Here is a 115343-nt window from a genome sequence, read left to right as displayed (position 1 = left end):
ACTGATCCTCCCAGGTTATCGGCGGATGTGGGCTATGACCCATTAAATCCAGAGCTATCAGAGACCGTTGGCGTCCCATTTATGTCCTTCTTGATTATTGAGCCGGACCCCATCACCAAAAATGCGGTGCCATCCGATGTAGAAAAGCTCATCAAGGCGCGCAAATATCAAGATGCGGTTACCCAAATCAATGTGGACCTTAAGAAGACGCCACGTAATGTGCAATTGCGTTTTGTAAAAGCGCGCTTACAAATTGAGATGCGCCAATTCGATCAAGCTAAAAAAACCTTGATTGAAATTACTCAGCAGTTCCCTGAATTGCCAGAACCCTACAATAATCTTGCAGCGATAGCTGCCAACCAAGGCCAATGGATTGAAGCGCGAGATTATTTAGAGCTTGCATTAAAGCTGCGCCCTAGCTATGCCATTGCCTCAGCCAATCTGGGTGAGATCTATATTCGCCTTGGTGCTCAAGCATATGAAGACGCTGCAAAAAATGCATTGCTGAATCAGCGTCAGTACTCCAACCGCGCTAAAGCGCTCTTGGACGTACTCAAGCCCCCCGCAAAGCGCCCTGTTAATCGCGCCCTCAATTCCGCAGATACTCTGCCAAGCAATGCTCCATCAACCAACCTTCCAGAAAGTAGAACTAATAATGGCGAAAGTACTCTTAAAAACCAATAAGGGTGATATCACCCTTATTCTTGATGCAGCTAAGGCACCCAAAAGTGTTGCTAACTTCTTGCAATACGTAAAAAGCGGTCATTACGATGGCACGATTTTTCATCGTGTGATTGATAACTTTATGGTTCAAGGCGGCGGCATGACTGCCGGCATGAAGCAAAAGCCAACAGGCGCAGAAATTGAAAACGAAGCCAATAATGGCCTCAAGAATGATCGCTACACTGTAGCTATGGCGCGAACCAGCGACCCTCATTCTGCAACTGCTCAATTCTTCATCAATGTGAATGACAATGATTTTCTAAATCACACCGCTCCGAATGCCCAAGGCTGGGGTTATGCAGTATTCGGCAAGGTTACTGGCGGCATGGATGTCGTTGACACCATTCGCAAAGTCAAGACTGGTAGCTCCGGCTTTCATCAAGACGTTCCAGCTGAAGATGTTGTGATTGAGAAGGCCACTGTTCTAGAGGAATGATCCCGCAATACGCGAGCGCACTGCTCATATCAGACCTACACCTGACGCCGTCAATGCCCTTGACGGCGCAACGCTTTTTCGACTTCTGTGAAAAAGAAGCTCCTAAAGTTGAGGCTGTATTTATTCTGGGTGACTTATTTGAGTATTGGGTAGGTGATGATGCATCCGCATCCTCACCTTTTCAACAAGAAGTTCAGCGTGCCATCGCCAACCTTTCTGCCAAAGTAAAAACATATTACATCCATGGCAATCGAGATTTTTTAATCGGCAAAAGTTTTATTAAAAAGACTGGCATGACGCTCTTGCCAGATCCTAGCTTAGTTGAATTAGCTTCACACAAATGGGTCTTAGCTCATGGTGATGCTTTATGTACTGCAGACTTTGGCTACCAGCTATTTCGTAGTTGGGTCAGAAAACCATGGGTGCAAAAACTCTTTCTAACTCTACCCCTCAATTGGCGCAGAGGTATTGCCCAGCATCTACGCAGCAATAGTCATGGTCAATATCAAACGCAGCTACGCTCTGCCGCAAGTCAACTCAAAATGGATGTGACGCGAGAAGCTTGTGCAGATGTAATGAAAGATCAATCTGGAGACAGATTAATTCATGGGCATACTCACTTGCCGGCCCATCATGAAGAATCTTTAAACACCCAGACTTGGCAGCGTTGGGTTTTATCCGACTGGGATCTCGATCACCCTGAGAGTCTTCACCCTAGGGCAAGCGCCCTATTGATCGATAGTGCTGGAGCGCGCTATCTCGACCTTATTAAGCACTAAGCGCTACTGACTTCTCGGGTTGAGAGATTAAATTAAGACGCTGAGTATTTAGAGAGTGACTGCACCATTTGTGCAAAGATACGTGGATTGGCAGCCATCACTTCACCGCTTTTCAGAAAGCCTTCTTCACCACGATAGTTACCAATCAGCCCGCCCGCTTCAGTGATTAGCAAAGCACCGGCGGCCATGTCCCATGGTTTGAGATCGCCCTCAAAAAATCCATCGTAACGACCAGCTGCTACATAAGCCAAATCCAATGATGCAGCGCCTGGGCGACGTAAGCCCGCGCATTGACGTGACATTTCAGCAAAAATCTTTAAATACTTTTCTAAGTCCTGGTCTTCACGATACGGAAATCCGGTACCGAGCAAAGAATTTGCCAAGCGATCTTGCGTGGCTACACGCAAACGCCGACGATCCAAATACGCGCCCGCACCACGGGTAGCGGTAAATAACTCATCACGAGTTGGGTCGTAAACAACGGCTTGTTGAATCACGCCATTCACTGCCAGCGCAATCGAAACCGCATACTGCGGAAAGCCGTGAATGAAATTGGTTGTGCCATCTAGCGGATCGATGATCCAAACGTTTTCTGCATCCGCATTGTGTTCGCCTGTTTCTTCAGCCAAAAATCCATGGGTTGGATAGGCCTCGCTCAGCGTTTCAATGATGGCCGCTTCTGCGGCTTTGTCCACCTCGGTGACGAAATCGTTGTGTTGCTTACGGTCAACTTGCAAGCGCTCTAAATTCAAAGAAGCACGATTAATGACTGTTCCAGCGCGACGGGCGGCCTTGATGGCCACATTTAACATGGGATGCATAGTATTGATGGACAAATTAAATAAGAACAAGCTCCTTGTAATGCCTGCAAAAAGAAAATTGCATGACAATACGAAGCTAACAGTCTGATTCTAAACGATTAGCATCCATTACCCCCTATGAACACCCCCAATGGCATTGATGAATATCGACAAATCTGAACTACTACGCTGGGTTTTAGTCGAAACCAGTCACCCAGGAAACGTGGGTTCTGCTGCTCGCGCCCTTAAAACTATGGGCTTTAGCGACCTGCGCCTTATTAATCCCAAGATCAAAGACGTATCAGTCAATGCGGATGCCATTGCTTTAGCCAGCGGTGCGGTAGATATCCTTGAGCGCTCCTCAGAAACCAGCTCCCTATCTTCCGCCGTAGAGGGTTGCTCACTAGTTTTAGGCTTAACCAGCCGTGATCGAGAATTTGGCCCGCCAGCCTTAGACTGGGAGACCGCTCGGACCTTAATAGCCGATACGACAGCAGGAGGAGTAAAGGTTGCCCTGCTCTTTGGTCCAGAAAGAACTGGCTTGGATAACGATCATTTGGCCTTATGCACCCATAGGGTCTGGTTAGATGCGAATCCGGACTACCCGTCTCTTAATCTGGCCCAGGCAATCATGGTCTGCGCCTACACCCTTAGGGAAACACTCTCCCGGCATTTGGGTGGGCGAAATGCCTTATCCAGCCGGGAAGAAATGGCTGATTTTGCCGATCCTGCGGCCGTTGCAGCCATGGTGGAACATTGGCGCGAAGGTTTGGAGGCCATTGGGTATTTAGATCCAGCCAATCCCAAGAAACTGATGCCCCGTATTCAAGCTCTGTTTGCTCGTAGTCGCCTTCATAAAGAAGAGATTGATCTGCTGCGGGGCATTGCAAAACAGATGCTCCTGAGAAAATAAGCGCATCCCGTTAAAATCTACATATGTCAAATCCCCTATTCGACCAAGTCGACTCCATTATTGCCAGAGACCCAGCAGCCCGGAATCGTCTCGAGGTCATTACTTGCTACCAAGGTCTGCATGCAGTTTGGTTGCATCGTATCTCCCATTTTCTGTGGAATCTTGGCCTGAAATGGATTGCCCGTGTGCTATCTATGTTTGCGCGTTTTTTCACGGGTATAGAAATTCATCCTGGCGCAAAGATTGGTCGCCGAGTATTTCTGGATCATGGGCTTGGCATTGTGATTGGTGAGACCACTGAAATTGGCGATGACTGCACAATTTATCAAGGCGTTACCTTGGGCGGTACTTCGCTTTATAAAGGCGTTAAGCGCCACCCCACCCTTGGTAAAGGTGTTGTGGTCAGTGCTGGTGCAAAAGTTCTCGGTGGATTTACTGTAGGCGATGGTGCACGCGTTGGATCCAATGCCGTAGTACTAAAAGAAATTCCTGCGGGTGCGACTGCTGTTGGTATTCCTGCGCGCATCCTGCATCCAGATTTACCGCAAAGTCCTGATAGCAAAACAAAGGAATATTTTTCTGCTTATGGAGTGACGCCGAATGTAGATGATCCTGTATCAATGGCGCTCAAAGGTTTAATCGATGCCACGATCGAACAGGAAGCCAAGATTGCAGCGCTAGAGCAGGCTTTAGCCAAGTTAAGTAACACGCCTACTGGCCCTGATGCTGAAGGCTCTAGCGACACCAAACGCGATCTTGATGCGATTAAACAGTGGCTCAGAGAATAGTAATTTGGGCTTAACGCTCGGTAAACATGTAGAAGAAATGATGCAAAGAAAAAAGGAATAGCATGCTATTCCTTTTTTTATTCAAGTTTGGTGTTGAATTAATGCAGAGTGCGTGGACCACTATTCTCACCCCCTAGTGCACCACCTGGAAACTCTTCATCGTCATCAACATCATCATTAGGCATACCAAATGAAAAACTTTCGCCCCCTTCAGGATGTCGATTGTCAATTTCATCATCAGTAGCAGCACGCACATCAGCAACTTGAACCCAAAAACGTAACGCCATACCAGCCAGCGGATGATTTCCATCTAACACCACTTGATTATCAGCAACATCGGTGACGGTATAGATCAAAGGCTCATCATCAGCGTCATCGGCAGCAGCGTCTTCTTCTGCATCAGGAACCCCTTCAAACTGCATCCCCACTTCTAAGGGCTCAGGGAAACGGGTACGTGGCTCGATTTTTAACAACTCAGGATCATATTCACCAAAAGCTTCATTAGGCTCAAGCTGAATCGTTGCCTCATAACCAATATCTTGGCCATCAAGCAGATTCTCAATTTTAGGAAAAGTACCTTCATAACCTCCGTGCAGGTATACCATCGGAGAATCGGGTTCCTCGATGACATTGTTTTGCGCATCGGTTAACTTATAGCGAAGGGATACGATGGTATTTTTTTCAATCTTCATGCGGAATTTGTCGAACATTCGTTTTTAATCAGTTTCTAAACAGCTTTTTACTTTATGACCTCATTTTACTTGAGCAAACCCTATGAGCCGCCTCGGGCCCCCTCAAAGCTCCCTTTAGGCGAGCCCTGGGCCTTATTTGGGGGTATTAGCCCAGACCAGTTCATGGCGCGGTATTGGCATAAAAAGCCCCTTCTCATCAGGGGGGCGATTCCGGCATTTGCCCTTTCAGCTAGGAATGGTGAGTCCCTGGATAGCCCAATTCCCACCAAAGAGTTACTCAAATTTGCCCTGCAAGATGAGGTAGAGGCGCGCTTGGTTAAATCCAATCCATGGAGCTTTGATAGCGGACCGTTTTCTAAAAAGGCCATTCCATCGATCGACAAACCCGACTGGACTTTATTGCTTCAAGGAATGGAGGCACATCATCCAGCAGCTACAAAAATTCTGTCTTGGTTCCGCTTTATTCCTGATGCGCGCTTAGAAGACTTAATGATTAGCATTGCTGGCATTGGAGGGGGCGTTGGGCCCCACTTTGATTCTTACGACGTCTTCCTAATTCAAATGTCTGGCAGAAGGCGGTGGAAAATTTCAGAACAAAAAGATCTGAGTCTCAACCCTAATCTACCGCTAAAAATTCTGCGCAACTTTAAGCCCGAACAAGAGTGGACTTTGGAGCCTGGCGATATGCTGTATTTACCACCGCATGTTGCTCATGATGGCATTGCACTAGATGCGGGTTGCCAAACATGGTCTGTTGGATTTCGCTCCCCCAGCTTTAAAGAATTACTGCAAGAAGGTTTGTGGCGCCTAGCAGAATCTTTGGAGGATATTCCCGCGCTAGAGAGCAAGTTTGCAGACCCTAAGCAGGGCGCAACTCATAGTGCAGAGCAATTGCCGGAAGAGCTCATCAAACAACTAGGCTCAAAACTCAAAGAGCTGAAACTAGACCAAATTGATGGGTTTCTGCCCGGCATTACCGCCTACCTTTCGGAACCTAAACAACAGGCTCTGTTTGATGCCCCCGATAAGCCCCTGAAGCCCCAAGAATTTCTTAGAAAGCTTCGATCCAGCAAACTTCTACCTCACCCGCAAACCCGTATTCTGAGCCTTGGGGAACAGGTATATTGCAATGGAGAATCCATGACCCAGGGACAAGCTCCAGATATTCTTGCGGCCTGGCAAACCCTCTCTGCCCATAAAGAGCTGAGGGCAGGCAGACTAAAACAGCTTGATCAATCTAGCCTTTATGAGGCTTATTTAGCCGGCTGGTTGGTTTTTGAGCACTGAAGGCGGAGATGGATATAATTGTTGCTGGAAACTACTTAGGGGCAATCCCTCGGTATATCCAGAGAACAATTACCGGTAATTGTTATTAATTTTTTTAAAGGAATTTACAAATGAAGAAGTCACTCGTTATCGCTGCAATGTTTGCAATCGCCTTGGCCGCTTGCGGTAAAAAAGAAGAAGCAAAACCTGCTGAAGCTCCTGCTGCTGCTCCAGCTGCTCCTGCTGCTGAAGCTCCTGCTGCTGCTCCAGCTGCTCCTGCTGCTGATGCTAAGAAGTAATCTTCTTCATGAAGAAAAAAAGCCGCTGAAAAGCGGCTTTTTTATTTCCTTTAAAAATCTACTACTTTGTTAGTTGCTCCGTTAACAAAGTCAGCAACTGATAACCAGCGGGCGTATTTTCTGGTTTGCCATCCGCGCCCTGTACATAGACATTCGCAGAATTCTCACCAGTACTCTTCACTAGCACCTGATATTTTTTGGCCTTCATACCAGACTCATCTTTACTGCTAAAGAGGTTGGAGAAGAAGCCCTTGGTATCGCCCAAGTCTTTAGGATTCACGTAACGAACATAGTAAACACCACTTGAGCGATTCCGATCCTCAACCGTGAAGTTAGAGCGATCCAGAGCCAATCCAACATCACGCCAAGAGCGATCAAAGCCAGCACTGAGCTCGATATAAGCTTGGTTAGTGCCCTCCTGAACAAACTTCGCTTTAGGCGTTTTAGGGCCAAGAGGCACTGCAACCATTGCTTTAGCCTGCTCTTGCGTCATGCCTAAGCGCTCCATCAAACGAGCCAGGAATGCGGCCTCTAACTCAGGATCATTTGGACGAGCGGTCCAAATGGTAGATAAACAAGCGCCTGTTGTGTCGGTTGTACATTTCTCAATCGCACCGCGTTGAGTAATGTAGATTTCTGTCTCGCCTGGCTTGGATACCTCAAGACGAGTTTTGTATTTATCGCGTTCACCAGTGTCATAAATAGAGTCGATTGCACCACCAATCGTTGAGCGAATCCAATCTTGCGCAATCTTCGCCCGATTTTCTGCCCAGTCGGTTTCCATAATGCCGGTTGATGGAGAATCTACCACTAACAAGAAACCATTTTCTTGCCAAAAATCTTTTACTTGCGGGTAGAGCTCAGGGGCTGGTTTTTCAACAACCAACCAACGACGCTCACCATCACGCGCAATTCGCATACCAGGAATACCTGTCATGACGTTGCTGCGCATCTGAGTTGATTTCTTCACTGCGGCATTGTATTCGGACATCGTCGCTGCGCCATCCTGAACGATGTAGCGTCGATCAGCCTGTGCCGTGATCAAGTCAGGAGGGTATGACAAATTAGGGCCGCGCACAGCCCCTGCACTCTTATAGTCAACGGTATCGTTACTAGTAACTGATTTACAGGCAGTCAACGCGGCAGAAGCGATAACGATTAAAGCCAGAATCGAAAAATATCGACGGTATAGTGAGAGCAAATTCATCATAATAGGTTGGCCTGTTTTAACGCTGCCTTCAAAGGCTCACGCAAAGAAATGCTTAAAGGTGTTAATGGCAAGCGAATGCCAGCAGTAATCTTACCCATCTCATGCAATGCCCACTTCACGGGGATTGGGTTGGCCTCTGTGAACATGGCCTTATGAACTGCAATCAATTGATATTGAATTTCACGGGTTCTTTTCACATCATCTGACATAGCGGCTACGCAGAGCTCATGCATCAAGCGTGGAGCAATATTAGCCGTGACAGAAATATTACCTTTACCGCCCATCAACATGAGCATGGCGGCCGTGAGATCATCGCCAGAAAATACGGAGAAGTCTTGATGGCCGGCACGCTTGAGATCATTGATCAATAAGGTGCCACGTTCTAAGCTGCCTGTTGCCTCTTTAATACCGATGATGCCTGGCACACCCGCTAAACGAACCACAGTATCACCAGCCAAATCAGCAACCGTTCTACCGGGAACGTTATACAAAATCACTGGCAAATCCACCGACTCTGCAATCTTTTTAAAGTGCGCAAACATACCATCTTGGGTTGGCTTGTTGTAATACGGTACTACCTGCAAGCTGGCATCCGCGCCAACCTGCTTAGCAAATTTGGTTAACTCAATCGCTTCAATCGTAGAGTTACCGCCGGTACCAGCAATCACTGGAATACGTCCGGCAATTTGCTCGACTGTCACGCGAATGAGCTCGCAATGCTCTTCAACAGAAACTGTTGGAGACTCACCGCTAGTGCCAACAATCACAATGCCGTCAGTACCTTCAGACACATGCCAATCCAACAATGAACGCAAGCTAGCGTAATCCAAGCTGCCATCTTCGAACATGGGAGTCACGATAGCCGGCATGCTGCCAGCGATGGGCTTTTTGCTACCTTTGGAATGAGCTGTATTTGTCACCGAATATGCACCGATTTTTAGCTGTCTTAACCCTGAAATTGTAACGGAATGCGCTGTTTTAGCTCACCTTTTACAGCGCACAGGCGCTGAACCATAGCTGGTTTGGGTTGATCTACGTAAATATCCTCATAAGCCACCACCTTAAGACCATGACGGGAGGCAAAAGCGAGCAATTCCCCTGGATTTAGGAGGAAATTGGGGTTGGATGGCTTACCAAATTCCTTATTCCCTAGGGCGAAGGTTTCGTAGATCAAAACACCACCCTTTTGCAGCATTTTGGGCAATTGGTCTAAGTGCGGACGATAGAGGTAGTTTGTCACTACGATCGCACTGAACTCAGAACCTGTCAGAGGCCAATCTGCCTCTTCAAGATTAAGGCATTTTGGGATGACTAAGGGGTTAGCATGAGACCTTACTGCCGTGACATCCTGGTCAACTGCCAGCACTTCATGACCCATGCTTGCCAATAACTCAGAGTGTCGCCCTGATCCGCAGGCTAAATCTAGTACCACCCCTCCCTTTGGAATGAGGGGCACAAATCTCCTTACCCAAGGAGAGGCATTCAAAATAGCATCATGCAAAATTAAGACTCAATCGTAAGCAAGGCCCATAGCTTCGCGAACCTCGCGCATGGTTTCCTGGGCAACCTTACGTGCTTTATCGCAGCCGTCAGCAATGATGGAGCGCAGCAAACTAGGATCATCTAAATACTTTTGTGCACGCTCAAACATTGGTTGCTGCTCAGCCAAAATTGAATCAATTACCGGTTGCTTGCATTCAAGACATCCAATCCCAGCGGATTTACAGCCTTTATCTACCCATTGTTTTGTATCTTCATTGGAGTAAACGGTATGCAACTGCCATACAGGACAACGTGCAGGATCACCAGCATCCGTTCTACGAACACGAGCTGGATCAGTTGGCATCGTACGAATCTTTTTAATCACGTCTTCAGGATTTTCGCGAATGCTTATGGTATTGCCGTAAGACTTCGACATCTTCTGACCATCAATACCAGGCATGCGTGATGCGGTTGTGAGCAACGCTTGTGGCTCAGGCAGGATAATTTTGCGAGCACCTTCTAAAAAGCCAAAAAGTCTTTCACGGTCGGCCATCGACAAACTCTGGGCTTCTTGAAGCAAGGCTTTGGCCTGCTCTAATGCCTCATCGTCACCGCGCTCTTGGAAGGCAACGCGTAATTCCGCATACATCTTGGCGCGCTTGCTACCTAATTTTTTAACCGCCTCCAAAGCTTTTTCTTCGAAGCCAGGCTCACGTCCATATAGATAGTTAAAACGACGCGCTACTTCTCGAGTCATTTCTACGTGTGGAACCTGATCTTCACCTACCGGTACAAACTGTGCTCGATAAATCAAAATATCAGCCGCTTGTAGCAATGGATAACCCAAGAAACCGTAGGTTTGAAGATCTTTTTCCTTGAGTTTCTCAATTTGATCTTTATAGGTGGGTACCCGCTCAAGCCAGCCTAATGGAGTCCCCATAGAAAGCAATAGAAAAAGTTCGGCATGCTCCGGCACTTTGCTTTGAATAAACAAGGTCGCCTGATTTGGATCAACGCCTGTTGCTAACCAATCAATAACCATATCCCATACAGACTGCTCAATCACATCTGGAGTTTCGTAGTGAGTAGTTAATGCATGCCAATCTGCCACAAAGAAGAAGCAGGGATACTCGGACTGCAAGCGCACCCAGTTCTTTAAAACACCATGGTAGTGACCCAAGTGCAAGCTACCGGTTGGTCGCATGCCAGAGAGAACGCGTTCAGCAAACATCTGTATTCTTTTTCTAAGTGGTTAAATGATGAAGTGGATTAATGAAAAGCCGACCATACAGGCGTCAGATGGTCTGGTAAGTGCGGCAAATTACCTAGATCAATATGACTCTCGTTTGGATCATGAAAATCGGAGCCACGAGAGGCTAAAAATCCGTATTGCTGGGCAATCTTTGCAAAAGTTTTGTATTGGTCCGGACTATGACTACCAGTAATGACCTCAATCGCCAAACCGCCAATGTCCTTAAAGTGCTTATAGAGTTCATCCATTTGCATGGCATTCAGTCTGCTGTAACGTCCAGGATGGGCAATCACCGCTACACCACCTGCGGATTTAATCCAGCTAACAGCGTCATCTAAAGTAGCCCACTGGTGGGGAACGTATCCTGGCTTACCTTCAATCAAATAATTTTTAAATACATGCTCGGTATTTCGACACACACCCTGCTCTACTAAGAAACGCGCAAAGTGCGTTCTTGAAATCAAATCATGATTGCCTGCAAAATGAAGTGCGCCTTCATAAGCGCCAGGTATACCTGCTTTGAGTAACTGTTCGGCCATCAGTTTGGCGCGATTACCTCGACCATCACGAGTGCGACGAAGTCCTTCGATGATGCCAGCATGCTCAGCATTAATTCCAAGACCAACAATATGAATCGTCTCACCCATCCAAGTGACAGAAATTTCTACGCCAGCTAGATAATCTATCTTTAAAGCACTAGCCGCTTCTCGCGCACGTTTCTGACCACCCAACTCATCATGATCGGTCAGGGCCCATAAATGCACTCCATTAGCTTTGGCACGCTCCGCTAATTGTTCGGGCGTCAAAGTGCCATCAGAAATCACTGAATGGCAATGCAAGTCGGCATTTAGGGGTGAAAAGCTGCTCATGACCTTATTTTAGGTCAAGCTGGTATCAATTACCCGGCGCGGCGCATCTAGGTAGTCGCGAGACTGCATCTCAATCAAACGGGACACGGTTCGAGAGAATTCAGCCGTAATTTGGCCCTCAGTGTACAAATCTGGGGCTGGGACCTCAGCAGACATAATGAGCTTGATCTTGTGGTCATATAAGACGTCAATTAGCCAAATAAAGCGGCGGGCTTCATTCGTCATTCTTGGGGGCATATAGGGCACCCCTGACAAAATCACGGTATGAAACTGGTTAGCAATCTCTAGATAATCATTTTGTGAGCGTGGGCCACAACACAAAGTTTTGAAGTCGAACCAAACTACGCCGTCAGCCATGTGAAGCGGTCGTAACTCACGGGACTCAATATTTAAGACTGGATTACGAGCTTCTTTTTGATTACCAATCAAGGTTTGAAACATTTGCCCAAGCGTGGCTTGCGTTTCCGCATTGACCGGAGTTAGATAAGCCTCTACTTGTGCCATCTGCACCCGGCGGTAATCATTACCTGCATCTACATTCAAAACGTCGAGCTTTTCTTCCAATAGCTTGATAGCAGGAATCAATCTATCGCGATGCAAACCATTGGGATAGAGCTGATCTGGGCGATAGTTAGAAGTCATCACAAACTGCACGCGGTCAGCAAAGAGCGCGTTGAGCAAGCGATAGAGAATCATCGCATCAGCGATATCATTAATATGGAACTCATCAAAACAAATGAGGCGATAACGATTTGAAATGCGTTTTGCTAGCTCATCCAGCGGATCCGACAAACCCGATAGCTCATGGAGTTCGCGATGGACTTCACGCATAAACTCATGAAAATGAATGCGGATTTTCTTTTCTAGCGGTGAAGCTGCATAAAAGCAGTCCATTAAGAAAGATTTGCCACGACCTACCCCACCCCATAGGTAAATACCGCGGGGGAGCGTTGGTTTAAATATCTTTTTCTTTAAAGTATTGCTGCGGATTTCTTTGTAAGCAATCCATTCATCTTCGCATTCCTGAAGACGCTCTACAGCACGAAGCTGCGCGGGATCACTTTGATACCCGCGCGTCTTTAACTCCTGTTGGTAAAACTCAATGGTTTTCAATTACATATTTAATGCACGTGAGTCTGTCGCCAATGCTGCTTCGCGCATCACTTCAGACAAACTTGGATGTGCATGACAGATACGAGCAATATCTTCTGCTGCCGCTTTAAATTCCATTGCAACTGCTGCTTCAGCAATTAAGTCAGAAGCATTGGCACCAATGATATGTACGCCAAGAATCTCATCAGTCTTAGCATCCGCTAACACTTTGATAAAACCATCAGCACGACCCATACCCAATGCACGGCCGTTAGCAGCAAAGGGGAACTGTCCTGCCTTATAAGCAATGCCAGCCTCCTTAAGCGCTTGTTCAGTTTTACCAACCCAGGCAATTTCAGGATCGGTATAGATCACCCAAGGAATGCAGTTGTAATCGATATGAGGCTTTTGACCGGCAATCACTTCGGCAACCAAGACGCCTTCGTCCTCTGCTTTGTGGGCCAACATAGGGCCGCGTACTACGTCACCAACAGCATAGACGCCAGGCGCAGCAGTAGCACAAGTGTGATCATCAATTGGAATGAAGCCACGCTCATCCACTTTGAGACCAATCTTATCTAAGCCCAATTTATCAGTATTAGGTACACGACCAACGGAAACAATTAAACGCTCACATTCCAACTTAGCAGCCTTACCAGCGCTATCGGTGTAATTCACCACTACACCCTTCTTGTCGGCTTTAACATCACCAATCTTCACGCCAGTATGAATATCTAAGCCTTGCTTAGCAAAGAGCTTTTGAGCTTCTTTAGCAATGCCGATATCGCAAGCACCCAAGAATGAAGGCATGGCTTCAAGTACAGTCACTTCAGCACCGAGACGGCGCCATACGGAGCCCAACTCTAAGCCGATCACACCTGCACCAATAACGCCTAATTTCTTGGGAGCAGAATCAAACTTAAGTGCACCTTCGTTATCGCAGATCAAGACGTTGTCTACAGCGATACCAGGGAGGTGACGCGCTTTAGAACCGGTAGCAATAATCACATTCTTCGCGGTAACCGTTTCTTTATCTTTCCCATCAATCTTCACTTGATAACCATCGGCGCCCTTGCCTTCGAACGAAGCATGGCCTTTTAACAAGGTGATTTTGTTCTTACGGAATAAGTACTGAATACCACCGGTCATTTTGGTAACGATGTCATCTTTACGAGCGATCATCTTTTTAGAGTCGATGCTTACAGCACCCACTTTAATTCCATGATCAGCAGCATGATGGCTGATCTTCTCGAACTCTTCAGAAGAGGCTAATAATGCCTTGGAAGGAATACAACCAACGTTTAAGCAGGTGCCGCCCAAACGTGGCTCACCCTTAGGATCATCATAGGATTGAGATTCAGCACAGGCAACCTTAAAACCGAGTTGCGCTGCACGAATTGCGGCGATGTAGCCACCAGGGCCACCACCAATAACCACTACGTCAAATACTTGGCTCATGATCTCCCCTTCTTACAAATCAAGGAGGAGACGTGAAGGATCTTCTAAAGCATCCTTCATGGCAACTAAACCAAGCACAGCCTCGCGACCATCAATAATGCGGTGGTCATATGACAAAGCAAGGTAGTTAATTGGGCGAACAACGACTTGACCGTTTTCAACTACAGCGCGGTCTTTAGTGGCGTGGATACCCAAAATAGCAGATTGTGGTGGGTTGATGATCGGAGTAGACAGCATTGATCCGAATACACCACCGTTAGAGATGGAGAATGTACCGCCAGTCAACTCTTCAATAGACAATTTGCCATCACGTGCTTTAGCGCCGAACTCAGCAATTTTCTTCTCGATGTCAGCCAAATTCATTTGGTCAACATCACGCAAAATTGGAACTACCAAGCCACGTGGTGAGCTTACTGCGATACCGATATCAAAGTAACCGTGGTAAACGATGTCATTGCCATCAACTGAAGCATTCAAGAGTGGGAATTTCTTCAAAGCATGTGTAGCTGCTTTAACGAAGAAAGACATGAAGCCCAACTTCACACCGTGAACTTTTTCAAACTGATCTTTGTACTTGTTACGCATAGCGATTACTGGAGCCATATTGACTTCATTGAATGTAGTCAAAATAGCGTTGTTAGCTTGGGACTCAAGTAAACGCTCAGCAATACGAGCACGCAAACGGCTCATTGGTACACGCTCTTCTGGGCGATCACCCATTGGAACTGGTGCGCTTGGTAATGCAGCGGATTTAGTGCCGCCTGCAGAAGCATTCAATGCATCACCCTTAGTGATACGACCATCACGTCCTGAACCAGCAACTTGACCAGCGTCGACACCCTTCTCTGCGAGAATTTTTGCAGCGGAAGGAGCGGCGGCTGCGCCAGCTTTAGCGGCAGGTGCAGCTGCTTTTGCTGGTGCTGCTGCAGGAGCAGCGGCAGGTGCAGGTGCGGCAGCGGCTGCAGGAGCAGCAGCGGCAACAGCAGTGCTATCAATCTTTGCAATCAATTGCTCAGCAACAACGGTACCACCGTCAGCAACAACGATTTCTGTCAAAACACCAGCGGAAGGCGCCGGAACTTCGAGAACGACTTTGTCTGTTTCGATTTCGATCAAGATCTCGTCTTGACCAACAGCGTCACCAACCTTCTTTTTCCATTGCAACAAAGTTGCTTCAGCAACTGACTCTGAGAGTTGTGGAACTTTAACTTCGAAAATAGCCATGATTAATCCTGTTTTTATGTATGTGTGTATGTTGAGTTATGAAGACGATTATTTCGTGATCACGTAACCTTTGAGTTTGGCAAATGCCGCATTCAGTAAAGACTTCTGCTGTTCTTGGTGGAGATGGGCATAACCACAAGCTGGTGATGCTGATGCAGGACGGCCTGCATAGCCCAACTTCATACCATCAGACATATTTTCCAAGATGTTGTGCTGAACAAAGAACCAAGCACCTTGGTTTTGCGGCTCATCTTGACACCACACTACGTCTTCCAATTTCGGATACTTCTTCAACTCAGCAGTCAATGCTTTGTGCGGGAATGGATACAACTGCTCTAAGCGAATGATCGCTACATCAGCAATCTTCTTCTCAGCGCGCTGCTTAACCAAGTCGTAATAGACCTTGCCAGAACACATGACTAATCGAGTAACCTGCTTCGCATCGATAGAATCATCACGTTCACCAATGATGGTCTGGAAGCCGCCTTTAGTAAATTCAGATAAAGGTGATGCAGCCTCTTTGTTACGCAACAATGATTTAGGAGTCATCAAAATCAGCGGCTTGCGGAACTGACGAATCATTTGACGACGCAACACGTGGAAGATCTGCGCTGCAGTAGTCGGCTGAATTACCTGCATATTCGTGTCAGCACATAACTGCATAAAGCGCTCAAGACGTGCAGAGGAATGCTCTGGACCTTGACCTTCGTAACCGTGCGGCAACATCATGACCAAACCATTCGCGCGACCCCACTTCACCTCGCCAGAGGCGATGAACTGGTCAATCACCACTTGAGCGCCGTTAGCGAAGTCGCCGAACTGGGCTTCCCAAATTGTTAAGGTGTTTGGTTCTGCAGCGGCATAGCCGTATTCAAAACCCAGGACAGCCTCTTCAGAAAGAATCGAGTCAATCACCACAAACGGCGCTTGATCTTTAGTGACATGCTGAAGAGCGACATAAGTACCGGTATCCCACTTCTCACGATTTTGCTCATGCAATACCGCATGACGGTGGGTAAAGGTTCCACGTCCGCTATCTTCTCCAGATAAACGCACTGGGTAACCACTAGCCACCAGGGATGCGAAAGCCATATGCTCGCCCATACCCCAATCTACGTTCACCTCACCGCGGCCCATAGCGGCACGATCGTTATAGACCTTAGCAACCAATGGATGAGCCTTGAAACCTTCGGGAATAGTAGAAATCTTCTCAGCCAAACGCTTCCACTCTGTTAATGGAATCGCTGTATCGGCTTCATCAGTCCACTTCTTATTCAAGAAAGGAGACCAATCAACTGCAAACTTGCCTTTAAAGTTGCTCAACACTGGATCGGAGGTTTGCTTACCTTCGTCCATTGCGGCGCGGTACTCTTTGACCATCAGGTCACCAGTACCAGCAGGTAATGCACCTTGAGTTTCTAATTTATCTGCGTACAACTTACGTGTACCAGGATGTGCGGCAATGATCTTGTACATCAAAGGCTGAGTCATTGCAGGGGTATCTTGCTCGTTATGGCCCAATTTACGGAAGCAAATGATGTCAACTGCTACGTCCTTATGAAACTTCATACGGAACTCAACAGCCAACTTGGTCGCTAAAACTACTGCTTCAGGATCGTCGCCATTCACGTGCAATACCGGCGCATCCACAATCTTCATGATGTCCGTGCAATACAAGCTTGAACGCAAGTCACGCGGATCTGAAGTTGTGAAACCAATCTGGTTGTTAATCACGATATGCATTGTGCCGCCCGTGGAATAACCACGAACTTCTGACATCGCCAATGTTTCTTGCATCACGCCCTGACCTGCAATCGCAGCATCACCGTGAACCAATACTGGCATCACTTGCATACCCAACATATCGCCACGACGCTCCATACGAGCACGTGCAGAACCCTCAACTACTGGGTTAACGATCTCTAAATGGGATGGGTTAAATGCCAATGACAAGTGAACCGGACCGCCGGGAGTAGAAATATCGCTTGAGAAACCTTGGTGGTATTTAACGTCACCCGCAGGCAATGTTTCTGGTCCCTTGTGCTCAAACTCAGCAAACAAGTCCTTAGGCATTTTGCCCAAGGTGTTGACCAATACATTGAGACGACCACGGTGAGCCATACCAATCACGATTTCCTGAATGCCTTTATTACCTGAATCACGAACCAACTCATCCATGCAGGCAATAAAGCTTTCGCCGCCCTCTAGGGAGAAGCGCTTTTGACCAACATATTTAGCCTGGAGGTAACGCTCCAAGCCCTCAGCAGCAGTTACGCGATCCAAGATTTGACGCTTCTCATCCACATTAAATTGTGGGGTTGAGCGAATGGACTCTAATTTTTCTTGCCACCACTTCTTAATCTTCTGGTCGGCAATAAACATAAACTCGACACCGATCGTGCCGCAATATGTCTCGCGCAATGCTTGGAGCAAATCGCGCAGGGACATTTCGTTTCTACCGAAGAATGTATTGCTCGTATTGAAGACGATATCCATATCGCCATCAGTAAAGCCATAGAAAGCGGGATCTAACTCAGGAATATCCTGGCGCTCTGTCCGCTTTAATGGATCTAAGTTTGCCCAGCGATTGCCCACGTTACGGTATGCGGCAATTAACTGCTGAACAGCAACGCGTTTGCGGCCCATCTCTGAGTCAGCCGAATCAGAAATCGTTCTGATTGGACCTTGCTTAGCGCGCTCAGCAAATGAAGCAACAATAGGTGCATGGGCAATGTCAGTTCGAGATGAACCGTCAACCGCAGGAACCTGTTTCACGTTATCGAAATAATCTCGCCAATGATCAGCTACGGAAGCTGGATCGTGCAAGTAGGATTCGTAGAGTTCCTCTACGTAGGGTGCGTTTCCGCCGAAGAGATAGGAGTTATCTCTTTGATCCTGCATCATGATGCTCACCTTTCATCGGGTTTCCCGAATAAAAACTGTGGTTAAAACCATTCGTTACACGGCTCTACCGTTTAGCGAATTGATCTGTGCGAATACTGGTGCTACAGGTGTAATTTAACACGAATGACCATTGATACATAAAGGGCTTTCCCTGATTTCAAGGAATTTTGGGGTATCTCCCTATAAATGAGAATTAATAAGAACTTTCCTACCCCGCTTTAAAGTTTTACCGACAGATTCAAATGAATTTGATTTTTATTCTCTAAATCTTCAAACAATTAAATGAAATTAAGGGAAATATGAAATCAATTACCCCAGAAACGGAATATCTCAGTACTCGCCAAAGCGCCAAGGTTTTACAGGTTTCCCTAGGCACCGTTCAAAAAATGGTGGAATTGGGCGAACTCATTGCCTGGAAAACCCGTGGCGGCCACAGACGTATATTGGCCAGCTCCTTAGAACAGCAATTACAGCGCAGAAAAAGGGCTATGCGTCAAAAGACCACTCAAAACTGTGTAGCCATGGGGATATTTAGAAGGTCTGAGAATGGCCAAGAATTATTAGAGTCTATTGCTGATTGGCAGCTCAAAGTAGATATGGAAATGGCAGTAGATAGCCTGGAGGGCTTAATGAAGGCTGTTTCCATTGCCCCCGATTTGATCTTTTTGGATGCTCTTATTCCACCTGTAGAGCAAGTCCATTTAATCCATTATTTGAGCAAAAACAAGGACACACAGCGCATACCTATTCTAGTAGATGAAGGTTTTATCAAACTGCACCCTGGTGTGGTTGCACTGGCAGACGAGAACTCTGGCGGTAAGCATCCCTTGAGTGAAAGCATTAAACAGGAGCTTGAAAACGGCTTAATTGACCTCAATCCTCTCATTATTGGCTACCCCGCAACTAATCCAGAGGCTGAGGGAAACTGGCCTCATGGTAGTCGGCATGAGTTACTTGAGCCCCTATTTGTAGAAGCTTTGGCTAGGAAGTGCGCTTAGAGGGCAATTCAGATTGAGAAAGGAGTAAAAGAAAAGGCCGCTATCAGCGGCCTTTGGTACTAAAACTTAATAAAAACAAGCACTTAGATCAAGTAGCTACTACGATCTCTGCCTTCAATCCACTTTGGCGCCTTACCTCTACCAGTCCAGGTTTCGCCTGTTGAAGGATTGCGGTATTTAGGAGCCACTTTACCGCCAGCGCTCTTTACGCCGGCTTTGCGGCTAAATAGATCGGATGCAGTTAAGCCATATTGCTCAATAATGACTTTTGCCTTGGCGATACCATCAGCCTTCTCATGGGCAATTGCCTCTTTAATCTGCTTGTCCAACTGTTCGCGTTGGGCTAATAGCTCTTTATAAGAAGACATATTCTTTTCACTCTCCGAATAATAGGTTGTTTTATAGGGCTTATATAAGCCTTATTAGATAGTGATTATATATACATTAATCAATCAGGCAATATATATTATTCGGAATAATTAACTTTATTTATTAGGGCTATATCGACTTAGGTTAATAAAGGACATAATCTTTATAAATATTATATTTAATTAAACTGATTTTGATTTTCTGAGCATAAAAGTACCGCTGGATTTGGCGGTTATCTCCCCCGCTTCATTCAAAACAATGGCTTCGCAGTAGTTAATTGTCTTTCCTGGCTTAAGGATAGTGCCCTCCACCACGATTTTGCCGGTGCTGGGACGCAGGAAGCTGACCGACATATCAATCGTCATGGCCCCCAAGGGAACCTCGGAAATGCTCCTAGCTGCTGCCCCCATTGCAAAATCCAGGAGTGTCATGATGACGCCGCCATGGGCAATACCAAAGCTGTTCTCATACTCAGGCTTAAGGTCAAGGCTAATGCGGGACTTACCTTCTTTTGCATACTCAGGAACTACGCCCAAATGTGCCAAAAAAGGAATTTTGAGACCAAAGTATTCAACGGGTTTTGTATCGCTTGTCATGGAGATGGTGCTTTGAGATGGTGGGATTAGTTTGAATGGTCGGGGCGAGAGGATTTGAACCTCCGACCACATGCACCCCATGCATGTACGCTACCAGGCTGCGCTACGCCCCGACGAAAGCAAAATTGTAGCAGTAACTATTTAGAGAGAATCTGCAGAACCATTTGCAATTCTTCACGCAGACGCAGATCGCCACGGGCTTCTTCAAGACGATTGCGAGCACCGCTAATCGTAAAGCCCTCTTCATAGAGGAGAGAGCGAATCTTTCTGATCAAGACCACTTCATGGTGCTGGTAGTAACGACGGTTACCACGGCGCTTCTGTGGGCTGAGTTGAGTAAACTCCTGCTCCCAATAACGCAGCACGTGAGAGCGGACACCACAAAGATCAGCTACTTCACCAATTGTGAAATAGCGCTTTGCTGGTATCGGGGGAAGTTGAGAGCTCAGCAGCGCTGAGCTAGCATCAAACTCGGTTTTCTCGAGCATGTGACTCCACTACATCTTTAAGCTTTTGACTTGCGTGAAATGTAACTACGCGTCTAGCTGCAATCGGAATCATTTGACCTGTCTTTGGATTTCGGCCAGGACGAGCCGATTTATTGCGCAACTGAAAATTACCAAAACCAGAAATCTTAACTTCTACGCCCGCTTCAAGAGATTGACCAACACGATCAAAAAAGGCATCGATCATATCTTTTGCTTCGCGCTTATTTAGTCCAACTTGATCAAAAAGGGCTTCGGATAGCTCATTCTTGGTAACAGTGTCATTAGAAATCAATTCAGTCATTGCTTGTCTCTTTGGTAACTAATTAATTATTTGATTTATACCTAATACTAAACCTAGCGCAAACGGGCTGCGCACTTTTTCTCAACTGCACTTAATAAAGCTGCCATTACTGCATCAATTTGGGGATCCTGCAATGTCTCATTAGGGTTTAAGAGGATTACTCGGAAAGCCAAGCTCTTCTCATCATCCGCCATACTGCTTGATCCAGCCTTAGGCTTAAACTCATCAAAGAGTTCAATATTACGCACAAAATTTTGCTTGCTAGCAGCCATTGCATCTAAGAGGGACTGCGCAGAAACGCTTTGCTTCACAACCAAGGCTAAATCACGTTGCACTGCAGGGAATTTACTCAACTCTTCAGGCGCCGGCAAGCCAAGCTCACGAATAGGGTTTAAGTCTAACTCAAATAGAACGGGGGCCTGCGGCAATTCGTAAGCTTGTTGTAAGCCCGGGTGAAGCTCACCAATGAACCCCACTTCGATACGATTCTTGGCTACAGTCAAGAATATCTTCGCACTGCGACCCGGATGCAATGCTGGGTGCTGTGCAGCTTCAGTGACAAAATGCAGAGGGTCTAAAACACGCTCCAAATCACCCTTCACATCAAAGAAATCAACCGCACGGGTTACATTAGCCCATTGCTCTGGAACAAAAGATCCATAAGCAAGGCCACCAATTTTTTGGGGTTGATGAAAACCGGCTACTTTGCCAGCTTCTTCTTGAACATTGGTGTCACGTTTAAATACACGGCCAGTCTCAAACAGACGGACACGACCTGCTCCACGGTTCAAATTAGCCTTGAGGTTATTTAACAAGCCACCCCATAGCGTGCTGCGCATCACACCGTATTGACTAGCAATAGGATTGAGCACTGCAATGATGTCCTTTTCAGTGACGCCAGTTAAACGCTTTTCACTTTCGAGATCTGTAAAACCAAAATTTACCGCCTCTTGATAACCTTGAAGAGCCAAACGCTGGCGCAATAAATGCACACCGCGTTTTGCTTCTGCTTTAGCACTCATCTTCAATGAGGCTACTGGCGGTTGATCCGGAATATTTTCAAAGCCGTACATACGTGCGACTTCTTCAATCAAGTCTTCTTCGATCTCAATATCGAAACGATAGCTTGGAGGCGTTACAACGAAGGCATCACCCTCTTGCTTAAACTCAAAACCAAGACGCTGAAATACATCAGCAACCACTTCATTTGTCAGTGGAATACCAATGACTTTTTCTGCTCTAGCCAAACGCATTTTGACTGGCTTACGTTCTGGCACATTCAATACTTGATCATCTACTGGGCCAGCTTGACCACCGCAGACCTCAATAATTAAGGCACTGAGATACTCCAGACATTTAACCGTATTTTGTGGATCTACACCACGCTCAAAGCGATGAGCTGCATCAGTGCTGAAGTTAAAACGACGGGCACGTCCCTGAATGGCTGATGGCAACCAATAAGCAGCCTCAACATAAATATTATTGGTTTCATCGGATACGGCGCAATGATTGCCGCCCATGATGCCAGCCAACGCTACTGGACCGGATTGATCAGCAACTACACCAGCATCTTGTAATTTGCCTGCTGAGTCAGGACCCTGCAAAGTCACATTCTGACCATTTAGTAATTCGAGAGTTTCACCTGCTTTAGCCCAACGAACAGTAATATCGCCATTCAATTTATCAATGTCAAATACGTGGGTAGGTTGACCCATCTCTAGCATGACGTAGTTAGAGAGATCCACTAATGCGGAAATACTTCTTTGACCTGCGCGAGATAAACGCTGCACAATCCACTCGGGCGTTTTAGCCTGCGGATTAACACCACGAATCACGCGACCAGCAAAACGTCCGCAGAGTTCTCCATCTTCCACAATAACTTTGCGCTTGTCGTCAATCGATACTACTGGTGGCGTCCACTTCGGCGCGCAGAGCGCAGCGCCAGTAATCGCGGAAACTTCTCTTGCCATACCCATCAAAGAGAGGCAATCGGCTTTATTTGGAGTTAATTTAATAACAAAGACTTGATCATCAAGATCAAGATATTCACGAATATCTTTGCCAACTGGCGCATCCGCAGGTAACTCTAAGATGCCTTCGTGATCATCCCCCAAACCGAGCTCACGACCAGAGCACAACATACCTTGGCTTTCAACACCGCGTAGCTTACCTACTTTGATCATGAATGGCTTAGCACCGACTTCAGCAGGAGGCAATTCAGCACCAACCATAGCGCAAGGAATCTTGATCCCGGCACGCGCATTAGGCGCACCACAAACAATTTGTAACTCTTGACCAGTCCCAGCGTCTACTTTACAAACACGTAAACGGTCTGCATCAGGATGTTGCTCCGCAGACAATATCTGCGCAATCACGATCTTAGTAAATGCTGGCGCTACTGAATGTTGCTCTTCAACTTCTAAACCGGCCATTGTCATTGCATGACCAAGCGCATCACTATCGAGTGCTGGATTTACATACTGACGAAGCCAAGATTCAGAAAATTGCATAGCGCGATCTAAGGTTAAGTAGTAATGATGATGTTATGCAGGGAACTGCGCTAAGAAACGCAGATCGTTTTCAAAGAAGAGGCGCAAGTCATCTACACCGTAACGCAGCATCGTTAAGCGCTCTAGACCAGACCCAAATGCAAAGCCGGTATAGCGCTCTGGGTCAATACCCATATTACGTAAGACGTTTGGATGAACCTGCCCTGCTCCGGAGATTTCTAACCAACGGCCGGCAAGCTTGCCGCTACCGAAGGCCATATCAATCTCAGCCGATGGCTCGGTGAATGGGAAATAGGATGGGCGGAAACGAACTTTAAGCTCATTTGTTTCAAAAAAGGTTCTTAAGAAATCTGTATAGACACCTTTGAGATCGGCAAAGGAAACACTCTCAGCAATCCACAATCCCTCAACTTGATGGAACATTGGTGAATGGGTTGCGTCGCTATCTACACGATATGTTCTGCCTGGCGCAATCACTTTGATTGGCGGCATCACATCTGCATTAGCATATTTCTTAACATGCTCACTTGCATAACGAACCTGAATTGGGCTGGTATGCGTACGCAATAACAAAGGCTTCTCGTTAGAATCTTTGCCATCAATATAGAAGGTGTCCTGCATTGAACGAGCAGGATGATTCTCGGGACTATTTAAGGCCGTGAAATTAAACCAATCGGTTTCAATCTCAGGGCCATCTGCTACATCAAAACCAATGGAGCGGAAGATCTCTTCAACACGCTCCCAGGTGCGCATCACAGGATGTAAGCTACCTACTGCTTGGCCACGGCCAGGTAAGGAAACATCGATAGACTCCGCTGCAAGACGTTGCAACAAGACGGCATCAGCCAAAGCTTGGCGACGCTCTTGTAATGCAGCTTCTACTTGGGTTTTGATTTGATTAATTTGGGCGCCAGCACTCTTGCGTTCATCAGGCGACATTCCACCAAGCGCTTTTAAACGCTCAGTGAGAACACCTGACTTACCGAGATACTTGGCTTTCGCGTCCTCTAGAGCTGCCGCATCGGCAGCTCCGAGGAAATCACGTTTAGCATCCTCGACAATGTGGTCGAGAGAAACCATTGCAGCTTAGTTTAGAAAACTAAGATTAAGCTGCAGCGTTTACTACGGATTTAATCCGAGTAACCAAAGCAGCAAAAGCCGCTTTGTCAGCAATGGCCATATCAGAAAGCACTTTGCGGTCGAGTTCGATCGCAGCTTTCTTCATGCCATTCATGAATACGCTATAGGTCATGTCATGCTGACGAACTGCCGCGTTGATACGAGCAATCCACAATGCGCGGAATACACGTTTCTTATTGCGACGGTCACGATATGCATATTGACCAGCACGCATAACCGCTTGCTTAGCAATACGGAATACGTTCTTGCGACGGCCACGGTAACCCGTAGCGGCATCGGTGATTTTCTTATGACGGGCTCTTGCTGTAACCCCACGTTTGACTCTTGGCATTTATTTCTCCTAATCTAGTCTGAGGTTAAGCGTATGGAAGCATGGAGCGAATTGACTTAACGTCAGCTTTCGCAACTTCGGTGGTACCACGTAAGTGACGCTTATTCTTTGTGGTCTTCTTGGTGAGAATGTGGCGTTTGAAAGCCTGTCCTCGTTTAATCGTTCCGCCTGCGCGAACCGTGAAGCGCTTTTTAGCGCTACTTTTGCTCTTCATCTTGGGCATAAAGCACCCCTTCAATTACTTGTGCAACATAGGTGGTAACCGACGGTTACTCTTCCTGTACCCAGAAGCACTTCAAACTACCAGCACCTTTCAGCGCCTCACTTCATAAGAACTAGGTAGAACCTAGTTACTTAGCCTTACGGATAGGGGCCAATACCATCACCATCTGGCGGCCTTCCATCTTTGGAAACTGTTCGACTTGGCCGTATTCCACGAGATCCAACTTCAAACGTTCCAACACCCTAACTCCGATTTCTTGATGGGCCATTTCACGACCCCGAAACCGCAGCGTAATCTTTGTCTTATCGCCATCTTCCAAAAAGCGGATTAGATTGCGTAGCTTCACACCGTAGTCACCATCATCAGTACCAGGGCGAAACTTCACTTCCTTTACCTGAATTACTTTTTGTTTCAGCTTAGCTTCATGCATCCGCTTGGCTTCTTGGTATTTGAATTTGCCGAAGTCCATGATGCGGACTACAGGTGGCACAGCCGTCGGAGCAATTTCAACCAAATCGGTCTCTTTCTCTTCCGCCAAAGCCAGGGCTTCACTCAACTTAACTACACCGATGGGCTCTCCATCAATTCCAATCAAACGCACTTCAGGGGCAGTAATTTCCCGGTTAATGCGCTGCAATTTTTCAGTAGCGATCTTCTTAATTCCTTTAAAAAAACAATAAAAACCGTTCTAACCCTAGCTAGGCTCGGGTCCGACCTTCTGGGATATATCCTGCTGGAGTCGGGCAACGAAGGCATCAAGAGGCATTACACCTAAATCTACTCCGCCACGGGCACGAACGGCCACCGTATTACTTTCAGATTCTTTATCCCCTACAACTAGCAAAAACGGGATCTTCTGTAATGCGTGCTCGCGTATTTTATACGTAATTTTCTCGTTCCGCAAATCTGATTCCACTCTAAACCCTTGTTTTTTCAGCAATTGCTGAACTTGTTGTGCATATGCAGCAGAATTTCCGGAGATATTGAGGACTACAGCCTGGGTTGGAGCTAGCCAAACAGGCATGTTTCCAGCGTGGTTTTCGATCAAAATGCCAATAAAACGCTCTAAAGAGCCCACAATTGCCCTATGTAACATGACTGGGGTCTTGCGACTATTGTCTTCAGCCACATATTCAGCACCCAAACGGGCTGGCATCGAGAAATCAACCTGAATCGTGCCGCACTGCCAAGTCCGGCCAATCGAGTCCTTAAGGTGATATTCAATCTTAGGACCATAAAAAGCACCCTCGCCTGGCAATTCTTCCCATTCCTGGCCTGAGGCCTTGAGGGCACCACGGAGAGCCTCTTCTGCCTTATCCCAAATAGCATCATCGCCTACACGCTTAGCAGGACGTAAGGCTAGCTTTACAGCCACCTCGGTAAAACCAAAATCTTGATACACAGCGCGCACTGCTTTATCAAAAGCAGCTACCTCTGATTGAATTTGATCTTCAGTACAGAAAATATGACCGTCGTCTTGAGTAAAGCCGCGCACACGCATCAAACCATGCAATGCACCTGATGGTTCGTTACGATGACATTGACCAAACTCACCAAAACGTAATGGCAACTCACGATAGCTATGCAAGCCAGAGTTATAAATTTGTACGTGACCAGGACAGTTCATCGGCTTTAATGCATAAGCACGATTCTCCGACTCCGTCGTGAACATATTTTCTTTATAGTTTTCCCAGTGGCCTGATTTTTCCCAAAGACCACGATCCAAAATCTGTGGAGCTTTTACCTCTTGATAGCCTTCTTGCTGATACACGCGACGCATGTATTGCTCAACTTCTTGCCAGATGGACCAACCTTTTGGATGCCAGAAAATTAACCCTGGCGCCTCAGATTGAAAGTGAAAGAGATCAAGTAATTTACCGAGACGTCTGTGATCACGCTTTTCAGACTCTTCAAGCATGAGCAAGTAAGCATCTTGGTCTTCTTTGCGTAACCATGCGGTGCCGTAAATACGCTGCAGCATCTCATTCTTGCTATCGCCACGCCAGTAAGCGCCCGCAACGCTTTGGAGCTTAAAGACCTTCAACTTTCCAGTGGATGGGACATGAGGCCCGCGGCATAAGTCTGTGAACTTACCTTCGGCATACAAAGAAACATCTTCGCCCTGCGGAATACTGGCAATCAATTCTGCTTTGTAGTTTTCGCCTTGCTTCTTAAAAAAATCGATAGCGTCATCGCGCGGCATTACGGTACGAACAACTGGCTCATCTTTTTTAGCGAGCTCAGTCATTTTCTTTTCGAGAGCAACTAAGTCATCCGGAGTAAATGGGCGGTGATAAGAGAAGTCATAGTAAAAACCATTCTCGATTACCGGACCAATTGTGACTTGTGCTTCTGGAAATAATTCTTTTACAGCGTAAGCTAATAAGTGTGCTGTGGAGTGGCGCACAATCTCAAGCGCCTCAGGACTTTTGTCTGTGATGATGGCTAATTGACTATCTTTATCAATCACAAAACTGGTATCAACCATCTTGCCATCTACGATGCCACCTAAAGCAGCTTTTGCAAGACCACTACCGATGCTTTGAGCAACATCCGCTACGCGAACTGGTGCCTCAAACTCACGTTTTGATCCATCGGGTAGAGTAACTACAAGCATGATGACCCCATCTTATTTACTGAACTTCATTACTGACATCTTTCCCAAAAAGAAAGCGCGGTAGCTTTGGGGCATCCGCGCCTCTTTGAAGCCATGATTAGCACTTCTTTTGGGTCTTATTCGTTGGTAGGCTCGATTGGACTCGAACCAACGACCCCCACCATGTCAAGGTGGTGCTCTAACCAGCTGAGCTACGAGCCTATACAGCCATAGAGTTTATCACCGGCGGCGCACTTGGGTGACCCCTTTGACCTCTTCTAGGCAGTTTTGCACGACTCGCAACACTTCAGAATCCCTCACCTCAAGCGTTAAAAGGATCCGGGCAAGACCTTTTTTGGCTGATTTACGCAAATCGATCACATGCACGCCCTGTCTAGTCAGAATTTCAAAGAGCTCCCGCATTAACTCCGGGCGATCTAAGCCAGTCACCACCAAATCAGCTGGAAAGACGCGTTTTTGCTCTTGATTGACCACAGGATCTGCAGCAGAAGCAGTCCAAGCTGTTTGAATGACGCGCTCAGGCGCTCTCTCCAGCAAACCTCTAAAGGTTTTGCATGAGCGACGGTGAATCGAAACACCTCTACCTTGGGTCACAAATCCCGCAATAGCGTCCGGTGGAACGGGTCGGCAGCAGCGCGCCAACTGTGTGAGCAATGAATCCACGCCAACGACCAAAACATCGCCACCTTGCCCTGCTTTATGAGTGCTGTTGCGCAAAACGATTTCAGGTGTTGTGGATGAGGTCTTTAATTCAGAGATAACCTCAGCTTTACCCTCTACAGCTTTTCCAGATTGCCCAGCCTCTTCATCATCAAGTGCATTAAACCAAGCGCGAACTCGTTGACGTGCTCTTTGTGATCGTACATAGTGCTTATCAGGGCTAATCCAATCGCGTGATGGGCCACCGTGTTTGACGGCAATGATTTCAATGGTTTGTCCATTCTTCAATGCCGTCTCGAGCGGCACCATTGCGCCATCTACTCGTGCACCCCGGCAACGATGACCAAGATTAGTGTGAACCGCATAAGCAAAATCAATTGGCGTTGAGCCCTTCTCCAAAGAAATCACTTTCCCTAAAGGCGTAAGAACATAAATATGGTCGTCAATCTCATGGTGCTTAAGCTGCTCCCAAGCGTCCTCTTTCCAAGAGATAAGCTGGCGAGCCCAAGCGATTTGCCTTTCATAAGCAACCTCTGCGCTATGTGTTCCTTGCTGGTGAGTAACGCTTGGCTTATTTGTTTTGGCAGAATTTGGGGGCGTAGCCATACCCGCATAAGCACCCTCCTTGTAGCGCCAATGCGCAGCTAAACCATATTCAGCCTGCTGATGCATTTCTTGTGTGCGCACCTGAATCTCAAATGCGGTGCCATCATCATTCATGACTACCGTATGCAGGGATTGATACCCGTTAGGCTTAGGTCGCGCAATGTAATCATCAAATTCTCTAGGCACCGGCTGCCAGACGTTATGTACGATGCCTAATACAGCGTAACAAGATTTGACATCAGCGACCAATACCCGAAATGCTCTGACGTCATAAAGATTGGCGAAGTCTAATGATTTGCCTTCCATCTTTTTCCAGATGCTGTAAATATGTTTTGGTCTTCCAAGCACTTCGCCCTCAATCTGCGCAGACTTTAATTCTTGCTGTAGTTGCAAGACGATTTGGTCGATGAATGATTGGCGCTCAATGCGTTTAGCATCCAGCATCTTGGCAATATCTCGATAAGTCTGCGGTGAGAGCGCTCTAAATGCTAAGTCCTCCATCTCCCACTTCATTTGCCAAATACCCAATCGATTAGCTAATGAGGCATCGATACTCAGAATCTCTTGAGCCCAGGCTGCAGGCATCTCAATCTTCTCTTGCGTAATCCAGCGTAAAGTCTGCAGGCGGGAGGCGAGATAAATCAGAACTACCCGCAAATCATCGCCAAATGCCAAAAGCATTTTGCGCAACATTTCTTCTTGGCCAGTAACACTTAAGTCACCATCATCACGGACTAACTTTGCTTGGGCTTGTCGTAAGCCGCGATATCCAATGAGTAGTTTTGCAGGCTCTTCGCCAATAAGTTTTATGAGTGCTTCTTTGCCATGGGTGCGAGCAATATTGCTGGCAGCAGTTAATGTCGCCTCATCCAGATTAAGAGACTGCAATACTTGTAATACGCCGGCCGCATGCAATTGGGCTGGCTCACCATACCAGGCATCTACGAATATTGACTCTTTTGTCGAATTGCTGGAGACATTTGCCATTGGCAATAAGGGGTAATTAAGAACGAATTAACTGAAGAATTCTTTTGCCAAAGCAATCTGCTCAGATTTCACGAACGCGGGTGCATGTCCCACATTGGGAATTTCAATACTGCGCGCATAAGGATTGACTTTACACATCTGGGCAACAGTAGCAGCGGAAAGCAAGTCAGAGTTACCGCCTCGCACGATCAACATCGGAATATGAATTTGCTTAAAGGCATGCCACATCGCCATCTCACCTGCTTTAGCCATGATGGGGTTTACTGATGCAAACGGCACTGAGATATCTGGGTCGTAGTGCATGATCCACTTACCATTCTTCTGAACTAACATGGGGCCGTTATAAATTTCCCACTCTTCTGAAGTATGCTCGCCAAAAGTGGCGCAAATTTCATTTAAGCGTTGAAGCGCTTCAGAACGATCTGAAAAAGTAAATGGCTGACCAACGTATGAGCCTAGGCGTTTAATTGCCTCTGGCTCAATCTTGGGACCCACATCATTGATGATCATTCTCCGTATGGGTGAGTTTGGCATTGCGGCATACACCATGCCAATCAAGCCACCCATGGAAGTTCCCAGCCAATCTACTTGTGTAACACCTAACTTCTTTACCAGCGTAGCAATATCAGCAACGTACTGTGGCACGGCATACGACATTGGATTAATTAAGCGATCAGACTCACCCCTACCAACTACATCCGGACAAACTACGTAATGGTCTTTGCACATTGCCTGTGCAAGAGTCTTAAAGTCGCTGCCCCTTCTTGTTAGGCCGTGAACACAAAGCAATACTTTATTTCCAGGATTCCCCCAAGCGTGATAAGCCATGCGGTGTTTTTCATCACCGCTTGAGCATTCCACAAAGAAAGTATCTCCATCATGAAATACATTTGCTGCTTGAGCTTCATTATGAATTTCATGGTCTGCATGATCATGCTGATGATCGTGGTCATCACCAACCTCTTCGGGCTGCAAGGTCACATGATCAATGCCGTGCTTATTCAAGAGCATCGTATTGATTCTGGTCATAATTTCTGGCCACTTCTGTATCTCAGCGATTTCAATATGGCCAATCAAAGCTGGGAAGCTAGGGGTCATCTCCCACACATGCAGATCATGCACCGCGAGTACCCCTGGAATATTTTTTAAATCAGCACCAACTTGTAAGTAGTCAATATGAAGAGGTACACCCTCCATCAGGAAGTGATAAGACTCATGCAGAATCGAGCTAGTGGACTTCAGAATGAGCAGCGATACCAGAATGGAGAGAATGGCATCGATCGGCATCCAGCCGGTAAGCTGAATCACGACGCCGGCAATCAATGCTGCAACTGAACCTAATAGATCACCCATGACATGGACCAGTGCCGCACGGGTATTCACGCTTTGCTTATCGCGGGACAAAACCCATGCCACGACGATGTTCATGAGAAGGCCGATTGCGGCCACAACCGTGACAGTCAAGCCATCTACTTTATGGGGATTTGCAAAACGACTGACCGCCTCGATGACGATCCATAAAACCAATGCTAGCATCGCAATACTATTAACAAACGCCGCTAGAGCTTCAGCACGCCCAAAACCAAATGAATGCTTCGGAGATGGTGGGCGACGAGAAATAATCTGCGCAAGTAGCGCCAAACCCAAAGCGGCAGCATCAGTCACCATGTGACCCGCATCAGAAATCAACGCCAATGAATTAGCGAAATAAGCAGCGGCGCCCTCAACCCCTGAAAAGCCTAAAGTCAGCACTAAGGCAATTAACAATAGGTTTTGATTGGAGGCTTGCTTACTATGGGTATGCCGTGCATCTCCCTTCTTATGGGCATGCAGGGAAGGATCTGCCCCAGATTGATTCTGGGGTTTAGCTGGCTTCGAATGGAAATGATGGGAACCCGACATGGTGAACCCATTATTCCATTAATTGATGTCGCTGATTAGAAACCTGTTGTATCAACAGGGGCTCCTGTTTTAGCAATAACCTCTTCTTTGGTCACGCCTGGAGCTAATTCAGTTAACTTCAAACCCTTGGGAGTGATGTCCAGCACACAAAGATCAGTAATGATCTGGCTAATAACGCCCACACCTGTCAAGGGCAATGTGCACTTCGGCAAAATTTTGAGCTCTTCTGTGCCATCTTTTTTCTTGGCAACGTGCTCCATCAATACCACCACATGCTTTACGCCGGCAACCAAATCCATTGCACCGCCCATGCCCTTGACCATTTTTCCTGGAATCATCCAGTTAGCCAAGTCACCATGTTCGCTCACCTGCATTGCACCTAAGATCGCGATATTAATTTTTCCACCACGAATCATTCCGAATGAATCAGCGGAAGAAAAGATCGATGAGCCAGGCAAAGTCGTAATGGTTTGCTTACCAGCATTGATTAGGTCGGCGTCAATGGTTTCTTCTGTTGGAAACGGTCCGATACCCAACAAACCATTTTCAGACTGAAGCCATACTTCCATATCTTTAGGTACATGGTTTGCCACCAAAGTAGGCATACCAATGCCCAAGTTCACGTAGTAACCGTCTTTTAATTCTTTAGCAGCGCGTGCTGCCATTTCATCTCTAGTCCAAGGCATTTCGATCTTCCTAAGTATTTTGTTCTATTGCTTTACTGTGCTGGGAATTAAGCTTTTGCAGTCATGGTGCGCTGCTCAATGCGCTTTTCTGGTGTTTTATGTAGCACCAAACGGTGAACATAGATACCAGGCGTATGAATCTCATCGGGATGGAGTTTGCCGTTCTCAACAATCTCCTCAACTTCCGCAACGGTAATCTTGCCAGCCATAGCAACGACTGGATTGAAGTTACGCGCAGTGTAGCGATAGACTAAGTTGCCGGACTTATCTGCCTTCCATGCTTTTACTAAAGAGATATCTGAAACGATTGAACGCTCCATGATGTACTTCTCGCCATCGAATTCTTTTTCTTCTTTACCTTCGGCAACCAAAGTACCAACGCCAGTTTTAGTATAAAAAGCCGGAATACCACAACCACCAGCACGCAATTTTTCAGCCAAAGTTCCTTGAGGTGTAAATTCCAACTCCAATTCACCAGCTAAATATTGACGTTCAAATTCTTTGTTCTCACCCACATATGAGGCAACCATTTTTTTCACTTGGCGTGAATTGAGCAATAAACCTAAGCCAAAACCATCTACACCAGCATTGTTAGCAATTGCAGTGAGGTTCTGAGCGCCCAGATCCTTAACCGCTTGGATCAAAGCTTCTGGAATGCCACAAAGACCAAAGCCACCAACGGCCAGTTTTTGTCCGTCTTTTAAGATATCCCGCAAGGCATCTACTGCCGATGGGTAAGTTTTATTCATTACTTTTGTCCTAATATTGCCAAAATGGGTAAAAAAGCAATCATAACGCTTCAGACCCAGTGATTGAGGCCGTCTTGGCACCAAGGTGGTTTTTGACAGTTAGAACTAAACTATTAGGGCTTAAATGCCCTATTTTGAGAAATTTCGGAGAAATTGTATGAATGCTGCAGAGCTGGTTGAGCAATTTGGCCCCAGAGATTCCATGGACTATGACTTAGTCATTGTTGGGGGTGGTCCTGCAGGTTTGTCGGCCGCTATTAAAGCCAAGCAATTGGCCGGCGCCTCCGGAAAAGAAATTAGCGTTTGCGTCCTAGAGAAGGGTTCTGAAATTGGAGCTCACATTCTTTCTGGCGCCGTCATGGACCCCAGGGCACTGACTGAATTATTCCCCGACTGGAAAGAGCTCGGAGCACCGCTCGATACACCCGTCACGCAAGATCAATTTCTATTCTTAACCAGCGATAACTCATACCAAGTTCCAAACTGGATGTTGCCGCACTGCTTTAAGAATGAAGGCAACTATATTGTCAGCCTTGCAAACGTCACTCGTTGGCTAGGGCAACAAGCCGAGAATCTTGGTGTTGAAATTTTCCCCGGCTTTCCAGCAGCAGAAATTCTCTACAACGAGCAAGGCTCAGTCCATGGCGTCATCACCGGATCAATGGGTTTAGACAAAGAAGGCAATCCAACGGATCAATTCCAACTTGGTATGGAATTACGTGGCAAGTACACTCTCTTTGCTGAAGGCGCGCGCGGTCATCTTGGTAAGCAACTGATTGCTAAGTTTGCGCTAGATAAAGATGCTGATCCACAAAGCTATGGCATCGGCATTAAAGAGCTATGGGAGGTTGAGTCTTCTAAGAGCAAGCCTGGACTAGTAGTGCACACCGCAGGCTGGCCTTTAGAGAGCGATACCTATGGTGGCTCATTTCTCTATCACTTAGCCGATAACAAGGTTGCTGTTGGCCTGGTAGTTGGCCTGTCTTATAAGAACCCCTACCTCTCGCCATTTGAAGAATTCCAACGCTATAAATTACATCCAAAGATTCGTGAAACTTTTGAAGGCGGTAAACGCATTTCTTATGGCGCACGCGCACTGACTGCTGGTGGTTTAAATAGCCTTCCTAAGACTGTATTTCCTGGTGGTGCTCTCATTGGTTGTGATGCTGGCTTCCTCAATGCATCTCGCATCAAGGGAAGTCATGCAGCAATTAAGACTGGCATGCTTGCTGCTGAAGCAGCAGTTGCTGCTATCAATGAGAACCGCTCTGAGGATGTTTTGTCTGCGTACCCAACTGCATTCCAAAATAGTTGGCTGCATACCGAACTCAATCAAGCGCGCAACTTCAAGCCATGGATGTCAAAAGGACTTTATGTTGGCACGCTGATGGTGGGATTAGAGCAAAAGCTTTTGGGTGGTAACATGCCATGGACCGTGCATTTAAAACATGCAGACCATGAATGTTTGGAGCCTGCAGCGCAACACAAGCCGATTGACTACCCTAAGCCAGATGGCAAGATTACTTTTGATCGCCTATCTTCTGTGTTTATCTCTAATACCAATCACGCTGAGAATCAACCGATTCACTTAACCCTAAAAAATGATTCTGTACCAGTAGATATCAATCTCAAAACCTATGCGGGCCCTGAGCAACGCTACTGCCCTGCTGGCGTATATGAGTTTGTAGAAACCGATGGTAAGACGCGCTTGCAAATAAATTCGCAAAACTGCGTGCATTGCAAAACTTGCGACATTAAAGATCCCACTCAAAATATCGTCTGGGTTACGCCTGAAGGTGGCGGCGGACCGAACTACGCATCCATGTAAAGCAATGTGGTACAAGAAACCCCGGCTCCATACCGGGGTTTTTCACCTCAACACGAATAAATAAATAGCGTTATATTTACCCCATGATGATCCTACACACTATGCTTCGCGTCGGCGACTTGAATCGCTCTATTGATTTCTACACCAAAGTTTTGGGCATGAATTTACTGCGCACGACTGAACGTCCTGAACAAAAATATTCACTGGCTTTTGTGGGTTTCGGTAAAGGGAATGGTGATGGCCAGTCGGAGATTGAACTGACTTACAACCATGGCGTTCAATCCTATGACCTAGGCACGGCCTATGGACATATTGCTATTGAGGTTCCGGATGCCTATGCTGCTTGTGCCGCCATCAAGGCGGTCGGTGGCAATGTGACCCGTGAGGCTGGTCCTGTAGCTGGAGGTGACACCATCATTGCATTCGTTACCGATCCCGATGGTTACAAAATAGAGCTCATTCAGCGTTAATCGTGGCAGAGCCCGATTCATTTCGATTAGAAATAGTAGATAGCCTCAGTGATATCCCCCCTGGGGAGTGGAATGCTCTACTTCCTGCTGATGCAGGGCCCTTTCTTTGCCATGAGTTTCTCAGCGCGCTAGAGGAAACTGGCTGTGTTGGAGGCAATACTGGGTGGCAAGTGGCTCACCTCGTTTTAAGGGATGATCAAAAACTGATTGGTGCAATGCCCCTATATTTGAAGCAACACTCCTACGGAGAATTTGTTTTTGACTGGTCTTGGGCGCAGGCCTATGGGCAACAAGGTATGCAGTATTTTCCGAAAGCGCTTTGCGCCATTCCGTTTACACCAGTTCAAGGCTCAAGGATTTTGAGCGCCAGCAATGTAGATGCTGATTTAGTACGGCGACAATTAATTGCAGGATTGAAGACTTTAGTTCTACAAAATAATCTATCTTCAGCACATGTTTTATTTCCCGATGCAATAGAAGCAAAGGGTCTAAAAGACCACGGCTTCATGTTGCGAGACTCGGTGCAATTTCATTGGCATAACCAAGGCTTTGAGAATTTCGAACAATTTTTAGCGGTCCTCACCATGAAGCGCCGCAAGAATATTCGACGCGAACGAGAACAGATAGCACGAGAGCAGATTACTTTTAGACATGTTCCAGGAATATCTTCAACCGATGCTGATTGGGAATTCTTTTATCGCTGTTACGCAAACACTTACTTGGAGCATGGATCTAGCCCCTATCTTAATGAGGCATTCTTGAGGTTATGTGCGCAGCGCATGCCTGAAAACTTACACCTTATCATTGCAGAAAGTAACGGCTATCCAATCGCTGCGTCCTTACTGATTGTTGACCCCATAAGCTCTAAGGCTTATGGTAGGTATTGGGGTGCTATTGAGCATGTGCCCTGCTTGCACTTTGAAACTGCTTACTACCAGGCGATTGAATATTGCATCTCCAATGAGATTCATACCTTTGAAGGTGGCGCACAAGGCGAACACAAGATGGCGCGCGGCTTCTTGCCAACTACCATTCAATCCGCCCATTTCATTGCGGATCCTCAGTTTGCCAAAGCTGTGCAACACTTCCTAGATCGTGAACACCAAGGGATCGGAGCTTATGTGGATGAGCTGGCCGAGCACAGTCCTTTGAAATCGTCTAAAGTACAGCCATGAATCCTGAAGACACCAAATCTATTGTGCAAGATGGCTCCCATTCCCTATCCACTGGGGATGCAGACTCTGACTCGCCTTGCATTGGTGTTTGCACGACACTGTACGATGAAATCTGCCAAGGTTGTGGTCGCACCTTAGGTGAAGTAAGTAATTGGGTATTCTTTTCTCAAGAAGAAAAAGAATCAGTGTGGAAACGTATTCGAGCAGAAGGTACCGCGACGCGCTTTCAACGACAAGCCAAAGAAAATAAGCCCAGTTAACGGGCTTATTTTTTATAAATAACTTATTGTTTTAGCTTTATCAGCCGGCTAATTCCTGGCTACGCAAATATTCCTCATAAGTTCCAGAGTAATCCACCACCGTACCATCCATCTTTACTTCTAAGATGCGATTAGCCAATGCGGAAACAAACTCGCGGTCATGGGATACGAAAATTAAAGTGCCATCGTATTTCTCAAGAGCAATTTGTAAACTCTCAATGGATTCCATATCCATGTGGTTGGTTGGCTCATCCATTGCCAGGACGTTATATTTTTGGAGCATGAGCTTGCCCCAAATCATACGACCCTTTTCACCACCAGATAGAACTTTGACAGACTTGCCAATATCATCACCAGAGAACAATAAACGACCTAATGTGCCACGAATCACTTGGTCATCGTCACCAGTATTGCGCCACCAATTCATCCAGTCCATGAGCAATTCGTCTTTTGCGAACATCTCGGTATTGTCTTGAGGCATCACACCAACGTTAGCGTTCTCAGCCCACTTCACATCACCGCTATCAGCAGCAATACCTTCAAAGCGCTTACTCAAGATCGTTTTGAGAAGTGTTGTCTTACCGGCGCCGTTTTGACCGATGATTGCAATCTTTTCACCGGCACGAACACCTAATTTGAAATTTTTGAAGATAACGCGGTCATAAGCTTTAGTAAGTGCGTTGCACTCAACCGCCATATTGTGTAATTTTTTCTCAGTATCAAAACGAATAAATGGGTTCTGACGTGATGAAGGTTTTACTTCAACAATTTCAATCTTCTCCAGCTGCCTCTGACGTGACGTCGCTTGACGAGCTTTAGATGCGTTTGCAGAAAAGCGAGCCACGAAAGCTGCTAATTCAGCAATTTTCTCTTTAGCTTTTACGTTATTACTGAGCTGCTGTGTTCTTGCCTGTACAGAAGCCAGCATGTAAGAGTCGTAATTACCTGGGTAGACTTTTAAAGTGCCATAGTCCATATCGGCCATATGCGTACAGACTTCATTGAGGAAGTGACGGTCATGGGAGATGATGACGATGGTGCTCTTAATTTGATTGAGGATGTCTTCAAGCCAATGAATGGAGTGAATATCCAAGTTATTCGTTGGCTCATCGAGCAGCAATACATCTGGATCGGAGAACAATGCTTGCGCTAGCAATACACGCAGCTTCCAACCTGGAGCAACGCTGCTCATCGGACCATTGTGTTGGTCAATAGGAATGCCAATACCTAGCAACAACTCACCGGCTTTTGCTTCCGCGGTATAGCCACCGTATTCAGCATACTTACCCTCAAGCTCAGCAGCCTTCATGTAATCTTCATCAGTCGCATCTGGGTTAGCGTAGATCGCATCACGTTCAGCAGCGGCCTTCCACATCTCTTCGTGACCCATCATCACAACATCGAGTACGCGCACATCTTCATAGGCAAATTGATCTTGACGCAACTTACCTAAACGAATGCCAGGATCCAAGCTCACATTGCCGCTAGTTGGCTCAAGCTCGCCACCTAAAATTTTCATGAAGGTGGATTTACCGCAACCGTTTGCGCCAATCAGACCATAACGATTGCCGCCGCCAAACTTCACGGAAATGTTTTCAAATAGAGGCTTTGCCCCAAACTGCATAGTGATATTAGATGCTGACAGCACGGATGTTTTCTAGCTTTCTGAAATTCAATTGGATAGTTACCCCCGAATTTGGGGGCAAAGACCGTTATTTTAACGGCTTAGAGGTCTTTGTAGGCGGGAAGCCTATGGTCTTGCTTAGACTTTGACCCTAAATGGGGTGAAATTCGTATGAATATCGTAAAAATCCTCATTTTCCTTACGCTTAAGGAAGTTCACAACCCAATAGGTCATAGGAGTTGCTAGAACCTCCCAGGCAGTCTTTAGCACGTACTGGGCCAACGCTACCTGAATGACTTCATGGGTAGGCCAGATGCCATAGAACGCCAACATATAGAAGAGAGAAGAGTCAACCAACTCCCCTACAGCTGTCGAGCCAATAGTACGCATCCAGAGAAAACGCCCTTGGGTCATGATTTTCATCTTCGCCAGAACATAGCTATTTGTTAGACTGCCGCACCAAAACGAGAACATGGAAGCTAAGGCGATACGCCAAGAGTTTCCAAAGACGGCCTCTAATCCCTGTTGGTAATTGCTCATATAGGCTCCAGGCGCCGCTGGAAGGGCAATCACTATCTGAGCCATGATTGCCGCAAATGCAAGCGCTGCAAATCCAGTCCAAACCGCTCTACGATCGTAGGCGTAGCCATAGACCTCCGTCAAAATATCGCCGAAGAAATAGGAAATGGGGAAGAACAAAATGCCAGCACCAAAAGGCACCGCCCCAAAGTAAGGCAAATCAACCACGGCTGCTTTACCGGCACCAATAAAGTTTGAGCACAGCAAGACCACCACAAAGGCAGCCAAAATCAGGTCGTAATAGCGATGGCGAGGTTTTGGAGAGTCCATAAGCCCAGAAAAATGGATAATAGAAACAAGAATATCTGTATTCCTGAAAATTCGCAGGAAGCAGCGAGAAATCAAGACAAAATGAAATATAGGATGGCAAAGCAATGAGTAAAAGTAAGGCTAGCTTTAACTGGGCGGACCCCCTTCTTCTCGATACCCAGCTAACGGAAGAAGAGCGCATGATTCGTGATGCAGCTGCTGAATACGCTCAAGGGCGCCTAATGCCGCGCATTCACGACGCTTACCGTAACGAAACAACTGACCCAGTCATCTTCCGCGAAATGGGCGAGCTTGGCCTCTTAGGCATCACGATTCCTGAGCAGTACGGTGGAGCCAACTTGAACTATGTCTCTTACGGATTAATTGCGCGCGAAATTGAACGCGTGGATTCTGGCTATCGCTCCATGATGAGCGTTCAGTCCTCTTTAGTCATGGTTCCTATTAATGAATTTGGTAGCGAAGCGCAAAAACAAAAGTACCTCCCTAAATTAGCGAGCGGCGAATGGATTGGTTGCTTTGGTTTAACAGAGCCTAACTATGGCTCTGATGCAGGCGGAATGATTACTCGTGCTAAGAAAGTGCCTGGCGGATTTTCATTAACGGGTTCGAAGATGTGGATCTCCAACTCTCCAATTGCTGATGTGTTTGTAGTGTGGGCGAAAAATGATGAAGGTATCATTCGCGGTTACATCCTAGAAAAAGGCATGAAGGGCTTAAGCGCTCCAAAAATCAGTGGCAAAATGGGTTTGCGCGCCTCCATCACTGGTGAAATCGTAATGGATGAAGTATTCGTACCAGCAGAAAATGAATTCCCTGAAGTTGAAGGCCTGAAGGGTCCCTTCACTTGCTTAAACTCAGCTCGTTACGGCATTGCTTGGGGTGCACTAGGCGCCGCTGAATGGTGCTGGTACGCTGCTCGCCAGTACACCATGGACCGCAAACAGTTTGGCAAGCCACTAGCCGCCAATCAATTGATTCAGAAAAAATTGGCGGATATGCAAACCGAAATTACTTTGGGCCTCCAAGGTTGCTTACGCTTAGGTCGCATGAAAGACGAGGGTATTGCAGCCCCAGAAATCACCTCCATCATGAAACGCAACTCTTGCGGAAAATCTTTAGATATCGCGCGGATGGCACGCGATATGCATGGTGGTAACGGTATCTCTGATGAGTACGGCGTTGTACGTCATATGCTGAACCTTGAGGTAGTTAATACCTATGAAGGCACTCACGATATTCACGCCTTGATTCTAGGTCGTGCACAAACCGGTATTCAAGCTTTTAGCTAAGAGCCCGACTTACTGATGATGGCCTTTGCTGCTTTGGCAAAGGCCTCGTCACTATCATTTTCCAGTTGCACAAAATTTTCAATCTTGTATTGAGGAAAATTGCGTACGATCGAAGATTGATACGATGGGTCGTAATGCTTTACCAATAGCTCTTCCACTAACTCCGGAAAATTACCCGCATCAATGGCTTCGTTCCATTTGGTGATTTGTACTTTCCCATAATGCGCAGTAAGCAAAGCCAGCTTCTGTTTGAAATTATCGGTATCGGTTAAAAAGTGATGGTATTCACGAATCAACCAAGAGACGCGCGTCTGCGCACTAGATCGAAGCTCAATACAGCTGCCATTACGAATTTTTTCCATCAATGCATCAGGTACATGCAAGCCGCCAACCTTCTTACTTTCAGACTCCACAAATACAGGCTTAGCTGGATCGAGCAAACGTAACGCATTCCAAAGTGCAGTCTCAAAGCCTTTTTGGGATGGCTGCTCGATATTAGGCTCATTACCTAATACGGATCCACGGTGCACGGCTAAGCCTTCTAGATCCAGAATCTGAGCACCTAAAGCACCGATCTCTTGTAACACTTTTGTTTTGCCGCTACCCGTCATTCCACAGATCACCTGGAATGTAAATTGTGTTGCAGCGTGATCAAGACCATCAATCACGGTTCTTCTGAAACCCTGATACCCGCCCTCGAGCTGCTTGGCTTTCCAGCCAATGCGGTTGAGGATATGGGTAAACGCCCCACTACGTTCGCCACCGCGCCAGCAATAAATTAATGGGCGCCACTCACGTGGGAGTTCCAGAAAATGATTTTCTAAGTGTGCAGCAATATTCTTAGAGACTAAAGCTGCACCCAATTTTTTAGCTGCAAAAGGAGACTCCTGTTTATATAGCGTACCAATGGTAGCGCGCTCCTCATTATTCAGAACGGGGTAATTTACCGCGCCCGGAATATGATCAAGGGCAAATTCAGCTGGCGACCTGACATCAATCACAAGATCAAACTGATCTAGCTCAGATAAAAATTGATCAGACCTTAAGATATGAGGATTAATCGGTTGCACAATTAACTAGCGCAACTGTTGTAAAACATGCTCAGGCCAAGGCGCTGACTTATTCGTGGTGAGATCTACCCAAACCATGGTTGCACCACCAATAGCAGCCTCTACTTCGGGATCGGTAGTTAAAGCCATACTGGTGTAAAGATCCAGGCTTGTTCTACCAATAGCGCCAATGGAAGTCTTTAGAATTAATTCGCCTGGGTAAGTGAGTTGTTGAAAGAAATTACAAAAGCCATTAATCATCAACATAGACTCACGACCAGGAGCTACGTCATAGCCCAAAGATGTAATCCATTCGCAGCGAGCCTGCTCCATATACCGAAAGTACACGGTATTGTTGACATGTCCATACGCATCCATATCACCCCAACGAATGGGCATGATCATTTCATGAACCAGTTTTCTTTCTTCGGGGATGGCGATACGCATGACGGCCAGTAACTTCCTATTTCACTTGCAATGCAAGTTGATACAGATTCGTAGAGCGCGCACCAGAGCGACAAAATGCCAATACCGGTCCGGGCATGGTCCTCAATAAACGGGCCATCTCTCTTACTTGATCAACATTGATTGCACTAGGTACAACTGGTAGGTAGGCGTAATTTAAACCTAACTTTTCTGCTTCAGCTTGAATGCTGGCATTGGTTGGCTGATCTGGGCCGCCCTCACCGTCAGGACGGTTATTAATCACGCTCTTGTAACCTTGTGCTGCAATTTCAGCTAAATGACTGGCGTCGATCTGACCGATGGTACCGAACTGATCGCTATGGCAAGAAATAGGAAGACTCATGAAACCCTCTACATTGAATAATGACGTAATAGGGTTGATTTTAAATCAGGCTTATCGAACTTAGCTGGAAGCCTTTTTATGAGCCGAGAAGAAACGCTCGCTTATTTCCATACCCACAAGCATGGCAACAACAAATACCAGGGCCTTCAGGTGCCCAGCACCCAAGGCAACCAAGGCTGGGCCAGGGCAAAATCCAGCAATTCCCCAGCCCGCACCAAAAATGAGGCTGCCAATAACGAGGGGCTTCGTGATATCTCTACGGGTTGGGATATGCAAGGCGCCACCAAAAAACGCTTCAGTCCTCTTGCTGACCACATAAAACCCGCCAAGCCCGACCATTACTGCACCCAACATTACAAACATTAAGGATGGATCCCAAAGACCCGTTAGATCCAAAAAGCCCAATACCTTCTGGGGATTACTCATGCCTGAGATGATTAAACCCCAACCAAAAAGTACACCAATTGCATACTGACTGAAAAGGCCAAAATGTTTTTTCATCTTAGACTCCGATCAAATGACGAAGAATAAAAACGGTCACGAAGCCGGCAAACATAAAGGCGCAAGTGGCAACGAGGGAGCGCGGAGATAAACGCGAGAGTCCGCATATCCCATGGCCGCTGGTGCAGCCTGAACCGTAGTGGGCCCCAAAGCCAACCAAAATGCCTGCAATCACAATCGCAATCCAATCAGACTCAATCTCTACAACGGGGAATATTCCAAAAAAAAGTGCCGCCATAAATGGAGCTGATACCAAGCCCAAAACCAAACTCAGACGCCATGCGGTGTCAGTTAATTTGGGATGCAATAAGCCAGAAACAATGCCACTGATTCCTAGAATACGCCCATGAAGCAATACGTAAAGAGCTGCAGCAACCCCAAGAATCATTCCCCCCAATAAAGAAGGAATGGGTGTAAAGGAGAACCAGTCAATTTGCATTATTTAATCTATCAATTTATAAACTTAGCTGCAAGGGTTTGGGGCAAGACGTACCTGCAAGTAACGTAGGCCTAAATAAGCCCCAAAAATAAATCCTGGTAAAGCCAGTATTGAACCAAGGGCAAGCGTAGAAATGCCACTCAAACCCTGCCCTACAGTGCAACCCAAAGCAGTTACGCCACCAAAGCCCATTAATGCAGCGCCAACTAAATGATTTGCTGTGTCCTCAGAATTGCGAAAAGATTCCCAACGGAATGATTTCGTTGCAATAGAGACTGCCGCAGAACCCAGAATCATTCCTAAAACAGCCATGATGCCAACGGTTAAAACTTTAGACGTATCGCTATACATCATGAGCCAGTCAAGTGAATATGCATATGGGGCTACAAAAGATAAGCTCTCCATACGGCCAGAGTTCGTTACTAAAAACACTTCTTCCAAAGTATTTGGGTCTTCAGCAACAAAACCAAGATTGCCAGATACAAACCATACTGCACAGATCGCCAATCCGACAGCTATACCCGCAAAGATATTTTCAGCAGTCCAAAATACCTTTCTTGCCAAAGCATATGCAATAAACGCAGAACCAATGATTAAGCCCAAGACCAAATGAAGAGTTGGGCGTGCAATACCGAGAGGCCCACTTAACAAACTGGGTAAGTCTTGCGGGGTATTAAAGGCTATGAAAAAAGTATCTAGGGTATTAATGCGAATTACACCCAAGAACCCACGCAATGTCATATAGGCGGTTAAACCCAGCACCATAAAGACAATCATCGACTTTAAATTACCACCACCAATACGAATTAATGTTTTGCTGCCACAGCCTGAGGCCAACACCATCCCGAAGCCAAACATAACGCTGCCCACAATAGTGGAGAGCCATAAGAATTTATTACCGGTATACATACTCTTCAGGGGGTCAATCAACCCGAAATAAGACATCAGGGTAAAACCAATGATGGCAACACCAATAGCCAAGAACCACTGCTTTAAACGATCCCAACTGGACATGATGAAAACATCAGACACTGCGCCCATGCTACAAAATCCAGTCTTTTGCATGACCGCACCTAAGAAAAAGGTAATGGCAAAAGTTGCCCAAAGGACTAACTTACTTAAAGAATTAATATCTACAACATCCATGGTGACCGTGTCTTGAAAAATTAAGGTTTAAATTTATAAAATTGTTGATTAAGAAAAGTAGCAACGTCAGCTTCATCTTCGGGAAATAAGTCAAGGCGAAGCTCTGCGTTGCAGAGTGAAACCATCTTCTTTAAATCGGCCAGAGATTTCACCTTGCCATCCGAGCGGGTGTAAATCATGTCGCCATTTCCAAAGCCCGCTTTCTTGGCGTGGCAGGCGTAGCACTTTTGCTGATCAATAGTTTTGCCATTTACTAAATCCGGAGTAGCCAGCACAGGCGCACTCATGAGCGCACTGGATGCGGCTAGCACAAAGGATCGAAGGAAAATCATTTTCATTACAAATCAAGGATTTAGCATTAATCCTTTATTTTAAGGCCCAATGGCTGAATTTGCCCTACTCCGCCTGGATAGACAGGTAGACGTTGTAGGCATTCATGCGGTTTGCAGCTCTAAAGAGCGGCATCCCTTCGTATTCCGACCAATCAGCTTGCTTATAGGCGTCCTCAAAAGGATCCAGGTTTATTGCTGCTTTAGACATCGACTCACGCAAATACTTCAAATAGCCCCTAGTAAAGGCAATATCTTCGGCCGGATGAACTGAATAACCCCCATGTCCAGGTATGACGATATTAGGATTTAATTTTTCGATCTCATCCAAGGCCGCCAGCCACCCCTTGCTATCTGCATTTCCAACAAATGGAATGCGGCCCCTAAACACCAGATCACCCGCAAAAAGCACTTTTTCGGATGGAACGTACACCATCAAATCTTCAGGAGCATGAGCAGGCCCCACTCTGCTGATAAAGAAATCAATGCCGCCAATCGTCAATTTCAATTTTTGATCGATCCATACATCAGCAGAAATGAGTTTGGTATTTGCATTTACCCAGGGCGCAAAATCAGTTCTTGAAGCAATTAAGCGTTGCTTCGCTGTTTCTGAAGAAAGATAATTTCGCCCCTCACCTTGGGCATAAATCTTCGCACCGATTTTTTTAAATTCTTGCAAACCGTAGACATGATCTGCGTGATAGTGGCTCACAATGATGGCGACAACTTTCTGCGGAGTAATCTTTTTAATTTCCGCAATTAATTTTTGCGCAAGAATAGGCGATCCCAAAGCATCTACCACCACCACACCATCTGGAGTTATAACAAACCCAGTATTGGAGATGAAGTTTTGGTTAGCACTACTCCCCATCTCTGGAAAGCCTTGTACAAAGTAAGTATGAGGTGCGACTTGGGTAGGTTTGAGCTGAATATGATCAGCAGGATTACTTTGGCCAAAAGCAAAACTCAAAAAGATAAGGAACCCCAAAAGGATCCCCGCAAGACTCTTAATGCAATTCATACTAAATTACTTAAGGCTTGATGTAGGCAAAACCATCTTTGTATTGCAAGTCGGCAACTCGCACCACGCCTGATGGTGTGAAATCTGCATCCAGCGTGAATTGATCTTTTTTCAAATTCCGATTCTTTAAAGTGATCTCACACACTTCAAACTTCACACCACGAGATTTAAGGGCTCCAACTAATGGCGCATACTCCACATTATTTTTCTTATCCTTGGCGCCTTCCATCAACATATCCACTCCATTGGCATGAGTCACTACGATGATGATGGTATTTGGGGCTGTATCCAAATGATTACGAATATTGCGCAGGCCTTTTAGACCTTGAGTTTCTGCATCATCAATGTGATAAACCACTTTGGTAGGGCCAGATGATTGAGCTGAAACGACAGAGCAAAATCCCAATGTCAGGGCTAAAGCGGTAATAATAGAAAGTAGTTTTTTCATGCTTAGATCTCGTGTAGTTATATGGCTAATTAAATTGGGGCCATGCCAGGATTATTTGACACACCTTTAATGATTGGCTCATTGAGCTTAACCGCTTTAACAACTTTGACATCGCGCAAGTGGCGCTCCATGACATCCCAAATTGCTTCGCCTCCTGCATTTTTCGCCTCTTCACTGACTGGCGCCCAACCAGCTACTTTGTAGGTTTTGTTTGCATCAATAGCCTTACCATTTAAGCGCATATCAGAAATACGTTTACCAGCGGTTTGTGCTGGATCAATGGTGTATTGCATTCCACCGACGCGGACCATGTCACCACCTTGCTGATAATACGGATCAGGATTAAACAAGTTATCAGCGACGTCCTCAAGAATAGTTTTAATTGTTTCACCACTCATATTGGTAACAGTAGTGTATGGGTAGGTGATCGCGGTTTGATCTAAAAGATTCTCACGCGTGATCGCTTGACCTGGCAATAGACTGGTACCCCAACGGAAGCCTGGAGAGAAGGCAATCTCTGCATTCTTCTGTGCCATCAATCCATCCAAGATGAGTTGATCAAAGCTACCGTTAAAGTTACCCCGGCGATACAAGAGGCCCTCTGTAGTTGCTAACTTCTCGTTGAGCTTAGCTTCATACGGAGCCCTGACTTTAGCGATCAACTTATTCATCGCTGGATCCGCTGGAATCATATTAGAGAAAATTGGGAATAGCTTATAGCGGAAATCTACTGGCTTGCCACCTTTCACATCAAAATCCAGCACTCCTAAGAACTTACTATTAGACCCAGCATTGGTAACTAGAGTTACTCCACCAGCATTCTTTACCTTCACCGGAATAGGCACACCATCATGGGTGTGCCCACCCAAAATAGCATCTAGTCCGCGTACGCGGGAGGCCATTTTCAAATCTACATCCATGCCATTGTGAGATAGAAGCACCACTACCTTTGCGCCTTTTGATCTAACCTCATCAATAGTCTTTTGCATATTCTCTTCCTGAATACCAAAGGTCCAATCAGGAGTGAAGTAGCGGGGATTTGCAATGGGCGTATACGGGAATGCTTGTCCAATAATGGCAACCTGAATACCGTTCTGCACTTTCATGACATAGGGATTAAATACTGAGTCGCCGAAATCCGCTGTTTTAATGTTTTGCGCTACAAATGAAACTTTGCCCTTGAAGTCGCCATTCACGATTTCCATGACGCGCTTTTCGCCAAGAGTCATTTCCCAATGCGGAGTCATCACATCAACACCTAAAGCAAGAGCGGCATCAACCATATCCTGACCATTAGTCCAAAGTGCAGTACCTGATCCCTGCCAAGTATCCCCACCATCTAGCAATAAAGCACCAGGACGATTGGCTTTCATTTGCTTAATTAAAGTGGCCATATGAGCAAATCCACCCATCTTGCCGTAGTTTTGAGCAGCAGCCACATAGTCTAAATAGGTAAAGGCATGAGCATCACGAGTGCCTGGTGCAATGCCATTTGCCTTCAAGAAATATTCGCCAACCAAGTGCGGGGTCTTACCTTCCTGCGCACCGATACCAAGGTTTACATTAGGCTCACGGAAATAAATTGGCAATAGTTGAGCATGGCAATCTGTAAAGTGCAAAAAGTGAACATTACCAAATTTAGGTAAGTCATAAAATTTTTGCGCAGTGCTTTGTGCGTTAACAAAGTTTGATTGCAAACTCATTCCACCTGCAGATGCAATAGCTAAGGCCTGCAGAAAATCGCGACGACTTAAAGACATAACATTCCCTTTGTGAAAACAGGCCTGTCGGCCTGTTTTTATACTTTATTGATTAACTGGTGAGGCCGGATCAAGCAGCAAGGCCATGACATCCTGAATCTGCTGCTCATTTAAAAGTTTGGCATGAGCGAAACGCGGCATATTACTGCATACGTTATAGGCCTTGGAGTTATTAATACGATTCCATGTATAGACCACAACCTCTTTAGAGTAGCCGCGCATTTTTCCATAACCCGTTAAAGAGGGCCCAATATTTCCATAGGAGATTTCCTTGGGATCAATTTGATGGCAGTTATAGCAGCCGCCACCAATTTCTGAACCTGCTTTATCTGACCAAGTAGCTCCCCGACCACTTTGAGCAATCTTTTCCCCATTCTTCCAGTTACCAATGTACTTGCCATCAGATGGCTGCTTAATGGAAGCCATATTTTCGCTTTGAATCTTCTCCCTCACCTTTAGATCGCCACCGCCATCCAAGTTGGCCGGGTTAGAACAAAACTTCTGCGCAGGATCCTGCACCAAACGATCGAGACCAGCCTGACCTTTTGCCTCAAAACTAGAGGACATCATATTTTCAAAAGGCGTTGCAGCATGAGCAACACCGGCGGATATAAATAGCGCTAACGCCAATAAGGATAATTTATTTTTCATATTATTTATCTCCAGCGATTAACGCTTCAGTCCTGGTGCAGTCATAGTGCCACCTTTGGCTGTCACAGCCATATACATTGAAACCGCAATGGTATCTTCAGAGGTATATATTGGCTCAGGGAAACGCTGCTGACGATAGCAGTCATTTAAACGCTGCTGCATCGTCCAAAAAGTTCCGCTTGAAACCCTGTAAGCCGGCCATGAACCCCAACCTGCTGCTGCACCTTTTTGTGTCGTGATGTTAGGCAGATCCTGCAAGCGAATACGCTTACCGTCAGAGCCATGACATGAGGCGCATGAGAAATCCATTGGGCCGCCTTGATAGAAGAAGGATTGTTTACCCATCTCAAAGGCTTGCTTTTCTTTAGGGTGCTTAACAACAACATTAATTGGCATACCTTTTGATTCAGCAACAACGTAAGCAACTACAGCCTCAATATCTTTACGCTTACCTTTGCCAAAACCAGCCTTAATGATTTCGTTAGCGTCATAACCTTGCATTTTGCTCATACAAGTAATTAAGCGTGACTCAAGGTCTTGAACTTTGTTTGTGTCTTTAAAGTATTTTGGTAATTGAGTATAGGCACCCTTAACAACACCAGGCCCCATACCCAAATCACACTTTTCAAGTGAGACATTTTTGGGGCCCATCGGTTTTTTCCAAATATCCTCACCAGCTGCCTCATATAAATCAGAAGGGTTACCATCAGCAAGCATCGCACGATATTTTTCAATCTCTTGAGTTGCTGCGCTACCGCCAACGACAGGTTTATCTTCATTTTTTCCAGGACTGGTACAGCCCTGTAGGAGGACAAAAAAACCCGCCGCCAAGAGTCCGCAATAGATGCGTGTCTTCATAGGTAACCTTTTTAGTTATATTTTCGTATTGATATTAAGAAGCAGTGGCTTCATCAGTACGTTTGTCGCCTTTATTATCGATCCAGCTCACAACAATCTTGTCGCCTTTGGCGCCCTTGTATTTGAAGTTCAAGAATGGGTCCTTAGAGACTGCAGGGCCAAACTGACCATTCAAAACATCTTTACCATTTGCTTTGACATTGATAGTGGTGATGTGCCATGCAGGAATCACTTTGCCAGCAGCATCTTTACGCTGACCAGATTCCATATCGTGCTTCATCAAAATTTTTACATCCACAATTCCGCCGTTTTCGGCTGCTCTTACGCGCATTGGATCAGACATATGTTCCTCTTTTAATCTAGTAATTTATTAATGGTATTTAATTGGATTGAGAGTGCTTAACCGCCGCAACCACCCAAAGTTACTTTCACTTCTTTAACAGCCATACTCCATTTGCCATCAGCCTTTACCAAGGCATACACATTAGAGGTTTGACCCATCTTGATACGAGTAGTAACAAAAGGCTCAGTGCCTGTAGGAATATAGAACTGCGCAGCCAAGGCGCTTGGGTTTTTCTCAACCAAGATTGCCATTTGCTCTGCTTTAAGGGTAGTGACAATTCCAACCGGAACTACCGCACCATTTTCTGCAATATCTGGGGCGTTCAAAGTAACAGCGCTAGACTTATCTGGACTGCCTGCACCTAGAATCTTAAATACATCATCAAGACTCTTGCCTTCAAATGCGGCTTTATTCCATTCTTGAGCTTGGGCCACACTAATGAGACCCGCAGAAGCCATTAAACCGAAAACCGCTGAATATTTCAATAAACTGCGTCGCTGCTGATTCATAAAAACTCCTTTAATAATCATTTACCGTGAATATATTACCTGCTAACCAATAAAGCATGCTGGTTAGTACTGATACATCTTATTTATTTACCACCAGAAAGCACCCAGGTAACCAAAGCCTTGCGATCCTCATCCGATAACTGCGACTGTGGCGGCATTGGAATTGAACCCCATACGCCTGAGCCACCATTTTTAACTTTAGCCATCAATTTATCCAAAGCACCGCTCTGCCCCTGGTATTTGACTGCAATATCAGCAATGGATGGGCCAACCAATTTGGCGTTCGGTGCGTGACATGCTGAACAGTTCTCATTCTTAAATAGCGCAGCTGGACCCTTGTTGGAGGAAGCATGAGTATCGGACGCATGGGCCAATCCCTCACCCGTCGTTCCAGGCAACTTAGCAAGAGGCGGTTTGGTGGAGTCTGAACCACGATATGGGCCATACAAGCGATTTTGCTCAGCAATATTGCCATGAGCATTTCTGGCGAAGTCTGGAATAGTGGATCCAATTTGCACAAACTTCACGCAATTGTTCATGCAAGAAGAGCCATTAACATCCGGCTTGCCGTTAACACTCCAAAAACCATGATTACGAGTCATGCCGTTACGATTAGGCATTTTTTTCTGGACTTCGGCAATGTTGGCATCACTCAATACAAAATCATCCGGGACTATTTCACCCAAGCTGAGAATATATGCCACCAGCGCATAAGTATTGTCCGGGGTAAGTGATCTCGGCGCATTCCAAGGCATGGCACGATAAATATAGTCCCACAATGTTGATACAGTTGGCACCTTCATCAAAGTAGTTCGCTGAGGCTGCTTACGATCTAACAAAGAGGCGACCCTGCCAGTCTTCACGTCATCAGCAGTTGTTCCACCAGCAATCGGAGTAAAGATCTCATTTGACTCACCAAAAACACCGTGACAACTAGCGCACTTAGATTCCCAAATTACTTGACCTTGCTCAACAGAGCCAGATCCCTTTGGTAAGCCTTTAAAGTCTGGGCGCACATCAATATCCCAAGCCATGACTTCTGCAGGAGTTGCATTTCTTCCAATACCCGGAAACTTAGCGGAGCCCTGTGTACTTTGTGCAAACGAAATCTGGGCAGCTAATACTGCAATACTTAGCAGACTCAAACGAGCAATAAAATTAACCGACTTGTACATTGCTTACCTCACCGTTTGAATCTAACTTCCATGACTGAATAGCATTATTGTGATAAATAGATCGATTACCTCGTGCATCACGCAAGACCTTTATCGATGGCTGGATGTAACCAGTGTCATCCACTGCTCTAGATTGCAATATTGCCGGTGATCCATCCCATACCCAATCAATATTGAAGCGAGTTATAGACTTGGTTTGAATTGGCGTCTCTAAACGAGCAGTACGCCAGTTATTGCCGCCATCGAAAGAAACATCAACACGCTTAATCTTGCCGCGACCAGACCAAGCCATACCGCTCACGTTATAAAAACCTTTATCCAGCAATTGCTGGCCACCAGAAGGTGTAGTAATTACCGATTTGCATTCTTGAATGGATGCGTATTGACGATGCATGCCATCTGGCATGAGCTCAATATAGTGAACGGCTTCATCTTTCGCATTCCAAGGCATATCGCCAACCTCTAGGCGACGCAACCACTTCACCCAGCTGACACCCTGCACGCCAGGAACTACTAGGCGCAATGGGAAGCCGTTTTCCGGGCGTAACATTTCGCCATTCATACTCCAGGCAACGATTGCGTCTTCTAAGCAGCTTTCAAGATTGATCGTACGCGTCATGCCTGAACCATCACCACCTTCGGCAAGCATGAACTTGCCTTTTTTCAAATCTGCGCCGCATTCTTCAAGCAATACCTTAAGAGGTACACCTGTGAATTCGCAGCAAGATAGCATGCCGTGGGTATATTGCACGGTTGGCACCGCAACGTTACCCCACTCCAATCCAGTATTAGCACCGCACTCAATGAAGTGGGTACGAGAAACTGAAGGCAATCTCATTAAATCATTCATCGTAAAGACGCGAGCGTTCTTCACCAAACCGTTCACCATGAGGCGATGGGTTTCAGGGTTGATGTTGTACCAACCTTGGTGATGACGCTCAAAGTGCAAACCATTCGGGGTAATAGTGCCGAATAATCCTTGCAGCGGAGTAAATGCAACAGATGCTGCAGATACACGCGTTAATCCAGGTGATTCACGACGAATGAGGTTAGATTCGTAAATTGATGGCACGCCATATGGCATGGTGGCAACGTTTTTACCTAAAGTGGTTTGCCACTCTTGCTTTTCAAGAATTGCGGGATCGCCTTCTCCAGCAGCAAAAGCCATTGGGGCAGCCAGGCCAGCAGCTGCACCACCAATGGCTGATAAAAAGCCCTTACGCAAGAAGCCGCGACGGGTCTCATCTAGTCCATTTGAATTGATATCGGCAATTAACTTCTGAGAGATAAAGTGCTCGGGCGCTTTCACCAAGCGAGCTCTATTAGCCGGCTTCTCAACCGCCGAGATATCCTCGGCACTTAATTCAATCTGCTTCTTAGTCATTTGACCTCTACTTGAAAAGTGATTTACTGCAAAACTTAATGAATGCTTTCAGCAATCTTTGCGCAGACTGTCTGACACATCTCTACGGTTGCGTTATCCGCAATCGAGTAATAAACCGTTACACCCTCTTTGCGGCGCATTAGAATTCCAGCTTTATGAAGCGCCAATAAATGTCTCGAAACATTGGCCTGGCTTGTGCCACACATCTCTACAACCTCAGAGACGGATTTTTCACCGCTACAGACTGCATACATGATGCGTAAACGTGCGGGCTCAGATAGAACATTGAAATAAGCAGCCACATGCGCAAATACCTTCTCCATCTGTTTTGGAGATAAGTTTTTTGTCGCCTTTTGAACCTTTACCCTCAATTTCACTAGCCTTTTAATATATGCATGTATACGCATATATTTGACCCTTTAAGCTGGTAAATCGGTATAGTGAGATACCCTACATTGCTTAGCAATACAATCAAGCCATGGATACGGATGCAATCCTTCTCTCGCTTAAGCTGGCGCTTTGGACCCTGGTCCTCATCCTTCCATTTGGAGTTTGGGTTGCCCATAGCCTCTTAGGCCTTAATAGAAGCAAACCCTGGGTGGAAGCTGCCCTAGCCCTGCCACTCGTTTTACCTCCCACTGTTTTGGGCTATTACCTTTTGGTTGGCTTGGGCGGAAAGACTTTTTTAGGTATTCCACTGGTGTTTTCCTTTGCCGGAATCCTCATTGCCTCCCTCATAGTCAACCTGCCTTTTGCAATACAGCCGATTCAGCGCGCATTTGAAGCTATCAACCCGGAAATTATTGAGGCCGCCCAAGTCAGCGGCCTATCCAATTGGCAAATTTTTCGCTTGATTGAGCTTCCACTGGCATGGAGAGGCATTACCAGTGCCGCAGTGCTGACCTTTGCTCATACCCTAGGTGAATTTGGGGTCATCCTCATGGTTGGGGGCGCAATCCCCGGAGAAACCAAAACAGTATCGATTGCGATCTACGACAAAGTGCAAAGTTTTGATACCTCAGGCGCCGGCGCACTGGCCTTATTGCTGCTAGGTATATCTCTGATTGCAATTGCCCTTTCATATGGTGTTTTTGGCAAAAGCGTCTCCCAACAGCGCCAACGGAGGGGCTGATGCTTAAACTCAAAATAAGCCAAGCACTCCCTAACCCTCTGCAAATTACGCTGGAATGTGCAGCTGGTCAATTGCATGCTCTTGTGGGGCCATCTGGTAGCGGCAAAACCAGCACTCTGAGAACGATTGCCGGCCTCAGCCAAGCTAAGATTGGAAAAATTGAATGTGATGGTGAGACCTGGTTTGAGGCCAATGAACTTGCAGGAGTAATACAGAACCTGTCTCCCGCGCAACGTTCTTGTGGATTTTTATTTCAGCAATACGCTCTCTTCCCGCATCTATCCGCGCTTGAGAATGTTCTCATCCCTTTACAGAATTCTGCACATAAGGTGGCTGAACGTAAAGCCCTTGCTCAGGACTGGCTAGGTCGCATGGGCATTGCTGAACTTGCCCATCGTTTTCCACACCAACTCTCGGGCGGACAACAGCAACGCGTAGCACTTGCTCGCGCATTGGCACGACAGCCAAAGATCTTATTGTTAGACGAACCATTTTCCGCTGTTGATGCGCCAACGCGACAAGGTCTATATAAAACTCTTGCTGATTTACGCAAGGATTTAAACATTCCGATTGTGTTGGTTACACATGATTTGCGTGAGGCCGATCTGCTTGCCGACCGTATTACCGTGATTGATAACGGCATCAGCTTACAAACGGCAGCGCCCCAAGTGCTATTTCAAAGGCCTAGAAACTCACGTGTAGCCGAGTTGGTTGGCATCAGCAATTTATTTCATGGGATATTTAATGCGGGCAATCTCACTTGGGATGGCTGCGATAAAACCTTTGCCGTGGCCGATAAAGGCAAAATCCCCCCCAATGCCCAAGTAGCATGGGTGATTCCGCAAGATGGTTTGAGTATCCATAACGCACCAACCTTGACCAGCACTCCAGCGATTGCCGCAGAGATTAGTGTCTTAGGCCAAATTGCGGTAATCCAACTACAAATTCAAAATAGCATACATAAAATTGAATGGGTTGCATCAGCATCTGAAGTGAAAAGATTGAATATGGAAGTTGGCAGCCAAATGTATATTGAATTAAATGGCAATCAAATTCACATCATGCCATTGCGGCCAATCAATGATCCTAGGCGATTTGTTGATAGCAACTAGAGATTTTCAGAAAGAGTGATGCAAAATCTGCAAACTCTTTCTGATTTCAGCGATATAGCTTCACTCTTATTTACAGCAACCGCTGCCGCCACATGAAGAATCAGTAGAGCAAGTATTGACCCCTAGGAGTCGGTACGCCGGGCAAAATCTAAATAGCCCCGTTGCGAGAGGCACAACACCAATCCAGCCCCATATACCTACAGTTCCGGTTACGGCTAGACCTATTAATACCAAGCCAACTACCATACGTAACATACGATCAACACCACCGACATTGCATTTCATATTAAGACCCCTTTTGGTTATTTACTGCAGTAATTTTGATAAAGCACATTCATCACTTTCAAAGCAATCTGATTGGAAAGTGAATAATGGATTTGCTTACCATCTCTTCTGGTTTGGACCAGCTCTTCATTTCTAAGAACCGTGAGTTGCTGAGATAATGTAGACTGATGAATATCAAGACATTCCTCGAGCTCACCAACACACATCTCCCCCTGACTTATCTGGCATAGCAACAGCATGCGATCTCTATTTGAGAGCACTTTCATCAAGCGACAAGCCTCGTCTGCTGATGACTGCATCTTCTCTATATTAATACCGTCCTTAAGTACTGGCATGATGGGTACTCTTAGTTCAGCGGAACACCGACCAATGGGCGGCCTTCAAGAGTCCAAAGATATAAAGAGCCATCGTACAACTTAGTAGATTTATTGCCCACTAGCTCTGACATAACAAACCAACCACCAGCTGCTAAGTGGCCAGTATTGCAATAGGCAATTGTTGGGCCTTTAACACTTAAACCATTGGCTGACATCAACGCATCGTAAGTATTCTTTTGCCAGAAATACAATGCACCATTGCTAGGCTTTGCCAACAATTCAGGCGCCAACTCTTTTGAGCCCGCAATATGGCCAAAGGTCAGCACATCTGGACGTTTTGCAAGGCCTAAGTATTGGGCAGGCTGACGCGCATCCAATAATTGTGGCTTACCTGCTTTGGACGCAGCAGCTACATCATCTGAACTAGCGATTAATTCTTTGCGATATGCTTTTGCAGACCAATTGCCAGTCACTTTTTGAGCATTGTTAGTTACATATTCACGCCCCTCACCGAGCCACCCAGCAATACCGCCATCCAAGACAGCCACTTGATCTTCGCCATACACCTTGAATGACCAATAGGTTCTCAATGCCTCGTCGATATCGGACATATCCTGCCCTATAGGCACGAGCACAATCGGCTTATCAGAGTTGATACCTAAAGATTGAACCAATTTCTCAAAATCTGCTTTTTCAGGAATTAGAAACTTAATCTTTTTTTCATCGACTAGACGCTCTACACGTACCTTCTTAAAATCCAAGAGAGTGGAATTAGTAATATGGCCACCAACTTCTACCAGGAATTTCTTACCAGTCTTTTTGTCAGTATCAAACTCAGGGTTTCTAAGGTAGCTGGCTAAATCTGTTCTAACTTCAATTATCTGTACATCAGATTGATTATTGGATAACCAATCTGCGCTGACTACAGGACCAGGCAATGTAATTGCCTGAACTAGGCTCACCAAGCCGGTTAGGGCAAATGCTAAAAGCAATTGAATTTTTTTCATCTCTACTCCCTTATGAATTTACAGCTAACAAATTATCTGAAAGACGGCCCATCAAATCAATCTTGCATTCCGTTAATACATGATGCTTTTTTGAGTTCAATACCAGCTCACGATTGCCCCACTCTGCCACTAGCTGAGCAATCTTTTGATCTCGCTCCAAAATTAGAGCCTCAATCTCTACGGCAAATAATTGAATCAAAGCACTGATCCAATTGCTTACTGGAGCCATGCGACCTTTTACGGTCATTTGAAATTCTTTAGCGAATTTGATGACAACGTCCGAATTCGCCATCTCTTCACCGGTGACCCACTGGTTGGTAGTAAATAAGCGAACTGGCAAACCTTTCTGGTCTAAAGAAATGCCAACAAGGTGATGAAAGCTCCGGACATCACGCTTAATCACATGAAAATGGCCATGCTCACCATTGGGCATCTCATCTGCAGAATGCGCATGGTAGTAGAACTCATAACCACTATGCTCATCCACAAGATCATTACTTGGATAGTGCTGCCACTCAATAAAATCCTTGGCACCACATAAAGCAGCTTCATTCACGGTGCGCCCGGTTTCGGCATATCGCATCTGAATATTTGCTAGCGATTGTGCGGCCAACCAGAAATTAGATTGAGTAAGCATATATTTAATTACTCTGCAGCTTTACGCTTTTTAGGACCGCAAGGATTTGCAGGGCTACAGGGGTTAGCTGCTTTTTTCTTTGCAGGGCCACATGGATTTGCTGACTCTTTTTTAGGACCGCAGGGATTCTTCTGCTCTGCGCCTGATGGATTAGCAGGGGCATCTGCTGAATGTGCTAAAGGCGCAGCCGCCAAACCAGCTAAAGCCATTGCCAACGCAGCTACTGTTGATTTCTTAGACATAACTTTCCTTTTAAATAATTAAACCTAGGAACTAACGGGACCATTGGACTTCTTCTCCATCCAAGAACCCAAGATAAATACTCCGACGGCCGCAACAACCATACCAACATCGATTGATAAACCTGAAAGATTAAAGGCATCGGGCAATGAATCAGCCTTAGCGTATTCACCCAAGGTTGTTAAGAACTCAATACTTGGATAGATGCCAGCAAACAATACGGTCCCTAACAATAAGCCAAGTAAAAATATGGCCGCATCAATGCGTCCAGACATCAAACCGACGACTGAGGTTCCAGGGCAATATCCACCAATTGCAAAGCCTGCACCAACAAATGCTCCACCAAGAGCGGCAGCACCTAAAAATGCAGGTGGTACAAATAAATTACCAGCATCTACAAAGCCCACCTGCTCCAAAATTAGGAGGCCAACGGCAGCAAACACAATAGCAGTGAACATCACCTTAAACACAGACCAATCTGTTAAGCGAAATTGGCCAGTTAATTTATTTGGATTACCAAAACCGGCACGCTCCAATACAAAACCAAATCCAGCACCTAATAGGAGCCCCGAAAGAATTTCACTCATCTTATTTCTCCTCTTTCAAGAAGCGACTTGTCAATAAACCTACGGCAAAGAATGCTCCCAGAAAAGTAAAGCCAGCCAGACTTAGTACTGCTGCACCCGACAAACCAAGGCCGCTAGTGCAACCCGCTGCGACTCGTGCACCAAAACCAGCCAATATGCCACCAAATAAAGCCGTAATGGATCGCTTAGAACCGCCTAAAAACTTTTTGCCGTCCAGTTGAATATGAATTCTTTTTGCCAGGAATGCGGATAGCAATGCGCCTATAGCCACACCAGTCACTTGCCATGTAATCCATGCATTTAATGGCTTACCCTCTTCAACCATCCCGCCGAGGTAGTCGTTTGCATTAGTTGCAACTGGAGCAATATGCATCCCAACCCAGGCTGTTAAGCGCGTCGTAAAGCCAGTAGCTCCCAGCCCATGACCTGTAATTACAAAAGTGGCCAACAAAACCAATCCGAGAAGTATTCCCGCTAACAGTGGATTCATATATTGAGCCGACTTGGTCTGCTCTACTTCATTATGCATATTTACTCATTTCATTTAACCAATTAACAATATATATATTTATATATTATACAACTGACATACAAAGTCAATGAATTGAAATGAAATAGCAACATTTATTTGATCTACATCATGTAATTCAGTTTGGGAGCAATAAAACGGGGGCTCAGCTTAAATCTCACCGTTAATTTTGGTTAGATCCAATGCATCTCAGTAAAGGATGCCGCAACAATAGTAATAAATTAGTGACAGGAAAGTCATCACGCGTCATAGCAGAGATGGCCATTAGACTTTGTGGACAAACTGGTCCGTTTCAGGATGCGTAAACTTTCTTAGCCTTGGAACAACCCCACTTAGATGATCCTGCAGCAGGGTTTCTACATCCCAGCTCATCAATGCGCATCGCAACCTCTGTGTAAGGAATGGCAATTGAGCCCGGTAAATTACCAAACTCAATCCCTCATGCTAAATTAACTAAACCGTCCAACTTTATGGGGTCAGCTCAAAGGCAGTCTTTATATTTTTAAACACCGGCTTGAGAAAAGCCTTCAAGATTTTTTATACTCGGAATTTGAATACTTAACTTTCCGATATTAGAAATTAAGCCCTGTTCCGCCATAGAAGCAAGGGCTCTACTAATAGTTTCAAACTTCACGTCCATCATTAGGCCCATATCCTCTCTTTTAAAGAGTGGCGCAACTGCCATATCACCTGAGATCTTGGCAATTCGTAAGAAAAATCGGGCCAGACGCACTTCAATTCTTCCGGTATTGATTTCAGAAAACCATGACTCCGACTGAGTCAGAGCTTCACCCCATTTTTTTACAATTTGGCGATGTAAGCGTGGAGACTCTTCACCCAAGCTGGAAATAATAGCTTTTGGTATGCGACATAAATGGATATTTGATAAGGCAGTGGCTGAATGAGCATAACTCTTACCCAACAAAGCCTCCATACCAAACAAATCACCCGGCATTACTAATCGGACTATTCTAGTTGAGCCATCGGAATTGATATGCAATAGCTTTATATAACCCTCACGCAAGGTAAATAAATGCTCAGCAGAATCTCCCTGCGTGTAAATCCCTGCATTTGCTTCGAAACGTAAATCATCAATTGGTGAATGAATTTTAGAAAAGTCTTCCTCATTCAATTCGGCAAACAATGCAGAGCTGCGAATAGAGCATGCATTGCAATCACTATTACCCTGCCATGCACTTTTAATTTCAATAGTTTTCATAGGAAAGCAATCACTTCTTAGCAACCAATCCTAATATTGCAGACATGCCAGTGTGCCTTGGACCTTCAGAAAGTTCTTTCTCGTAACTTACAAGCTCGAGTATTTCAAAGTCTTTAGCGAGACCTCGAATCATTTCTTCTGTATAGAGATGCTCTATTAATGATGGGCCGCCGGTTTTGTAATCCAGTTGTTTAGGGGTATAGCCCTGAAGGATGAAGAGGCCACCGGGCTTTGTCGCCTTATAGGCTTGCTCAAAAATTCTAGCGCGCATTACTGGATCAGCAAACTGAATGAAGATACCAATCACTGCGTCATAAGTATTTTCTTGCCACGCATAGCTATCGGTATCAGAGAAGGAATACTCAACTTGCACTTGATTATCTTTAGCAAACTGCTTTGCTTTAGCAAGCGCGACATCAGACGCATCAAAGCCAAAAACTTGCATGCCTTGCTTGGCAAGCCAGACGCCGTTGCGACCTTCGCCGTCAGCAATACATAAAACCTTATCTTTGGGCTTTAGGTATTGCTTTGTTTTCTCAACGAGATACTCATTAGGCTCTTTACCAAAAATAAACTCTTTCTTGTCGAAGCGTTCGTTCCAGAACTGGGTGGCATCCGCGAAACTCATAGACCTATCCTGATGTACTTGATTATTTTTTGAGTCCGCCAACGAGGTCGTTCTTTAAGTCGTTGATGTTTTCAAGGCCAACAGCAATACGCACCAAGCCATCAGAAATACCGGCGGCTTTACGAGCCTCAGGCGTGACACGGCAATGTGTTGTTGTAGCAGGATGTGTAATAGTTGTGCGAGTGTCGCCTAAGTTTGCAGTAATCGAGCAAAGCTTTGTTTGATTGATGAGCTTGAACGCAGCCTTCTTGCCACCCTTCAAGGTGAAAGACACAATCGCCCCACCCTCTTTTTGCTGGCGCATTGCCAACGCATGTTGAGGATGCGATTTCAGGCCAGGATGGTAAACGCGCTCCACTCCAGATTGCTTCTCAAGCCATTGAGCCAAGGCGAGTGCATTCTGACTTTGTTGCCTCATGCGAAGTTCTAAAGTCTCCAAGCCCTTGAGGAATACCCAAGCATTGAATGCAGATAGCGTTGGGCCTGCGGTACGCACATAGGGGAATACTTTACCCATAATGAAATCTTTGCTACCCACAATTGCTCCGCCGACCACTCGACCCTGTCCATCCAGGTACTTTGTTGCCGAATGAATCACGACATCAGCACCAAGTGCTAATGGTTTTTGCAAAGCAGGTGTACAGAAGCAGTTATCCACCGCAAATAAGGCGCCTGCTTTTTTAGCAATCTTTGAAATCGCTCTGATATCAGCAATCTCAGTCAACGGATTGGAAGGTGTCTCAAGGTAGAACAGCTTAGTATTTGGCTGAACGGCGGCCTGCCATGACTTGGTATCAGCCAAATCAGCATAAGTGGTTGTAATGCCAAAGCGGCCCAAGATATTAGTGAACAACTGAATCGTTGCACCAAATACCGAGCGCGAGCAAACCACGTGATCACCTGCTTGTAAATGCGCCATTGCCATTGTAAGAATGGCAGACATTCCGGAAGCGGTAGCAATACAAGCCTCACCACCCTCTAAAGCAGCCAAGCGATCTTGAAACATGCTCACGGTTGGATTGGTAAAGCGAGAATAGATAAAGCCTTGGTCAGCATGCGCAAAACCATCGGCTGCTAACTCTGCACTATCAAAACAAAAGCTTGATGTTAGAAACATCGCCTCTGAATGCTCTTGGTATTCAGCGGTGCGACGAGTACCAGCGCGAACCGCTAAGGTCTCGAGCGCAAGCTTAGAAAAATCGGGTTTTTTACGTATAGTTTTGCTCTTCATGCTGCTATTTTGACACCGAATCATGATTTTGCCTCGAGCGAGGCAAAATCCTGTCGCTTTTTAGTCTTCGGTGGCCAAATGCAGGTGGAGTTGTGAACGGGCGAAATCGCTCGAATCCTTTTGGCGGTCTGCCTTCGCGTCAGAGGTATTTCTAGCGGCCTCCAAAGCATCTAGATAGGACTCGGTGATATCGCCAGTTACGTAGAAGCCATCAAAGCAAGAGGCCTCAAAGTTCTTAATATCCGGATTAACATCTCTTACCGCCTGCTTCATATCTTCAATACTTTGATAGATCAACTGATCGGCACCAATCATCTTATTAATCTCTTCATCGGTACGACCATAGGCAACCAATTCGCTACGGGTTGGCATATCAATACCGTAGACGTTGGGGAAGCGCACTGGCGGCGCAGCAGATGCAAAGATCACTTTCTTGGCACCGGATTCACGAGCCATCTGCACAATCTCAAATGAGGTAGTGCCACGAACGATAGAGTCATCCACAATCAAGACCGTCTTATCTTTGAACTCAATGCGCATAGCATTGAGTTTTTGACGAACAGATTTCTTACGAACGGCTTGGCCTGGCATGATAAATGTACGACCGATATAACGGTTCTTAAAGAAGCCTTCACGGTAATCCACGCCCAATTTCTTTGCTACTTGCATAGCTGCTGGACGACTGGAATCCGGAATCGGCATCACTACATCAATTTCATCGACATTAGTCTCTTTGCGGATCTTCTCAGCCAAGTAATCGCCCATACGCATACGCACGTTGTAGACGGTCACACCGTCAATCGTTGAGTCTGGACGGGCCATATAGACATACTCAAAAATGCAAGGCGTTAACACTGCATTCGGCACACATTGACGTGAATAGAAATTGCCGTCCAAGTCAATATAAATTGCTTCACCTGGATGAACGTCGCGCACAAACGTAAAGCCTAGACCTTCAAGCGCTACAGACTCAGATGCAATCATCCACTCAGGGCCCTGAGGAGTATCGATACGGCCAATACACAGCGGACGAATGCCATACTGATCACGGAAGGCTAATAAGCCATAACCCGCTATTAAAGAAACTACTGCATAAGACCCTTTAACGCGATTGGTTACACCAGTCACAGCGTTAAACATCGCGCCCTCATCCAGGGCTGCACTATTGGTTTCTTTTTGAAGTTCGTCAGCCAATACGTTAAGCAATACTTCAGTATCAGAACTGGTGTTGATGTGACGACGATCGCGATAAGCCATCTCAACACGTAAGCTTGGAGCATTTGTTAGATTACCGTTATGCGCCAAGATAATGCCGTAAGGTGCACTCACATAGAAAGGTTGCGCCTCTTCTTCACTACTTGCAGAGCCTGCAGTTGGGTAGCGCACTTGGCCAATACCAGCGTTCCCAACCAAGCTACGCATATTGCGAGTTCTAAACACATCTCGTACCAAGCCATTGGCTTTATGCATCGTGAATGAATTACCGTTCATCGTTGCAATACCTGCCGCATCCTGTCCGCGATGCTGCAAAAGCAGCAGCGCATCATAGAGAAGTTGATTTACTGGTGAGTGGGAAACAGTTCCGACGACGCCGCACATATCTCTAGATTCCTATTGTTAATTTAGGAGTAATGGTAGGGCTAACTTTAGGCATTGCATCACCCAATTGCTTAGCCCAGTCGGCAGGTAGCCAACCTTTAATTAAACCGGTTGCCATATCAATTGCTGGTCTGGTAATGGCGTTCTTCCAAGCCATACTTTGCGGGATGGGTGTGAGTGCCGCTAGAGTAGCCAACACTACTATGACCAAGCCACCACGGATCACGCCAAATATTAAACCCAAGAAGCGGTCTGTGAGACTAAGACCCACTGACAAAATAATCTTCTGCACTACCCCACCAAACAAACCACAGATGATGAGGGTTAATACAAACAATATGATGAAACTCAAGCCAAGACTCAGTAATTCATCCAGATGAAATATCGAGAGCCACTCGGTTGAGAGGTAGTTACTGTAGTGATAAGCAACCCAAGCTGCGGCGAACCAAGAGGCTAAAGCAAGGACCTCTTTAAATAAACCGCGAGAGATGCCAACTAAGGCAGAAACCAAGAGCACAACTAGGGTGAAGTAATCCACCGATGTTAGCTTGAGGGTGGACAAGTATTCCATTACTGTTTACCAGACTCGACGAGTCTTGGTGTAAGACCCATCGCCTTAATTTTCTTTTCCGCTGCTTCTGCGACGTCTTTATCAGCAAAGGGTCCTGCTCGTACAAGGAAAATCTTGCCACCATCGACACCCCCCTTACTCAAGGTATAACTCGGAATGTTTTGATTTTTGAGTCTTGCGGACAAGGCCTTTACATTAGCCTCGGATGCAAAAGCACCAATCTGAATAATGTACTTACCTGAACCTGAAGTGCTTGACTTAGGTACGTCAGCTGTTTTAGGTTTTGTGTCGGCCTTAGGACTTGCCGCAGCAACAACCTCTTCACCCGCAGCCAAGCCTAATGTGCCCGATTTATTTACTGCAGGCACTGCTGGTTTAGTTTCCACCTTGGCTTCGGGCTTAGCTTCTACTTTTGCTTCTGGCGCAGGTGCGGCGGCGACCTTGGGAGCTTCTTTAGCAGGCTCAACAGGAGCTTCGGCCTTAGGTTTTTCTTCGGCCTTAGGCTCTGTACCGGGAATAGGTAAGCTGGTAACAATATTTACTGCGATATCGTTAGATGATGCTTTTGGTTTGCTATCCAAAATACGAGGCAAGCCAATAACAGCAATTAATACGAGGACGGCAGCACCAATCAGACGATGACGCGCTCTTTGCTGCTCTGGATCTTCTGTGAGGGCAAGTTCTTCAGCTTCTGCTGCGCGCTGAAAACTACGTGGGGCTACTCGTTTGGCGGTGCGACTACCCCTTGAACCTATTTCAAGGTCATCGGACTGGGTTTTTCGCTTAAAAAAGCTTGGTAAACGAATCATGGATCAGTGGGCCTGGTTGTTTCGGTAAGTCATTACGCCTGCAACGGTATAGAAGGATCCGAAGGTCACAATTCTATCACCCTCACCCGCCAAAGATAGCGCTTTTTGATACGCTAAAGCGGGTTCTGAGAAGCATTCAATACCCCCATCTGACCCTTTTTTTTGCTTTACTCCCATAGATTCAAGCTTCTCGGCCAGAAGCTTAGCGCTCGCAGCTCTGGGGGTCGGTAAATCAGTGCAAAACCAGAAATCCACGATATTTAGGAGGGGTTTAATCACCCCCTCAATATCCTTGTCAGCCATAGCTCCAAAAATGGCATAGGTGTAGGGGTGGTAACCCATCTTATCGAGCCCCTGAGCCAAGGTGGCAGCAGCATGGGGATTATGAGCAACATCCAATACCACGGTAGGCTGACCCGGAAGAACCTGGAATCGGCCTGGTAGCTCAACCAAAGCAAAACCATTGCGAATATCCTGGGCGCTCACTGGTAGGCGTTGGTGCAATGCCATTAAGGCGGCAATAACAGCAGAGGCATTCAGAATCTGATTAGCACCCCGCAGCGCTGGGTAGCCAAGGCCACTAAAGCGCTTTTTACGCCCTGCCCAACCCCATTGCTGCTTATCACCCTGGAAGTTGTAATCACGTCCCTGCAACCAAAGATCACAACCCAGTTTTTCAGCATATTCAATGAGTGATTGTGGTGGCACAGGATCACCACACACTGCGATCTGTCCTGGACGGAAAATGCCAGCCTTTTCTAAGCCAATGGCTTCGCGTGTGCCACCCAAAAAATCCGCATGATCGATATCGATACTAGTCACGATTGCACAATCAGCATCAACGATATTGACGGCGTCTAAGCGACCGCCCATTCCCACCTCCAAGACAACCGCATCTAAATTGGACTTAGCAAACAGATGCATGATAGCTAAAGTAGTGAACTCAAAATACGTTAAGGTCGGTGCATCGACTAGACTCACCCGAGCTTCTTCGACAGCAGCAAAATGTTCAAGCAAGAGATTGTCTTTGACATCTTCACCATTGATGCGCGCACGCTCATTGAATTTGAGTAAATGTGGGGAGGTATGGCAACCGACTCTATAACCAGAAGCCAACAGAATGCTCTCCAGAAATGCACAGGTCGAGCCTTTGCCATTTGTACCGGCAACCGTAATTACTGGGCAATCAAAATGGAGATCTAATGCAGCCTTCACGCGATTGATGCGCTCAAGCCCCATGTCTATGCCAACGGGGTGAGCAGTTTCGAGGTGACTAAGCCAAGCCTCTAGGCTAGGAAATAATATGGGGGCTTGGTGTGCTGAGCTCAAGCGCTTAAACGACTGCGCTACCCGCGATAGCAGGCTCAGGAAGCTTTTGTAACAAAGCAAGTAAACGCGCGATTTCACCGCGCATCTGACGACGATCAACAATCATGTCAATGCCGCCCTTTTGCATTAGGAACTCAGATCTCTGAAATCCTTCTGGTAATTTTTCGCGAACAGTTTGTTCAATCACGCGTGGGCCAGCAAAACCAATTAACGCTTTTGGCTCAGCCATCACTACATCACCCATGAAGGCAAAGCTGGCAGAAATACCACCCATCGTTGGGTCAGTGAGCACGCTAATATAAGGCAAGCCTTTTTTAGCCAACAAGGTCAACATCGAATTAGTTTTCGCCATTTGGAAAAGCGATAACAAGCTTTCTTGCATTCGCGCACCGCCAGTAGCAGTGACACAAATAAAAGCGCACTTCTTATTAATTGCCTCTTGCACTCCGCGGGCAAAACGCTCGCCTACTACAGAGCCCATTGAGCCACCCATATATTGGAATTCGAAACAAGCAGCTACTACAGGAATAGTTTCAATCTTGCCACCCATCACAATGAGGGCCTCAGATTCACCAGAAGCATCATTCGCTTCTTTAATGCGATCTGGATATTTTTTAGAGTCTTTAAATTTCAGCGGGTCAGTTGGATAGATATCAGCGCCGATTTCGTAGCGGCCTTTTTCATCTAGCAAGCTGTCTAAGCGCAGACGTGCTCCGATACGCATGTGATGACTACATTTTGGGCATACCGATAAATTGGCTTCAATGTCAGTGCTATACAGAACAGTTTCACAACTAGGGCACTTGACCCACAATCCCTCAGGTACTGACTTGCGATTTGCAGGATCAGTATGTTGAATTTGGGGTGGGAGTAATTTATCTATCCAGCTCATTAGTTTTTAGCTATCCAATGCGTCGCGTATCTCACGAATGAAGGTTTCCAGTGATTGTACCGCCTGCCCAGGGGGCGCATCCTCTAAAAGACGAATAATTCGGCTGCCAATCACAACCGCATCCGCACTTACCGATACCGCCTTGGCACTAGCTGCATCACTAATACCAAACCCTACAGCAATCGGAATATCTGTCTCTTCACGAATTTTCGGGATGATACTGGCCACATCCTGCGTATTGAGGTTAGATGCACCAGTAACCCCTCTCATAGAAACGTAATAGATATAACCAGAGGCTATTTTGGCCGCCTCTTTAATGCGCTCATGTGATGATGTAGGCGCCAATAAGAAAATCGGGTCAATGCCGGCAACACGCATACGAGCGGCAAAGTCCACACACTCTTCTGGTGGGTAATCCACTACGAGAACACCGTCGACACCAGCAGCCTTCGCTTCGGTTGCAAAACGCTCTGCTCCCATTTGCTCAACTGGGTTTGCATAACCCATCAAAACAACTGGTGTATTAGCATCCTGTTTGCGGAATTCTTTTACCATCTCTAAGCAGCTATGCAAAGTGACACCTTGAGTCAGTGCGCGTTCCGATGATCTCTGAATGACAGGACCATCAGCCATTGGATCTGAAAATGGCACACCTAATTCAATCACACTTGAACCGCCACGAACTAATGCATGCATGAGTTCAACGGTTTGCTTAGGATCTGGATCACCAGCAGTAATAAAAGGAATCAATCCTTTCTTACCTGTTGCTTTTAGCTCCTTGAAGAGCGCAGTAATTTTTGACATAACTCTTTCTTAACCTTCTGAACCTGTTGCTTGCGCAACGGTATGCATATCCTTGTCACCGCGGCCAGAAAGGTTGACCAAGATAGTCTTGTCTTTTGGCAAGGTCTTAGCAAGCTTGCAGGCATAAGCAATGGCGTGTGAAGACTCAAGCGCAGGAATGATGCCTTCAATCTGGCAGCAATCATGGAATGCTTGGAGCGCCTCTTCATCTGTAATGGCCACATAATCTGCGCGACCAGAATCTTTTAACCATGCATGCTCAGGACCAACACCGGGATAGTCCATGCCAGCAGAAACAGAATGTGTTTCAGAGATCTGACCATTCTTATCTTGCAATAAATAAGTGCGGTTGCCGTGTAACACGCCTGGTGTGCCAACGCACAAGGCCGCTGAATGCAAACCACTTCCCAGACCATGTCCTGCTGCCTCAACACCAACGAGTTTCACTTCCGGGAAATCAATGTAAGGATAAAAAATGCCCATCGCATTAGAGCCGCCACCAACACAAGCTAAAACATAGTCAGGTTGACGACCAGTCATCTCTGGCATCTGTACTTTGCACTCTTCACCAATCACACTCTGAAAATCTCTCACCATCATTGGATAAGGATGTGGTCCTGCGACAGTGCCGATGATGTAGAAAGTATTATCTACGTTGGTAACCCAATCCCGCATCGCTTCATTGAGCGCATCCTTCAAAGTCTTGGTACCAGATTCCACCGGAACTACCTTAGCACCAAGGAGTTTCATGCGAAATACGTTTTGCGCCTGACGGGCTACGTCCACAGAGCCTTGATAGACCGTGCAGTCTAAACCAAAGCGAGCGCAGATCGTTGCTGTAGCAACACCGTGCTGCCCTGCTCCTGTCTCAGCAATAATGCGAGGCTTACCCATGCGCTTGGCCAACATCGCTTGACCAATCACGTTATTAATCTTGTGTGCGCCAGTGTGATTTAAATCTTCACGTTTCAGATAGATTTGTGCGCCACCCAGCATTTCGCTCCAACGCTTAGCGTGATACACAGGTGAAGGTCTACCAACAAAGTGCTTTAACTCGTAATGAAACTCTTCAATGAATTCTGGATCGTACTGATACTTTGCATAAGCTTCTTTAAGCTCATCTAAGGCAAACATCAATGTCTCAGAAACAAACACGCCGCCGTAAGGACCGAAGTGTCCTCGTGCATCTGGCTTGTCGTACATAGCTACCTCTTTTGATTTATCTACAGCAAATTATTGGGATGATGCTTTGGCATCCGCTGCGCGCACTGCTTGAACAAATTGGGCCATGAGCGCAGGATCTTTAACACCCCTGCTGCTTTCTACGCCACTACTGACGTCAACCGCGCAAGGATGCAGGCGTGCAATGGCCTCGCCCACGTTGTGCGTGTTCAATCCACCACTCAAAACGACCCGAGGCGCGTTTTCGCTTACCCATGTCTGTGGAATCCCCTGCCAATCAAAAGGAACGCCCCCGCCACCGTATCCCTCAACCAAGGCATCCAGCAGAAAAGCGTTTGCATCCCCATATTGTAGGGAAAAATCGTCAAAAGCGAAGCCAGTTCCTACACGAGCAGCCTTCATCCAAGGCTCGCCTGCAGCAAGCTGGGCACAGCGCTCTGGGGTCTCATCCCCATGAAACTGCCATAAGGTGATTGAGGCGGCAGCCCGAATTGCGGCAAATTGCTCATCTGTAGCATTTACAACCAATCCAACGGCATCCACCCCTGCTGGGAGCCTGGAAATGAGTTGGGCCGCAATATTGGGGCTCACAGCGCGTACGCTGGGTGGATAAAAGACGAAGCCAACGGCATCCACCCCTGCAGAAACAGCGGAATCGATGTCAGCAGCCGTTTTTAAGCCACAGATTTTGACCCTAGTTCGGTCCGGAGAATATGTCAGCAAGCTCATAAATGAATGATAAGGCCAAGGGCCTTTATTTCCCTTGCGCTCTCTTTTGTTTCCCAATGACCTGATCTGGCAGCCAAGAGTTTTCCAACCAAGGCTGGGGGATGGCATATTCGTCCGGATAAGTGATTTTGGCCAAATACAGGCCATCGGCCATAAAAGTAGGAGCGGCGATTTGCCTATTCTTAGCAGCCAAGACTTCGGCCATCCACTCCGGCTTTTGTCTACCCTGACCAATTTGCAAAAAACAGCCGACTACATTGCGGATCATGTGATGCAAAAAAGCATTTCCCTGAATTCGAAAATATAGCCATGGTTGCTCAGAAATAATCTCAATGGAGTAAATCTTTTTTACCGGTGTTTTGCTCTGGCACTCGGATGAACGAAAAGAACTAAAGTCGTGTTCGCCAATCAAGCACTCAGCTGATTTTTTCATAGCCTCTACATCAAGCCATTGATTTGGTGGCACCAGTAAGTAACCTGCGCGTGAGTGCGACATCGGCGAACGACAAGGTCCCGCTTGCAAGGCATAAATATATTCACGCTCATACGCAGAGAAGCGCGCACTGAACTCATCAGAAACTGGTTTTGCCCAGTTGACCACAATCGATGACGGTAAGAATGAGTTCACTCCCCTTACCCATGAAAAGTCTTCACGATCAACATTGGTATCGAAGTGAACAACCTGCCCCAAGGCGTGAACACCGGTGTCGGTTCTTCCTGCGGTAATCGTATGAATGGGATGTTCTGCACAAGCCTGCTCACCAACAAAGGCTGTAATGGCCTTTTCTAATTCATCTTGTACTGTGTTGTGATTAACTTGGGTTTGCCAGCCTGAGTAGGGGCTGCCGTCATACTGAAGGCCAAGGGCTATGCGCATAGTCTAGGTATTGCGATGCGAGATTTCTGCCAACAAGCCCTGCGCTTCAATGGTGATGGCTGGATCGACAGAATTACTGATACGAAGCACTTCATCCAAAGACTTTTTAGCTGCAGAGAAATCTTCAATCGTGATGTAAGCACGCGCTAGATTTAATTTGACGCGCAAAGTATCTGCAAGTGGATTTGACGCTGGGGCAGCAGTTGTTACGGGAACCTCTTTTGCAGGCTTTGAAAGATCAAGATCTATGCCATCAAACAATGCCTTTGCACGAGCCGGCATTTCAAAATGAGAGCTGGCTGCAGGTTTATCATTTTTAGCAACATGATGTGTATCAGCATGAAAGCTTGGCGCCTCTGAGCGACGCGCATTGCGGGCTAATCCCCAGAGCAATAAACCTGTCAAGCCAATCAAACCAATAGCCAGGATAGCCGGGCCAAATCCACCTAAGCCAAAATTGCTGTCGACTGCTTTCTTCTCCTTAGATTTATCTAGAAGTCTATGTAAGTCAGCGATATTCTTTTCTAACTCTGCAACCCGAGCTTTAGTCTGCTCCAACATCTTCTCTTGAGCGACCAACTCTTCAGTGTAGCGACGCTCTTGATCGTTGCCATCAGCGCTTGAACCAATCTTCAGTCGATCCTTAGGAACAACTTCCCCTGTTTTAGCATTACCTGATTTTCCATTAGCAGCGCCCGCGTCTTTTTCGTCATGTTCAGTGCGCCACTGTTCGTTAGCATCTGCTACAAACTGATTGGCCTCTGCCGGACTAATGGAGCGCAGCAGCGCCTGACTGGGTTTGGACAACTCAGCTCCGGCGGCCAAGCGATTGATACTACCGCTAGCAAACGCATCAGGGTTGGCCTTATACAAGGCCATCATGGTTTGATCTAAGTTAGCACCATCCAATTGAGGCGCCATGATGGCAGCTATTTCAGATAAGGACTGACCAGGCTTTACGGTGATCTTCTGCACATCACCGAGTAACAATGTGAACGTCTTAGTAAGGCTTCCGCTAGACCAATTAAGATTAACCAATACATCTAAGAATGGATCATCAGTCATCGGCACAGAATTGACCGTCTCTACCAAAACCATCAGTTGCTCTTGACGATTGCGATACACCATTGCCTGCGGATTGAGGTCAAGAATCTTTTGTGAAATGCCTAAGCGCTCATAAGATGCCTTATTAGGCATTGTCACGTTCAGGGTAGATAAAGCAGCTTGCTCATCTGCACCAACTCGAACTGGGATCTCTACACGCAGTGGCTCACCGGGACGGGACTGAAGTTGAGGAGCGCCCAAGCTAATCGCACCAGCAATAGATGACCAACTAAGCAGAACAACACAAAGTAGCTTTAAGCCTAGTTGACCAATACGAAACATAAAGGCTTAATTACTTCTCAAGCAAGATGCGCAACATGCGGCGCAATGGCTCAGCAGCACCCCACAAGAGTTGGTCACCAACAGTAAAGGCGCCCAAATAATCTGGGCCCATTGCCATCTTATGCAAACGGCCAATAGGTACAGTCAATGTACCGCTTACTGCTGCAGGTGATAAATCACGCTCAGTAGTTTCGCGATCATTCGGCACTACTTTGACCCACTGATTATCTGCAGCCAAAATCGCTTCGATTTCTTTGAGTGGAATATCTTTTTTCAGCTTAACGGTCAAGCCTTGTGAATGGCAACGCATTGCGCCAACACGCACACACAAACCATCAATTGGAATGCTGCCAGGTGTACGGAATGCAGGACGACCTAAGATCTTGTTGAACTCAGCGCCACCCTTCCACTCTTCTTTAGTTTGTCCATTCTCAACAGGTACGTCGATCCATGGAATCAGGCTACCCGCTAAAGCAGTATTGCGGAAATTCTTATTCGGGAAATCAGCGGAACGTAATGTCTCAGTAACCTTGCGGTCAATATCGAGAATCCAAGAAGATGGATCAGCCAACTCAGTAGCTACACTGTCACGCAAAGCACCCATTTGCAGCAATAGCTCACGCATGTTTTGAGCACCAGCACCAGAAGCTGCTTGATAAGTCATCGCGCTGATCCACTCAACCATGTCAGCCTTAACCAAACCACCCATAGCCATCATCATCAAACTCACAGTGCAATTAGCACCGATCCAATTCTTCCCCCCAGCGGCTAAAGCCTTATCAATCACCGGGCGATTAACGGGATCTAAAACCAATACTGCGTCATCCTTCATGCGTAACGCACTAGCTGCATCAATCCAGTGACCATTCCACCCTGCTGCACGAAGCTTGGGGAAGATGTCATTGGTGTAGTCACCACCCTGGCAAGTCAAGATGATGTCGCAACGTGACAATGTTTTGATGTCATTCGCATCTTGCAAGGCGCTTTCGGTCTTAGTCACTTTTTGACCATTGAGCAAAGGTACCTCACCACCCGCTTGGCTGGTACTAAAAAATACAGGCTCGATTAGGTCGAAATCTTTTTCAGCCAACATCCTCTCCATGAGAACGCTGCCGACCATACCGCGCCAGCCAACTAAACCAACTAAAGGTGTTTTTGAATTTGCCATGATGAACTATCTAGTGAATGTGTTTGTTTTGCTTCTTGTTTTGCTTCTGTTTAATATCTTACGCAAGCGCTGCAACTACAGCATCGCCCATTTCAACCGTTGATACTTTTTTCGTGCCTTCGGTGTAAATATCGGCAGTACGCAATCCTTGTGCCAATACTTTCTGTACCGCACTTTCAATACGATCCGCTTCTGCAGGCATGCTTAATGAATAACGCAACATCATTGCAGCCGACAAAATAGTTGCCAATGGATTGGCGATGCCCTTACCAGCAATATCGGGTGCAGAACCATGACTTGGCTCGTATAAGCCCTTGTTGTTCTTATCCAGGGATGCAGATGGCAGCATACCAATGGAGCCAGTCAACATAGCAGCCTCATCAGACAAGATGTCACCAAACAGATTGCCGGTTACCACCACATCGAATGCTTTAGGTGCTTTAACCAACTGCATTGCAGCGTTATCCACATACATATGGGATAACTCAACATCCGGATAGTCTTTAGAAACCCGAATCATGACTTCACGCCAAAGCTGTGAAGTCTCCAAGACGTTTGCCTTGTCTACGCTGCACACTTTTTTACCGCGCTTGCGTGCTGCCTCAAAAGCAACATGTCCAATGCGCTCCACTTCAGGCTCGCTGTAATGCATAGTGTCAAAACCTTCACGAGCGCCCTTGAACAAAGGCAACTCTGAAGTGCGAATACCGCGTGGCTGACCAAAATAAATATCTCCATTAAGCTCACGCACAATCAAGATATCCAAGCCGCCAATGATTTCTGGCTTAAGGCTGGATGCAGCAGTGAGCTCTGGGTAACAAATGGCTGGTCTGAAATTAGCAAACAACTCGAGGTGTTTACGCAAACCCAAGATGGCTTGTTCGGGACGCAGTTCGCGTGCAAGCGTGTCGTATTTCCAATCACCTACTGCACCAAACAAAATAGCATCCGCTTTTTTAGCAAGCTCTAGGGTGGATGGTGGCAAAGGATGTCCAGCCACGTCATAGGCTGCCCCGCCTACGGGAGCTTCTTCCAAATCAAACTTTGGGCCAAGGGCTTGGAGCACTCGAACAGCTTGAGCAACGATTTCCGGGCCGATACCATCACCCGGTAGAACTGCAATTTTCATGAAAGGCCTTTAAATCAACGAAATTACGGCAATTGTGTCGCAAGCCAAGGCATTTTAAGAATGCGCTCGGCTTCATAAGCCTTGATTTTATCTGCATGTTGCAGGGTTAGGCCAATATCGTCTAAGCCGTTAAGAAGGCAATACTTTCTAAATGGGGCCACTTCGAAGCTATAAGCAGTGCCATCAGGCGCAATAACCTGCTGTGCCGCTAGATCGATGGTTAATTGATAGCCGTTAAACGCTTGGGTTTCGTTAAAAAGATGGTCAACCTGCATTTCAGTCAAAACAATCGGCAAAACACCGTTTTTGAAGCAGTTGTTGTAGAAGATATCTGCAAAACTAGGCGCAATCACCGCTCTAAAGCCAAATTGATCCAAGGCCCAGGGAGCATGCTCACGGGAACTGCCGCAGCCAAAGTTCTTACGAGCCAGCAGAATGCCAGCACCTTTGTAGCGTGGTTGATTGAGTACAAAGTCAGGGTTGATGGGACGCGTACTGCAATCTTGACCAGGTTCACCATGATCGAGGTAGCGCCATTCATCAAACAGATTTTGCCCAAAGCCAGTCTTCTTGATTGATTTTAGAAACTGCTTCGGAATAATGGCATCGGTATCCACGTTCTCGCGATTAAGCGGAGCAACTAAACCTTTGTATACCGTAAATTTTTCCATGATTCGACTTTTACTCTAAATGTTTACTTCACAGGGGTAACAACAACATCCTTACCCTTGGTTTGAGATTGATTATTTTGCGCATTGCCAGATCCGCCCATGGAAGTTCCCATGTTCTGCAAGTCTTTACCAACACCTTCCATGGTGCTGCTACAGGCAGAAATAATAATTCCAGCGACGCCAATAATTGCTAGTCTAGAAATTAAAGAGGGTGAAGAAAATTTCATTGATCAGTTTCCTTATGAAATCTTACGTACGTCAACAAAGTGACCTTCGATCGCCGCAGCAGCAGCCATCGCAGGGCTAACCAAATGCGTGCGACCACCATTACCTTGACGACCCTCGAAGTTACGATTCGATGTTGAGGCGCAACGCTCTCCAGGCTCCAAGCGATCAGCATTCATGGCTAAGCACATAGAACAACCTGGCTCACGCCATTCAAAGCCAGCAGCCTTGAATATACGATCCAAACCCTCACGCTCTGCTTGTGCTTTTACCAAACCAGAACCAGGTACAACTAGTGCCAACTTCACATTAGCAGCTACTTTCTTACCTAGACGATCGACCACCTTAGCAGCAGCGCGCATATCTTCAATGCGGCTATTAGTGCATGAGCCAATAAATACTTTATCTATAGAGATGCTGCTCAATGGTGTATTTGGAACGAGGTTCATATACTCCAAAGCACGCTCCATTGCTGAACGCTTATTTGGATCACGCTCTTTTTCTGGGTCAGGAACACGTTCACTAATCGCCAGCACCATTTCTGGTGAAGTTCCCCAGGTAACCTGTGGAGCGATTTCTTCTGCACGCAATTCAACTACGGCATCAAACTTTGCATCAGGATCTGAATGCAAGGTTCTCCAATATTGCAATGCCTGCAACATCGCTGGGCCCTTAGGCGCATATGGACGACCCTGAATATATTCAATGGTAGTTTCATCTACAGCAACTAAACCAGCGCGAGCGCCAGCTTCAATCGCCATATTGCAGATAGTCATACGACCTTCCATAGAAAGGTTGCGAATGGCTTCGCCAGCAAACTCTATGGTGTAACCTGTACCACCTGCAGTCCCAATCTTGCCAATCACCGCAAGAACGATGTCCTTAGCAGTGGAGCCTGGCTGTAGACGACCATCAACACGCACCAGCATGTTCTTGCTCTTCTTCATGAGCAAAGTTTGGGTTGCCAATACGTGCTCAACTTCGGAAGTGCCAATACCAAATGCCAAAGCACCAAAGGCGCCATGCGTACTGGTATGAGAGTCGCCGCAAACTACCGTCATGCCAGGCAAAGTTGCACCCTGCTCTGGTCCAATGACATGAACAATCCCCTGGCGGGTGTCGTTCATCTTGTATTGGGTAATCCCAAAGGCATCGCAGTTTTGATCCAAAGTATCTACTTGCAACTTGGAGATCGGATCAGCAATTCCTTCGGTGCGATCAGTCGTTGGTACGTTGTGATCAGAAACTGCCAAGTTGGCGGAGATACGCCAAACTGGACGGCCAGCCAGATTCAAGCCTTCAAATGCCTGAGGACTGGTTACCTCATGCAGCAATTGACGATCAATATAAATCGTGGCTGTGCCATCTTCTTCAGAGTAAACAACGTGGTCATCCCACAATTTGTCATAAAGCGTACGAGACATGAGAGACCTTAAATACCTTATTTACGAACTGAGATGTTCGGAACCTTACGCGTTGTTTCGCCAACGTATAACTGACGTGGACGACCAATTTTGTATTCAGGATCAGTAATCATTTCTTCCCACTGAGCAATCCAACCTACTGTTCTTGCCAAGGCAAAAATGCAGGTGAACATTTCTGTTGGGATACCTAAAGCACGTTGCACGATGCCTGAGTAGAAGTCTACGTTTGGATAGAGCTTACGGCTCACAAAATAGTCATCCTCCAAAGCAATCTTCTCAAGAGTCATTGCCAGCTTAAACAATGGATCATCTTGGAGACCAAGTTCATTCAATACTTCGTAGCAAGTTTCACGCATCAACTTTGCACGTGGGTCAAAGTTTTTATAAACGCGGTGTCCAAAGCCCATCAGACGAACGCTTGAGTTCTTATCTTTTACTTGAGCGATAAATTCATGAATCTTATCTACGCCACCATTCGCTTGAATCTCGTTCAACATCTGCAAGCAAGCTTCGTTTGCACCACCGTGAGCCGGGCCCCAGAGGCAAGCAATACCAGCAGAGATCGCTGCAAAAGGATTGGTACCTGATGAACCACACAGACGCACAGTTGAAGTGGAGGCATTTTGCTCATGGTCAGCATGCAATGTGAAGATGCGATCCAAAGCGCGAACCAATACCGGGTTTACTTTGTACTCTTCACATGGCGTTGCAAACATCATGCGCATAAAATTAGCGGTGTATGACAAAGAGTTATCTGGATAGATAAATGGTTGACCTACAGAATATTTATAAGCCATCGCAACCAAAGTTGGCATCTTCGCAATCAAACGAATTTGCGCCACTTCGCGGGCTTTAGGCTGGCTATAGTCAATCGCATCATGGTAAAAGGCAGCCATTGCGCCAACCAAGCCAGTCAACACCGACATTGGATGCGCATCGCGACGGAAACCGCGCAAGAAGAATTGCATTTGCTCATGAACCATCGTGTGGTGCATGACCATTTCTTCAAAGTCTTTTTTCTCAGCGGCATTTGGTAAGTCGCCATTTATCAAAAGGTAGCAAACTTCCAAGAAGTCGCAGTTATTAGCTAAATCTTCAATTGGGTAGCCGCGATAGAGCAACTCACCCTTATCGCCATCGATGTAGGTAATTTTGCTATTACATGACGCAGTAGATAAGAAACCTGAGTCGTAAGTGAACTTACCAGTCTGACCATAGAGCTTACGAATGTCGATTACATCAGGACCCACTGTCCCCTTATAAATTGGCAGATCAATATCTGGTGTTCCATCCGAAAACGAGAGTTTTGCTTTGATGTCCGATTCAATCATTTCTAATCCTTAGTCATTCAAAAATATGATTAATACACTATTCGCTCATGCGCCTATACAACTACTGCACCAAAATACTGAATTACTTCTCTCTCAGCCTTTGTAAAACCATCCTAAAAGAGTCTGTTTGCATCTCTTTTTCCAGGCTGGCTACAGAATCTTTGCGACCTATCAATAAATCCATTAAGTCGTTGTCATCTAAAGCTAATAACTGGCTTAATACCTTTCCATCTTCTACGCTTAATTGAGTACCGTAACGCTCAAAGAAACGCTGCAGAATTAAATCGTTCTCTAACAAGCCCCTACGAGCATCACTCTTTAAACGATATAACTCTGCATTGCCGAGGGTCATACTGCCCTACGAACCATCAACTCCTTGATCTTGCCAATTGCCTTCGTTGGGTTCAAGTGCTTAGGACATACGTCTACGCAATTCATGATGGTGTGGCAACGGAACAGGCGGTATGGGTCTTCCAAATTATCCAAGCGCTGATTGGTATCTTCATCACGGCTATCAGCTATAAAGCGATAAGCCTGCAGTAAACCAGCTGGGCCAACGAACTTGTCTGGATTCCACCAGAAAGATGGGCATGAAGTTGAGCATGACGCACACAAGATGCACTCATATAAACCGTTCAACTCTTCACGCTCTTCTGGGCTCTGGAGACGCTCTTTTTCAGGAGGTGGATTGTCATTTACCAAGTAAGGCTTGATTGACAAATACTGTTTGAAGAACAAAGTCATGTCGACAATTAAATCGCGCACGACTGGCAAGCCAGGCAATGGGCGCAATGTAATGACCTTAGGCAAAGTCAACATATTGGTCAAACAAGCCAAACCATTTTTACCGTTGATGTTCATAGCGTCTGAACCGCACACGCCTTCACGGCATGAGCGACGATAAGAAATTGTCTCATCTTGCTTCTTCAAAGAAATCAAAGCGTCCAACAACATACGTTCACCAGTGAGTTCTAACTCATAACGTTGCATGCGTGGAGCAGCATCGACATCTGGATCATAGCGGTAAATTTCGAATATACGGATATCACTCATCTTCTATCTCTTTTGCTTAGAAAGTACGTTCTTTAGGAGGGAAGGACTCAACAGTGAGAGGCTTCAAGACAACTGGCTTGTAAGAAAGCTTATTTCCCTCGCTGTACCAAAGGGTGTGCTTCATCCAATTCTCATCATCGCGCTCTTGGTGGTCATCATGCGAATGTGCACCACGACTCTCTTTACGAGCTGCAGCAGAAATCATAGTTGCATTTGCAGTCTCAACTAAGTTGGCCACTTCCAAAGCCTCAATACGTGCTGTATTGAAAATCTCGGATTTGTCTTTAACCCATAACTGCTTAGCGCGCTCTGTCAATTTAGCCATTTGACGAACACCTTCATCCATCAACTCTTGATTACGGAACACGCCAGCATATTTCTGCATGCACTTACGAATATCGTTTGCAACGTCTTGCGCGTACTCGCCTGAAGTGGAGTTATCCAACTTCGCAATACGCTCCAATGTTTGCTCACCAGCATTCGCAGGCAACGGCTTGAACTCGCGATTTTTCAGATCTAGGCCAACAATGTGGTTGCCGGCTGCACGACCGAATACCAAGAGGTCAAGCAATGAGTTAGTGCCTAAGCGGTTCGCACCGTGAACGGATACACATGAACACTCACCAATTGCATACAAACCATTGACGATTTCATTGTGAATGCCGTTAGCCGGCACAACCACTTGACCATTGATGTTAGTAGGAATGCCGCCCATCTGATAATGAATCGTAGGTACTACTGGAATTGGTTCTTTAGTGACATCCACGTTCGCAAAGTTAATACCAATCTCATATACAGAAGGCAAACGCTTCATGATGGTCTCAGCACCAATGTGCGTCAGATCGAGCACAACATAGTCGCCGTTAGGACCGCAACCGCGCCCTTCTTTGATTTCTTGGTCCATACAGCGGGATACGAAATCGCGTGGAGCTAAATCTTTATAGGTTGGCGCATAACGTTCCATGAAACGCTCGCCATCTTTATTACGCAAAATACCGCCTTCACCGCGGCAACCCTCTGTCAACAACACACCTGCACCAGCTACGCCAGTTGGGTGGAATTGCCAGAATTCCATATCTTCCAATGGAATACCTGCGCGAGCGGCAAGGCCCATACCGTCGCCGGTATTAATAAACGCGTTTGTCGATGCATCCCAAATACGTCCTGCACCACCGGTTGCCAACATCACAATCTTGGCTTCCAAAATATAGACCTGGCCCGTTTCCATTTCGAGTGCAGTAACGCCAACAACATCACCTGCATCATCACGAATTAAATCGAGCGCCAACCACTCTACAAAGAAGTTTGTTTTAGCGCGCACGTTACGTTGATACAAGGTATGCAGCATGGCATGCCCAGTGCGGTCAGCAGCAGCACAAGCACGTTGCACAGGCTTCTCGCCATAGTTTGCTGTGTGGCCACCGAATGGACGCTGATAAATCGTGCCATCTGGATTACGGTCAAACGGCATACCAAAGTGCTCTAACTCGTAAACCACTTTAGGAGCTTCGCGACACATGAACTCGATCACGTCTTGGTCACCTAACCAGTCAGATCCTTTGATGGTGTCATAGAAGTGATAGTGCCAATTATCTTCACTCATATTGCCTAATGAAGCACCGATACCACCTTGTGCAGCAACAGTATGTGAACGTGTTGGGAATACCTTAGTAAGTACTGCAACATTCAAGCCGGCTTCAGCCAACTGCAATGATGCGCGCATACCAGAACCACCTGCCCCAATAATCACCGCATCAAAACGGCGGCGTGGCAATGATTTTTTAATTGCAGTCATCGAATTACACTTTCCACAAAATTTGCACGGCATAGGCCGCACAGGCTACGAGATACAGAACAGTTAACACTTGAAGTGTTAAACGAATGCTGACGGGCTTGATGTAATCCATCCAGATATCGCGGATACCAATCCAAGCGTGGTAGAACAAGCTGATAAATGCTAAGAGCGTCAATAACTTCATGAATTGGTTGCTAAATAAAGCAGACCAGCCATCATAAGTAGCGCTACCAGTGATGCAATAGTCCACTAACAAAACAATTGTAAATACCACCATCACTATCGCAGTAACGCGTTGGATGATCCATTCTTTGAGGCCGTAGTGCGCGCCTACAACTAAGCGCTTTGGTCCAATTTGATAAATAGGCATGAAATTTCCTTAAATGATGTGCGCTTAGTACACGCCGAATAATTTGAGACCCACTACAGCAGTCAAAGCCAAGCCGAGGAACAAAACAAAAATGGCCGAACGATTTGCTTCAGACTTCTCAACGCCGATTTCTAAGTCAAGTAAGAGATAGCGAATACCAGCACAGAAGTGGTGCAAGAAAGACCAAATCAAGCCAAGGCAAATAATCTTGACCAAAATGTTGCCAGTGAAAGCTTGGAATTTTTGATAACTCAACTCAGAAGCGAGGCTCTGGTCGAAGAGATACAAAATAAATGGCAACAAGAGGAACATCGCTGCCCCGCTAATGCGATGAAGAATTGACACTTTACCGGCCCAAGGAAGGCGGTATTTAATCAACTGGGCAAGACCAATATTTCGGTAAACCGGTCTATCTTTTTTTACATTTTGCTGTGAATCAACCATGGGTAATCTCTATCTTTAGGTGGAGGTTCATTGTGGTTTTGTTGTATCGCAACATATTCTATTGGAAACCTTAGGGCTGGTGGGGATTTTTACGGGTTTATAGGGGTTTAATAGGGGTTTTAACGGATATGTTCATCAACGCGCTTAGTTCAATTTGTTTTCGTAATGCTGCTCTGAAGTGTCGTATCTAGCGTGACGAATTTCTACTGGTTTATTCCCGTAGGTGAAAGCCACCCGCTCTACAGAAAGGAGTGGTGCTCCCTCTTCCAGATGCAGATGTTTTGCCAGCATTTCATCAGCAGCTACAGCCTTAATTTTTTCTTCTGCACGCACCATATGGGTGGCGTAATGCCCCTCATAAAATGCGTAGACGGGACCATGCCAAGCATTAAGCACTTCAAGGTCCAGACCCTTAAAACGGACTCCAGGCAGAAAAATCTCTTCAAAAACAATAGGTTTGCCTGCAAAGCTCTGAACCCGATCAATATGAATAATGGGGTCCCCTGCCTTTAATTTGAGCAAATTAGCCACATAAGTCGTAGCCTCGACCTTTTCACAGGTCAAAAACTGGTTGGTCAGGTGAAATTTCTCACCAGAATCCGGGGCTAAACGTAAAAAACGGTACTGCCAATCATCCTCTTGATGGGTCGCGACAAAGGTGCCCTTACCCTGCCGTCGAACTAATAGATTTTGGGCCGCAAGCTCGTCAATAGCCTTGCGAACGGTACCCTGACTGACGGCATAACGGGCTGCAAGCTCCATCTCACTGGGAATGGCCATTCCTGGCAGCCATTCCGAGGCTTGCAAACTAGCCAAAATCATCGCCTTGATCTGTTCGTACAGAGGGCTAAATGAGGCAACAGGCAAATTTACATCAGACAAATTAACTCCAGGCCGTGTCAATTGGATAAAATTCAAAGTAATTCTAGTCTTATATAAGACATCATTGACAGTGTAAAGCTAAAGTCCCTACACTTGAATGGATAATAGAAAAGTTTTCATTAATTAACCCTCTTAACCTACTTCTGGAGTTCTCAGTAATGGCAAAAGCCCCAATGCGTGTCGCTGTAACCGGTGCAGCCGGTCAAATCGGATATTCCCTTCTATTCCGCATCGCCAATGGCGACCTGCTGGGCAAAGATCAGCCCGTCATCCTGCAATTGCTTGAGATTCCTGATGAAAAAGCTCAAAAAGCCTTAACTGGCGTGATGATGGAGTTAGAAGACTGTGCATTCCCGCTATTGGCAGGCATGACAGCCCACTCTGACCCAATGACTGCCTTTAAAGATATCGACGTTGCTCTTTTGGTTGGCGCACGCCCACGTGGCCCTGGCATGGAGCGTAAAGACTTGCTCTCCGCTAATGCACAAATTTTCACAGCTCAAGGCAAAGCATTAAATGCAGTTGCTAAGAAGACTGTAAAAGTGTTGGTTGTTGGTAACCCAGCAAATACCAATGCGTACATCGCCATGAAATCTGCTCCAGATATTCCTGCCAAGAATTTCACAGCCATGTTGCGCTTGGATCACAACCGTGCCCTCTCACAATTGGCTAGCAAGTTGAACAAGCCAGTAGCTGATATTGAGAAATTAGTTGTATGGGGCAACCACAGCCCAACAATGTATCCAGACTATCGCTTTGCAACGATCGATGGCAAGTCAGTCAAAGACTCTATCAACGATGCAGCTTGGAACAAAGATGTATTTATTCCTACGGTTGGTAAGCGTGGCGCAGCCATCATTGAAGCGCGTGGCCTGTCTTCTGCAGCTTCTGCAGCCAATGCGGCGATTGATCACATTCATGATTGGGTTCTCGGTACTAACGGTAAGTGGGTAACGATGGGTATTCCTTCTAAAGGCGAATACGACATTCCTGCTGAAGTGATTTATGGCTTCCCAGTGGTTTGCGAAAACGGCGAATACAAAATGATCGAAGGTTTAGAGATCGATGCATTCTCCCGTGAGCGCATGACCCACACCTTGAATGAGTTACTCGAAGAGCAGGCTGGCGTTAAGCACTTGCTCTCATAAGGAAAACTAGATGAAGAAAAACCTTCTCGCCATTAGCCTTGTGCTTGCTAGCGCTTTAGGCGCTGCAAATGCATTTGCTGATGAAGAAGTATTTACTTGGACCTGTCAAGAAAGCAAGCAATTCAAAACTACTGGCTCAACTGAAAAGATCCGCTTAACTTGGGAATCCAAAACGTATGATTTGGATCGCCAAACTTCATTGCCGGGCAGCCTGCGTTACAAAAATACCAATTCAGGTTACGACCTAGTGGTATTGGGGAACAAAGCAATGCTATTTAACATTAAAGCGGGTGTACGTCTTGCCGATTTCTGCCAAACAGCAGATATGAGATCTGGTAAGTTGCCACACTTGTTTGCTGGCGCAGAACCTTTTGTGCAGAATTAATTTCTCGCACTGCATCAAATAAAAAAGCCGAGATTTCTCGGCTTTTTTATTGCTTAGTGTTTCTATTATTTTATTGATATATTTTTCTTTTGCTTCTTTGTTTTGCCTCTTTGTTTAATCTAGTGAAACAAAGGTTGCTGTGATGGTGCATCGTCTGGCATTTCGGCGTGAACTGCTTCACCTGAGCGATCTGGAAATAAAGGTGCACCACAGTCATCGCAGAGTTCTGGATCAAACAGCATGGCATGTCGGAATACATCCTCCACTCCTGCATCATGCAAGGCATCACAAATCTTTTTAATGGGACTCTCATCATCTGACAGGTCGTTTAAGGCGTCGCTTGCCACGCTTTCTCTGTCATACAGAGGCCAGATCACTCCATACATTACTTCGGATGAACCTTTTACACTGAACGATATTCGATACTCATCCGCCTGCTCTTCTCCAAAGGCGCCGACCACACACGATAAGCCAGCAGGCAATATCCCGAGAGTGCTCTCTAAGAAATTGACTGCTGCACGAATACTCAAAGGTCGCACGTGCTTATCAGCCAAACGGCAGTTTGTGAAATAAGCCTCCGGTAAGAGCAGCTCAAATTCACAACCAGGGAGTAGAGATGCTATCGGCTCCTGCATAGCAGTTTGCCAACCAATCAAACTCACGCCACGCTCTTGGCGAGCCGGTGGTTCTGCCTGCCAGCGGAAAATGGGAGAGCCGCTCGGCGCACTTAAGGCGGCAATAATAAAGCGTGGATCCGCTAATACGGCAATCGTTTCCGACATGTTACGCAACTCAAGCTTGACATCTTTTCCGGAGATTGCCGCGGTTGCCAATGCTTCTGTCAACACGCGCGTTTGACAATGGGAATGCGGCATTTGATCAATGCTGTAAAGCCAAGGAACAATAGCAATGCGCGTGTCAGTTGAGGCAATAGCGCTATGTAGGGCCTGAGCAGTTGACTCAATAATATTGACAGGTAATGGCCCGGATGGAATCTGATAACGAGTATGCGCAACGATAGGCATTGCTAGTAACAATACATCCCACTCCTGCCCTTCATGCTCAACCCTCAATGACTCAGCCAAGGTTTCTGCAATGTCGGCAAGTACTTCAAAGGCTACTGTATTGATACGGAAGGTTTGATCTAGGGCGGCATCAATCACATTTTGATTTTGACTTTTGAGCAAGCGCATTAAGCGTACGTTCAGGCGCTCTTCCCAGAAGCGATCCTCGATCTGACTGCCAGATGCGGCCAAAGAAATAGCGTCAGCCACCATCTTCTCCACTTCTGGAGAATTCCGTTGCGATGCTTTAGTGCGATGCACGGCCATTATTTTCTTTCTGCCCTTCTAAATACAGGCTTATCTACTTTTGATTCAGCGGCATAGTACTTGTAGCCATCCAAATTAAAGCCCTTTAAATCAGCGGGATCAGTAATGCGATTCTCAACCACATAGCGAGCCATCAAGCCTCGAGCTCGCTTGGCATAAAAAGAAATGATCTTGTACTTACCATCCTTGGCGTCCTGAAATACCGGGGAAATGACCTGGCAATCCAATTCTTTAGGTTGGAGTACCTTGAAATACTCCTCTGAAGCCAGGTTCAGTAGTACTGGCTTCTTTTGCTTTTCTAAAACCTTTTTGATGGAATCGGTTACGCGACTCCCCCAGAATGCATAAAGATCCTTACCTCTGGCGTTTTTGAATGAGGTGCCCATTTCTAAGCGATAAGGCTGCATCAAATCCAGAGGCTTCAGCGCGCCATAAAGGCCGGACAAAATTCGGATGTGATCTTGGGCAAACTCTACCGCTTTGGCATTCAGCGTTTTAACGTCAAAACCATCATAGACATCCCCATCAAAGGCATAAATCGCCGGCTTACTATTTTCTTCTGTGAATTTTTTAGACCAATCCCGGTAGCGACCAACGTTCAAAATAGCCAACTGATCGGATAAACCCATCAATTTGGCAATGTCTTGCGGTGCTAGTTTCTTGAGATCAGCAATAAGCTTGGCTGATTCCGAGACAAACTCGGGCAAAGTGGGTGACTTGACCTTGGCGGGGGTCTTGTAATCCAAGGATTTAGCAGGTGAAAGAACGATCAGCATGGCACAATTTGTTTATGTATTTTTACCATTCTAGCGACTACCGAATATATCCGCTGTAAAAGGCCGATCATTACCCCTGCCCTCATGAACCCGCTAGAGACACCCTCTTTTCTAAGTCGCCTACCAAAAGTTGGAACCACCATCTTTACGGTGATGTCCTCCCTGGCCGCAGAGCATCAGGCGATTAATCTTGGGCAAGGCTTTCCGGACTTTCCATGCGACAGAAAACTGATTGCTGATGTGAATGCCGCCATGTTGGCAGATCACAATCAATACCCCCCTATGGCTGGAGTTGCAGAACTTCGTCATGGCATTAGCCATAAGATCAGCCGTTTATATAGTCACCACTACGACGCTGATACTGAAATCACAATTACCGCAGGTGGCACACAGGCCATATTTACAGCCGTACTCTCTTGCGTTGGTCCTGGCGATGAAGTCATCATCATTGAACCCGCCTTTGACTGCTACCGACCTGCAATAGATTTAGCTGGGGGCAAAACGATTGCCATTTCATTGCAGGTCGTACGTGATGAATCAGGACAAGTGGCTTCGTATCAAATTCCGTGGGATGTATTGGCAAATGCTATTAATCCTAAAACGCGACTCATTCTGATTAACACTCCGCATAATCCAACTGGCATGGTGTGGGATAAATCAGATCTTGATCACCTAGCAGCCTTAGTTCGCGATACTTCCGCCTTGATTCTGAGTGACGAAGTCTATGAGCATATGGTCTATGACGGCGCCAAGCACCACAGCATCTCCTCTCATCCAGAGTTAGCAGCTAGGAGCTTTCTAATTTCTAGCTTTGGCAAGACCTATCACGTCACTGGTTGGAAAGTGGGTTATGTAGCTGCGCCATCTGCGCTGACAAAAGAATTCCGCAAGGTACATCAGTTCAATGTATTTGCCGTCAATACCCCCATGCAATATGGCTTGGCTACTTATCTTACAGATGAAAACCATTATTTAAATCTTCCGGCCTTTTATCAAGCTAAGCGAGATTTTTTTAGGACTGGCTTAAGTAAAACCAAATTTACATTGCTTCCTAGCCCCGGTAGTTATTTTCAATGCGCTGATTACTCGGCACTAGGAATCCCCCAGGCCAAATTGAATGAGGCTGATTTTTGCAAATGGCTTACTAGTAAAGTTGGGGTAGCTGCTATTCCAGTTTCTGCTTTTTATGATCAACCGACCGAGTCTGGCGTCATTCGTTTTTGTTTTGCAAAGCAAGAGCAAACTCTCGCCAATGCGTTACAACGCTTACAAAATTTATAGAGGAAAAAATGGCAACCCCAAAATCAAATAACGTAATTGACGTTTATAGCTGGCCAACCCCAAATGGCCATAAGGTGCACATCATGCTCGAAGAATGCGGCTACCGCCTAGGTCGCGACTGGATTGCCCATCCGATTGATATTGGTGCCGGCGATCAATTTGCGCCTGAGTTCCTCAAGATCAGCCCTAACAACAAGATTCCAGCAATCGTTGACCCTAATGGTCCAGACGGCAAACCCATCAACGTATTTGAGTCTGGCGCCATTCTTCTCTATTTAGCCGGTAAGACTGGCAAGTACTTACCCCAAAGCACCCGCGGTAAGTACAAGGTGCTGCAATGGCTGATGTTCCAAATGGGTGGTCTTGGCCCCATGCTTGGGCAAAACCACCACTTCAGGCTCTACGCACCTGAGAAAATTGAATATGCCATTAATCGTTACACCAATGAAGCCAAGCGCATCTATGGAGTATTGGATGGTCAACTGAAAGATAATCCCTATATTGCAGGCAAAACTTATTCCATTGCTGATATTGCGATTTATCCATGGACTCGTAATTGGAAAAATCAAGGCATTGAAATCAATGATTACCCGCATTTCAAAAAATGGTTTGAAAAGATTGGGGCACGACCAGCAGTGATGCGTGGCTGCCAAGTATTAACTGCATTGCGGAAACCCTTGCATGACGACAAGGCTAGAGAGACGTTATTTGGTTCTACCCAATATCAAAAGAGGAAATAAGATGAGCATTCAATCAGTAGGCGTCATTGGTGCGGGCACTATGGGCAATGGGATTGCACAAGTGTGTGCGGTTGCAGGCCTTGATGTCGTGATGGTTGATATTAATGAGGCAGCAGTGCAACGTGGACTTGAGCAAATTAGCAAGAGCTTGGATCGACTCGTTAAAAAAGAAACGCTTACCGTTGACGCAAAAGCAGCTGCACTCAAGCGCATCAAAGGCAGTACTTCGTATACTGACCTCAAAGGTTTGGGTTTAGTTATTGAAGCTGCAACCGAAAACCAAGCAATTAAAGAAAAGATTCTTAAGCAGGTAGATGAGATTGTGAGTAAAGACACCATCATTGCCACTAATACCTCCTCGCTATCTATTACTAAACTTGCAGCCCTTGACTCCAACCCTGCGCGCTTTATTGGCATGCACTTCTTCAACCCCCCGCCCCTGATGGCCCTGGTGGAAGTGATTCGCGGCTTGCAAACTAGTGATGCTACTCATGCCGCCATTATTGACATGGCTAAGCGCGTTGGCAAAGAGCCTATTACTGTTAAAAACTCCCCTGGCTTTGTAGTGAATCGCATTTTGCTACCAATGATCAATGAAGCCTTCTTTGTTTTATCGGAAGGTCTTGCTAGCCCAGAAGATATTGATGCAGGAATGAAGTTGGGTTGCAATCAACCGATTGGACCGCTAGCCTTAGCAGACCTCATTGGTCTTGATACTTGCTTGGCAGTGATGGAAGTCTATTTTGAAAACTTCAGCGACTCTAAATACCGCCCTTGCCCACTGCTTCGTGAAATGGTTGCTGCTGGATACCTCGGTCGCAAAACAGGTCGCGGTGTATACACCTACGATAAATAATTTCACTTACAACTCCTTAACCTAGATACCTCCATCGTGAACCCCATCCCACCCTTAGTTCGAAAACTTGGCTATGCCGGTCTTATTCCATTTATTGGGCTAGCTCTCATGGTGCAATTAGCGCCAACACCCGTGAATTATTTAAGCGCCGAGTCTTTAGCGGGTTATGGGGCTGTGATTACTTCGTTTATGGGAGCTTTGCATTGGGGTGCCAATTTACATCTTCTGGGAAAAGCACCTGCCGGTGACCGCTGGGAAGACCGAAATGCTTGGATCTGGGGCGTTATCCCCGCTTTGGTTGCTTGGTTAGCGCTTCATATTTATATTCCAGTAGGCCTACTTATTTTGGCTTCTACTCTGATCATTCAGCGCAATATTGATCAAAATACCTATCAATATTATTTTGCCGATGAAGCTACCCGCTCTGCATTTATGACAATGCGCAATCGCTTGACCTATGTTGCAGCAGCCTGTCTAACCTGGGCATCCTTAGTTATTCTCTTTATTCAAGCATGATCAATGAGCAGTCTTTTTGATAGCGCACCGCCTCCACCTCTAGCAGAAGCACTGCGTCCAAAAACGATTGAAGAAGTCATTGGACAAGGCCATTTATTAGCAAGTGGTAAACCACTCAATCTAGCATTTGCCTCCGGCAAACCTCACTCGATGATTTTGTGGGGACCTCCAGGCGTTGGTAAGACTACGCTGGCACGTCTCTCCGCTAAGGCATTTGATCGCGAATTCATTGCAATCTCAGCAGTCTTAGCTGGCGTTAAAGAAATCCGTGAAGCCATTGAGCAAGCCCAACAAAATATGGCTCAGTACGGCAAGCAAACCATTTTATTTGTTGACGAGATTCATCGCTTTAACAAAAGCCAGCAAGATGCCCTGCTACCCCATGTGGAGTCAGGTTTGTTCACCTTTATTGGCGCCACTACCGAGAACCCATCCTTTGAGGTGAACTCCGCACTCCTGTCGCGTGCTCAGGTCTATGTCTTGAAATCACTCACTCCCGAGGAGCTGAAATTACTCTTTGATCGAGCTCATCAGCACGCGATGCCCGATGTGCAATTTGAATCAACAGCAATCGATACCCTCATCTCCAATGCTGATGGTGATGCGCGACGCCTTCTCAATTTAGCTGAACAAGTACGCAATGCGGTCCTCACACCAAATGCGGAAGTAAAAATCGTTGATCAGAAATTTATAGAGAACGCACTGAGTGCTCAAGCGCGGCGTTTTGATAAAGGTGGTGATCACTTTTACGACCAAATCTCTGCTCTACACAAATCCGTTCGCGGATCCAACCCTGATGCGGCCTTATATTGGTTTTGCCGCATGCTAGATGGCGGCGCCGATCCCCGTTACTTAGCCAGACGTATTATTAGGATGGCTTGGGAAGATATTGGTCTGGCAGATCCAAGAGCAATGCAATTAGCTAACGATGCGGCCCAGACCTATGAAAGACTAGGATCCCCTGAGGGTGAGTTGGCTCTTGGGCAAGCCGTGGTTTATCTGGCTGTAGCCTCAAAGAGCAATGCAAGCTACAACGCTTTTAATGCTGCTCGCGCTTATGTAGCAAACGATCAATCCAAACCCGTTCCGAATCATCTGCGCAATGCACCTACCAAATTGATGAAAGAGTTTGGACATGGAAAAGAATATCGCTATGCCCATGATGAGCCGCATGGCTATGCCGCTGGTGAAACTTATCTACCGGAAGGCATGAAGGAGCCGCATTGGTACGAACCAGTGGAGCGTGGCCTAGAGTCCCAGATCAAAGATAAGCTAGCGTTCTTAAATAAGCTTGATGAAGAGCACAAGAAGAAATAGGGTGATATGAGTACAAAGATTGTGGCTACTTTTTATTACGATATTGTTTCGCCGTTTGCTTATCTTTACGTTAAACAAAGGCAACGCCTTGAAGCCAAACTGGCTATCAAACCTGTTCCAATTTTGCTCGGCGGCCTCCTGCGGGCAGCTGAGAACAAAGGTCCAGGAGAGGTTGCTGCTAAACGCCCGCACACCTATCAATTTTGCGTGTGGCAGGCGGAGAAGTTAGGCATTCCGTTTCGCTTTCCAGAGCATCACCCCTTTATGACAGTTGCCGCCCAACGTCTTTTGGTGGAAAAAAATGCCGATTGGGTGATGGTTGAGCGTGCTTTTGATTATGTTTGGGTGGAGGGTAAAGATCCCAACCTATCTTGGCCAGACTTTTGTAGCTACTTAGGACTTCCTTCAGATACACCTAAACCTGAAAATCCAGAAGTAAAGGCAAAGCCAATTGCTAATACCAATCAAGCAAAAGTCGATGGCGCCTTTGGAGTCCCCGCCCTGATAGTGAATCAACATTGCTTTTGGGGTGTTGACACTATTGACTGGACACTGGATTACCTTGCAAGACCTGGCATGTTTGATGAGGCTTCCTATGCTTATGCCGGAAATGTTCCTAACGGTCTAGGCTAGGAGATCATTTAACCATCCAGCGGTCTTGGGCAATACAATCAAATACAAGCTATTTTTATCTTATTTAAGGAGTTCTTATGCGTAAGCTATTTGCCGCCCTTGTTGTTGCTATTTCTTGTTTTACCAGTCAAGCAGCATTTGCGGGTCCTAAGGTTGAATTCAAAACTACGATGGGTAACTTCGTCGTTGAATTAGATGATGTGAAAGCACCCAAGAGCACTGCTAACTTTTTGAATTACGTCAAGAGCGGTTTCTATAACGGTACCATCTTTCATCGTGTGATTGATGGCTTCATGATTCAAGGTGGCGGCTTTACGCCGGACTTGACTCAAAAGCCAACTGATTCCCCAGTAGTTTCTGAAGCGCAAAATGGCTTGAAGAATAATGTTTACACGATTGCGATGGCTCGCACTTCAGACCCTGATTCTGCAACTTCGCAGTTCTTTATTAATGTGAAAGACAATGCGGCGCTCGACTACCCTAATGCGATGGGCAATGGCTATACCGTGTTTGGCAAAGTAATCTCTGGCACTCAAACCATAGATGCGATTCGCAAAGTGCCAACCATGGTTGCTCCAGCCCCACGTATGGGCAGAATGTCTGACGTTCCTACTAAGACTGTCATCATCGAATCTGCCACGATTCTGAAGTAAGTAGAAATTGCTAGGTAAGCCGCGATGATTTTGCTCGATGATGCGCAAAGCACCGCGACCTTACCCACAAGTCGCCAATATGAAAATGCATTGCACTACTGGCGCGTTCTTCCAAGCGGAGATCATGCGGTAGATTTAGCCACTACACAGAAGTGTTTTACTGAAATATCTGCCGCGCTTACTAAGGGCGAATTTATTGTTGCTGCCTTTGCTTACGAGTTAGGTAGGCAAATTCATCATCTACCTGAGCGAATCAATCACTCAGATCACCACCACCCCCTCATTGAAGCCTGGTCTTTCGGAGAATTCAAAAAACTGTCTAAGCAGGATGTCGATAGCTTCATTGCTGAGCGGATGGCTTCGCTAGATCTAACTCAAGCAAGCGCTGGAGTAATGGATGTTCAGCAATCCTTGAGCGAGGAGAAATTTACTGCCGATATTGCAGCAATACAGGAATATATTCGTAGTGGTGATAGCTACCAGATTAACCACACCTATCGAATCACAGGCAAGACTTATGGCGCTCCACTCGCCTTATATAACCGCTTAAGGGATCGCCAGCCCGGGCGCTTTGGTGCTTTTATTGAACATGATGGCAACTTTTTACTGTCGCAATCGCCTGAACTATTTATTGCGCGAGATGGCGACACGATAAAAGCTATGCCAATGAAAGGTACTGCAAGCGCCCTATCTGCTGTTGCGAGCGCCTTATCGGATGACCCAAAGAATCAAGCTGAGAATGTCATGATTGTTGACTTGCTTCGCAATGATCTCAGTCGCATCTCTCTTCCAGGCACTGTAATTGTCCCCAATCTATTCGAAGTGGCACGACATGGTGACGTGTTACAAATGACTTCCACAGTGCAGGGTCAGATCAAACCTGATATTGCTCTATTCGATATTTTTAAAGCAGTATTTCCATGTGGCTCCGTTACAGGGGCCCCAAAAAAACGCAGTATGGAAATTATTCAAGAATTAGAACCCGAAGATCGCGGCTATTATTGTGGTGCTTTAGGCTGGCTTGACCCCAATGGTAATTTTGCCTTTAGTGTTCCCATCCGTACTGTAGAAATCAGTCAAGATCCCGACTCTCATGCATCAACCTTCACCCTGGGCGTTGGCGCTGGAATTACCAATGACTCAGATGCAGGCCAAGAATGGCAAGAGTGCCGCATTAAATCTGCCTTTCTGATGGGTCTTCCAAGCGCTACAGACTTATTTGAAACCATTGCGGTTCGGAATGGCGAGCCCCAGAGATTGCATGCCCATTTAAATCGCCTAACTCTATCCGCAATAGCCTTAAGAATGCCTTTTCAACTTGAGACTGCCAGGAATTTGATTTCGGGCGCTTGTGCATCGCTTGATAAAAAATTGCTATACCGATTAAGGCTTGATCTCTCAACTACTGGTGAGTTATTGGTTGCAACTGATGCGATGGATTTAATCAATGACCCAGTCAAAATATTTTGGGCTAAAGATATTCTTCAAGGTGATGTGACGATGTTCTCTGAGGATCCCTTACTGCGTCACAAAGTTACCAATCGATCCCTTTATGACCAAGCTTGGCAAGAAGCCGTGAAGTTAGGTGGATTTGATGCCTTATTTATCAATGAACAAGGCTTTATCACTGAGGGCGGGAGAACTAGCATTTTTGTTAAACCTCAAGGTAGCTCTGAATGGCTTACACCGCCAGTGTCCGCTGGCCTTTTACCCGGGGTAATGCGCGCCGCCCTGCTTGCCGATCCATCCATGAATGCCCGCGAAGCCAACCTGACTATTAATGATGTTTCAATGGCAGATGAGATTATGCTTAGCAATGCATTACGCGGCGCTATCAAAGCCCATTTTTAGAAAGTCAGTATGAAGTATTGCTCTAACTGCGCATCTGTATTAACCATTAAGATTCCAGCGGATGACTCTCGAGAGCGTCATGTCTGTGAAGCGTGTGGCAGCATTCATTATCAAAATCCTCGCAACGTAGTTGGAAGTATTCCGGTATACGGCAAGCAAGTTCTCTTATGTCGTCGTGCTATTGAACCTCGTCATGGCTTTTGGACATTACCTGCGGGCTTTATGGAGTTAGGTGAAAGCACAAGCCACGGAGCTACGCGCGAGACTCTTGAAGAAGCTGGCGCTGCAGTAGAAATTGGGCCACTCTATTCTTTACTGAATGTGCCCCACGCAGAACAGGTACACCTGTTCTATTTGGCCACGATGACTAATTCAGAATTTTCTGCCGGCGAAGAAAGTCTTGAAGTAGCCCTTTTTCATGAGCATGAGATTCCATGGGAAGAATTGGCCTTTCCGACTATCAAGCAAACCCTTGAATGGTTTTTTGCAGACCGCGCTGCTGGCAACTTAGAGGCTGGTAAGGAATTTCATGTGCGCAGTCGTGACGTCTTACCTTCTGAGAGGATCTAAAGAGTTAATATGGGTCAGATTGCCTGGCTAGGGCCCAACGACCCTTTTCCAAGTCCGTTGCTTGAGGCGGATCCTGATCCCAGTGTTCCTGGGCTTATTGCGGTCAGTGAGTACATATATCCCGGTCAACTAGCTCGCGCCTACCAACAAGGTATTTTTCCCTGGTACTCGGATAACCAACCTATTCTCTGGTGGTCGCCTGATCCTAGGATGGTGTTAAAGCCCAGCGCCTTTAAATGCAGTGAATCTTTGCAAAAGAATATTCGACTCTTTTGTCAAAGCGCACAATCACAGATATTGGTAGATGCCGATTTTGGCGCAGTCATACGCTCCTGTGCCACGAGCACTCGCAAAGATCAGGATGGTACTTGGATTACCCATGAAATCATTGATGCCTACACCGCGCTTCATGAAGCAGGCAACGCCCACAGTATTGCCGTAATCGAAGATGGCCAGCTTACTGGCGGACTCTATTGCGTTGCATTTGGAGGAATGGTATTTGGTGAATCCATGTTTAGCCGTAAGACCAATGCATCAAAAATCGCCTTAGCAGCTCTGAGTGGATGGTGTCTGATGAATGAAGTCCAGATGATCGATTGCCAGCAAGAAACAGCTCACCTTTTGTCCTTAGGTGCTACCCCAATACCCAGGCAGGTCTTTTTAGAGCAACTGCAAATATCCTTAAATCAAACTAAGATTGAGAAATCCTGGACTTTTGACAAAGCAATTTTGCATCACTGGTTATGACTCGGCTTAAAGAACTTCCCCTAACCACCCTGCAGTTCTATGCAACTGCTCCCTATGCTTGTAGCTACCTTCCCAATAAAACAGCTCGTTCACAAGTGGCTACGCCATCTCATCTGATTCATGCGGATGTGTATATCGATTTACTCAACGCAGGCTTTCGACGTAGTGGTTTGTATACCTATCGACCCTATTGCGACGAATGCAAAGCCTGTATTTCTACGCGTATTTTGGTAAAACAATTTACACCTTCTCGCAGCCAGCGCCGCGCCCAGAAAAAACACTCCAATCTTCAGGCCTCCGTCCTCAATCTAGGTTACCAAGAGGAACATTACCAACTCTATCAACGTTATCAAACTGAGCGGCACGCGGGTGGCGATATGGATAGCGATGATCAAGATCAATACATGCAGTTTTTATTACAAAGCCGAGTGAACTCACGCATTGTGGAGTTTCGGGATGGTCCGCATGACCCGCACCCCGGTCGATTACGCATGGTGAGCATGATCGATATTCTGGAAAAGGGAATCTCCTCTGTTTATACCTTTTACGACACCACAAGCTCTGCGGCTAGTTATGGTAGCTACAGCATTCTGTGGCAAATTGAACAAGCTCGCATATTGGGTTTGCCTTACCTTTACCTTGGTTACTACATCAAGGAAAGCGACAAGATGTCGTATAAGGTGAAATATCAACCCATGGAAGGCTTGATTGACGAGCATTGGCAAGAGCTCCCTGAGTCATAATATCTACCCATGATCGATCGTTACTCCCTCCTCCGCCCTTGGCTGTTTTGCATAGACCCAGAAAAGGCGCACAACCTCACCTTAAGTAATATGGACCGTGCGCAGCGCTGGGGTTTATTGGAGCTTTTGGTTAGCAAGCCCATTAATGATCCACAAACACTCTGTGGCATTGATTTTCCCAATCCAGTTGGATTAGCTGCAGGCTTAGATAAAGATGGCAAACATATCGATGCACTTGCTGCATTAGGATTTGGATTTTTAGAAATCGGCACAGTCACGCCACGGCCACAGCCGGGCAATCCTAAGCCACGCATGTTTCGTTTGCCCGAAGCTCAGGGCATTATTAATCGCATGGGCTTTAATAATGATGGTGTTGATGCCTGTGTAGCGCGAGTACGTCGCTCTCAGTTTTGGCAAAGTGGTGGTGTACTTGGTTTAAATATTGGCAAGAATGCCAGCACCCTGATTGAAGAGGCTTCTCGAGATTACATCCTGGCAATGGAGGCCGTTTATGAAATCTCTACCTATATCACCGTCAACATTTCTTCACCGAACACCAAAAATCTGCGTGCCTTACAAGGCGAAGAAATGCTCCGCGAATTATTGGGAAGCCTTGATGAAGCCAGAAAGCGTTTAAGCGATCGTTATGGCGTACGCAAACCACTCTTCTTGAAAATTGCACCCGATCTAGATCATGGTGACATTAATCTCATCGCTGATCTCCTGCTTGAGTTTGGTATTGATGCTGTCATTGCTACCAATACAACCATCTCTCGCGATACGGTCAAGGGAATGGAGTTTGGTGAAGAGGCTGGCGGCTTATCTGGTGCGCCCGTGCGTAATGCTTCTAATATTGTCATCAAAGCTTTAAAGGCGAGATTGGGCAATCAACTACCTATCATCGGCGTAGGCGGCATCATGAGTGGCGCAGATGCCCGTGAAAAGATCATGGCAGGCGCCAGCTTAGTGCAACTCTATAGCGGCTTGATTTATCGGGGCCCAGACTTAGTAAAAGAGTGTGCTACCGCCTTAAGATAACCTTAAAGCCTCTTTTTCGTGCTTTAAAGGGGTATTTTTCAGGGCTGGCTTTATAAAATAGCATTTCATAATATGCAATTTTGTCTGAAATCGCTACAATGAAGTCATGAACACCAGCAAGACCATCAAAACTCCTAAATCTGCCGGCGAGGTTGGCAAGACAGCCATCCAAGTAGTGGAGCGCATGATGAATTTGCTAGACGCCCTTGCTGAGCAAGAAGAATCCAGCAGCCTGAAGAATCTCGCAGAGACAACTGGTCTGCACCCTTCTACTGCCCACCGAATTTTGAATGACCTCGTTGCTTGCCGATTGGTTGAGCGTGGCGATGGTGGCACCTATCGCCTTGGCTTAAAACTTTTAGAGCTGGGTAATTTAGTGAAAGCACGCTTATCTGTGCGTGAAGCTGCGCAACTACCAATGCGTACTCTCCACAAGCTCACTGGTGAAACCGTTAACTTATCCGTGCGTCAAGGCGATGAAATCGTCTATGTTGATCGCGCATATAGCGAACGCTCAGGCATGCAGGTAGTACGCGCCATTGGTGGTCGCGCACCTTTACATCTCACCTCGGTTGGCAAACTCTTCCTCGCGAGCGACGACCCTGGACAAGTACGTGCCTATGTCACTCGCACAGGTTTGTCTGGACACACTCGTAACAGCATTACCGAATTAGGCAAACTCGAAACCGAACTTAATCACGTTCGTAAAGTCGGTAGCGCTCGCGATGACGAAGAGCTTGAGTTGGGCGTGAGCTGTTTAGCTGCAGCCATTCTGGATGACACTGGGAAATTGGTTGCTGGTCTCTCTTTGAGCGCTCCAACGGATCGCATTCAGGCCGATTGGCTCCGCGCCCTTCAAGAAACAGCCTTGCAGATATCCAAAGGCATGGGTTTTAAACCCAAGTCTGCCGAGCCAGGCTCAGCAGCTTAATTAAGCAGTTACATCAAGCGACGAATGGGTTGCGCGCCAGATGGCATGCGCTCATACCAATCGCGTACACGTACTGCATCGGCAAAGCGCGATTGCGTTCCCACTGAATCCAAAAAGACCAATAGCAGTGGCGTGTTGTTTACTCTTGCCTGCATGACTAAACATCGACCTGCAGCATTAATGAAGCCCGTCTTCTGTAATCCGATATCCATATCCCCGGAGCGCACCAAACGATTTGTGTTCAAAAACTTTTGCGGGCGATTGGCGATGACCATAGTTAAATCTGGCCAGGTTGAGAACTCACGAATGGTTTTGTACTGATAGGCAGCATTTAGCATGCGTGTGAGATCTTCTGCTGAAGCAACATTCTCACTAGTCAGTCCAGTAGGATCCTCAAAGTGAGAGTGCTCCATGCCGAGTTCTTTTGCCTTATGGTTCATAGCAGACACAAATGCTGGTAGGCCACCAGGATAATTTCTGGCCAAGGTATATGCAGCGCGATTCTCAGAGGACATCAAAGCCAAATGCAACGCATCTTCTCGAGTCAGTGCAGTGCCTTCAGCCAAACGAGAGTGTCTATAGATATGAGCGTCTTCAGCATTAATCACGACGACCTCATCCATCGGCAATTTTGCATCGAGTGTCACCATGGCTGTCATAAGCTTGGTGATGGAGGCAATGGGCAAACTGACGGATGGATTCTTCTCGTAATAAACTTCCTTCGTGTCTTGATTGACCACCATCACTACAGTGGATTTAAGATTGAGCTCATCGCGCTGACCACGTAAACCTAATGCAGTAGCCAATGATGGAGGTCCTGCAACTACGGGTGCAGATGATCTAGTAACAGTGACACGGACGGTTTTGGCTCTTTTGGGTGACTTGGCCACTACTTTTGTTGACTTTGCTTGCTTCTGCTTGTCTTTTGTTGAAGCCTGTACAGGGGCGTTACCCAGCACTCCCAGCGAAAAGAGCAATGCAATGACTAGGGGCCAAAATCGATTCAAACGCATCCCAAAATACCTTCCAAAACTTTCAACATACGGAATGATAATTAATTTCCGAAGACAAAGCGGTTTTATTCGCCCCAATCCAGGTAATTTATCCCACCAAATGACTGCCCTACTCGGCAATCGTCGCTACTGTATTGGTCTGACGGGCATTCACCAGCACAACCCCAGTCATCGTCAAACACAAACCTACTGCCATCAGCAATGTAAACGGCTCATCAAATAAGAGCCAAGCCATTGCAGCGGTTGTCGGAGGTGTTAAATAGAGCAAGCTAGTCACCTTAGTGGCTGCCCCCTTGCGAATCATCATAAATAGCAAACTAATCGATCCAATTGACAGGGGGAAGATGGCCCATAGCAAGGCGCCAATAACAGATGGGTTCCAAACCATCACGCCAGACTCAAAGAAATACATACAAAAGAAACACAGAACTGCCGATACCCCAAACTGAATAGAGGATCCAGCACGTAGATCAAATACGGGGCAGAATTTCTTTTGATACAAAGTACCAAACGTAATTGAGAGCAGTGCAATAAACGCCAAAACGTAACTAACAAATGGAATGTGGTTAAAGCCAATCTTCTCAGCAACCACCAACGCAACACCCGCAAATCCGAATCCTAGGCCTATCCATTGACGCGAGTTCACCTTCTCAGAAATCCAAGCAGCAAACCAGGCCGTAATGATAGGTTGCAGGCCAACAATAATGGCCACCAACCCTGCCGTCATCCCTAGACGTACGGCAAACCATACGCCCAGCAAATAACCAAACTGCAGCAAGATCCCAGCAATGGCGATGTGCTTGATTTGCGACCAACTGGGCCAGGTGATTCTCCATACGAGGCTGAGCGCTGCCATGGCTGCCAGAACCCCTGCAAAACGCCAAAATAGAAAGGTGGCTGGCTCTACGTATGGCATTGCTAATCGCGCAATTACAAAGCCAGTACTCCAAATGAGGACGAATATCGGTGCAATGGCGTTATCAAGCGAAAGCTTCATGGGTAACTTACTGAAAATATTGAGATTTCTTACTGAGCTCTTAATTTTAGGCTCTTTTCTCATTTGAACCCTTGATCTACATGGCAAGCCATTTATGCTGCAACGCAACATCTATGCCATACAATGGTGCAAAGAGAGTACATTAGGTAAAAGCCGAAGATCAAAATATTTAAAACAGTTAAACGGAAAGAGATGCAGATGAACTTAACTCCAGAACAAATTGCAGCCGCACAAAAAGCAAACTTAGAAACTTTGAGTGGCTTAACCAATCAAGCATTGCAAAGCATTGAAAAGTTGGTTGAGCTCAATATGCATATTGCCAAACAAAGCTTGAGCGATAGCATGAATAGCGCCAAGAAAGCACTGGAAGTAAAAGACATTCAACAGTTGCTAGCCCATCAAGCTGAAACAGTGCAACCAATGGCAGAAAAAATTATGGCCTACAGCCGTCATTTATACGAGTTGGCTCATGAGACACAAAACAGCTTTACACAATCCGCTGAAAAAGAATTCCAAGCTGGCCAAATGAAAATTAACTCTTTGGTAGAAGAGTGGACAAAAAATGCACCGGCCGGATCAGATGGAGCTATGCAAGCAATGAAGCAAGCAATTGCTTCTGCAAACAATGTATTTGAAACTAGTCAAAAAGCAGTTAAGCATGCAGTTGAAGTCGCGCAAACTAACCTTAGTAGCGCAACTGAAACAGCATTGAAGACTGCAGAGAAAGCTAGCAAGGCGACGAAGAAGAAATAATTCTTAGCAAGCACCTTGAATACAAAAGCCCCGATTGCTCGGGGCTTTTTCTTATAGCTTAGACAGCTTGATTTATTCTTTATCCAAAACGCACCTTACTCAGCGCACTTTTATACTAATTTCTTTAAATGACTAAAAGCCTCAATAGAAACGAGTTGCTGTCCCTCGCCAAGTCTTTTGACCCCAAAGATAAATGCCCTGACTGTCTGTCGCTGAGCTGCGAAGGCTGGGAAAGCGTCCCTGGCGGTTTCCTGACAAATTCCCTGGAGTGCGTTGGAACTCTGAGAGTCGAAGATGCTCCGGAATGCTGGGAGGAAGGTCTCCCTAAGGGAGTGACCATCTGGTCTAAGGATGCCCCTATTTCTCCCACCCTCCATCCATACAATAAATCTGATGTATTTGAATGCAAGCATTGTGGAGCTAAATACCTCCGATATACCGAATGCGGGGGCTACTATGTGGATGAACGTATTCGTGAGCTCAATGCCAAACTGATTTCATAGATGCTGAAGTGCAAAAGCCCCGATCGCTCAGGGCTTTTCCTTTTGCACCTTAAGCGCTGCTTAAGATTTCTTTTTCACTGGCGGCAAATCAGTGCAATGGCCGTGGGCTGCTTCAGCCGCAAGACCGACTGACTCACCTAAGGTTGGGTGTGGATGAATCGTTTTACCGATATCCACCGCATCAGCACCCATCTCAATAGCCAAACACACTTCACCGATTAAATCACCAGCGTGCGTGCCAACAATACCGCCACCAATAATCCGATGGGTAGTAGCATCAAAAATGAGTTTTGTGAAACCTTCATCACGTCCATTAGCAATCGCGCGTCCACTAGCTGCCCATGGAAATAAACCCTTCTCATAAGCAATACCTTGGGCCTTGCACTGCTCTTCTGTCAAACCAGCCCAAGCCACTTCAGGATCGGTGTAGGCAACCGATGGAATTTGCTTCGCATCAAAGTAAGATTTTTCGCCAGCAGCAGCTTCCGCAGCAACGTGACCTTCATGCACCGCCTTATGTGCCAACATCGGTTGACCAACTAAGTCACCAATTGCAAAAATATGAGAGACATTAGTCCGCATCTGTTTGTCAACTGGAATAAAGCCGCGCTCATCCACTTGCACACCCGCTTTGCCAGCATCAATCTTTTTGCCATTCGGAGTACGGCCTACTGCGACTAATACCAAGTCATACGTTTGCGGTTCAGCCGGCGCATTCTCGCCCTCGAAAGAAACTTGAATTCCATCAGGCTTAACTTCTGCTTTAGCAGCACGAGTCTTAAGCATGATTTTTTCAAAACGTCCGGCATTGAACTTCTCCCAGACCTTTTCTAAATCACGATCGGCGCCCGCCATCAAGCCATCCATCATCTCGGCAATATCAATGCGTGAGCCTAGCGTGCTGTAAACCGTAGCCATCTCTAGACCAATAATGCCGCCGCCAATGACGAGCATGCGCTTGGGAATATTCTTCAGTAACAATGCGCCAGTACTATCCACAATGCGTGGATCTTCTGGTAAGAATGGTAGTTTCACTGGCTGACTGCCCGCAGCGATGATGGCCTTCTGAAAGCGCACCACTTCTTTTTGACCAGTGAGATCCTGACCAGTACCATCCGTTAACTCAACTTCAACATGGTTTGCATCCAAGAACTTGCCTAGACCACGCACCACCTTTACCTTACGAGCCTTTGCCATACCAGCAAGACCCCCAGTCAATTTAGCAATGACGGACTCTTTGTAACCACGGAGTTGATCGATCTCAATCTTCGGCGCGCCAAAAGTAATGCCGTGCTTAGCCATCGTTTTGACTTCATCCATGACTGAGGTGGTGTGCAGCAATGCTTTGGATGGAATACATCCAACGTTCAAGCAAACCCCACCCAAAGTGGGATAGCGCTCTACTAAAACAGTATTCATGCCCAAGTCAGCGCTACGAAACGCCGCGCTGTAACCACCAGGGCCAGCACCAAGTACCAACACTTCACACTCATGATCAACCTTACCGCTGTACTGCCCTGCTACTGGAGCAGGGGCAGCTGTCATTGTTGGTGTAGCTGGCGCAGTTGATGTAGTAGATATTGCTGCTGGAGCCGGTTGAGGCGCAGGCGCTGCACCGCTAGCCTCAATCTCCGCAATCACAGAACCTTTACTCACTTTATCTCCAAGCTTGACTGCAATACTAGTAACAGTACCTGCAGCATCGGCTGGAACTTCCATGGTTGCTTTATCGGATTCGAGAACTAGTAGCGCCTGCTCTTTTTCGATAACATCACCAACTTTAATTAGCACTTCAATGACGGGTACATCTGAGTAATCGCCAATATCCGGCACAAGGATCATTTGCTTAGCCATAAATTCCCCTTACAGACTGGCGCGACGGAAGTCGGCCAAGAGCTGAGCAATGTACACATTGAAGCGGGTAGCTAAAGCACCATCAATCACGCGGTGATCTGCAGAGAGAGACAGTGGGCAAATGAGGCGTGGCACAAACTGCTTACCATCCCACACTGGCTTCATAGCCGCTTTGCTCACGCCCATAATGGCTACTTCAGGAGCATTCACGATGGGAGAGAAATACGTACCACCGATACCACCCAATGATGAGATCGTGAAGCTAGCGCCCTGCATTTGGTCTGGCTTTAATTTGCCATCACGAGCAAGAGCCGCCAAGTCAGAAGTTTCTTTCGCCAACTCAAAGATTCCTTTCTTATCGGCATCTTTAATGACCGGTACAACCAGTCCAGTTGGAGTATCTGCGGCAAATCCAATATTGAAGTATTTCTTCAAAATCAGATCATCACCATCCAAGGAGCTATTGAACTCTGGATATTTTTTCAATGCAGCGACTGCAGCTTTCATTAAGAAAGCCAGCATCGTAATCTTGACACCCTTCTTCTCATTCTCTTTATTAGTAAGAACGCGGAATGCCTCTAAATCAGTAATGTCAGCATCTTCGTGATAAGTCACGGCTGGGATCATCACCCAGTTGCGGCCTAAATTGGCTGCAGTGAGTTTCTTAATGCGATTGAGTGGTTGACGCTCGATCTCACCAAACTTGGTGAAATCAACCTTCGGCCAAGGAATCAGATTCAAGCCGCCTAAGCTACCGCCACTTGAAGCGGCTACAGCACTACCTGCACCGCCACTCATAGCCGCCTTCACAAATGCTTGGACGTCTTCTTGAGTAATACGGCCTTTGGGCCCAGATCCCTTAACTTGCGTAATAGTGACGCCAAGCTCACGCGCAAACTTACGTACGGATGGACTTGCATGACTTACTGCGGCGTCGACTGGCGGAGGAGTATTACTGATAGGTGGAGGCGCTGGTGCACGTGCAATCGGAGGCTCTACAGCTTTAATTGCTGGCGCGGCAGGTGCAGCTGCAGGAGTAGACACTGGAGTCGATACGCCAGATGCTCCACCTTCCAAGATGACAACTACCGATCCTTCCGATAAGTTATCGCCTACCTTTACCTTAACTTCTTTGACGATGCCTGAGTGTGAAGAAGGAACATCCATTGTCGCTTTATCAGACTCGAGTACAACGATCGATTGTTCTTTCTCGATCTTATCGCCAGCTTTCACCAAGACCTCGATCACTGGTACCTCTTTATAGTCACCGATATCCGGGACTTTGATTTCGATGGGTGCACCGCTGTTACTGGCTGCTACAGGTGATGCTGCAGATGCGCTGGATACAGAGGCCGCTGCTGGAGACGGGGCTGATGCCGTGCCCTCTTCCAGGGTAATGACAAGTGATCCCTCGGATAGGTTGTCGCCCACCTTGACTTTGACTTCTTTGACAATGCCAGCATGTGATGAAGGAACATCCATCGTCGCCTTATCAGACTCCAGTACAACGATCGATTGTTCTTTTTCGATCTTGTCACCGGCTTTAACCAATACTTCGATCACTGGTACATCTTTATAGTCGCCGATATCCGGGACTTTGATTTCAATTATTTGACTCATAGTATTTATCTCTTATCAAACCGTCATTGGGTTTGGTTTAGTAGTGTCGATGTTGTACTTCTTAATCGCCTCAGCTAACTTAGAGCGATCAAGCTGACCAGAGTCAACCAAAGATCTCAAGGCAGTGAGGACGACCCAGCGACGATCCACTTCAAAGAAGTCACGGAGTTTTTCACGAGTATCAGAACGTCCAAAGCCATCAGTACCCAATACTTCATAACGGCGACCCATGTGCTGAATTGCTGGACGAATCTGCTCAGCAAATAGACGAACATAGTCGGTAGCTGCAACGATTGGGCCTGCAGTATCTTTCAGGCACTTCTCTACATGAGATAAGGCTGGCGCAGCACTTGGGTTCAATAAATTGCTACGGTGAACCGCAGTCCAATCACGGCCTAGCTCAGTAAAGCTTGGGCAACCCCACAAGTCTGAAGCAATACCCCAGTCTTTATGCAAAATCTCTGCAGCTTCAATCACTTCACGGAAGATCGTTCCTGAACCTAAGAGCTGTACACGTAGCTTTGCTTTGTCGTCACCAACGGACTTGAGCTTATACATGCCCTTGATGATGTCTTTCTCCGCACCCTTAGGCATTGCTGGGTGTGAATAGTTTTCATTCATCAAAGTAACGTAGTAGTAAACATCTTCCTGAACTTCCAACATGCGACGCATACCATCCTGAATCACTACAGCCAATTCAAATGAGAAGGTTGGGTCATAGCTGATGCAGTTCGGAACCGCACCACTCCACAGATGACTATGACCATCTTCGTGCTGTAAGCCTTCGCCGTTCAAGGTAGTTCTACCAGCTGTGCCACCTAGCAAGAAACCACGGCTACGCATATCCCCTGCGGCCCAAGCTAAGTCACCGATACGCTGGAAACCAAACATGGAGTAGAAAATATAGAAAGGCAACATGGGTACGCCATGGGTAGAGTAAGAAGTTGCGGCGGCGATCCAGTCGCACATACCACCAGCCTCGTTAATACCTTCTTGCAGAATTTGACCTGTCTTGTCCTCTTTGTAGAACATCAATTGATCATGATCTTCTGGCGTGTATAGCTGACCCAATTGATTCCAGATTCCCAATTGACGGAACATACCTTCCATACCAAAGGTACGGGACTCGTCTGGAACAATCGGTACTACCCGCTTACCCAACACCTTATCGCGCACTACTGTATTGAGTATGCGTACAAATGCCATGGTAGTAGAAATCTCACGGCCTTCAGTAGTGGCCTCAAGCAATGGAGCAAATACTTCTAAAGCAGGGACTGGCAAGCTCTCCGCTTTAGTACGACGTTGCGGCAAGTAACCACCCAACTCTTGACGACGCGCCTTCATATATTCCAATTCAGGGCTACCTTCGGCAAACTTGACCAAAGGCATTTCGTCCAACTCTTCATCTTTAACGGGAATCTCAAAGCGATCACGGAAGCGACGCACGTCGTCATCGTTCATCTTCTTCGCTTGGTGAGCAATATTCATCGCCTCACCTGAGCCACCCATGCCGTAACCTTTAATAGTGTGCGCTAGGATCACTGTTGGTTGATTCTTGTGATTAACTGCCGCATGAAATGCTGCATAAACTTTATGTGGATCATGACCACCACGATTCAGTTGCCAAATTTCATCATCACTCCAGTCACTTACTAAAGCCTTTAATTCTGGGGTATTGAAAACGATCTCGCGAACGTAGCTACCGTTCTTAGACTTCATAGTCTGATACTGGCCGTCAACAATCTCGCCTAAGCGCTGCATTAGGATGCCTTTTTTATCGCGCGCAAAGAGAGCATCCCACTGACCGCCCCACACTACTTTGATCACATTCCAGCCGGCACCGCGGAACTCGCTCTCAAGCTCTTGAATAATGCTACCGTTGCCACGCACTGGCCCGTCTAGACGCTGCAAGTTACAGTTAATGACGAAAATCAGGTTATCGAGTTTTTCACGACCGGCCATACCAATCGCACCTAAGGATTCTGGTTCGTCGGTTTCGCCATCGCCCAAGAATGCCCAAACTTTACGGCCTTGCTCTTGAATGAAGCCGCGGTCTGTTAGGTACTTCATAAAACGCGCTTGATAAATAGCCATGATGGGGCCTAAGCCCATCGATACAGTTGGGAACTGCCAGAAGTCTGGCATCAACCAAGGGTGTGGGTAGCTAGAGATGCCTTTGCCACCAACTTCTTGACGGAAGTTATTGAGCTGACCCTCTTCAAGACGCCCCAACATATAAGCACGCGCGTAGACACCCGGAGCAGAGTGGCCTTGCACAAATATTAAGTCGCCACCATTCTCGGGGGACGGTGCGTGCCAGAAATGATTGAAGCCAACGTCATACAAAGTAGCCGCTGACTGAAATGATGAAATGTGTCCACCAACGTTCGTGTCTTTGTTCGCACGCAGCACCATCGCCATGGCATTCCAGCGAGTGTATGAACGAATGCGATGTTCCACATTTTGATCGCCAGGTAAACGTGCTTGATTTTCAACAGGAATAGTATTGATATAAGGAGTCTCAGCATGGAATGGCTGTACCACTCCGTTTACACGAGCATGAGAAATTTGTTGATCGATGAGATAGGCAGCTCTTTCAGGACCCTCGTTACGAATCACGCCATCGAGCGCTTGTAACCACTCCTGAGTCTCGCCAGGATCTGCATCCTGAGTATTCTGTTTACCTAATACTTGATCTGGAACTGCTGCCATTTTTGTCTCCATTAAATAGTGCTTAATTTGTCATCAACTCTATAGCCAACATTCTAGGAAGGTATATGGGTGTAAACAAGCAATTTTCCACATAATGATAGTATTTCTCATAATGTGGTATTATATTGCGGTGCAAATAAGAAGCTATAAAAAGATCTGAATTGACTTTTTGCACAGTCAAATAGGGCAAAATGCTCTGTATTCATGAGAAAAACAGCATTTTCCAGCCTAGTCCTTAGCCCCATTAGGTGGCTCCGCAAAATACGTGGATTTAGGATTGTTTACACCCCACTTTTAGCCATTGTTCTGTTTACAGCAGTCATGGGCATTATTTTGGGAACGCTGCATTTACAAGAAAAGAATCAGCAAGAGGCTGCCCTATTTAGAGAGCTGTCATTTGCCAAACAGCGCATTCAATCTCGTTTCGCTAGCAACCTTGATGCATTAACAACGATTAATCGAGAAATGGCTGCAAGCGAGGATCAATTCAAACTCAGACAAATTGCGCGCGAGCAAGCAGAAGATCTCGTTTTAAATAACCATGAGATCGTCAAAATCATCTGGTTGAACAATCAAAATCAGCGACTATGGGCAGCCCCCGCTGAAAGTAACAAATCGGATTGGATTAGCAAAACTCAAAATGATCAGCCCATTAATTCTAGTCTTGCCTCAACTATTGAGCTTAGCCGAGTAACTAGTCGAGCAGCTTTCAGTCAGTTTGTTTCCTTAAATCTACCGGGTGACGCACCGATCGCCACAGATAGAAAAATTGTTCTATGGCAAGTGGTACCCAATATTGTTGGTGGAGAAGTGGTTGGTTTCTTGGCGGCACTCTATACGACTCAAGGAATACTGGATGCCCTGCCAAGTGACCTCAAATCCCATTACCGCTTTACCTTGCTCACTGACAATGAAAGAGTTTTAGGCATCTCTTCCGATAGAGATACCCCAAAAAGAGCATTTAGCAATCAGACAAGTTTAGACATTGGGGTCTTAAGCCCCAACATTAATTTACGCATCGATACCTATCCTCCGCCAACCAACCTCACCTTCAGGATGTTAATTGGTGTCGTGATTGGATTAAGCGCATTCGTGGTTTGGAGTTTGTGGTCCGTACTAAAGCAAATGCAAGTCCGCCAAGAGGCCGAAGCCAGTCTGCGCAAAGAAACTAGTTTTCGTAATGCAATGGAAGACTCCACTCCCGTGGGTATTCGTGCCCATGATATGCAAAAGCGCATTACTTATGTGAATCGAGCATTTTGCGAAATGACAGGCTGGACATCGGAAGAGTTAATAGGTCTCACTCCGCCCTTTCCGTTCTGGCCAGATAGTAGAAGAGATGAGCTTGTTGAGAAAATGAATCGGGCGATGAAGTCCGACATCAGCGTTGTAATGAGGGTCGGCATCGAAGGGGTGATTTTAAAGAAAGATGGCTCCTTGATACAGACCCGTACCTTTATTGCCCCACTGATTAATGAAAAAGGGAAACAGACTGGTTGGGTGACCTCATTAATTGATATTTCTGAGCCTAAAAAGATTCGTGAAGAATTAGCCGCATCTCAAGAACGTTTCACCACCGTTCTAGAAAGTCTAGACGCTGCTGTGTCAGTAGTATCCCTAGAAACCAACGCCCTGCTATTTGCTAATCGCTTTTATCAAGAGCGCTTTGGTGATGATTCTCAAGGTCACTTCCAATTGGCAGGTAGCGATACTAATAACACGACGCTGCGAGATATTGCAGAGGATCTTGAAGATTCTCCGCCCGGCATTCCAACATCATTCTTGTACCAAGAATCCGAGTCTGAAGAAGTTCAGCTAGGCGATGACAATAATCAATGGTTTGAAGTTAGACGTCGTTACATCCCTTGGGTAGATGGACATCTTGCACAGTTATTGATTGCCACGGATATTACCGCTCGTAAAGAAGCAGATGATTTGGCGCTCCAACAACAAGAACGTATGCAGTTCACCAGTCGTCTCACCACAATGGGTGAAATGGCATCCTCTTTAGCTCACGAACTAAATCAACCTCTTTCAGCCATATCCAACTACTGCATGGGTGTTGCTAAGCGTTTAGATGGGCATCTAGACCCCGCCCTGACCAAAGAAATTTTGCCAGCTCTAGAAAAAGCCTCTGACCAAGCCCATCGTGCCGGCACTATCATTCAGCGCATTCGAGGTTTTGTAAAACGCAGTGAGCCTCAACGTAAAGCTGCGAACATTGCCGAAATTATTAATGATGCTGTTGGTTTGGTTGAAATTGAAGCCCACCGCCATCGCTTAGTCATTGCGTCGGAAATTGCCGAAAATCTGCCTGTAGTAGACTTGGATCCAGTGCTAATCCTGCAGGTTGTAGTCAATTTATTGAAAAATGCACTAGATAGCGTCCGTGAGGCTTACCCCCTTTCCTCCCGTTGGTCAGCGCCACCAGTTCGGATTAGTGCAGATTTAGACACCAGCATCTTCCCGGCCATGCTCAGAATCCAGGTTACCGATGCTGGGGGCGGAATCTCGGAAAACGTCCTGGAGCGCATATTTGAGCCGTTTTTCAGCACGAAGTCCGACGGAATGGGTATGGGGCTCAATATTTGTCGCTCCATTATTGAATCTCACCATGGCAGGCTTTGGGCCACCAATGTCCAAGACTCAGAACAAACCAAGCTGGCTGGCTGCACCTTTACAATACTCCTACCACTGGAATCCTCTGGATCCAAGGCTACTGTTTAACTTCGAATTTAAAGATTTACCTCGCGAGAACTGATATGAACTTAAGCGCTACTGCAAAACCAAACCAAGCTGAAGTTGTCTATGTGGTGGATGATGACGAAGCGGTAAGAGATTCGCTTACCTGGCTCTTAGAAAGCAATGGTTATGTTGTTCGTTGCCATGCAAGCGCAGAACGTTTCTTACAGTCCTTGCAAAGTACCGATAAGTCCACTATCTCTTGCGCCATTTTGGATGTGCGCATGCCCGGTATGTCAGGCCTTGAATTGCAAGAACGCTTAACAAGCGAAAACCTACCAATGCCAGTTGCTTTCATTACTGGTCATGGCGATGTATCGATGGCTGTCTCCACGATGAAACGTGGCGCAGTAGACTTTATTGAAAAGCCTTTTAAAGAAAATGATCTTTGTGGTTTAGTGGATCGTATGCTTGCTAAAGCGCGCATCGATTATTCACAAGCCAGCCAACGCAAAATTACCCAGAGCTTACTCAGCAAGTTAACTGGTCGTGAGCGTCAAGTTCTTGAGCGCATTGTTGCAGGCCGCTTGAATAAACAAATTGCTGATGACCTCGGCATCTCAATTAAGACTGTTGAAGCACACCGCGCCAACATCATGGAGAAGCTCAACGTCAATACGGTAGCAGACCTGCTCCGCCTGGCTTTATCCGACCCTCAGCCTAACTGATGCCAGGGTTTTGTATGCCAGCCCAATTATTAGACGGAAACGCCCTTTCTAAAAAACTACGTACGGAAATTGCTGCACGTGGTGCAATCGTCACCGCCAAAGGTACCAGACCCGGTTTAGCAGTCATCGTAGTTGGTGACAACCCTGCCAGCGCGGTATATGTTCGCAATAAGGTAAAGGCCTGTGAAGATGTTGGCTTTCATTCTGTTTTAGAGCGCTATTCTGTAGAGCTTGGCGAAGAAGAATTACTCGCTCGTATTGCCACACTGAATTTAGATCCGGCGATTCATGGCATCTTGGTGCAATTACCATTACCAGAACATATCGCCTCTGAGAGAGTTTTAGAAGCGATTGCTCCAGAAAAAGATGTGGATGGCTTTCACGTAGCAAATGCTGGCGCCTTGATGGTTGGTCAACCAGAATTCAAACCTTGCACACCTTATGGTTGCATGAAGATTCTCGAAAGCATTGATTACCCTATTCGCGGTGCTCGGGCCGTGATTGTTGGTGCCTCCAATATTGTGGGTAAGCCAATGGCGATGCTGCTATTGCAAGCCGGTGCAACGGTCACTATTTGCAATAGCAAGACTCGTGACTTGGCACACCACACCAAGGATGCTGACATTCTGGTGGTTGCTACCGGTAAACCCAGAATGGTTACTGGCGATATGGTAAAGAACGGCGCCGTTGTCATTGACGTGGGCATTAATCGCCTGCCTGACGGCAAGCTCTGTGGAGACGTGGATTTTGATACAGCTAAATACATCGCCGGCTGGATTACCCCGGTTCCAGGTGGTGTTGGCCCGATGACCATCACTATGCTTCTCATGAATACCTTGGAAGCCGCTGAAAAAGCCACTAAGCACTAAGGAATTACTGGGACTTTTGGCAAAATTGCTCCCAGTCCATTAAGCTAGAGGGATGACTACATCCACATCTACATCGCCCTTCAGCACTCTCCCAGCAGAATTACAAAATAACCCCTTAGTGACTTTCGGGCGCGGTATTGCCGCCTACTCAGAAGTAAAGCCTGAGCATATTGCACCAGCAATTGAATATTTGCTCAAGCATGCGCAAAATGCTGTGGATGTGGCAGTCAATTCAAGTACTCCATCCACTTGGGATGCCTTAGCCGAGCCGCTAGAAGATGCTACTGAATTTTTTGGCAGGTCTTGGGGTGTGATATCCCATCTCAATAGCGTTGCCGATACCCCGGAGTTACGCGCTGCCTATGGCGAGATGCTACCCAAGGTCACCGCTTTCTTCTCAAGCCTTGGTCAAAATTTAGAGCTCTACAAAAAGTTTAAAGAACTCAGTAAAGCGCCTGATTTTTCAAAATTAAGCGCAGCTCAAAAGAAAGTAATTGAAAACTCCTTACGAGATTTTCGTCTGGGCGGGGCAGAACTCAGTGATGTAGACAAGCCGCGCTTTTCACAAATTCAGGATGAGCAGGCAACCTTAGGCAAAGCATTTTCAGATCATGTTCTAGATGCTACCGATGGCTTTGTTCATCTGATCACTGATAAAGCTGATTTGGTGGGCTTGCCTGAGGACGCTATTGCAGCCGCTGCAGATATTGCCCAGCAAAAGAACTTACAGGGTTGGGCATTCACGCTGCACTTCCCCTCTTACTACCCCGTCATGCAGTACTCAGAGAATCGTGCGCTGCGTCGCTTGATGTATGAAGCTTATGTCACCCGCGCTTCTGAACTGGCACCCCAATATGCCAAAGGTAAATTGGATTGGGACAATACTCAGAACATGCTCGATCAGTTAAGACTGCGCGATGAGGAAGCTCATATGCTCGGCTTCAAAAACTATGCCGCACTAAGTTTGGCTCCAAAGATGGCAAGCAGTGTTGATGAAGTCGACTCCTTCCTGACTAACTTCGCTCTGAAAGCAAAACCATTTGCATTAAAAGATTGGCAAGAGCTATCTGAGTTTGCCAAGACCGAGCTATCCATTGCTGATGGCTTAGAGCCATGGGATGTTGCTTTTGCATCCGAAAGATTGAAGCAAGAACGCTATTCCTTTTCGGAGAATGAGCTCAAGCAATACTTTCCCCTGCCTAAAGTGTTGGATGGCCTCTTCCAAGTCATTCAGACTCTGTTTGGCGTCAAGATTGAAGCGGCAGATCTGCCAACTTGGCATGCCGATGTGCAATCCTTTTCCGTGAAAAATGCCAAGGGTACTATCGTGGCCTACTTCTACCTAGATCCCTATGCTCGTCCTGGTAAGCGTGGTGGGGCCTGGATGGATGATGCCCGTGGCCGTAGAGTTCTACCTAATGGGGAAATTCAAGTACCCGTTGCTTATTTAGTTTGCAACTTTGCGCCGCCAGTCAAGGTCGATGGTGTGTTGCGTCAACCTACCATTACTCATGATGATGTCATCACCCTCTTCCATGAGAGTGGCCATGGTTTGCACCACCTTCTAACTCAAGTTAGCGCTTTAGGGGTTTCAGGAATCAATGGCGTTGAATGGGATGCGGTAGAGCTACCAAGCCAGTTTATGGAAAACTTCTGCTGGGAGTGGGAAGTACTAGAAAAGATGACTGCACATGCCGAAACTGGCAAGCCTCTTCCACGCGAATTATTCGACAAGATCCTCGCCGCCAAGAATTTCCAGAATGGTTATATGACTCTGCGCCAGATCGTGATGTCTCTCACCGACTGGCGCTTACATGCGAGCTTTGATGCACAGAATGCTCAAGGTCACGCAGTATTAGATCTATCCAGAGCAATTGCTGATCAATTCAACGTTATCCCACAACCAACCATCTCTCGATGGATCAATACCTTTAGTCATATCTTTGCCGGTGGCTATGCGGCAGGCTATTACAGCTATAAGTGGGCGGAAGTGTTATCTGCTGATGTCTACTCAGCCTTTGAGGAAGCAGCAAAACTCACTGGCAGCGTCCTTGATGAAAAAACCGGCACTCGTTATCGCGAAGAGATTTTAGAGGTTGGCGGTAGTCGGCCTGCAGCTGAATCTTTTAAAGCCTTTAGAGGCAGAGAACCTAGTATCGACGCCCTGCTAAGACATGGTGGACTCGCTTAACAACGAGTTTCATAGTGTCAATCTTTAAATAACCAATTTATAAGCACTCAATGAGCCTCTTCACTACTGAATTACTAATTTTAATTGTTGCAACAACACTCATAACAGCTGGCGTTGCTTATGCAATTTACTGGGCGCTGAATGATTCACCCATATCGCGATGGCTCCATGATTCAGATGCAGTAGTGCCCTCTTTTCTTTCCATTACCTCCTTTATTTTCGGCCTTGCAATCTCCACCCTAGCGAGCTACTCATTTGAACATCATCAATCAGCCATCTCAAATGTCATAACCGAATCAAATGCAGTCGAAACCATAGTAAGCACAGCGACAGTCCTTCCTGCGAAAGATCAGGTAAAAATAATCTCAGGAATGAAAAACTATCTGGCCGCAGTCATCGAAAAAGAATGGCCAGCCATGGAAAGTAGAGATGCCAGTAAGCGTGGAATTTCAACGCCAGAATTTTTAGCTTTAAATAAAATTATTAGCGACATTGCCTATCAGCCCAATCAACGTAGCGGCATCGAAAGCCAGCTCCTGATGGCCATTGGCACTATTCGCCATGACCGGGAAGTTAGACAGTCGCTGGCATACGATAATGATAGCCTTAAAAAATGGCCATCAATTCCAGTTTTTTCATTTCTACTGCTGTTATCAGTTGGCATAGTCCATCTGGGAAGCATTAAAGCAATGAAAGTATCTTTATCCATAGCCTCATTATGTATTGTGACGGCAGTAATATTTTTATTTATCGCCGTATCGCCATATCGCGGCTGGAATCCAGTGGAGCCCCATAAACTCCAAGAATCGTTGCAGATGCTAGGCAACCTGAAGACGAATTAAGCAATCCACCTCTAGGCCCTACTTTTATAGCGGCAACATCAAATAGATTTGAAGGGCAAATAAAAAGCCACTCAATTGAACTGACCCCCAAAAGTTGGACATTATGTCCAACCAAGGGGGTTTTGTTTTATGAGCAAGTACAGCAAGCAGTTCAAGCTAAAGGTAGTTAAAGAGTTTCTAAGGTCAGGCGGTCTTAGGCGGGT

Annotated in this window: 119 protein-coding genes and 2 tRNA genes (1 of these 121 running past the window's edge); 36 read left to right on the top strand and 85 right to left on the bottom strand. The window is 46.4% G+C overall.

All coding sequences use genetic code 11. The features are described 5' to 3' along the window. The 3 genes in view from ICE90_RS05960 to ICE90_RS05950 are tightly spaced (each overlapping or abutting the next) and all read left to right on the top strand, a layout consistent with a single transcriptional unit that may run on beyond the window. Positions 1-684, top strand: the 3' portion of a protein-coding gene (locus ICE90_RS05960) for a M48 family metallopeptidase (RefSeq protein WP_215322008.1). The gene continues 231 nt to the left of window position 1, outside the view; 684 of the gene's 915 nt are visible here — the last part of the coding sequence; its start codon lies off the left edge, out of view; the stop codon is at positions 682-684. After that, positions 656-1159: a peptidylprolyl isomerase gene (locus tag ICE90_RS05955; protein WP_216191472.1), complete on the top strand. Its 504-nt coding sequence runs from the start codon at positions 656-658 to the stop codon at positions 1157-1159. The genes ICE90_RS05960 and ICE90_RS05955 overlap by 29 nt, the downstream gene beginning before the upstream one ends. Continuing rightward, a complete protein-coding gene (locus tag ICE90_RS05950) occupies positions 1156-1938 on the top strand; it encodes a UDP-2,3-diacylglucosamine diphosphatase (RefSeq protein ID WP_216191470.1) in 783 nt (260 codons plus the stop codon). The genes ICE90_RS05955 and ICE90_RS05950 overlap by 4 nt, the downstream gene beginning before the upstream one ends. A gap of 32 nt (positions 1939-1970) precedes the next feature. On the opposite strand, the gene ICE90_RS05945 is transcribed toward ICE90_RS05950, so the two are convergent. After that, positions 1971-2759, bottom strand: coding sequence for an inositol monophosphatase family protein (locus ICE90_RS05945; RefSeq protein ID WP_216191468.1), 789 nt, complete (start codon positions 2757-2759; stop codon positions 1971-1973). A 139-nt stretch (positions 2760-2898) separates the two neighbouring features. Between ICE90_RS05945 and ICE90_RS05940 the strand changes: the two genes are divergently transcribed. Together ICE90_RS05940 and cysE are read left to right on the top strand one after the other, a co-directional pair. Continuing rightward, positions 2899-3651, top strand: a complete 753-nt coding sequence (locus ICE90_RS05940) for an RNA methyltransferase (protein WP_216191466.1) — start codon at positions 2899-2901, stop codon at positions 3649-3651. Between the two features lie 23 nt (positions 3652-3674). After that, positions 3675-4439 (top strand): serine O-acetyltransferase, encoded by a 765-nt coding sequence (gene cysE / locus ICE90_RS05935; RefSeq protein WP_216191464.1) that lies wholly within the window; start codon positions 3675-3677, stop codon positions 4437-4439. A gap of 98 nt (positions 4440-4537) precedes the next feature. Here cysE and ICE90_RS05930 read toward each other — a convergent pair whose 3' ends face one another. Next, a complete protein-coding gene (locus ICE90_RS05930) occupies positions 4538-5131 on the bottom strand; it encodes a peptidylprolyl isomerase (RefSeq protein WP_216191733.1) in 594 nt (197 codons plus the stop codon). Between the two features lie 54 nt (positions 5132-5185). On the opposite strand from ICE90_RS05930, the gene ICE90_RS05925 reads away from it, so the two are divergent. Both ICE90_RS05925 and ICE90_RS05920 read left to right on the top strand, forming a co-directional pair. Then, entirely contained in the window at positions 5186-6418 is a 1233-nt protein-coding gene (locus ICE90_RS05925; RefSeq protein ID WP_216191462.1) for a cupin domain-containing protein, read from the top strand. Between the two features lie 110 nt (positions 6419-6528). Beyond that, positions 6529-6696 carry a hypothetical protein gene (locus tag ICE90_RS05920; RefSeq protein WP_215321994.1) on the top strand — a complete coding sequence of 56 codons (168 nt, stop codon included), beginning with the start codon at positions 6529-6531 and terminating at the stop codon, positions 6694-6696. Positions 6697-6757: 61 nt separating this feature from the next. Here ICE90_RS05920 and bamC read toward each other — a convergent pair whose 3' ends face one another. From bamC to ICE90_RS05875, 9 genes are all read right to left on the bottom strand, one after another. Beyond that, on the bottom strand, positions 6758-7903 hold the full coding sequence (gene bamC, locus ICE90_RS05915; RefSeq protein WP_255533312.1) for an outer membrane protein assembly factor BamC: 1146 nt from the start codon (positions 7901-7903) through the stop codon (positions 6758-6760). Next, positions 7903-8775 carry a 4-hydroxy-tetrahydrodipicolinate synthase gene (gene dapA, locus ICE90_RS05910; protein WP_216157665.1) on the bottom strand — a complete coding sequence of 291 codons (873 nt, stop codon included), beginning with the start codon at positions 8773-8775 and terminating at the stop codon, positions 7903-7905. Before dapA ends, bamC begins: the two co-directional genes overlap by 1 nt. Positions 8776-8852: 77 nt before the next feature. Beyond that, positions 8853-9362 carry a class I SAM-dependent methyltransferase gene (locus tag ICE90_RS05905; protein WP_370624650.1) on the bottom strand — a complete coding sequence of 170 codons (510 nt, stop codon included), beginning with the start codon at positions 9360-9362 and terminating at the stop codon, positions 8853-8855. Positions 9363-9416: 54 nt separating this feature from the next. After that, on the bottom strand, positions 9417-10619 hold the full coding sequence (locus ICE90_RS05900) for a tryptophan--tRNA ligase (protein WP_216191458.1): 1203 nt from the start codon (positions 10617-10619) through the stop codon (positions 9417-9419). Positions 10620-10657: 38 nt separating this feature from the next. Continuing rightward, positions 10658-11509, bottom strand: a complete 852-nt coding sequence (locus tag ICE90_RS05895) for a 3',5'-nucleoside bisphosphate phosphatase (protein WP_216191457.1) — start codon at positions 11507-11509, stop codon at positions 10658-10660. Positions 11510-11518: 9 nt separating this feature from the next. Next, positions 11519-12622 carry a cell division protein ZapE gene (gene zapE / locus ICE90_RS05890; protein ID WP_216191454.1) on the bottom strand — a complete coding sequence of 368 codons (1104 nt, stop codon included), beginning with the start codon at positions 12620-12622 and terminating at the stop codon, positions 11519-11521. Beyond that, positions 12623-14059: a dihydrolipoyl dehydrogenase gene (gene lpdA, locus ICE90_RS05885; protein WP_216191452.1), complete on the bottom strand. Its 1437-nt coding sequence runs from the start codon at positions 14057-14059 to the stop codon at positions 12623-12625. Between the two features lie 12 nt (positions 14060-14071). Beyond that, on the bottom strand, positions 14072-15283 hold the full coding sequence (gene odhB / locus ICE90_RS05880) for a 2-oxoglutarate dehydrogenase complex dihydrolipoyllysine-residue succinyltransferase (protein WP_216191451.1): 1212 nt from the start codon (positions 15281-15283) through the stop codon (positions 14072-14074). A 48-nt stretch (positions 15284-15331) separates the two neighbouring features. After that, positions 15332-18187: a 2-oxoglutarate dehydrogenase E1 component gene (locus ICE90_RS05875; protein WP_216191449.1), complete on the bottom strand. Its 2856-nt coding sequence runs from the start codon at positions 18185-18187 to the stop codon at positions 15332-15334. 299 nt (positions 18188-18486) lie between these two features. On the opposite strand from ICE90_RS05875, the gene ICE90_RS05870 reads away from it, so the two are divergent. Beyond that, positions 18487-19185, top strand: a complete 699-nt coding sequence (locus tag ICE90_RS05870; RefSeq protein WP_216191447.1) for an excisionase family DNA-binding protein — start codon at positions 18487-18489, stop codon at positions 19183-19185. An 83-nt stretch (positions 19186-19268) separates the two neighbouring features. Here ICE90_RS05870 and ICE90_RS05865 read toward each other — a convergent pair whose 3' ends face one another. The 16 genes from ICE90_RS05865 to ICE90_RS05790 form a co-directional block, all read right to left on the bottom strand. After that, entirely contained in the window at positions 19269-19553 is a 285-nt protein-coding gene (locus tag ICE90_RS05865; RefSeq protein ID WP_215360063.1) for an H-NS family nucleoid-associated regulatory protein, read from the bottom strand. A 183-nt stretch (positions 19554-19736) separates the two neighbouring features. Next, the gene (locus ICE90_RS05860; RefSeq protein ID WP_216191445.1) at positions 19737-20150 is read right to left on the bottom strand and encodes a PaaI family thioesterase; all 414 of its coding nucleotides are present in this window, start codon (positions 20148-20150) and stop codon (positions 19737-19739) included. Positions 20151-20186: 36 nt separating this feature from the next. Continuing rightward, positions 20187-20263, bottom strand: a tRNA-Pro gene (locus tag ICE90_RS05855). 24 nt (positions 20264-20287) lie between these two features. Next, on the bottom strand, positions 20288-20638 hold the full coding sequence (locus tag ICE90_RS05850; protein ID WP_215321978.1) for a MerR family transcriptional regulator: 351 nt from the start codon (positions 20636-20638) through the stop codon (positions 20288-20290). Then, positions 20616-20939, bottom strand: a complete 324-nt coding sequence (locus ICE90_RS05845; RefSeq protein WP_072582283.1) for an integration host factor subunit alpha — start codon at positions 20937-20939, stop codon at positions 20616-20618. Before ICE90_RS05845 ends, ICE90_RS05850 begins: the two co-directional genes overlap by 23 nt. Positions 20940-20992: 53 nt before the next feature. After that, entirely contained in the window at positions 20993-23449 is a 2457-nt protein-coding gene (gene pheT, locus ICE90_RS05840; RefSeq protein WP_216191444.1) for a phenylalanine--tRNA ligase subunit beta, read from the bottom strand. Positions 23450-23482: 33 nt separating this feature from the next. After that, positions 23483-24529 (bottom strand): phenylalanine--tRNA ligase subunit alpha, encoded by a 1047-nt coding sequence (pheS, locus tag ICE90_RS05835; protein ID WP_215321975.1) that lies wholly within the window; start codon positions 24527-24529, stop codon positions 23483-23485. Between the two features lie 25 nt (positions 24530-24554). Further along, a complete protein-coding gene (gene rplT / locus ICE90_RS05830; RefSeq protein WP_011902675.1) occupies positions 24555-24920 on the bottom strand; it encodes a 50S ribosomal protein L20 in 366 nt (121 codons plus the stop codon). A 25-nt stretch (positions 24921-24945) separates the two neighbouring features. Next, a complete protein-coding gene (rpmI, locus tag ICE90_RS05825) occupies positions 24946-25143 on the bottom strand; it encodes a 50S ribosomal protein L35 (RefSeq protein WP_046330084.1) in 198 nt (65 codons plus the stop codon). Positions 25144-25270: 127 nt separating this feature from the next. Next, positions 25271-25795 (bottom strand): translation initiation factor IF-3, encoded by a 525-nt coding sequence (infC, locus tag ICE90_RS05820; protein ID WP_215322295.1) that lies wholly within the window; start codon positions 25793-25795, stop codon positions 25271-25273. A gap of 42 nt (positions 25796-25837) precedes the next feature. Next, entirely contained in the window at positions 25838-27760 is a 1923-nt protein-coding gene (gene thrS / locus ICE90_RS05815; protein ID WP_216191443.1) for a threonine--tRNA ligase, read from the bottom strand. Positions 27761-27884: 124 nt separating this feature from the next. Further along, positions 27885-27961: transfer RNA gene (locus ICE90_RS05810), tRNA-Val, on the bottom strand. Between the two features lie 18 nt (positions 27962-27979). Beyond that, positions 27980-30013 carry a bifunctional (p)ppGpp synthetase/guanosine-3',5'-bis(diphosphate) 3'-pyrophosphohydrolase gene (locus ICE90_RS05805; protein ID WP_216191442.1) on the bottom strand — a complete coding sequence of 678 codons (2034 nt, stop codon included), beginning with the start codon at positions 30011-30013 and terminating at the stop codon, positions 27980-27982. A gap of 27 nt (positions 30014-30040) precedes the next feature. Next, complete coding sequence (locus tag ICE90_RS10890; protein WP_216191441.1) at positions 30041-31915, bottom strand: alpha/beta fold hydrolase; 1875 nt, start codon at positions 31913-31915, stop codon at positions 30041-30043. A gap of 35 nt (positions 31916-31950) precedes the next feature. After that, positions 31951-32601 (bottom strand): CoA transferase subunit B, encoded by a 651-nt coding sequence (locus tag ICE90_RS05795; RefSeq protein WP_068321494.1) that lies wholly within the window; start codon positions 32599-32601, stop codon positions 31951-31953. A gap of 47 nt (positions 32602-32648) precedes the next feature. After that, the gene (locus tag ICE90_RS05790) at positions 32649-33350 is read right to left on the bottom strand and encodes a CoA transferase subunit A (RefSeq protein WP_215321971.1); all 702 of its coding nucleotides are present in this window, start codon (positions 33348-33350) and stop codon (positions 32649-32651) included. 157 nt (positions 33351-33507) lie between these two features. On the opposite strand from ICE90_RS05790, the gene ICE90_RS05785 reads away from it, so the two are divergent. The 4 genes from ICE90_RS05785 (at position 33508) to ICE90_RS05770 (ending at position 37083) form a co-directional block, all read left to right on the top strand. After that, positions 33508-35178 carry an electron transfer flavoprotein-ubiquinone oxidoreductase gene (locus tag ICE90_RS05785; protein ID WP_216191440.1) on the top strand — a complete coding sequence of 557 codons (1671 nt, stop codon included), beginning with the start codon at positions 33508-33510 and terminating at the stop codon, positions 35176-35178. 83 nt (positions 35179-35261) lie between these two features. Beyond that, positions 35262-35648, top strand: coding sequence for a lactoylglutathione lyase (gene gloA / locus ICE90_RS05780; protein WP_216122275.1), 387 nt, complete (start codon positions 35262-35264; stop codon positions 35646-35648). After that, positions 35648-36823, top strand: coding sequence for a GNAT family N-acetyltransferase (locus ICE90_RS05775; RefSeq protein WP_370624654.1), 1176 nt, complete (start codon positions 35648-35650; stop codon positions 36821-36823). The genes gloA and ICE90_RS05775 overlap by 1 nt, the downstream gene beginning before the upstream one ends. Continuing rightward, positions 36820-37083, top strand: a complete 264-nt coding sequence (locus tag ICE90_RS05770) for a DUF1289 domain-containing protein (RefSeq protein WP_216860962.1) — start codon at positions 36820-36822, stop codon at positions 37081-37083. Before ICE90_RS05775 ends, ICE90_RS05770 begins: the two co-directional genes overlap by 4 nt. 40 nt (positions 37084-37123) lie before the next feature. On the opposite strand, the gene ICE90_RS05765 is transcribed toward ICE90_RS05770, so the two are convergent. Together ICE90_RS05765 and ICE90_RS05760 are read right to left on the bottom strand one after the other, a co-directional pair. Next, on the bottom strand, positions 37124-38731 hold the full coding sequence (locus ICE90_RS05765) for an ABC-F family ATPase (RefSeq protein WP_215321963.1): 1608 nt from the start codon (positions 38729-38731) through the stop codon (positions 37124-37126). Positions 38732-38845: 114 nt separating this feature from the next. Then, positions 38846-39556, bottom strand: coding sequence for a queuosine precursor transporter (locus tag ICE90_RS05760; RefSeq protein WP_216191438.1), 711 nt, complete (start codon positions 39554-39556; stop codon positions 38846-38848). Positions 39557-39660: 104 nt separating this feature from the next. On the opposite strand from ICE90_RS05760, the gene ICE90_RS05755 reads away from it, so the two are divergent. Beyond that, entirely contained in the window at positions 39661-40845 is a 1185-nt protein-coding gene (locus ICE90_RS05755; protein ID WP_215321959.1) for an acyl-CoA dehydrogenase, read from the top strand. On the opposite strand, the gene mnmH is transcribed toward ICE90_RS05755, so the two are convergent. The 17 genes from mnmH to ICE90_RS05670 form a co-directional block, all read right to left on the bottom strand. After that, positions 40842-41915 (bottom strand): tRNA 2-selenouridine(34) synthase MnmH, encoded by a 1074-nt coding sequence (gene mnmH / locus ICE90_RS05750; protein WP_216191437.1) that lies wholly within the window; start codon positions 41913-41915, stop codon positions 40842-40844. The two genes, ICE90_RS05755 and mnmH, sit on opposite strands and share 4 nt — an antisense overlap. A gap of 6 nt (positions 41916-41921) precedes the next feature. Further along, a complete protein-coding gene (locus ICE90_RS05745) occupies positions 41922-42341 on the bottom strand; it encodes a thioesterase family protein (RefSeq protein WP_215321956.1) in 420 nt (139 codons plus the stop codon). A gap of 16 nt (positions 42342-42357) precedes the next feature. Beyond that, entirely contained in the window at positions 42358-42702 is a 345-nt protein-coding gene (locus tag ICE90_RS05740) for a TIGR01244 family sulfur transferase (RefSeq protein WP_215321955.1), read from the bottom strand. A 60-nt stretch (positions 42703-42762) separates the two neighbouring features. Next, a complete protein-coding gene (locus ICE90_RS05735) occupies positions 42763-43203 on the bottom strand; it encodes a YeeE/YedE family protein (RefSeq protein WP_215321954.1) in 441 nt (146 codons plus the stop codon). A gap of 1 nt (position 43204) precedes the next feature. Then, a complete protein-coding gene (locus tag ICE90_RS05730; protein ID WP_215321953.1) occupies positions 43205-43642 on the bottom strand; it encodes a YeeE/YedE family protein in 438 nt (145 codons plus the stop codon). Between the two features lie 24 nt (positions 43643-43666). After that, positions 43667-44788: a YeeE/YedE family protein gene (locus tag ICE90_RS05725; RefSeq protein ID WP_216191435.1), complete on the bottom strand. Its 1122-nt coding sequence runs from the start codon at positions 44786-44788 to the stop codon at positions 43667-43669. A 20-nt stretch (positions 44789-44808) separates the two neighbouring features. Then, positions 44809-45126, bottom strand: a complete 318-nt coding sequence (locus ICE90_RS05720; protein WP_216191433.1) for a hypothetical protein — start codon at positions 45124-45126, stop codon at positions 44809-44811. A 58-nt stretch (positions 45127-45184) separates the two neighbouring features. Next, entirely contained in the window at positions 45185-46087 is a 903-nt protein-coding gene (locus tag ICE90_RS05715) for an MBL fold metallo-hydrolase (RefSeq protein WP_251368540.1), read from the bottom strand. A gap of 61 nt (positions 46088-46148) precedes the next feature. Next, positions 46149-46586, bottom strand: a complete 438-nt coding sequence (locus ICE90_RS05710; protein WP_215321950.1) for a DsrE family protein — start codon at positions 46584-46586, stop codon at positions 46149-46151. A gap of 29 nt (positions 46587-46615) precedes the next feature. Further along, positions 46616-48346 carry a thiosulfohydrolase SoxB gene (gene soxB, locus ICE90_RS05705; protein ID WP_215271988.1) on the bottom strand — a complete coding sequence of 577 codons (1731 nt, stop codon included), beginning with the start codon at positions 48344-48346 and terminating at the stop codon, positions 46616-46618. A 45-nt stretch (positions 48347-48391) separates the two neighbouring features. Then, on the bottom strand, positions 48392-48997 hold the full coding sequence (gene soxX / locus ICE90_RS05700; RefSeq protein WP_215321948.1) for a sulfur oxidation c-type cytochrome SoxX: 606 nt from the start codon (positions 48995-48997) through the stop codon (positions 48392-48394). 18 nt (positions 48998-49015) lie between these two features. Then, positions 49016-49855: a sulfur oxidation c-type cytochrome SoxA gene (gene soxA / locus ICE90_RS05695; protein WP_215321946.1), complete on the bottom strand. Its 840-nt coding sequence runs from the start codon at positions 49853-49855 to the stop codon at positions 49016-49018. Between the two features lie 34 nt (positions 49856-49889). Beyond that, positions 49890-50198 carry a thiosulfate oxidation carrier complex protein SoxZ gene (gene soxZ / locus ICE90_RS05690; RefSeq protein ID WP_215271985.1) on the bottom strand — a complete coding sequence of 103 codons (309 nt, stop codon included), beginning with the start codon at positions 50196-50198 and terminating at the stop codon, positions 49890-49892. 56 nt (positions 50199-50254) lie between these two features. Beyond that, on the bottom strand, positions 50255-50707 hold the full coding sequence (gene soxY / locus ICE90_RS05685) for a thiosulfate oxidation carrier protein SoxY (RefSeq protein WP_215271984.1): 453 nt from the start codon (positions 50705-50707) through the stop codon (positions 50255-50257). 83 nt (positions 50708-50790) lie between these two features. After that, entirely contained in the window at positions 50791-51882 is a 1092-nt protein-coding gene (locus tag ICE90_RS05680; protein WP_216191431.1) for a c-type cytochrome, read from the bottom strand. After that, a complete protein-coding gene (gene soxC / locus ICE90_RS05675) occupies positions 51866-53266 on the bottom strand; it encodes a sulfite dehydrogenase (protein ID WP_215271982.1) in 1401 nt (466 codons plus the stop codon). The genes ICE90_RS05680 and soxC overlap by 17 nt, the downstream gene beginning before the upstream one ends. A gap of 35 nt (positions 53267-53301) precedes the next feature. Beyond that, positions 53302-53673 carry a metalloregulator ArsR/SmtB family transcription factor gene (locus ICE90_RS05670; protein ID WP_216191429.1) on the bottom strand — a complete coding sequence of 124 codons (372 nt, stop codon included), beginning with the start codon at positions 53671-53673 and terminating at the stop codon, positions 53302-53304. Between the two features lie 71 nt (positions 53674-53744). Here ICE90_RS05670 and modB point away from each other — a divergent pair, with 71 nt between their 5' ends. Next, on the top strand, positions 53745-54398 hold the full coding sequence (modB, locus tag ICE90_RS05665; protein ID WP_215321942.1) for a molybdate ABC transporter permease subunit: 654 nt from the start codon (positions 53745-53747) through the stop codon (positions 54396-54398). Next, complete coding sequence (locus ICE90_RS05660) at positions 54398-55510, top strand: ABC transporter ATP-binding protein (RefSeq protein ID WP_216191427.1); 1113 nt, start codon at positions 54398-54400, stop codon at positions 55508-55510. The genes modB and ICE90_RS05660 overlap by 1 nt, the downstream gene beginning before the upstream one ends. A 66-nt stretch (positions 55511-55576) precedes the next feature. Here ICE90_RS05660 and ICE90_RS05655 read toward each other — a convergent pair whose 3' ends face one another. The 32 genes from ICE90_RS05655 to ICE90_RS05500 form a co-directional block, all read right to left on the bottom strand. Continuing rightward, on the bottom strand, positions 55577-55795 hold the full coding sequence (locus ICE90_RS05655; RefSeq protein WP_215321939.1) for a DUF2892 domain-containing protein: 219 nt from the start codon (positions 55793-55795) through the stop codon (positions 55577-55579). A gap of 17 nt (positions 55796-55812) precedes the next feature. Continuing rightward, entirely contained in the window at positions 55813-56130 is a 318-nt protein-coding gene (locus tag ICE90_RS05650) for a metalloregulator ArsR/SmtB family transcription factor (protein WP_215321937.1), read from the bottom strand. Positions 56131-56141: 11 nt separating this feature from the next. Continuing rightward, positions 56142-57119, bottom strand: a complete 978-nt coding sequence (locus ICE90_RS05645; RefSeq protein WP_216191426.1) for a sulfurtransferase — start codon at positions 57117-57119, stop codon at positions 56142-56144. 10 nt (positions 57120-57129) lie between these two features. Next, positions 57130-57756, bottom strand: a complete 627-nt coding sequence (locus ICE90_RS05640) for a hypothetical protein (protein ID WP_216191424.1) — start codon at positions 57754-57756, stop codon at positions 57130-57132. Positions 57757-57764: 8 nt separating this feature from the next. Continuing rightward, positions 57765-57998, bottom strand: a complete 234-nt coding sequence (locus ICE90_RS05635; protein ID WP_216191423.1) for a hypothetical protein — start codon at positions 57996-57998, stop codon at positions 57765-57767. A gap of 24 nt (positions 57999-58022) precedes the next feature. Further along, positions 58023-58583, bottom strand: coding sequence for a YeeE/YedE thiosulfate transporter family protein (locus ICE90_RS05630; protein ID WP_216191422.1), 561 nt, complete (start codon positions 58581-58583; stop codon positions 58023-58025). 1 nt (position 58584) lies between these two features. Continuing rightward, a complete protein-coding gene (locus ICE90_RS05625) occupies positions 58585-59112 on the bottom strand; it encodes a YeeE/YedE thiosulfate transporter family protein (protein ID WP_216191421.1) in 528 nt (175 codons plus the stop codon). Between the two features lie 502 nt (positions 59113-59614). Continuing rightward, the gene (locus ICE90_RS05620) at positions 59615-60331 is read right to left on the bottom strand and encodes a Crp/Fnr family transcriptional regulator (protein ID WP_216191420.1); all 717 of its coding nucleotides are present in this window, start codon (positions 60329-60331) and stop codon (positions 59615-59617) included. A 10-nt stretch (positions 60332-60341) separates the two neighbouring features. Further along, positions 60342-60959, bottom strand: a complete 618-nt coding sequence (locus ICE90_RS05615; protein ID WP_216191419.1) for a bifunctional 2-polyprenyl-6-hydroxyphenol methylase/3-demethylubiquinol 3-O-methyltransferase UbiG — start codon at positions 60957-60959, stop codon at positions 60342-60344. A 22-nt stretch (positions 60960-60981) separates the two neighbouring features. Beyond that, positions 60982-62190, bottom strand: coding sequence for an O-succinylhomoserine sulfhydrylase (locus ICE90_RS05610; RefSeq protein WP_216156803.1), 1209 nt, complete (start codon positions 62188-62190; stop codon positions 60982-60984). A gap of 60 nt (positions 62191-62250) precedes the next feature. Continuing rightward, positions 62251-63789, bottom strand: a complete 1539-nt coding sequence (purF, locus tag ICE90_RS05605; protein ID WP_215321921.1) for an amidophosphoribosyltransferase — start codon at positions 63787-63789, stop codon at positions 62251-62253. 4 nt (positions 63790-63793) lie between these two features. Continuing rightward, positions 63794-64360, bottom strand: a complete 567-nt coding sequence (locus ICE90_RS05600; RefSeq protein WP_216191418.1) for a CvpA family protein — start codon at positions 64358-64360, stop codon at positions 63794-63796. Beyond that, entirely contained in the window at positions 64360-65169 is an 810-nt protein-coding gene (locus tag ICE90_RS05595) for an SPOR domain-containing protein (RefSeq protein WP_216191417.1), read from the bottom strand. The genes ICE90_RS05600 and ICE90_RS05595 overlap by 1 nt, the downstream gene beginning before the upstream one ends. Before the next feature lie 3 nt (positions 65170-65172). Next, positions 65173-66498 carry a bifunctional tetrahydrofolate synthase/dihydrofolate synthase gene (gene folC, locus ICE90_RS05590; protein ID WP_216191415.1) on the bottom strand — a complete coding sequence of 442 codons (1326 nt, stop codon included), beginning with the start codon at positions 66496-66498 and terminating at the stop codon, positions 65173-65175. 4 nt (positions 66499-66502) lie between these two features. Continuing rightward, positions 66503-67390, bottom strand: a complete 888-nt coding sequence (accD, locus tag ICE90_RS05585) for an acetyl-CoA carboxylase, carboxyltransferase subunit beta (protein ID WP_216156815.1) — start codon at positions 67388-67390, stop codon at positions 66503-66505. Between the two features lie 6 nt (positions 67391-67396). Then, positions 67397-68194, bottom strand: coding sequence for a tryptophan synthase subunit alpha (gene trpA, locus ICE90_RS05580; RefSeq protein ID WP_216191413.1), 798 nt, complete (start codon positions 68192-68194; stop codon positions 67397-67399). Between the two features lie 9 nt (positions 68195-68203). Then, complete coding sequence (gene trpB, locus ICE90_RS05575; protein WP_216191411.1) at positions 68204-69397, bottom strand: tryptophan synthase subunit beta; 1194 nt, start codon at positions 69395-69397, stop codon at positions 68204-68206. Positions 69398-69427: 30 nt separating this feature from the next. After that, positions 69428-70105: a phosphoribosylanthranilate isomerase gene (locus tag ICE90_RS05570; RefSeq protein WP_215321911.1), complete on the bottom strand. Its 678-nt coding sequence runs from the start codon at positions 70103-70105 to the stop codon at positions 69428-69430. 25 nt (positions 70106-70130) lie between these two features. Continuing rightward, the gene (gene truA / locus ICE90_RS05565; RefSeq protein WP_215321910.1) at positions 70131-70982 is read right to left on the bottom strand and encodes a tRNA pseudouridine(38-40) synthase TruA; all 852 of its coding nucleotides are present in this window, start codon (positions 70980-70982) and stop codon (positions 70131-70133) included. A 3-nt stretch (positions 70983-70985) separates the two neighbouring features. Further along, on the bottom strand, positions 70986-72368 hold the full coding sequence (locus tag ICE90_RS05560; RefSeq protein WP_216191410.1) for a FimV/HubP family polar landmark protein: 1383 nt from the start codon (positions 72366-72368) through the stop codon (positions 70986-70988). Between the two features lie 10 nt (positions 72369-72378). Next, on the bottom strand, positions 72379-73536 hold the full coding sequence (asd, locus tag ICE90_RS05555; protein WP_216156827.1) for an aspartate-semialdehyde dehydrogenase: 1158 nt from the start codon (positions 73534-73536) through the stop codon (positions 72379-72381). 58 nt (positions 73537-73594) lie between these two features. Beyond that, positions 73595-74665: a 3-isopropylmalate dehydrogenase gene (gene leuB, locus ICE90_RS05550; protein ID WP_216191409.1), complete on the bottom strand. Its 1071-nt coding sequence runs from the start codon at positions 74663-74665 to the stop codon at positions 73595-73597. A 23-nt stretch (positions 74666-74688) separates the two neighbouring features. After that, complete coding sequence (gene leuD, locus ICE90_RS05545) at positions 74689-75336, bottom strand: 3-isopropylmalate dehydratase small subunit (RefSeq protein WP_215363275.1); 648 nt, start codon at positions 75334-75336, stop codon at positions 74689-74691. Positions 75337-75359: 23 nt separating this feature from the next. After that, a complete protein-coding gene (locus ICE90_RS05540; protein WP_215321905.1) occupies positions 75360-75563 on the bottom strand; it encodes a hypothetical protein in 204 nt (67 codons plus the stop codon). Between the two features lie 12 nt (positions 75564-75575). Next, entirely contained in the window at positions 75576-76985 is a 1410-nt protein-coding gene (leuC, locus tag ICE90_RS05535) for a 3-isopropylmalate dehydratase large subunit (protein WP_215321904.1), read from the bottom strand. Between the two features lie 17 nt (positions 76986-77002). Further along, a complete protein-coding gene (gene gltA / locus ICE90_RS05530) occupies positions 77003-78316 on the bottom strand; it encodes a citrate synthase (protein ID WP_215321903.1) in 1314 nt (437 codons plus the stop codon). A gap of 82 nt (positions 78317-78398) precedes the next feature. Then, positions 78399-78668: a succinate dehydrogenase assembly factor 2 gene (locus ICE90_RS05525; RefSeq protein ID WP_215321902.1), complete on the bottom strand. Its 270-nt coding sequence runs from the start codon at positions 78666-78668 to the stop codon at positions 78399-78401. Beyond that, entirely contained in the window at positions 78665-79369 is a 705-nt protein-coding gene (locus ICE90_RS05520; RefSeq protein WP_215359943.1) for a succinate dehydrogenase iron-sulfur subunit, read from the bottom strand. Before ICE90_RS05520 ends, ICE90_RS05525 begins: the two co-directional genes overlap by 4 nt. Positions 79370-79385: 16 nt before the next feature. Beyond that, a complete protein-coding gene (sdhA, locus tag ICE90_RS05515; RefSeq protein ID WP_216191408.1) occupies positions 79386-81164 on the bottom strand; it encodes a succinate dehydrogenase flavoprotein subunit in 1779 nt (592 codons plus the stop codon). 4 nt (positions 81165-81168) lie between these two features. Continuing rightward, positions 81169-81534, bottom strand: coding sequence for a succinate dehydrogenase, hydrophobic membrane anchor protein (gene sdhD, locus ICE90_RS05510; RefSeq protein ID WP_216191407.1), 366 nt, complete (start codon positions 81532-81534; stop codon positions 81169-81171). Between the two features lie 24 nt (positions 81535-81558). Beyond that, entirely contained in the window at positions 81559-81978 is a 420-nt protein-coding gene (gene sdhC, locus ICE90_RS05505; RefSeq protein ID WP_215321900.1) for a succinate dehydrogenase, cytochrome b556 subunit, read from the bottom strand. Between the two features lie 144 nt (positions 81979-82122). Continuing rightward, the gene (locus ICE90_RS05500) at positions 82123-82860 is read right to left on the bottom strand and encodes a GntR family transcriptional regulator (protein ID WP_216191406.1); all 738 of its coding nucleotides are present in this window, start codon (positions 82858-82860) and stop codon (positions 82123-82125) included. A gap of 158 nt (positions 82861-83018) precedes the next feature. On the opposite strand from ICE90_RS05500, the gene ICE90_RS05495 reads away from it, so the two are divergent. Continuing rightward, a complete protein-coding gene (locus ICE90_RS05495) occupies positions 83019-84008 on the top strand; it encodes a malate dehydrogenase (protein ID WP_215321898.1) in 990 nt (329 codons plus the stop codon). Between the two features lie 10 nt (positions 84009-84018). After that, on the top strand, positions 84019-84393 hold the full coding sequence (locus ICE90_RS05490; RefSeq protein WP_215321897.1) for a hypothetical protein: 375 nt from the start codon (positions 84019-84021) through the stop codon (positions 84391-84393). A gap of 119 nt (positions 84394-84512) precedes the next feature. Here ICE90_RS05490 and ICE90_RS05485 read toward each other — a convergent pair whose 3' ends face one another. Next, the gene (locus tag ICE90_RS05485; RefSeq protein ID WP_216156846.1) at positions 84513-85724 is read right to left on the bottom strand and encodes a DUF2863 family protein; all 1212 of its coding nucleotides are present in this window, start codon (positions 85722-85724) and stop codon (positions 84513-84515) included. Beyond that, a complete protein-coding gene (yaaA, locus tag ICE90_RS05480; RefSeq protein WP_216156848.1) occupies positions 85724-86500 on the bottom strand; it encodes a peroxide stress protein YaaA in 777 nt (258 codons plus the stop codon). Before yaaA ends, ICE90_RS05485 begins: the two co-directional genes overlap by 1 nt. An 84-nt stretch (positions 86501-86584) precedes the next feature. Between yaaA and ICE90_RS05475 the strand changes: the two genes are divergently transcribed. The 13 genes from ICE90_RS05475 to ICE90_RS05415 all read left to right on the top strand — a co-directional run bounded on the left by ICE90_RS05475 (position 86585) and on the right by ICE90_RS05415 (position 98376). Then, a complete protein-coding gene (locus ICE90_RS05475) occupies positions 86585-87781 on the top strand; it encodes a pyridoxal phosphate-dependent aminotransferase (RefSeq protein ID WP_216191405.1) in 1197 nt (398 codons plus the stop codon). A gap of 8 nt (positions 87782-87789) precedes the next feature. Further along, a complete protein-coding gene (locus ICE90_RS05470; RefSeq protein WP_215321893.1) occupies positions 87790-88521 on the top strand; it encodes a glutathione binding-like protein in 732 nt (243 codons plus the stop codon). 1 nt (position 88522) lies between these two features. Next, positions 88523-89377 carry a 3-hydroxybutyryl-CoA dehydrogenase gene (locus ICE90_RS05465; RefSeq protein WP_216191404.1) on the top strand — a complete coding sequence of 285 codons (855 nt, stop codon included), beginning with the start codon at positions 88523-88525 and terminating at the stop codon, positions 89375-89377. A 36-nt stretch (positions 89378-89413) separates the two neighbouring features. Further along, complete coding sequence (locus ICE90_RS05460; protein WP_323484413.1) at positions 89414-89893, top strand: DUF3429 domain-containing protein; 480 nt, start codon at positions 89414-89416, stop codon at positions 89891-89893. Positions 89894-89896: 3 nt separating this feature from the next. Then, positions 89897-91210 (top strand): replication-associated recombination protein A, encoded by a 1314-nt coding sequence (locus ICE90_RS05455; protein ID WP_216191402.1) that lies wholly within the window; start codon positions 89897-89899, stop codon positions 91208-91210. A 6-nt stretch (positions 91211-91216) separates the two neighbouring features. Beyond that, a complete protein-coding gene (locus tag ICE90_RS05450; RefSeq protein ID WP_216191400.1) occupies positions 91217-91843 on the top strand; it encodes a 2-hydroxychromene-2-carboxylate isomerase in 627 nt (208 codons plus the stop codon). A gap of 77 nt (positions 91844-91920) precedes the next feature. Then, complete coding sequence (locus ICE90_RS05445) at positions 91921-92496, top strand: peptidylprolyl isomerase (protein ID WP_216191398.1); 576 nt, start codon at positions 91921-91923, stop codon at positions 92494-92496. Positions 92497-92520: 24 nt separating this feature from the next. Beyond that, complete coding sequence (locus ICE90_RS05440) at positions 92521-94347, top strand: bifunctional chorismate-binding protein/class IV aminotransferase (protein ID WP_216191396.1); 1827 nt, start codon at positions 92521-92523, stop codon at positions 94345-94347. A 9-nt stretch (positions 94348-94356) separates the two neighbouring features. Then, a complete protein-coding gene (locus ICE90_RS05435) occupies positions 94357-94917 on the top strand; it encodes an NUDIX hydrolase (RefSeq protein WP_216191394.1) in 561 nt (186 codons plus the stop codon). Positions 94918-94926: 9 nt separating this feature from the next. Then, entirely contained in the window at positions 94927-95664 is a 738-nt protein-coding gene (gene aat / locus ICE90_RS05430; protein WP_216191392.1) for a leucyl/phenylalanyl-tRNA--protein transferase, read from the top strand. Further along, entirely contained in the window at positions 95661-96407 is a 747-nt protein-coding gene (locus ICE90_RS05425) for an arginyltransferase (RefSeq protein WP_216191390.1), read from the top strand. The genes aat and ICE90_RS05425 overlap by 4 nt, the downstream gene beginning before the upstream one ends. A gap of 9 nt (positions 96408-96416) precedes the next feature. Continuing rightward, the gene (locus tag ICE90_RS05420) at positions 96417-97445 is read left to right on the top strand and encodes a quinone-dependent dihydroorotate dehydrogenase (RefSeq protein ID WP_216191388.1); all 1029 of its coding nucleotides are present in this window, start codon (positions 96417-96419) and stop codon (positions 97443-97445) included. 106 nt (positions 97446-97551) lie between these two features. Continuing rightward, positions 97552-98376: an IclR family transcriptional regulator gene (locus ICE90_RS05415; protein WP_215321883.1), complete on the top strand. Its 825-nt coding sequence runs from the start codon at positions 97552-97554 to the stop codon at positions 98374-98376. Positions 98377-98384: 8 nt separating this feature from the next. On the opposite strand, the gene ICE90_RS05410 is transcribed toward ICE90_RS05415, so the two are convergent. Next, the gene (locus tag ICE90_RS05410; RefSeq protein WP_216191386.1) at positions 98385-99389 is read right to left on the bottom strand and encodes a serine hydrolase; all 1005 of its coding nucleotides are present in this window, start codon (positions 99387-99389) and stop codon (positions 98385-98387) included. Between the two features lie 109 nt (positions 99390-99498). Further along, positions 99499-100386, bottom strand: a complete 888-nt coding sequence (locus tag ICE90_RS05405) for a DMT family transporter (RefSeq protein ID WP_216191384.1) — start codon at positions 100384-100386, stop codon at positions 99499-99501. A gap of 198 nt (positions 100387-100584) precedes the next feature. Between ICE90_RS05405 and ICE90_RS05400 the strand changes: the two genes are divergently transcribed. After that, a complete protein-coding gene (locus ICE90_RS05400; protein ID WP_215321880.1) occupies positions 100585-101139 on the top strand; it encodes a phasin family protein in 555 nt (184 codons plus the stop codon). 563 nt (positions 101140-101702) lie between these two features. Here ICE90_RS05400 and lpdA (ICE90_RS05395) read toward each other — a convergent pair. The 3 genes from lpdA (ICE90_RS05395) to aceE are packed head-to-tail and all read right to left on the bottom strand — an operon-like array spanning position 101703 to position 107828. After that, positions 101703-103496: a dihydrolipoyl dehydrogenase gene (lpdA, locus tag ICE90_RS05395; protein ID WP_216191382.1), complete on the bottom strand. Its 1794-nt coding sequence runs from the start codon at positions 103494-103496 to the stop codon at positions 101703-101705. A gap of 9 nt (positions 103497-103505) precedes the next feature. Next, positions 103506-105116: a dihydrolipoyllysine-residue acetyltransferase gene (gene aceF, locus ICE90_RS05390; protein WP_216191380.1), complete on the bottom strand. Its 1611-nt coding sequence runs from the start codon at positions 105114-105116 to the stop codon at positions 103506-103508. Between the two features lie 15 nt (positions 105117-105131). After that, complete coding sequence (gene aceE, locus ICE90_RS05385) at positions 105132-107828, bottom strand: pyruvate dehydrogenase (acetyl-transferring), homodimeric type (RefSeq protein ID WP_216191378.1); 2697 nt, start codon at positions 107826-107828, stop codon at positions 105132-105134. A gap of 204 nt (positions 107829-108032) precedes the next feature. On the opposite strand from aceE, the gene ICE90_RS05380 reads away from it, so the two are divergent. Genes ICE90_RS05380 through ICE90_RS05360 form a run of 5 tightly spaced genes read left to right on the top strand, consistent with a single transcriptional unit; the run spans position 108033 to position 115140 of the window. Continuing rightward, entirely contained in the window at positions 108033-110555 is a 2523-nt protein-coding gene (locus ICE90_RS05380; protein WP_216191376.1) for a PAS domain-containing sensor histidine kinase, read from the top strand. A 35-nt stretch (positions 110556-110590) separates the two neighbouring features. Next, positions 110591-111238, top strand: a complete 648-nt coding sequence (locus ICE90_RS05375) for a response regulator transcription factor (RefSeq protein WP_072582210.1) — start codon at positions 110591-110593, stop codon at positions 111236-111238. A gap of 14 nt (positions 111239-111252) precedes the next feature. Then, positions 111253-112107, top strand: coding sequence for a bifunctional methylenetetrahydrofolate dehydrogenase/methenyltetrahydrofolate cyclohydrolase FolD (folD, locus tag ICE90_RS05370; RefSeq protein WP_216191374.1), 855 nt, complete (start codon positions 111253-111255; stop codon positions 112105-112107). Between the two features lie 52 nt (positions 112108-112159). Beyond that, entirely contained in the window at positions 112160-114298 is a 2139-nt protein-coding gene (locus ICE90_RS05365) for a M3 family metallopeptidase (RefSeq protein WP_216191372.1), read from the top strand. A gap of 50 nt (positions 114299-114348) precedes the next feature. Then, positions 114349-115140, top strand: coding sequence for a hypothetical protein (locus ICE90_RS05360; RefSeq protein ID WP_216191370.1), 792 nt, complete (start codon positions 114349-114351; stop codon positions 115138-115140). Positions 115141-115343: the final 203 nt, after the last annotated feature.

Source organism: Polynucleobacter sp. AP-RePozz3-80-G7 (assembly GCF_018882145.1).
Classification (GTDB): domain Bacteria; phylum Pseudomonadota; class Gammaproteobacteria; order Burkholderiales; family Burkholderiaceae; genus Polynucleobacter.
This window is presented reverse-complemented; position numbering and strand designations above follow the sequence as displayed.

Bases quoted from the DNA above. Each gene is read 5' to 3' on its own strand.
- ICE90_RS05955 (WP_216191472.1), top strand. From the start codon at position 656: ATGGCGAAAGTACTCTTAAAAACCAATAAGGGTGATATCACCCTTATT.
- ICE90_RS05950 (WP_216191470.1), top strand. From the start codon at position 1,156: ATGATCCCGCAATACGCGAGCGCACTGCTCATATCAGACCTACACCTG.
- ICE90_RS05945 (WP_216191468.1), bottom strand. From the start codon at position 2,759: ATGCATCCCATGTTAAATGTGGCCATCAAGGCCGCCCGTCGCGCTGGA.
- ICE90_RS05940 (WP_216191466.1), top strand. From the start codon at position 2,899: ATGAATATCGACAAATCTGAACTACTACGCTGGGTTTTAGTCGAAACC.
- cysE (WP_216191464.1), top strand. From the start codon at position 3,675: ATGTCAAATCCCCTATTCGACCAAGTCGACTCCATTATTGCCAGAGAC.
- ICE90_RS05930 (WP_216191733.1), bottom strand. From the start codon at position 5,131: ATGAAGATTGAAAAAAATACCATCGTATCCCTTCGCTATAAGTTAACC.
- ICE90_RS05925 (WP_216191462.1), top strand. From the start codon at position 5,186: ATGACCTCATTTTACTTGAGCAAACCCTATGAGCCGCCTCGGGCCCCC.
- ICE90_RS05920 (WP_215321994.1), top strand. From the start codon at position 6,529: ATGAAGAAGTCACTCGTTATCGCTGCAATGTTTGCAATCGCCTTGGCC.
- bamC (WP_255533312.1), bottom strand. From the start codon at position 7,903: ATGAATTTGCTCTCACTATACCGTCGATATTTTTCGATTCTGGCTTTA.
- dapA (WP_216157665.1), bottom strand. From the start codon at position 8,775: ATGCCGGCTATCGTGACTCCCATGTTCGAAGATGGCAGCTTGGATTAC.
- ICE90_RS05900 (WP_216191458.1), bottom strand. From the start codon at position 10,619: ATGTTTGCTGAACGCGTTCTCTCTGGCATGCGACCAACCGGTAGCTTG.
- ICE90_RS05895 (WP_216191457.1), bottom strand. From the start codon at position 11,509: ATGAGCAGCTTTTCACCCCTAAATGCCGACTTGCATTGCCATTCAGTG.
- lpdA (WP_216191452.1), bottom strand. From the start codon at position 14,059: ATGAGCCAAGTATTTGACGTAGTGGTTATTGGTGGTGGCCCTGGTGGC.
- odhB (WP_216191451.1), bottom strand. From the start codon at position 15,283: ATGGCTATTTTCGAAGTTAAAGTTCCACAACTCTCAGAGTCAGTTGCT.
- ICE90_RS05875 (WP_216191449.1), bottom strand. From the start codon at position 18,187: ATGATGCAGGATCAAAGAGATAACTCCTATCTCTTCGGCGGAAACGCA.
- ICE90_RS05870 (WP_216191447.1), top strand. From the start codon at position 18,487: ATGAAATCAATTACCCCAGAAACGGAATATCTCAGTACTCGCCAAAGC.
- ICE90_RS05865 (WP_215360063.1), bottom strand. From the start codon at position 19,553: ATGTCTTCTTATAAAGAGCTATTAGCCCAACGCGAACAGTTGGACAAG.
- ICE90_RS05860 (WP_216191445.1), bottom strand. From the start codon at position 20,150: ATGACAAGCGATACAAAACCCGTTGAATACTTTGGTCTCAAAATTCCT.
- ICE90_RS05850 (WP_215321978.1), bottom strand. From the start codon at position 20,638: ATGCTCGAGAAAACCGAGTTTGATGCTAGCTCAGCGCTGCTGAGCTCT.
- ICE90_RS05845 (WP_072582283.1), bottom strand. From the start codon at position 20,939: ATGACTGAATTGATTTCTAATGACACTGTTACCAAGAATGAGCTATCC.
- pheT (WP_216191444.1), bottom strand. From the start codon at position 23,449: ATGCAATTTTCTGAATCTTGGCTTCGTCAGTATGTAAATCCAGCACTC.
- pheS (WP_215321975.1), bottom strand. From the start codon at position 24,529: ATGGTTTCTCTCGACCACATTGTCGAGGATGCTAAACGTGATTTCCTC.
- rplT (WP_011902675.1), bottom strand. From the start codon at position 24,920: ATGCCAAGAGTCAAACGTGGGGTTACAGCAAGAGCCCGTCATAAGAAA.
- rpmI (WP_046330084.1), bottom strand. From the start codon at position 25,143: ATGCCCAAGATGAAGAGCAAAAGTAGCGCTAAAAAGCGCTTCACGGTT.
- thrS (WP_216191443.1), bottom strand. From the start codon at position 27,760: ATGCTTGTAGTTACTCTACCCGATGGATCAAAACGTGAGTTTGAGGCA.
- ICE90_RS05805 (WP_216191442.1), bottom strand. From the start codon at position 30,013: ATGGCAAATGTCTCCAGCAATTCGACAAAAGAGTCAATATTCGTAGAT.
- ICE90_RS10890 (WP_216191441.1), bottom strand. From the start codon at position 31,915: ATGTCGGGTTCCCATCATTTCCATTCGAAGCCAGCTAAACCCCAGAAT.
- ICE90_RS05795 (WP_068321494.1), bottom strand. From the start codon at position 32,601: ATGCCTTGGACTAGAGATGAAATGGCAGCACGCGCTGCTAAAGAATTA.
- ICE90_RS05790 (WP_215321971.1), bottom strand. From the start codon at position 33,350: ATGAATAAAACTTACCCATCGGCAGTAGATGCCTTGCGGGATATCTTA.
- ICE90_RS05785 (WP_216191440.1), top strand. From the start codon at position 33,508: ATGAATGCTGCAGAGCTGGTTGAGCAATTTGGCCCCAGAGATTCCATG.
- gloA (WP_216122275.1), top strand. From the start codon at position 35,262: ATGATGATCCTACACACTATGCTTCGCGTCGGCGACTTGAATCGCTCT.
- ICE90_RS05770 (WP_216860962.1), top strand. From the start codon at position 36,820: ATGAATCCTGAAGACACCAAATCTATTGTGCAAGATGGCTCCCATTCC.
- ICE90_RS05760 (WP_216191438.1), bottom strand. From the start codon at position 39,556: ATGGACTCTCCAAAACCTCGCCATCGCTATTACGACCTGATTTTGGCT.
- ICE90_RS05755 (WP_215321959.1), top strand. From the start codon at position 39,661: ATGAGTAAAAGTAAGGCTAGCTTTAACTGGGCGGACCCCCTTCTTCTC.
- ICE90_RS05745 (WP_215321956.1), bottom strand. From the start codon at position 42,341: ATGCGTATCGCCATCCCCGAAGAAAGAAAACTGGTTCATGAAATGATC.
- ICE90_RS05740 (WP_215321955.1), bottom strand. From the start codon at position 42,702: ATGAGTCTTCCTATTTCTTGCCATAGCGATCAGTTCGGTACCATCGGT.
- ICE90_RS05735 (WP_215321954.1), bottom strand. From the start codon at position 43,203: ATGAAAAAACATTTTGGCCTTTTCAGTCAGTATGCAATTGGTGTACTT.
- ICE90_RS05730 (WP_215321953.1), bottom strand. From the start codon at position 43,642: ATGCAAATTGACTGGTTCTCCTTTACACCCATTCCTTCTTTATTGGGG.
- ICE90_RS05725 (WP_216191435.1), bottom strand. From the start codon at position 44,788: ATGGATGTTGTAGATATTAATTCTTTAAGTAAGTTAGTCCTTTGGGCA.
- ICE90_RS05720 (WP_216191433.1), bottom strand. From the start codon at position 45,126: ATGAAAATGATTTTCCTTCGATCCTTTGTGCTAGCCGCATCCAGTGCG.
- ICE90_RS05710 (WP_215321950.1), bottom strand. From the start codon at position 46,586: ATGAAAAAACTACTTTCTATTATTACCGCTTTAGCCCTGACATTGGGA.
- soxB (WP_215271988.1), bottom strand. From the start codon at position 48,346: ATGTCTTTAAGTCGTCGCGATTTTCTGCAGGCCTTAGCTATTGCATCT.
- soxX (WP_215321948.1), bottom strand. From the start codon at position 48,997: ATGAAAAATAAATTATCCTTATTGGCGTTAGCGCTATTTATATCCGCC.
- soxA (WP_215321946.1), bottom strand. From the start codon at position 49,855: ATGAAGACACGCATCTATTGCGGACTCTTGGCGGCGGGTTTTTTTGTC.
- soxZ (WP_215271985.1), bottom strand. From the start codon at position 50,198: ATGTCTGATCCAATGCGCGTAAGAGCAGCCGAAAACGGCGGAATTGTG.
- soxY (WP_215271984.1), bottom strand. From the start codon at position 50,707: ATGAATCAGCAGCGACGCAGTTTATTGAAATATTCAGCGGTTTTCGGT.
- ICE90_RS05680 (WP_216191431.1), bottom strand. From the start codon at position 51,882: ATGTACAAGTCGGTTAATTTTATTGCTCGTTTGAGTCTGCTAAGTATT.
- soxC (WP_215271982.1), bottom strand. From the start codon at position 53,266: ATGACTAAGAAGCAGATTGAATTAAGTGCCGAGGATATCTCGGCGGTT.
- ICE90_RS05670 (WP_216191429.1), bottom strand. From the start codon at position 53,673: ATGCGTATACATGCATATATTAAAAGGCTAGTGAAATTGAGGGTAAAG.
- modB (WP_215321942.1), top strand. From the start codon at position 53,745: ATGGATACGGATGCAATCCTTCTCTCGCTTAAGCTGGCGCTTTGGACC.
- ICE90_RS05660 (WP_216191427.1), top strand. From the start codon at position 54,398: ATGCTTAAACTCAAAATAAGCCAAGCACTCCCTAACCCTCTGCAAATT.
- ICE90_RS05655 (WP_215321939.1), bottom strand. From the start codon at position 55,795: ATGAAATGCAATGTCGGTGGTGTTGATCGTATGTTACGTATGGTAGTT.
- ICE90_RS05650 (WP_215321937.1), bottom strand. From the start codon at position 56,130: ATGCCAGTACTTAAGGACGGTATTAATATAGAGAAGATGCAGTCATCA.
- ICE90_RS05645 (WP_216191426.1), bottom strand. From the start codon at position 57,119: ATGAAAAAAATTCAATTGCTTTTAGCATTTGCCCTAACCGGCTTGGTG.
- ICE90_RS05640 (WP_216191424.1), bottom strand. From the start codon at position 57,756: ATGCTTACTCAATCTAATTTCTGGTTGGCCGCACAATCGCTAGCAAAT.
- ICE90_RS05635 (WP_216191423.1), bottom strand. From the start codon at position 57,998: ATGTCTAAGAAATCAACAGTAGCTGCGTTGGCAATGGCTTTAGCTGGT.
- ICE90_RS05630 (WP_216191422.1), bottom strand. From the start codon at position 58,583: ATGAGTGAAATTCTTTCGGGGCTCCTATTAGGTGCTGGATTTGGTTTT.
- ICE90_RS05625 (WP_216191421.1), bottom strand. From the start codon at position 59,112: ATGCATAATGAAGTAGAGCAGACCAAGTCGGCTCAATATATGAATCCA.
- ICE90_RS05620 (WP_216191420.1), bottom strand. From the start codon at position 60,331: ATGAAAACTATTGAAATTAAAAGTGCATGGCAGGGTAATAGTGATTGC.
- ICE90_RS05615 (WP_216191419.1), bottom strand. From the start codon at position 60,959: ATGAGTTTCGCGGATGCCACCCAGTTCTGGAACGAACGCTTCGACAAG.
- ICE90_RS05610 (WP_216156803.1), bottom strand. From the start codon at position 62,190: ATGAAGAGCAAAACTATACGTAAAAAACCCGATTTTTCTAAGCTTGCG.
- purF (WP_215321921.1), bottom strand. From the start codon at position 63,789: ATGTGCGGCGTCGTCGGAACTGTTTCCCACTCACCAGTAAATCAACTT.
- ICE90_RS05600 (WP_216191418.1), bottom strand. From the start codon at position 64,360: ATGGAATACTTGTCCACCCTCAAGCTAACATCGGTGGATTACTTCACC.
- ICE90_RS05595 (WP_216191417.1), bottom strand. From the start codon at position 65,169: ATGATTCGTTTACCAAGCTTTTTTAAGCGAAAAACCCAGTCCGATGAC.
- accD (WP_216156815.1), bottom strand. From the start codon at position 67,390: ATGAGCTGGATAGATAAATTACTCCCACCCCAAATTCAACATACTGAT.
- trpA (WP_216191413.1), bottom strand. From the start codon at position 68,194: ATGTCAAAAATTACTGCGCTCTTCAAGGAGCTAAAAGCAACAGGTAAG.
- trpB (WP_216191411.1), bottom strand. From the start codon at position 69,397: ATGTACGACAAGCCAGATGCACGAGGACACTTCGGTCCTTACGGCGGC.
- ICE90_RS05570 (WP_215321911.1), bottom strand. From the start codon at position 70,105: ATGAGCTTGCTGACATATTCTCCGGACCGAACTAGGGTCAAAATCTGT.
- truA (WP_215321910.1), bottom strand. From the start codon at position 70,982: ATGCGCATAGCCCTTGGCCTTCAGTATGACGGCAGCCCCTACTCAGGC.
- ICE90_RS05560 (WP_216191410.1), bottom strand. From the start codon at position 72,368: ATGTTTCGTATTGGTCAACTAGGCTTAAAGCTACTTTGTGTTGTTCTG.
- asd (WP_216156827.1), bottom strand. From the start codon at position 73,536: ATGGCAAATTCAAAAACACCTTTAGTTGGTTTAGTTGGCTGGCGCGGT.
- leuB (WP_216191409.1), bottom strand. From the start codon at position 74,665: ATGAAAATTGCAGTTCTACCGGGTGATGGTATCGGCCCGGAAATCGTT.
- leuD (WP_215363275.1), bottom strand. From the start codon at position 75,336: ATGGAAAAATTTACGGTATACAAAGGTTTAGTTGCTCCGCTTAATCGC.
- ICE90_RS05540 (WP_215321905.1), bottom strand. From the start codon at position 75,563: ATGAAATTTTCTTCACCCTCTTTAATTTCTAGACTAGCAATTATTGGC.
- leuC (WP_215321904.1), bottom strand. From the start codon at position 76,985: ATGTCTCGTACGCTTTATGACAAATTGTGGGATGACCACGTTGTTTAC.
- gltA (WP_215321903.1), bottom strand. From the start codon at position 78,316: ATGATTGAATCGGACATCAAAGCAAAACTCTCGTTTTCGGATGGAACA.
- ICE90_RS05525 (WP_215321902.1), bottom strand. From the start codon at position 78,668: ATGACCCTCGGCAATGCAGAGTTATATCGTTTAAAGAGTGATGCTCGT.
- ICE90_RS05520 (WP_215359943.1), bottom strand. From the start codon at position 79,369: ATGAGTGATATCCGTATATTCGAAATTTACCGCTATGATCCAGATGTC.
- sdhA (WP_216191408.1), bottom strand. From the start codon at position 81,164: ATGACTGCAATTAAAAAATCATTGCCACGCCGCCGTTTTGATGCGGTG.
- sdhD (WP_216191407.1), bottom strand. From the start codon at position 81,534: ATGCCTATTTATCAAATTGGACCAAAGCGCTTAGTTGTAGGCGCGCAC.
- sdhC (WP_215321900.1), bottom strand. From the start codon at position 81,978: ATGGTTGATTCACAGCAAAATGTAAAAAAAGATAGACCGGTTTACCGA.
- ICE90_RS05495 (WP_215321898.1), top strand. From the start codon at position 83,019: ATGGCAAAAGCCCCAATGCGTGTCGCTGTAACCGGTGCAGCCGGTCAA.
- ICE90_RS05490 (WP_215321897.1), top strand. From the start codon at position 84,019: ATGAAGAAAAACCTTCTCGCCATTAGCCTTGTGCTTGCTAGCGCTTTA.
- ICE90_RS05485 (WP_216156846.1), bottom strand. From the start codon at position 85,724: ATGGCCGTGCATCGCACTAAAGCATCGCAACGGAATTCTCCAGAAGTG.
- yaaA (WP_216156848.1), bottom strand. From the start codon at position 86,500: ATGCTGATCGTTCTTTCACCTGCTAAATCCTTGGATTACAAGACCCCC.
- ICE90_RS05475 (WP_216191405.1), top strand. From the start codon at position 86,585: ATGAACCCGCTAGAGACACCCTCTTTTCTAAGTCGCCTACCAAAAGTT.
- ICE90_RS05470 (WP_215321893.1), top strand. From the start codon at position 87,790: ATGGCAACCCCAAAATCAAATAACGTAATTGACGTTTATAGCTGGCCA.
- ICE90_RS05465 (WP_216191404.1), top strand. From the start codon at position 88,523: ATGAGCATTCAATCAGTAGGCGTCATTGGTGCGGGCACTATGGGCAAT.
- ICE90_RS05455 (WP_216191402.1), top strand. From the start codon at position 89,897: ATGAGCAGTCTTTTTGATAGCGCACCGCCTCCACCTCTAGCAGAAGCA.
- ICE90_RS05450 (WP_216191400.1), top strand. From the start codon at position 91,217: ATGAGTACAAAGATTGTGGCTACTTTTTATTACGATATTGTTTCGCCG.
- ICE90_RS05445 (WP_216191398.1), top strand. From the start codon at position 91,921: ATGCGTAAGCTATTTGCCGCCCTTGTTGTTGCTATTTCTTGTTTTACC.
- ICE90_RS05440 (WP_216191396.1), top strand. From the start codon at position 92,521: ATGATTTTGCTCGATGATGCGCAAAGCACCGCGACCTTACCCACAAGT.
- ICE90_RS05435 (WP_216191394.1), top strand. From the start codon at position 94,357: ATGAAGTATTGCTCTAACTGCGCATCTGTATTAACCATTAAGATTCCA.
- aat (WP_216191392.1), top strand. From the start codon at position 94,927: ATGGGTCAGATTGCCTGGCTAGGGCCCAACGACCCTTTTCCAAGTCCG.
- ICE90_RS05425 (WP_216191390.1), top strand. From the start codon at position 95,661: ATGACTCGGCTTAAAGAACTTCCCCTAACCACCCTGCAGTTCTATGCA.
- ICE90_RS05420 (WP_216191388.1), top strand. From the start codon at position 96,417: ATGATCGATCGTTACTCCCTCCTCCGCCCTTGGCTGTTTTGCATAGAC.
- ICE90_RS05415 (WP_215321883.1), top strand. From the start codon at position 97,552: ATGAACACCAGCAAGACCATCAAAACTCCTAAATCTGCCGGCGAGGTT.
- ICE90_RS05410 (WP_216191386.1), bottom strand. From the start codon at position 99,389: ATGCGTTTGAATCGATTTTGGCCCCTAGTCATTGCATTGCTCTTTTCG.
- ICE90_RS05405 (WP_216191384.1), bottom strand. From the start codon at position 100,386: ATGAAGCTTTCGCTTGATAACGCCATTGCACCGATATTCGTCCTCATT.
- ICE90_RS05400 (WP_215321880.1), top strand. From the start codon at position 100,585: ATGAACTTAACTCCAGAACAAATTGCAGCCGCACAAAAAGCAAACTTA.
- lpdA (WP_216191382.1), bottom strand. From the start codon at position 103,496: ATGGCTAAGCAAATGATCCTTGTGCCGGATATTGGCGATTACTCAGAT.
- aceF (WP_216191380.1), bottom strand. From the start codon at position 105,116: ATGAGTCAAATAATTGAAATCAAAGTCCCGGATATCGGCGACTATAAA.
- aceE (WP_216191378.1), bottom strand. From the start codon at position 107,828: ATGGCAGCAGTTCCAGATCAAGTATTAGGTAAACAGAATACTCAGGAT.
- ICE90_RS05380 (WP_216191376.1), top strand. From the start codon at position 108,033: ATGAGAAAAACAGCATTTTCCAGCCTAGTCCTTAGCCCCATTAGGTGG.
- ICE90_RS05375 (WP_072582210.1), top strand. From the start codon at position 110,591: ATGAACTTAAGCGCTACTGCAAAACCAAACCAAGCTGAAGTTGTCTAT.
- folD (WP_216191374.1), top strand. From the start codon at position 111,253: ATGCCAGCCCAATTATTAGACGGAAACGCCCTTTCTAAAAAACTACGT.
- ICE90_RS05365 (WP_216191372.1), top strand. From the start codon at position 112,160: ATGACTACATCCACATCTACATCGCCCTTCAGCACTCTCCCAGCAGAA.
- ICE90_RS05360 (WP_216191370.1), top strand. From the start codon at position 114,349: ATGAGCCTCTTCACTACTGAATTACTAATTTTAATTGTTGCAACAACA.